Genomic DNA, 112,321 nt, shown 5'->3' on the forward strand with positions numbered 1-112,321 from the left:
TCTCCATCGCGACCCTGATCGGCGAAGCCATCGCCCGAACCTCCTCAGAAGAAAGCGTCTCAAGCCTGTTCGATTGAGGCGCGGCTCTGGCGTTCCTCAGCGGCGTTGCGCATGATCAAGCGATGAGCGGATTCCTCAGCTGGCTGCGCTTCGGCGTGATCGCGGCGGCGAGCCTCCTCGGCGTCCTGTTCCTGACGCACTACGTGGCGATCACCTACGCCGAGCTGGACGAGCCCTGGTTCTGGGGCGTGGTGGTCTGCGGCTTCTCCGTGGTCGTGAGCGTGCTTGCCATGGGCAAGGAGCAGAACGACGAGGACCGGCGGCTTTCAGGCGACTGACGGCCGCACCGACCCGCTTCGATTGTCTTATCCGCCTGGATCGGCTATGGGCTCGCGCGCGGCGTCCCACACCCCTGGAGGGGTTCGCCGCTGGAGGCCGTCCACATCGGGCGGCCGTTTGTCATTCGGAGAATACCATGTCCGCGACCAAGGCTCTTAAGGCCGAGGCGCGCGAGAAGGCCGGTAAGGGGGCCGCCCGCGCGCTTCGCCGTGAAGGCAAGATTCCCGCTGTGATCTACGGCGGCAAAAAAGCTCCTGTCGGCATCGCGCTCGACAGCCGCGAGCTCACGCTGCTGCTGCACGCCGGCGGCTTCAAGACCACCGTGTTCGAGATCGACACCGGCGCAGGCAAGGAGCGGGCGATCCCGCGCGACTACCAGCGCGACCCGGTCAAGGACACGCTGCTGCACATTGACTTCTTCCGCGTCTCGGCCTCCTCGGTCGTCGACGTCGAGGTCCCCGTGCACTTCCTCAACGAGGAAGACTGCCCTGGCATCAAGAAGCGCGGCGGCGTTCTCAACGTCGTGCTGCATTCCGTGCACGTGAAGGCGGGCGTCGACGACATCCCGACGGCGATCGAGGTCGACCTCAAGGGCCTCGACATCGGTGACATTATCCACGCCAATACGGTGAAGCTGCCGAAGGGCGTCACCTTTGCGGCCGAGGATCTCGAAGGCGTGACGATCGCGACCATCGCAGCGCCGACCGTCGTTCAGGAAGAGATCGCCGAGGAGCAGGCCGAAGCCGCCGCCGAGAACCGCGGCGAGACGGTCGAGACCGAAGAGGGCGCCGAGAGCGAAGCCTCCGAGGGCGAGACCGAGGCGGAAGCCGCCGACGCCAAGCAGGACGAGGACAAGAAGTCCGAGAGCCGCAAGTCGCAGGACGACTGATCTCGCTCAACGGGAGCCCGTTCGATGCTGCTCCTGGTCGGCCTCGGCAATCCGGGGCCGAAATACTCTGGCAATCGGCACAATATCGGCTTCATGGCCATCGACAGGATCGCGTCCGCCCACGGCTTCGGCCCGTGGCGGACGCGCTTCCAGTCGGATGTGGCGGAAGGCGCGATAGGCGGCGTGAAGGCGCTGGCGATGAAGCCGCGCACCTACATGAACGAGAGCGGCCGCGCCGTCGTGGAGGCGTCGCGCTTCTATAAGATCGGCCTGCCCGACATCGTCGCGCTGCATGACGAGCTCGACCTCGCGCCGGGCAAGCTGCGGGTGAAGACCGGCGGCGGCAACGCCGGGCATAACGGCTTGCGCTCGATCACCGCCCACATAGGCAACGATTATCGCCGCGTGCGCCTCGGCATTGGACATCCCGGCCGCGACGCCGTGCTCGCTTACGTCCTCAACGACTTCGGCAAGAGCGAAATGGCCTGGGTCGACGCGCTGACCGACGCCGTCGCGATCGCAGCCGACCTGCTGGCGGCGGGCGAGGACAACAGTTTTCAGAACAAGGTCCATCTGAGGATGGAGGCCGCAGGCTTCGGCGAAGTCGGCCGGCTCGGTCAGCAGACGTGAAACACAGGAACTGAGAGCGTCATGGGCTTCAAATGCGGCATCGTCGGCCTGCCGAACGTCGGCAAGTCGACCCTCTTCAACGCGCTGACGCAGACCGCAGCCGCCCAGGCCGCGAACTATCCGTTCTGCACGATCGAGCCGAACGTCGGCGAGGTCGCAGTGCCTGATCCGCGCCTGAGCGATCTCGCGACGATCGCAAAATCCGCGCAGATCATCCCGACCCGCCTGACCTTCGTCGACATCGCCGGCCTCGTCCGCGGCGCCTCGAAGGGCGAAGGCCTCGGCAACCAGTTCCTCGCCCACATCCGTGAGGTCGACGCGATCGCCTACGTCCTGCGCTGCTTCGAGGACGACGACATCACCCATGTCGAGGGCAGGATCGATCCGCTTTCGGACGCCGAGACCGTCGAGACCGAGCTGATGATCGCGGACCTCGAGAGCCTCGAGAAACGCGTCATGGCGCTCGAAAAGCGCGCCCGTTCGAACGACAAGGAAGCCAAGGAGCAGTTGGAGATCGTCAACCGCGTGCTGCCGCTGCTGCGCGACGGCAAGCCCGCGCGCCTGACCAAGGTCTCCGACGACGAGCGCCCGGCTTTCGACGCGCTCAACCTGCTGACATCGAAGCCCGTGCTCTACGTCGCGAATGTCGACGAAGGCTCGGCCGCCGAGGGCAACGCCTATTCCGCAAAGGTCGAGGCCCGCGCCAAAGAAGAAGGCGCAGTCGCCGTCGTCATCTCCGCCAAGATCGAAAGCGAGATCGCGACGCTGCCGAACGAGGAGCGTAAAGAGTATCTCGACGCGCTCGGGCTGCACGAGACCGGCCTCGACCGGCTGATCAACGCCGGCTACCAGCTGCTCGGGCTGGTCACCTATTTCACCGTCGGCCCCAAGGAGGCCCGCGCCTGGACGATCGAGCGCGGCACCCGCGCGCCGCAGGCGGCGGGTGTGATCCACTCGGATTTCGAGAAGGGCTTTATCCGCTCCGAGACGATCGCCTTCGCGGATTATGTCTCGCTGAAGGGCGAGGCCGGGGCGAAGGAAGCCGGTAAGATGCGGCTCGAGGGCAAGGAATACGTGGTCGCCGACGGCGACGTACTGCACTTCAGGTTTGCGAACTGAAGTAAGCCGTCATCCCGGCCGAGCGCCAGCGAGAGCCGGGATCGTCCTTAGGATAAGGCGCTATGGGGAGCGATCCCGGCTCGGCCTTGCGGCCGTCCGGGATGACGCTTTATGCGCCGCGAATGCGGCGCCCCGGCTCAGCCCGCCCGCATCTCGCTGCGCCCCAGACCGATCCGGTCCATCTCCGCCTGGTCGCGGGCGGTTTCGGCGGTGCGCTCGCGGACACCGTCGCGCTCCTCCAGGAGCTCGACCTTCTTGAGTTCCTCGAAGGCCCCCGCCAGCGCGTCCTGCGCGTCGGTCAGCTGGCCGACGAGTTCGTCGGCGGAGCGCTTGAGGTTGTCGCGGCGGTTCATCGCGGCCTTGGCGTAGGTCGGATAGGCGTAATGCGCGACGTCGTGGATGCCCGCCCTATCCTGCTCATGCCGGATTTCGCGGTCGAGATCCGTCGCCATGCGCTCGAACTCGGCGATCATCGTCTCGATCTGAACGACCTGACGACGCTTCTCGTCGACCTGAAAGCGCTTGAGGCGCAAAAGGGTGTCTCGGGACTTCATGTCAGCCATTGAAACACACGCCGGTTAGCGTTCGGTTTCCGAAACGCCGAGAATGCTACGAAGCAGCGCATAGCCTTCATCGAGACGCGTTGCTTCTTCCTTACCTTGCGAAAGAAACTGTTCGAACGCGCCATTAAGAGCGATCGCTTCGTCGACTTCCGGGCTCGAGCCGGGCCTGTAGGCGCCCAGGCGAATGAGTTCCTCCATGTCGGCGTAGGTCGCCATGATCCGCTTGGCGCGTGACAGCACGGGCCGCTGCGAGGCTGGCGCCGCGCCCGGCAGCGTGCGCGAAACGGACTTCAGCACGTTGATCGCGGGATAGCGCCCGCGCTCGGCGATCGCGCGCTCCATCACGATATGGCCGTCGAGGATGCCGCGCACGGCGTCCGCGACCGGCTCGTTGTGGTCGTCGCCATCGACCAGCACGGTGAACAGGCCGGTCACGGTCCCCTGCCCGGTTCCGGGCCCTGCACGCTCCAGGAGCCGTGGCAATTCCGCGAAGACGGTCGGCGTATAGCCCTTCGCCGTCGGCGGCTCCCCTGTCGACAGACCGATCTCGCGCTGAGCCATCGCGAAGCGCGTGACAGAGTCCATCATGCAGAGCACGTCGTCGCCCTCGTCGCGGAAATATTCGGCGAGCGCGAAGGTAAGGTAGGCGGCCTGGCGGCGCTTCAGCGCCGGCTCGTCGGAGGTCGCGACCACGACGACGGAGCGCGCGAGGCCCGCCTCGCCGAGATCGTCCTGCAGAAACTCCTGAACCTCGCGCCCGCGTTCGCCGATCAGTCCGATGACCGCAACGTCCGAGTTCGCGTTGCGCGCGAGCATGGCGAGCAGGACGGACTTTCCCACTCCCGAGCCGGCAAAAATGCCCATGCGCTGGCCGCGGCAGCAGGTGAGAAAGGTGTTCAGCGCACGCACGCCGAGGTCGAGTGGTTCGCCGACGCGCTTGCGGGAATGCGCGGGGGGCGGAGACGCGCGATAGGGGTAGACGACCGGGCCATCCTCGAGCGGGCCCTTGCCGTCGATCGGGTCGCCCATGGCGTCCACCACCCGCCCGAGCCATTTGCGGCTTGGCTTCACGCCGGGCTCGGTGGTCCCGACTGTCGCGCGGCAGCCGCGGCGCACGCCTTCAAGCGGCGCGAACGGCATCAGCAGCGCGCGCTCGCCCTGAAAACCGACGACTTCGCAGGCGGTCGGCCGGCCATTCGCCCCTTCGATCGTGACGCGGCCCCCGATCGCCATGGCGCCCAGCGGCCCTGCGACCTCGACCAGCAGGCCGCGCACGCCAACGACGCGGCCGAACAGTTCGCGCTCCGAAATGGCCTCGACGCTCTGCAGCAGGCCGCGCATCGCGCTCATTTCTCAACAGCCTTATCGAATCATGACCGATTGGGCCGAAGGGTAACGCTTCATTTACCCATCCGCCGAATTATGGGTGTGCCGGATTAAGAAGGCGGAAAGTGATGCTCGCGACAAACGTCGAGTCGCAAGAGTCACTTAAGCCTTCTTCTTAACGTCTCGGACGAAGATCACTCGGGAAATTTCTCGTTTGATCCAAGTGACTTAGGCGTCTTCCGCGCAGAAACAGAACCAGCTTGCGGCGCAGAATCAGTTTCTGTTAACCTTTGCCCGTTAAGCTTTGAATCGGACTTGAAACGATCGGTTCACCGCGTCGCCGGGCGTTACGCCAGGGCTGGCATGCGGGCATCGGTGGAGGACTTGCATGCGCGTTCTTCTTATCGAAGACGACCGGTCGACGGCCCAGAGCATCGAGTTGATGCTCAAGTCCGAGAGCTTCAACGTCTATACGACTGAGCTCGGCGAGGAGGGCATCGACCTCGGCAAGCTGTACGATTACGACATCATCCTTCTCGACCTAAACCTGCCCGACATGTCGGGCTACGAAGTGCTCCGCGCGCTCCGGGTCGCGAAGATCAAGACCCCGATCCTGATCCTCTCCGGCCTCGCCGGCATCGAGGACAAGGTGCGCGGCCTCGGCGTCGGCGCCGACGACTACATGACGAAGCCATTCCACAAGGACGAGCTCGTCGCCCGCATCCACGCCATCGTTCGCCGCTCGAAGGGCCACGCCCAGTCGGTCATCACCACCGGCGACCTGATCGTGAACCTCGACACCAAAACAGTCGAGGTCGGCGGCGCCCGGGTGCATCTCACGGGCAAGGAATACCAGATGCTCGAGCTCTTGAGCCTGCGGAAGGGCTCGACGCTCACCAAGGAGATGTTCCTCAATCATCTCTACGGCGGCATGGACGAGCCGGAGCTGAAGATCATCGACGTCTTCATCTGCAAGCTCCGCAAGAAGCTTGCGAACGCCACGAGCGGCAAGAATTACATCGAGACGGTCTGGGGCCGCGGCTACGTGCTGCGCGAGCCCAGCGAGGACGATCTCCGCGCCGCGGTCTGATAGCCGGCCAAATCCCGGCCTGCCCATCAAAAAAGGCCCGCGCCCGAACCGGCGCGGGCCTTTTTGTTTTGGCCTGACGACTTCCCCTATGCCGCGGCTTCTCGCCGATGCTGCCGGACCAGGACAAGATCGACCCGGGCAGAAGCTCCGCTCCGCCTGATCCCTCGCCACGAACGAAAAAAGCGCGCCTCGCGGCGCGCTTTTTATCTTGAAGGTCGTTCGGTTCAGCCGATCAGAGCAGCCCGACCTGTTCGAACTTCGACGCGATGATCTCCTTGTCGAAGGGCTTCATCACGTATTCGTCCGCGCCCGCGCGCATGGCGCGGGTAATATGGGCGACATCGTTCTCGGTGGTGCAGAACACGACCTTGGGAGCGTCGCCGCCCGGCAGGGTACGGAGCTCGGTGAGGAACTCGAACCCATCCATCACCGGCATGTTCCAGTCGAGCAGGATGCCGTCCGGCATCGCCTGCTTGCAGAGAGCGAGCGCGCTCTGGCCGTTCTCGGCCTCGGAGATGCGCAAGTCGTGACCCTCGAGGATCCGGCGGGCGACCTTCCGGATGACGCTAGAGTCGTCGACGATGAGACAGTGTTTCATGGCACTTATCGGAGCTCCAGCGAAGAGCGCAATCGCCCGGTTGGACGTTGTCTCGGTCATGCGGCGGCTGCCAAGGCGGATTGCGTGTCGAGCGCACGCTCGACGTTCAGGATGAGAAGAAGGCGGCTGTCGAGGCGGTAGACGCCTTCGGCGACGTGGATCCAGCGGGGATCGAGCGAGGTGGGGGGCGCCTCCTGCCCGTCGGCCGGAAGATCAAGCACGTCGCCGACCCGGTCGACCAGCAGCGCGAACGCCTCCTGGCGGTGATCGATGCCGATCGCCATGGGCTTATCGGCCTCGTCGCGGCGCGGCAGGCCGAGGCGCGAGCGCATGTCGACGGCCGTCACGATCCGGCCGCGCAGGTTCAGCACGCCGGCGATCTCATGCGGCGCGAGCGGCACATGGGTCAGCCGGTCGGGGGTGAACACCTCGCGCACGCGCTCGATCGCGATGCCGAAGGTCTCGCCAGCCACCTCGACGGTGACGAAGCTGCGGTGAACGCCTTGCGTCTCGTCGGTCATGCGGCGCTCCTGTAGCCCGGGGCGAAATGCTGAAGGGCTGCGATCAGGCCCGGACGGTCGAACTTGGCGATGTACTCGACGAAGCCGGCGTCGCGAGCCTGCTCCACCACGGTGTCGCCGGAGAGCGAGGAGAGCGCGAGGATGGGCGTCCCGCCGACCGTCGGCTCCTCGGTGAGGGCCTGGGCGAACTCGAAGCCATTCATCCCCGGCATCTCGATGTCGGAGACGATGACGTCGTAGCGGCCGCCCTTGCGGACGATCTCCAGGGCCTCGCCCCCGCCCGACGCCGCGACCACGCGGTAACCCGCGGCCTTGAGCACCGGCGTCAGCATGTTGCGGAAGAACGCGCTGTCGTCGACCAGCAGCACGGTCGGCATCGCGGTCGCCTCCGCCGGGCGGTCCTTGCGCTTCAGCCAGTCGTCGAAGGCGAGCGTGAGGTGGTGGCCGACGTCGAGGATCTCGGTCGCGCGGCCGGCGATGACCGCCGTGCCGAGCACGCCCGGCACGATCGAGGCGACGCCGATGTCGATGCGCTGCTCGACGATGTCGAGGATCTCGTCGACGATCAAGCCGACGGTGCGGCCGTCATCGGCGAACACGAGCAGGGGCTGGTCGCCGCTCTCCTTGAGGTAGACGTCGGGCGCCGCAGCGATCAGCGGCATCAGCGAGCCGCGATACTGGACGAGCGGACGTCCGTCGGCGATCTCGATCGTCGAGGCGTCGATCATCTCAAGGCGGGTGACGAGGGCGAGAGGGGCGGCCTTCGGCGCCTGGCCGCCGGCGCGGAACAGCAGCAGCGGCACGACGGAGCCGACCTCGTCGGCCGAGACCGTCTCGGCGCTCTTGGCGCGCGCGGCGTCGACGGCGGCGGAGGGGCCCACGGCCTGCGCGACGCCGTTCGGATCGAGGATCAGCACCACCGAGCCGTCGCCGAGGATCGTGGTGCCGGCGAAGAGCGAGATCTCCTTGAGGCTGGAGGCCATCGGCTTCACGACGATCTCTTCGGTGTGCAGCACGTCGTCCACCACGAGGCCGAACACGTCGTCGCCGGACTGGAGCACCACGACGAAGGCGTCGTCCTCCTTCTCCTTGTCGGCGCGCGGCAGGTCGAGCAGCTGGCGGAGGTAGACGAGCGGCAGCAAGCGGTCGCGCAGCCGCAGCAGAGGCGCGTCGCCGATGCGCTCGATGCGCTGATCGCCGCCCGGACGAGCTCTCACCAGCTCCAGCACGACGAGCTGCGGGATAGCGAAGATGTCGGCGCCGAGCGAGACCATCAGCGCCGAAACGATCGCGAGCGTCAGCGGGATGCGGATGATGACCGTCGACCCCTTGCCGAAGGTCGAGCGCAGGTCGACGGAGCCGCCGATCAGTTCGATGTTCGAGCGCACGACGTCCATGCCGACGCCGCGGCCGGATACGGAGGTGACGGCGGCGGCGGTGGAGAAGCCCGGCGCGAAGATGAAGCGCATGATCTGCGCTTCCGACATCTTCTCGATCTCGGCCTCGGTGGCGAGGCCGTTCGCGAGCGCCTTCGACTTGATGCGCTCAAGGTCGAGGCCGCGGCCGTCATCGGTGATCTCGACGACGATGCAGCCGCCCTGATGATAGGCGGAAAGCTTGATGGTCCCGAGTTCAGGCTTGCCGAGCGAAGCGCGTTCGGCCGGCGTCTCGAGGCCATGGTCCGCGCAATTGCGGACCATGTGGGTCAGAGGATCCTTGATGAGGTCGAGGACCTGGCGGTCGAGCTCGGTGTCGGCGCCTTCCTGGACGAGCTCGATCTTCTTGCCGAGATCGGCGGCGAGATCGCGCACGATCCGGGGCAGCATGCGCCACGCCGCGCCGATCGGCTGCATGCGGGTCTTCATGACCCCCTCCTGCAGCTCGGCCGTGACGTGGTTCAGACGCTGCAGCGGCAGGTTGAAGTCCTTGTCGCCGATGCGCTTGACGGTGTCGAGCAACTGGTTGCGCGTCAGCACCAGCTCGGAGACCATGGTCATCAGCCGGTCGAGCGTGTCGACGCCGACGCGGATGGTCTGACCGGCGATTGCGGACTCGCTCGAAGCGGCGCGCTCGGCGGGAGCGCCGGCGTCGTTGGCGGCTTCCATCTCGATCTTTGCGGGCGCCTTGGGCGCAGCGACCGCTGCGACCGGGGCTACGGCCGCAACGGCTTCCTTTTTCTTCGACTTCTTCGGCGCCTCGGCGGCGACGGTCATTTCGGGACCGGGCGTATCGCGGAAGGCGCGCTCGAGTTCGTCGAGCGAAACCTCGCCGGGACGCAGCTCGCGGCCGAGCGCAGGGTCGATCGCCGGCGCGGCCTTGGGAGCCTTGGCTTCGATCGCAGCCTTTTCGAGCAGGACGATCAGGTCGGCGTCATCGCCCGGCTGCTCGGCGCCCGTCTTCTCGATGTCCGCCAGAATTTCCTTGATGCGGTCGATCGCCGCCAGGATGAGCGTCACGGCCTCCGGCGTCGCAAGCGCGCCTGAGCGGAATTCGCCCATGAGGGTCTCGGCGGCATGGGCGATCGCCTCGAGGCGCTCCAGCCCGAGGAAGCCGCAAGTGCCTTTAACCGTGTGCACCAGCCGGAAGATGTTGCCGAGGATCTTGTCGTTCGCCGGCTCTTGCTCGAACCGCACGAGCTCGTTGTCGACGTGATCCAGGTTCTCCGCCGTCTCGGTAAGAAAATCGCGAAGCAGGTCGTCCAAAGCCAATCCCCCTAGGCGCGGTCAAGGCGCCCTTGAGGATGATCATCCGCAATCGATAACGTATGGTGAAAAGTCGCCGTTGGCCCGGCTTTTAGGCGCGGAATGCCTTACAAGCGCGCGCAGACCAGACGGGCGAGGCGAAATCCAAGCTTTGATAAGGCGCCCGCCAGCAGCCCGCCGAACCACATTGCAAATCCCAGCAGGTGCCGAAGCAGGAGTTCTCCGATCCGGAGCGTCGTCCGGAAAGCGCGCAGGCTGGCCCTTCCGGTCAGTTCGGCGACGGCCCGGCTGCGCGTCCCGAACCGCGTCGTGAACCGGCGGAGGTCGGAGATCTCGTCGACCGAGCGAACGCTCCGCATGAGACGGACCGTCTCCGCGGCGCCGACCGAGCGGCCGACTGCCGCAAGCTCGCCGGCCGCCGCGCCGAGCGCGAGCTGCCCGGCGCGGGCGGCGCCCGGCCCCGCCGCCTCGCCTGTCCTCGCCATCCTGCGGCCGAGATCGGCTGCGAATTCCGCGGTCATCGTTCCCGTGCGCCTCGCCGCCTTCAGCACCGAAACGCCGACCCTGGCCGGAGCTCCTGCGCCTGCGGTGGCGTAGGTCGCGGCGGTCGCAGCGGCCCCGGCCGCCGCGAGCCCGAGGATGATCGTGCTGTGATCCTCTCCGCGCATCGCCTTGCCGCCCTCGCTCGCGAGATCGCGGATGTCGCCGACCAGCGTGAGGTCGGAGACCAGAGCGCCGGCGAGCGCCGCTTGCCCGTCGATCTCGCCGCTGACGAAGCCGTGGGCGAAGCCGCGCGCCGATCGCCAGGCGACCGCGGCCGGCGCCTCGGCGGCCGCGAGCCGCGACAGCGTTTCGGGCGCCAGAGGTCGCTTCAGCTCGGCGCCGAGATCCGCCATGCCCCGCGCCAGCATGACGTCATCGGCGTCGAGCGCGGTTTTCGCGCGGGAGTCCAGAGCTTCGGGGGTGGCCAAAACGTCGAGGTCGCGCCGGATCGCGGTTTCCAGAGGTACGGTCAATCCCCAATCGGTCGCGGCCGCGAAACCGACGACGGCGGCCGAGGCGAGAAACGCGATCGTGCTCATGCGCGAGGTGACGTCGAGCGCCCGAACCGCACGCGCGCCCATCAGGGCGTTCTCGCGCGCATCAGCGCGGCATGCACCGCAAGCCGTTCGCTCCAGCGGTGGATGTCGCGCAGCATGCGCTCGGCGAGCGCCGGATCCTCCGCGATCAGCGCGTGCACCAGCGCCCGCGGAGCGGCCAGCACATTGCAGTCGGTGTCGGCGAAAACATCGGCGGGCGCGATCGCCTCCAGCGTCGCGACGCCCGAGATCCAGGCGCCCGCGGCCTCGTCGCGCCAGATCATCGGCTCGGCGACGCCTCGCACGAAGCGACGCATCGTCCAGCGTCCGCTGAGCAGGAAATAGAAGTCGTCCGTGACGCGGTCGCGCGCGAGGATCGTCTCGCCGGCCGCAAAGGCGCGCACTGTCGCCTCCGACTGCAGCCGAGCGCGTGTCGACGCGGCGAAATTTGCTGCAAAGGAAAGGTTGGGCGTCGCCGTCATCCCTCGCTCTCGATCATCTCTCGACAATCGGCTCGCAGCCCTTTGGCCGCAAGTCTGCCCTACCCGGAGCTGACGACCATGATAGCAGAGCGGGCCCGCCAGCCGCCTGCTCTGCTATCATGGCGGTGTCTTGCGATGCGAGGATTTGCGCCATGCCGGGTATCGATGAGGAACGCAGCTTCGTGCCGCTTGGCGTCGCCATCGTCACGGTCTCGGACACGCGCGGGCTTGCGGAGGACAAATCAGGAGATACGCTGGCCGCTCGGATCGAAGAGGCCGGCCATCGCGTGACCGGCCGCACCATCGTGCGCGACGAACGCGAGGCGCTGCGCTTCGCCGTCGGCTCCTATGTCGCGGACCCCGCGACCGACGTGGTTCTCACCACCGGCGGCACCGGCTTCACCGGCCGCGACGTCAGCCCGGATGCGTTGGAGCCGCTGTTCGAGAAGCGCATGGATGGCTTCTCGAACCTGTTCCACGCCTATTCCAATGGGACGGTCGGAACATCGACGCTTCAGTCGCGCGCGACGGCGGGCGTCGCGGGCAAGACTTTCGTGTTCGTGCTGCCGGGTTCGTCGGGTGCGTGCAGGGACGCATGGGACGGCGTGCTGAAGGCGCAGCTCGACTACCGACACCGGCCTTGCAACTTCGTGGAAATCCTGCCCCGGCTCGACGAACACCTGAAGCGTGGCAAGCTCAGAGCGGGAGCCTGAGCGCCCCCGCTCTGTGAAGGCATGCCGTCGAGGAGGGCGCCGCTCAGGCGCCTGCGCTCCTCGACTAAGTCTTACGCGCGGTCTGCGCCGGCAGCCGCCGGACGGCCATCGGGACGCGGCTTCTTCTTCGGTCCGGGGATCAGGCCTTCGCGCTGGGCGGCCTTGCGGGCGGCCTTGCGGGCGCGGCGAACGGCCTCGCCCTTCTCGCGGTTGCGTCGCTCGGAGGGCTTCTCGTAGGCGCGGCGCTGACGCATCTCGCGGAAGACACCCTCACGCTGAAGCTTGCGCTTCAAAGCTTTCAGGGCCTGGTCGACATTATTGTCTCGGACTGTGACTAGCAAAACCTCTCCTGAACTCGAAAATATCGGCTTGCGTTGAAAGGATCCGCGCAGTTCGCATGGACGCGCAAAAGCGTCCGTCGACATACGGGCAGCCATCGTTATCTGGCACCTGATCGCGGTTTTACAATGGCTCGGAACGGAAAGACGCGTCAGTTATAGAGTCGCGCGACGAAGCGGGGCGGCACGCGCAGCATCAGGAGGCCTGCGCCGAGCGCCCCGCGCGGGCCCTCCCGCCACGATCTGGACGACGCCGCCGGGGAAATCGCACGCGCCCTGAGGCGGATGATCCGGCCGCTCCCAATCCGGCGGATGAGATCCGCGCCCGTCATCGCCGGCAGCGGGCGGAAGCCGCCGAGCTTGTCGTAGAACGACTTGTGGATGATCAGCCCCTGCTCCGGTCGTGGCAGGCCCGTCAGGAGCCCCCAAAGGCCCGCAAGCAGCTCCGCATTGCGGGCGCTGCTGCCGAAGCCATCGAAGCCGAAACGGAAGACGGCGGCGCGACGGTCGGTCTCGCCCGCGCGCTCGATCACGTCGACCAGCGCGCTCACCTCCCGGTGCCAGCCCTCCTCAAGCACTACGCCTGCTTCGAGGAACATCAACCACGGGCCTTTCGAGCCGCGGGCCGCCGCGTTGAGGCCGTCGCAACGCGGCCCGCTCCGGCAGACCGCGTCGCAGCCCGCGAGGTCGGCGACCTCGAGCGTCGCGTCGGTCGAGCCGCCATCGGCGACGATGACGTTGCGCACCACGCCCTCCGCCGCCGCCGGCACAAGGGCCGCTAGCGTCGAAACGAGCGCGCGCTCGTCATTTCGAGTGGGTATCACCACGCTGAGCATCAGAACCGCTCTTAACACGCGGTTTGCGAGGAGTCCTTGGGGTTGGAGCGCGCGTTAACCGCGCGTTAACCCCGATTCTTACGTTTGTTCTTGATATGTTCCCGTCTCAGACCTAGATTGGTCGACATGTCGCAGCCAGCACGCCAGACGGTCTCCAGTTCCGCCCCCTCCCCGATCGGCGGCGAACGTCGCCGCGGACGGGGCGCGGTCAGCAACGCGACCGGCCGTTTCGAGCCGCTCGTCCGCACCGAGGAGGACGACGGGTGGGACGCGCTCGCCGACCTGCCGCCGTTTAAAACCGAGGTGGCGCATGAGGCGGCGCGGACCGCAATCACCCGCAACCAGTCGCCGGACATCGCCTTCGACCGCTCGATCAACCCTTACCGCGGCTGCGAGCACGGCTGCGTCTACTGCTTCGCGCGACCGACCCACGCCTATCTCGGGCTTTCGCCGGGCCTCGACTTCGAGACGAAGCTGACCGCGAAGCCGAACGTCGCCGAGCTTCTGCGCCGGGAATTGTCGGCGCCGTCCTACAAGCCGCGCACGATCGCGCTCGGCACCAACACCGATCCCTATCAGCCGATCGAGAAGGATTACCGGCTGACCCGAAAAATTCTCGAAGTGCTGGAGGAAACCCGCCACCCGGTCGGGATCGTGACCAAGTCTGCCCTTGTGCTGCGCGATCTCGACATCCTGTCACGCATGGCGGCGCAAGGGCTCGCCAAGGTCGCAATCTCGGTGACGACGCTCGATCCGGTTCTCGCGCGCCAGATGGAGCCGCGCGCGACGACGCCTGCGAAGCGGCTCGAGACGATCGCGAAGCTGAAGGAGGCCGGCGTTCCGGTCGCGGTGCTCACAGCGCCGGTCATCCCTTCGCTGAACGATCACGAGATCGATCGCCTGCTCGAATCGGCGGCCGCCGCCGGAGCGATCGAAGCGGGTTACGTGCTCCTGCGCCTGCCCGACGAGATCAAGCACCTCGTTCAGGAATGGCTGCTGGAGCATCACCCTGGCAAGATGCGCCGCATCCTCTCGCTGATCCGCGAGACTCGCGGCGGCAAGCTTTACGACGCCGGCTGGGGCAAGCGGCAGACGGGCGAAGGCGTGGTGGCCTGGACGATCGGCCGCCGCTTCGAAATGGCGTCACGCCGCCTCGGCCTCGACCGGCGGCACCTCAAGCTCCGCACCGATCTTTTCACGCCGCCCGAACGCAAGGGGCGTGCGGAGGCGAGCGAGCAGCTGAGCCTGTTCTAAATGGAGGAAGACCGGTGACCCCTCCCCTGACCCTTTCGCTCGTCACGCTCGGCGTCGCCGACGTCGCGCGCGCGACCGCCTTCTATGAGGCTCTCGGCTTGACGCGGGCTGCGGCCAGCAGCGACGCCGTATCGTTCTTCAACACCGGCGGCCCGGTGCTGGCGCTTTACGGCCGCGACGCGCTCGCGGAAGACGCGCGGGTCTCCGCCGCAGGCTCCGGTTTCCCAGGCGTCACCCTGGCGTGGAATCTCGGCTCTCCCGCCGAAGTCGACGAGGCCATGATCCGTTGCGCTGCAGCCGGGGGCGCGCTCGTGAAGCCTGCATGCAAAGCCTTCTGGGGCGGGTACTCCGGCTACATCGCCGATCTGGATGGCCATCTCTGGGAGATTGCCCACAATCCCGGCTTTCCGGTCGACGCGGCGGGCCGGCTGCGAGCGCCGGAGAAACCGGAGGGCTGACCAGCGCGGCCGAATCGTCGATGATCGGCCGCATGCGTCCGAAGCTACTGATCCCGAAGATCGTCGCCAGCTTCTCCCGCGAACGCGCGGCGTTGAAGGCGGGCGCGCGGTTCGTGGCGGGCGTCGACGAGGTCGGGCGCGGGCCGCTCGCGGGACCCGTCGTGGCCGCAGCCGTCGTGCTCGATCCAAAGCGCGTTCCCAAGGGCTTGGCGGATTCTAAAGCATTGACGCGTGAGCGGCGCGAGGAGCTGTTCATCGAGATCATGGCGAAGGCCGAGGTCGCTTTCGCCGCCGCCTCTACCGACCGGATCGAGAAGATCAACATCCGCGGCGCGTCGCTCTGGGCGATGACGCGCGCCGTCGCGAGCCTCGGCGTCAAACCTGACCTCGTCTTCGTCGACGGCCGCGATACGCCGCCGGGTCTTGCGTGCCCCGCGAAGACCGTGATCGGCGGGGATGCGCTGGTTCAGTCCATCGCCGCCGCTTCGATCGTCGCAAAGGTCGTGCGAGACCGGATGATGGCGCGGCTCGGCGAGATCTACCCGCATTACGGTTTCGAGCGGCACATGGGTTACGGCACGCCCGAGCACCTCGCCGCCCTCCAGCTGCACGGCCCCTGCTCCCACCACCGCCGCACTTTCGCGCCTATAGCCGCTTTGCTCGCGCAAGCGGCCTGAGGGCTGGCGCAGCCGCTCGTCAGCGTCAGATAGCTCCTCGTCAAACCGGAGCCGAACAATGCCGATGACGCTCGAAGGATCCTGCCGCTGCGGCGGCGTCGCGTTTTCGCTCGAAAGCAGCGGGCCTTATCCCTATCAGCTATGCTATTGCACGATCTGCCGCAAGACCGCTGGCGGCGGAGGCTACGCGATCAACCTGATCGGCGACGCCCGCACGCTAAAGGTCTCGGGCGAAGCGAAACCGTCCGTCTATCGCGCGGAAATCGCGGATGAAAACGGGACCTGCGAGACAAGCTCCGCCGAGCGCAATTTCTGCCCGCGATGCGGAACGGCGCTGTGGCTGTTTGATCCGGAATGGCCAGAGCTCATCCACCCCTTTGCCTCGGCGATCGACACCGACCTGCCTGTCCCGCCCGACCGCACGCACCTCATGCTGCGCTTCAAGGCTTCATGGGTGAACCCGGATTTCAGACCCGACGACCAGCGCTTCGATGTCTACCCCAAGGAGTCAATCGAAGATTGGCACCGGAGGCACGGGCTTTGGATGGAATGAACCGCCGCTCCCCCGGCGCGGCGCAGGGCGTCAACGTTTTGTTCACCGTGTTCCTTGAGGCCGTCTTTACGTTACCGGACTGAGAATCGTCCCCGTCAGTGGCGTTAGAGAAGACGGGTTCGATCATGGCGTCTCAGCGTAACGGAGCGGCTCTTAGCCTCCGTCCGGTCTCCCTCTCCGTTCCGCTCGACACGATCCTGATCGGCGATTGCGTCGCGGAGCTCGAGAAGCTGCCGCCGGCCTCCGTCGACCTCGTCTTCGCCGATCCGCCCTACAACCTCCAGCTCCAGGGCGATCTGCGCCGGCCGGACCAGAGCCTCGTCGACGCGGTCGACGACGCATGGGATCAGTTCGAGAGCTTTCAGGCCTACGACATCTTTACGCGCGCCTGGCTGCTGGCGGTGCGCCGCGTGCTGAAGCCGACAGGCACGCTCTGGGTCATCGGCAGCTACCACAACATCTTCCGCGTGGGCTCGGCCCTGCAGGACCTGAACTTCTGGATCCTGAACGACGTGGTGTGGCGCAAGACCAACCCGATGCCGAACTTCCGCGGCCGTCGCTTCACCAACGCGCATGAGACGATGATCTGGGCCGCGAAGGGCGCGGATTCAAAGGGCTACACCTTCAACTACGAGGCGCTGAAGGCCGGCAACGAGGATCTGCAGCCGCGTTCCGATTGGCTGATTCCGATCTGCAACGGCGCGGAGCGGCTGAAAAGCGAAAGCGGCGTCAAGGTGCATCCGACCCAGAAGCCCGAGGCCCTGCTCGCCCGCGTGCTGCTGTCGGCCTCGAAGCCGGGCGACGTCGTGCTCGACCCGTTCTTCGGCTCTGGCACAACCGGCGCGGTGGCGAAGCGTCTTGGCCGCCATTACATCGGCGTCGAGCGCGACCGGGATTACGCCGCGGCGGCGCGAGCGAGGATCGACGCGGTGGTCCCCGAGACCGAGGAGTCGATCGCCGCCGCCCCCGCCAAGCGCGAGGCGCCGCGGGTCGCGTTCTCCACCGTGGTCGAACGCGGCCTTGTGCGCCCCGGCGCGCGCCTCGTCGACGAGCGCCGTCGCCACGAAGTGGTGGTGCGCGCGGATGGCACGCTTGCGCACGGCTCCGTCGTCGGCTCGATCCACCGTATCGGCGCTATCGTCCAGGGGCGCGACGCCTGCAACGGCTGGACGTTCTGGCATGTCGAGGACGGCGCGGCGCTCAAGCCGATCGATACGTTCCGCGACATTGTCAGGGCCGAGGCGGCGCGAGCCGGTTGAGGACCGACGCGCCCGCAAACGCGATCACGACAGCGCCGATAAACAGAACAAGGAAACCGGCGCGAAGCCCGAACAGGTCTGACAAAAACCCGATCGACGGCGGCGCTAAAAGCTGACCGCCATAGCCGACGGTCGCGATCATCGCGAGCGCCGCCGCGGGAGGCACACCGGGCACGCGGCTGGCTCCGGAAAAGACGATCGGCACGACGTTCGACAAAGCGAGGCCGCTCAGCATCAGTGCGGCGTAGGCGGCCCAAGGCGTCGGCGCGGCGATCAGCAGAAGCAGCGCGGCCGAGGCGGCGACGCCCGACGTCGTTATCGTCAAGATTGGCCCGAACCGGCCGACGACGCGATCGCCGAACAGCCGGCCCGTCGCCATGGCGAGCGAAAAAGCGGCGTAGCCGCCCGCAGCCAGCGCCAGCGGCGCACCGGCGACGTCGCGCAGGAACACGCCGCTCCATTCCATCGCCGCGCCCTCGCAGACGAACGAGCAGAGCGCGAGCAGGCCTAACCCCGCGACGGCAAGGCTCGGCAGTCTGAGCGCATGAGCCTCGCCGGACGCCTCGACGCCGGGCAGCGGTAGAAAGAACGAAGCGACGGCCGCGATCGTGACCAGCGCCGCGGCCGAGAGCGCCATGGCGGCCGGCGCGCCGATCCCAATCCAGACGAGGCCGGCGCCTGCGGCTCCGCCGGCCAACCCGCCGAGCGAGAAGAAGGCGTGGATCGACGACATGATCGGCCGTCCCCACGCCTGCTCGACGAGCCCGGCATGGGCGTTCATCGCGATGTCGAGCAGACCGACCGCCAGGCCGATCAGAAACGCGGAGGCTGCGAGCAAAAGCAGGTTCGGCGCGAGCGGCGGCAAAGCGAGCGCTGCGGAATAAGCCAGCGCCGCGGCCGACGAACTCGCCGCGCTTCCGAAGCGATGCACGACGAGCGCCGTGAACGGCATGACGGCGACGGCGCCGACGCCCATGGCGAGCAAAACGAGCCCGAGCTCGCCGTCTCCTAAGCGAAGTCCCACCTTCAGAAGCGGGATGTGCGCCGACCAGATTCCGAGCCCCACGCCGCAGATGAAGAACAGCGAGGTCGTGGCGACGCGCACGCGGAGGAGATGCGCCCGCGAGGCGGGCGTCGACTGCGCGATGGTCATGCTGCGTTGCGACCGTGCGCCAGAACCTTGCGGAACACGGACGGCAGCGCTTCGCTGTCGAGCGCTGCTATGGCGACCCAGCGGGCGCCCTCGGGCGCCGGCGTGCCGACCGGCACTCGGGCTTTCATCACGATGAGCTCCAAAGCGAAATGGGTAAAGACGTGCGCGGCGAAGCCGGGCGTCCTGCGCCAGCCAGCGGAAAGCGGCGCGCCGGCCGAGAGTTCCGTGGCCGAGGCTGAAACATCGAAATGCTCGCTCCAAGCCCCCGTCGGCGTTTCCGTCATGCCGCCGAGCAGACCCCTCGGCGGGCGATCGCGGAGCAGCACGAAACCGTCGGCCCGCTCGGCCAGAAACGCGACGCCCCGCCTTGTCGGTCGCAAAGTTTTCGGCGCCTTGCGGGGATAGGTCTCCTGGTCGCCCTGGGCGCGCGCCACGCAAGGCTCGCTCCACGGGCAAAGCGCGCAGGCCGGGCGGCGCGGCGTGCAGATGGTCGCCCCGAGGTCCATCATGGCTTGGGCGAAATCGCCCCAGCGCCCCGACGGGCTGAGCGAGGCCGCGAGCCGCTTGATCAGGGGCTTCGCGGCCGGCATCGGCTCGGTCACCGCAAACAGGCGCGAGACCACCCGCTCGACATTGCCGTCGACCACCGTCGCCTTCCGCCCGAAGGCGATCGCGGCGATCGCGGCCGCCGTGTAGGCGCCGATCCCCGGGAGCTTGAGCAATTCGTCTTCGGTGTCGGGAAACAGCTCTCCATGCTTCTCTACGACCTTAATCGCGCAGGCGTGGAGATTGCGGGCGCGGGAATAATAGCCGAGTCCCGCCCAGAGCTTCAGCGCCTCCTCGAGGGGGGCTGCGGCCAGCGCGCACACATCCGGAAAGCGCTGAAGAAACCGCAGGAAGTAAGGGCCTGCCGCCTTCACCGTGGTCTGCTGCAGCATGATCTCCGACAGCCAGACGCGATAAGGGTCAGCGGCGACGCCGGCCTCCGCGCGCCACGGCAGCCGCCGCCGGTGGCGGTCGTACCAGGCGAGCAGGAGGTCGGGATCGGGACGGCTTTCGGCGGCTGGGCGCAAACGGTAGACTCGGGAGGAGCGCCCTCAAGCGGACGCCCGGCGCCCTTATCGAACTCGCGAGACCAATGCTCAAGCCATCGCGCGCCAAACGACTGGCCGATTTGTTGCCGCAGGCGCTGGGGCCGGCCGCCGCGAAGCAGGGCTTTGCGGGCGCCGAGATCATGGCGCGCTGGGCGGTGATCGTCGGGCCGGAGATCGCCACACGCGCCGCGCCGCTCAAGCTCGCCGCGCCGCGGCCGCAGGGGCCGGAGCCGGCCGAGCCGCCGCTCTCCACCCTGACGCTCCGGGTCGAGGGCGCATTCGCGCTCGAGATCCAGCACAGGATTCCGGAGATCGCGGAGCGGGTGAACGCCCATCTCGGCTGGCGCTGCGTGGGCTCCGTGAAGCTACGGCAAGGCTCGGCCCCGGCGGCTCGATGGCAGGCCTCTCGCGCCTCCCCGCCTCCCCCGCCGAACGCCGAAGAAGCGCAGAAGGCGCGAGACGCGGCGGCCAAGGTCGGAGACGGAGATCTGGCCGATGCGATCGAGCGGCTCGGTCGCGCCGCCCTCGCCCGGCGTCGGGCTGAGCGCTCTTAAGACTTCTTGACGCCACATTCCCTCTTGCGAATGAAGCCACAGGCCGCGACCTTGCGGCTATCGCACAGAGGCCGCGCGGAACGCGGCTCACGCAAAGCCCCAAGGATCGCCCCCGTGACGCTGACCCGCCGCCGCCTTCTCGAAACCGCGGCTCTCGCCGCCGCCTCTTTCGCGGCGCTCTCGCTCGCGCCCCGGTTCGGCTTTTCCGGCGCGGTCCTGGCCCAGGAGCCCGATCCTAAGGACCTCGCCGAGCCGGGCCCGCTCGGCGATAAGGCCGAGGGCAATGCCGACGCGCCGATCACGATGATCGAATATGCCTCGATGACCTGCGGTCACTGCGCGCATTTCGCGGCGACGACATTCCCGGAGCTGAAGAAGAAGTACATCGACACCGGCAAGGTGCGGTTCATTCTGCGCGAGTTCCCGCTCGATCCGCTGGCCGCCGCCGGCTTCATGATCGCCCGCTGCGCGCCCGGTGAGGACAAGTATTTCCCAGTCGTCGACCTCCTGTTCCGCGAGCAGAAGCAGTGGGCCTATGCCGACAAGCCCGTCGAAGGGCTGCAGGCACTCGCCAAGCAGATCGGTTTCACACAGGAGAGCTTCGAGGCCTGCTTGACGAATCAGCCCTTGCTCGACGGGATCAATTCGACCCGCGCCAAGGCCGCTGAGAAGTTCGGCGTTAACTCCACTCCGACCTTCTTCATCAACGGCAAGATCTATCGAGGGGCCCTCGAAATTGCCGATCTCGACAAGATCTTCCAGCCGCTGCTCGACAAGGCCTGACAAAGACCGGCCTGAGCCTTCGCGGCCGCTTCCGAGCGGCCGCTGATGCATTTCACCCGGCTCCGCCTCTCGGGGTTCAAGACCTTCGTCGACCAGACCGACGCGCCGATCGAGCCGGGCCTCACCGGAATCGTCGGCCCAAACGGCTGCGGCAAGTCGAACCTCGTCGAGGCGATGCGCTGGGTGATGGGCGAAAGCTCGTTCAAGTCGCTCCGTGCTTCGGGGATGGAGGACGTGATCTTCGCCGGCTCCGGCGGGCGTCCGTCGCGAAACCACGCCGAAGTCTCGCTGACCCTCGACAATTCGGCGCGCACGGCGCCCGAGCCTTTCAACCAGTCCGCCGAGATCGAGGTCTCGCGCAAGATCTCGCGCGGGCTGGGCTCGCTCTATCGCATCAACGGGCGCGAGGTGCGCGCCCGCGACGTTCAGTTGCTGTTCGCCGACGCCTCCTCCGGCGCGCGCTCGCCCGCCCTGGTGGGACAGGGCCGGGTCGGCGAGATCATCAATGCGCGGCCTGACCGGCGCCGCCGCATTCTGGAGGAGGCCGCAGGCGTCGCCGGCCTGCATGCGCGGCGGCGCGAGGCGGAATCGCGGCTGACGGCGGCCGAGCAGAACCTCACCCGCGTCGAAGATCTCGTCGGCCAGCTTGGCGACCGAGCGGAGACCTTGCGCAAGCAGGCGCGCGGCGCCGAGCGCTACCGCGCGCTGACGGAAGAGATACAGACCGCTGAAGGCCTCGCCTTCCTGCTTCGGCACGAAGCGGCGGCGGCCGGCGTGCTCGCCGCCGAGCAGGCGGAGACGCAGGCGCTCGCAGCCGTCGCAGAGGCGACGCGGGCTCAGGGCGAGGCCGCGCGCGCCGCAGCCGTCGCCGCCCATGCGCTCGAACAGGCCCGCGCCGAAGCAGCCGAAGCCGACGCTGCAGCGCGCAGGCTGTCGCTGGAGAGCGGCGCGCTCGAAGGCGAGGAGACGCGCGCGCGATCGAGGCTCGACGAGCTCGGCCGCCGTCTGAAGCAGATCGACGGCGATCTCGCTCATGAGGAGACGCTGGTCGCCGATGCCGCCGGCACGATCGCGGGCCTCGAAGCGGATCGGGAGAGGCTCGGCCCTGTGGCCGACAACGGGAGGCCGGAGGCCGATGCCGCCGCCCGTCTTAACCTGGCCGAGGCCGCCGTCGCCGCCGCCGAAGCCGCGCTTTCCGTGGCGACAGAAGCCGAGGCCGCACGCGCCGCCGAGCGCCGCCAGCTCGTGAAGCGCCTTGAGGACGCCGAGCGGCTCGCAGCGTCCTTTGAACGGGAGGCGCGCGAGCTCGCGTCAGAAGCCGCACGGCTGACCGCCGAAGCCGGCCGCGACGGCGACGTCGCGACTTTGGCGCTTCGCGCAGAAGCCGACCGCGGGCGCTTCGCCGAGGCGGACCGCGCGGCGGAGGTCGCGGAGGCCGCACATCTTGTCGCCCGCAATTCCGAACAGACGGCGCGTGCTCCGGCGGCCCAGGCGAACGCCCGCGCCGACCGGCTGATCACCGAGGCGCGCACGCTCTCGAAGCTACTCGCGTCGGACGGCGCCCGTGCTCACACGCCGGCGCTTGATCTTCTGGTCGTCGATCCCGGCTACGAGACAGCGCTTGGCGCTGCGCTTGGCGACGACCTCGACGCGGCGGTGGATCCTCGCGCTCCAGCGCGCTGGGGCCTCACCGCCGGCGAGGGAGACTCGCCGCTACCGATGGGCGCCACGCCGCTCTCCGCGCATGTCGTGGCCCCACCGGAGCTCGTGCGGCGCCTCGCGCAGATCGGAATCGTCAACCGCGGCGACGGCGAAGTGCTTCGTGGAAAGCTGAAGCCCGGCCAGCGCCTCGTCAGTCGAGAGGGCGACCTCTGGCGCTGGGACGGGCTGACGCTGTCGGCCGACGCGCCGACCCCCGCCGCGCGCAGACTCGTCGAGAAGAACCGCCTCGGCGCCGTCGAGCGCGACGCGGCCGAAGCCCGCGCCGAGGCGGATCGCCTGCGCGAAGCCGTGGACGCCGCGCGCGGCCGCACGACGATCGCTGCGAACGCCGAACGCGCGGCGCGCGACGCTGCCCGGGCGGCCCGATCCGCTGCCGACGCCTCTCGCGAGGCGCATGCCGCGGCAGAGCGTGCGGCCTCCAAGGTCGCCGCGCGGCGCTCGGCCGTCGAGGAGGCGGGAAGCCGCGTCGCCGCCCAGCAGGCGGCCGCGCGCGACGCGGCCGAGACGGCGCGGACCGCGCTCGCAGCCCTGCCCGAAGGCGGTGACGCCGCAGCGCTCGAAAACCTCAGGCAGACAGTCGCTGAGGCGCGCAGACTTTCGGCCGGTCGGCGGGCCGAGTTCGAAACGCTTCGGGCGGAGTTCCGCCGCGCGAGCGCCCGCCGCGCCGAGATCGAAGGCGCGATCGCCTCCTGGAGCCGCAGGAGAGAGGCCAGTGTCGCGCGCGTCGCCGAACTCGGCGCCCGCAGGACGGAGGCTGCGGAGGAACGCGCCGCGCTCGACGGCCGCCCGGAGGAGCTTGCGGAACGTCGCTGGCTATTGAAAGCCGCGCTCGACGACGCCGAACGCGCCGCGCGGGCGGCTCATGATTCGCTTGCGGTTTCGGAGACGGCGCATCGCGAGGGCGACCGCGCGGCCCGCGCGGCGTTGGACAAGCTATCCGAGACTCGGGAAGGCACGGCCCGCGCCGGCGCCAAGCTCGAGGCCTCGCGCGAAAAGCGCGCCGAGGTCGCGGCCCGCATCATGGAGGCGCGCGGCCTGACGCCAGCCGAACTTGCGGCCGGCCTCGCGGACGTCCCGCGTCAGCCGATCGAGGCGGTGGAGGAGCGGCTCGCCCGCGCGCTCTCCTCCCGCGAGCGGCTCGGCCCGGTGAATCTGCGGGCGGAAGCCGACCTCGCCGAGGCCGAAGGCGCGCGCGAGAATTTGATCGCGGAGCGCGAAGACCTCACAGAGGCGATCGCGCGCCTGCGCGCTGCCGTCCGCTCACTGAACCAGGAAGGCCGCCAGCGCCTGCTCGCGGCCTTCGAACGTGTCGACGGCCATTTCCGCAGCTTATTCAGGACGTTGTTTGAAGGCGGCGAGGCCGAGCTTTCGCTGGTCGAGTCCGACGATCCATTGGAGGCGGGGCTCGAGATCGTCGCGCGACCTCCGGGAAAGAAGCCGCAGACCCTGTCGCTGCTGTCGGGCGGTGAGCAGGCTTTGACCGCGCTCGCGCTGGTGTTCGCAGTGTTCCTGACCAACCCGTCGCCGGTCTGCGTGCTCGACGAGGTCGACGCCCCTCTGGACGACGCCAATGTCGAGCGCTTCTGCGCGCTGCTGGCCGAGATGGCGCGGACGACCTCGACGCGTTTCCTCACGATCACCCACAACCCGATCACCATGGCGCGCATGCACCGGCTGCTCGGCGTAACGATGTCGGAGCGCGGCGTCAGCCAGCTCGTCTCGGTCGATCTGCAGACCGCTGAGCGGTTGGCGGAGGCGGTCTGAGCGCGAGGCGGCGGCTCCGATTCCTGACGGGCTGAGCCAAAGGCGGGCGCGGCAAACTTTCCAGCTAACTGGACGGGTCTCTTTTTTCCATTGTGGATCAGAGATTTAGCACTTTGCGGCGGAACCTTGACACGCCACCGCCCAAAAAATAGGGTGCGCCCGGCTTCCGAGGGGTATCGGGCGCTCCCGGAGTCCGTAAGGCTGTCGCGACATGGCGCAAGGCTCTGACGGAAATCCGGGTGTTCCGCCCCAGGACGGCGACGGCGACCTCACGACGCGTCTGGACCGCCTCGGGCGGGAGCTGAAGCGGCGGACGGACGCGGAAGCGACCCAGGCCGAGGGCGAACGCAACGCGCGGTCCGATTACACGGGCATGTCGCAAGCCCTCAGGCTTGGTTCGGAATTCGTGGCCGGCGTGGTGGCGGGCGCGGCCGTTGGCTGGGCCTTCGACTACGTGCTGGAGACGAAGCCGTGGGGGCTCATCGTCTTCCTGCTGCTCGGCTTTGCGGCCGGCGTGCTGAATGTCATGCGCTCGGCGGGGCTCGCAGCCCAGCCGGGCTCCAAACGGTGACGCAGGCCTCCCGCCTGCGCTGAAATGGGTGCGGCGCCTAGGCGTCGGGGAAAGGTTCGAGCGACGATGGCCGCCGGTTCGACGGATCCGATCCACCAGTTCCAGATCGTCAAGCTCGTCGGCGACGGCTCGTTCGCCTTCACCAATTCCGCGCTGTATATGGGTATTACCGTCCTCGCCACGACGGCCTTCCTCGTGCTCGCGACCTCGTCGCGGACGTTGGTCCCGGGCCGCTGGCAGTCGCTCGCCGAACTCTCCTACGAGTTCGTAGGCAACACGATCCGGCAGACCGCTGGCAAAGACGGGCTACGGTTCTTCCCGCTCGTCTTCTCGCTTTTCATGTTCATCCTGGTCTCGAACCTGATCGGGCTGATCCCCTACACCTTCACGGTCGCGAGCCACATCATCGTCACCTTCGCGCTGGCGATGACGGTGATCCTCACGGTCATCATCTACGGCGTCGCCAAGCACGGCGCGGGCTTCCTCAAGCTCTTCGTGCCGCATGGGGTGCCGCTTTACATCCTGCCGCTGGTCTCCGCGATCGAGGTGATCTCCTTCATCTCCCGGCCGATCAGCCTCTCGGTCCGTCTGTTCGCGAACATGCTCGCCGGCCACATCACGCTGAAGGTGTTCGCCGGCTTCGTGACGATGCTGTCCGCCAGCCTCGGCGCGATTGGCCTCGCAATCGGCGTGCTGCCGCTGTTCCTTGCGGTCTGCATCACCGGCCTCGAGTTCCTCGTCGCCTTTCTGCAGGCATACGTGTTCGCGCTGCTGACCTGCATGTACCTCAACGACGCGCTGCACCCCGGCCACTAAGGCCTCAGGCCGCGCAATCGTCCCCGTTCCCAACCAACACACTCACTCGGAGCATCTCGTCATGGAAGCTGAAGCCGCGAAGTTCCTCGGCGCTGGTCTCGCCACCCTCGGCATGGGCGGAGCCGCCATCGGCGTCGCCAACATCTTCTCCAGCTACCTCGCCGGCGCCCTGCGCAACCCGTCGGCCGCCGACGGGCAGTTCGCCCGCCTGATCTTCGGCTTCGCGGTCACGGAAGCGCTCGGCATCTTCTCGCTGCTCGTCGCTCTGCTCCTGCTGTTCGCCGTCTGATCGACGGACGAAGGCGCTGACTGCTTGACGCGGGGCCGATCAAGGCCCCGCGTAAGCCTATGGAGATCGAGATGAGCGAGAGCCAGCCTGTGATCAGGCTTGCGGCGACGGACGAGGCGACGCAAGCCGTCGCCACTGAGATCCATGGCGCGCACGCCGTGGAGCATTCGTCGTTCCCGCCCTTCGACGCCTCGACATATCCGGGCCAGCTGCTCTGGCTCGCGATCTTCTTCGGCCTCTTCTACGTCCTGATGTCGAGGGTCGCGCTGCCGCGGCTCGCCAACATCGTCGAGGGCCGCGCGGAAAAGATCGCGTCCGACCTCGCCGAGGCCAGGCGGCTGAAGACGGAAGCCGACGCGGCGATTCAGGCCTATGAGAAAGCGCTCGCGGACGCCCGCGCCCAGGCTCAGGCGATTGCGACCGAGATGCGCGACAGCGCAACGGCGGAAGCCGCCGCCTCGCGGAAGACTCTCGAAGGAGAGCTGAGCGCCAAGCTCGCTGCGGCGGACGCGCAGATCGCCGCCTCCAAGCAGGCCGCGCTCGGCAATGTTCGCGGCATCGCGATCGACGCAGGCTCTGCGATCGTGGAGCGGCTCACCGGCCGCGCTCCTCAGCCGTCCGAAATCGAGCAGGCGGTCGACGCCTCGCTCGCCGCCTAAGGGACACAGGAATGGGCACCGCCGAACTCTGGGTCCTCGTCGCCTTCGTCATCTTCATCGGCATCGTCGTCTATATGGGCGTGCCGGGTAAGATCACCGGCGCGCTCGACAGCCGCGCCGCGAAGATCAAGGCGGAGCTCGACGAAGCCCGCGGCCTGCGCGAAGAGGCGGCCCGCGTGCTCGCCGAATACACGCGCAAGCGTGAGGAGGCCGAGCAGGAGGCGAAGGCGCTGGTGGAGAACGCAAGGCGCGACGCGGCGGCCTTCGCCGCCGACGCCAAGGTGAAGGCCGACGAGTTCGTCGCCCGCCGCACCAAGGCCGCCGAGCAGAAGATCTCGATGGCGGAGAGCCAGGCTGTGGCCGAAGTCCGCGCTGCGGCCGCCGATGCGGCGGTCGCCGCCGCCGAAAGGGTCTTGGCGGCCCAGACCAGCGGACCGCTCGGCGACGAGCTGTTCGACAAGGGTCTCAGCGAAGTCCGCGCCAAGCTGAATTGACGATACGCTCGTCGTCTCGAACGAAGGCCGCCTTCGGGCGGCCTTTTTTCGTTTGAGCGGGCGAACGGGGCTGCCCGAACCGCTATTCTGACGCGCATGCCCGATTCCCCCCGCCGACCGAACGTCCTGACGATCCCGGCCGGCGTCGCGTTCCTGCCGGCGCTCGCGCGCGGCTTGCTCGACGGCGAAATCGTGCCGGGCTTCGCGCCGCGCGGCGACCCTATCGCGCTCGCCCGCGCCACTGTCTACCTGCCGACGCGCCGCGCGGCGCGCGCTTTGCGCGACGCGTTTCTCGCCGAGCTCGACGGACGCGCCACTCTCCTGCCGCGGATCGCGCCGCTTGGCGACGTCGACGAAGACCTGGCGCTCAGCGAGCCGCTCGACGAGGCGGATGCGGAGCTGCCGCCGGCAGCCCCGCCGCTGACGCGACGTCTGACGCTGGCGCGGCTCGTGTCCCGTCTCGGCGACACGCTAGAACGCGCGATCCTCCAGCTCGGTCCGGAGCATGGACCGCTCATCCCCTCCACGGCCGCGGACGCGATCCACCTCGCTGGCGAGCTAGAAGCGCTGATCGACGCCATCGAGACCGAGGAGGTCGAGGTCAGTCGGCTCGATACGCTCGTGCCCGGCGAGCACGACCAATATTGGGCGATCACGCAGAACTTCCTACGCGTGGCGCTGCGCGCTTGGCCGGACCATGTCGGCGCCAACGGCCTGCTCGATCCGAGCCGGCGCCGCAGGTTTCAGCTCGACGCGGCAGCGCGGCGGGCGGCGGGCGGCGACGGCCCTGTGATCGCCGCCGGTTCGACCGGCTCCGCGCCCGCGACCAGGCGGCTGATCGCGGCGATCGCCGATCACCCTCTGGGCGCAGTCGTCCTGCCGGGCTTTGACGTCGACGGGCTCGACGATGCGGCCTGGGCGACGCTGCTTGAAGACGATGGAGCCGGGCTCTACGGCCACCCGCAGCGCGGCCTCGCTCGGCTCGTCAAGGAACTTGGCCTGTCGCGCGGGGCGGTCCGCACCCTCACGCAGGCGCCTGCCCCGCTCGAGTCGCGTGCGCGCCTGACTGCCGACGCGCTGCGACCGGCCGACACCACCGACGCGTGGAGCGCGCGCCGGAAGGCGGCGGAGACCGAAGCAGCGCTCCACGGCCTTTCGCTGATCGAAGCGCCCCATCCGCGCGCCGAGGCCGCCGCGATCGCGGTTGTGCTCCGTGAAGCGATCGCCGAGCCTGGCCGCACGGCGGCGCTGGTGACGCCGGACCGCGACCTCGCCGCCCGCGTCGCGGCCGAGCTCGAACGCTGGGAGATCGCGATCGACGACAGCGCGGGCCGGGCGCTCGCCGCGACGCCTGCTGGCGCGCTGCTGAAGCTCGCCTCCGAAACCGCGCTCGACCCCTCCCCCGCTTCTATTCTGACGCTGTTGCGCGCGCCGGCCTGCCGGCTGGCCTCCGGTCTTTCTCGCGGGCTCGACGCGCTCGACGTCGCGATCCTGCGCGCGCCGCTCCCCGGCGCCGGGCTGGACGGCGTTCTTCGCGCGCTTGTCGAGCAGGACCGCCCGCGCGGTCCCGCGAAGCGCTTCGGCGCGGCCGACCTCGCCGAAGCGCTCGACCTTGTCGGCCGACTGCGGACCGTACTCGGACCGTTGATGACGCTCGCTTCCGAGGGCGCCGCACCGCTCCCTGCGCTCGTTGCGGCGCTGGCGCATGCTTATTCCGCGATGTCGGAGGGCTCGGAGAGCGAGGATGCGATCGCCCTCTCGCTGTTCCTCGAAGAACTCGAAGACGCCGCGCCCGCGGCAGACCCGATCGCGCCTGCCGCGTTCCCCGGCGTCATGGAAGCATTGATGGCCGGCCGCGTCGTCCGGCCGCCGCGCGATCGGCACCCGCGGCTTGCGATTCTTGGACCGCTGGAGGCGCGCCTCATCCGCTTCGACCGCGTGGTACTGGGCGGGCTGAACGAGACGGTCTGGCCGCCGGTGCCGCAGGCCGACCCTTGGATCAACCGCCCCTTGCGCGCCCAGCTCGGCCTCGCGCCCCCGGAGCGGCGGATCGGCCTGTCCGCGCATGACTTCTGCCAAGCGCTTGGCGCTGAGGAGGTGGTGCTGACGCGCGCGAAGAAGGCGGGCGGAGCGCCGACCATCCCGTCGCGCTGGCTGCAGCGGCTGGCGGCGGTGGCCGCAGGACCGGCCTTCGAAGCCGCGAAGGCGCGCGGCGCGCGCTACGTCACGCTGGCGGAGAGCCTCTACGAGACCGACCGCGAGCCGACGCCGCGACCGCCCGAGCCGCGCCCGCCGCTTGAGGCGCGCCCCTCGCGGATAAGCGTCACGGCGGTCGAGACGTGGCTGCGGGACCCCTACTCGATCTATGCCCGCCATATATTGAAGCTCGACGAGCTCGCGGAGATCGGCCCGGAGCCGGGGCCCGCGGAGCTCGGCAACGCGATCCACAGGGCGCTCGAGGATTTTGCGAAAGCCGGCCTTTCCCCAGACGATCCTTCGGCGCGTGAGAAACTGATCGACTTCGGAAAAGCGGCGTTCGGAGCGCTGCTGCAACGGGACGACGCGAGGACGCTGTGGTGGCCGCGCTTCGTCGCGATCGCGGACTGGACGCTCGCCTTCCACGCCGGGAGAAAAGTCGCAGCCTTTCATGTCGAGCAGGAGGGGCGGGTCGTCTTCACGACCGCCGCCGGCCGCGATTTCACGCTGAACGCGCGTGCGGACCGGATCGAGGCTCTGCCCGACGGCTCGTTCGCCTTCCTCGACTACAAGACCGGCCGCACGCCGGGCGTGAAGGAGATCCTCGCGGGCTTCGCGCCTCAGCTCGCGCTCGAAGGCGGGATCCTGCGCAGCGGCGGCTTCGCGGGCGTCGCCGATAACGGCGCGGTCGTCGGCGAACTGGTGCTGGTCAGGCTCGTCGGCCGCGACCCCGCCGGCGAGGTGATCGACGTGCGCGGCAAGAGCGAGACGCCGGACGAGGTCGCCGAAAAGGCGATCGTCCGCTTCAAGGCGGTCGTCGACCGCTTCGAGGACGAGGCGACGCCGTATCTCTCGCTGTCGCATCCCAAGTTCCTGTCGCGGCCGGAGGGGCCTTACGCCCATCTCGCGCGGGTGAAGGAATGGTCCTCGACCGGCGGCGCCGACGAGGGAGACGCGGAATGACCGCCCGCCCCTCCCCTGTAACCGTCGACCGGCAGGCCCGAGCGTCCGATCCGGCGAGTTCCGCCTGGGTGTCGGCGAACGCCGGCTCGGGCAAGACCTATGTGCTTGTCCAGCGCGTGGTGCGGCTGCTGCTGTCCGGCGCCGACCCGTCACGCATCCTGTGTCTCACCTTCACCAAGGCCGCCGCCGCCAACATGCAGAACCGGGTGGTCGAGCGGCTGCGCGGCTGGGCGACCGCGCCAGCTGAAGCGCTCGTCGCCGAGGTCGCCGCGCTCGATGGCGTCCAACCCTCACCGACCCGCCTCGCGCAGGCCCGAAAGCTGTTCGCGCGCGCGCTGGAGACGCCGGGCGGGCTGAAGATCTATACGATCCACGCCTTTTGCGGCCGGCTGCTCCACCAGTTCCCGTTTGAGGCGAACGTGGCGGCGGGCTTCTCCGAGCTTGACGACCGCGACCAGGCCGAACTCAAGGCGGAAGCGCGCGCAAGGACGCTCGCCCAGGCGGTCCGCGAGCCCGACGGGCCGATCGGCCAGGCGCTCGCCTACCTCGCCGCGCGCTTCCACGAGCAGACGATCTACGGCGCGCTCGACTACGCCATGGCGAAGCGCCACGCGCTCAAGGCCCTGCTGCGGGCCGACGGGATTGAGGACGTGGCGGACATCGCGCGCGAGCTCCGCCGTACTCTGGACCTCAGCGACGACGAGACTGAAGCGGGGCTCGAAGCCGCGATCCTCGACGGCGGAGTCCCGGCTTCCGAATGGCCGGCGTTCGCGGCCGAACTCACGCTGGGCTCCGCCAACGACATCAAGCTAGGCGATTGCTTCGCCGCAGCCGCGCGCGCCCATTCGCTCGCCGACCGGCGCGCGGCCTATCTCTCCGCCTTCTTCACGCAGGCGGGTCCGCCCAAGAAATCGCTCGTCACCGCGGCGACCCGCAAGGCGAAGCCCACGATGGCGGACGCGCTCGACGCCGAGCTTGCGCGCCTCTCGGCGCTCGTCCCAAAGCTGGCGGCGGCGGCGATGGTCGCGCGCACGCAGGCGCTCGCGACGCTTGCCGACGCCGCCAGCAACGCCTACTCCGCCGCGAAATCCGCCCGCGGCATGCTGGACTATGACGACCTCATCGCCCGCACGCGGGACCTCCTGTCCCGCACCGACGCGCAATGGGTGCTGTTCAAGCTCGATGGCGGGCTCGATCACATCCTGGTCGATGAGGCGCAGGACACCTCGCCCGAGCAGTGGGACATCATCGCCCGCCTGACCGACGGTTTTTTACGCGGCGCGAGCGCATCTCCGCGCGAACGAACCGTGTTCGCGGTCGGCGACGAGAAGCAGTCGATCTTTGGTTTTCAGGGCGCGGAGCCCGCCTCCTTCGGCGAGGCGCGGCGGCGTTATGGCGCGCTTCATCGCGAGGCCGAGCTCGGCTTCGAGGACGTGCGCCTCACCGAGAGCTTCCGCTCGACCGAAGCCGTGCTCGCCGGGGTCGACGCCGTCTTCGCGCGGCCGGAGGCGCATCGCGGTCTGGTCTCCGAGGAGGACGCCATCACCCTCCACCAGACGACGCGCGCGACCGCGCCGGGCTCCGTCGAGCTTTGGCCGATCGTGATGGCGGAGCCAGGGACCTACGCGCAAGAAGCTTGGGACGCGCCCTTCGACAGGGTGAACCCGCGCAGCGCCGTGGTGCGGCTCGCCGAAAAGATCGCCGAGGCGATCGTCGCCGCGCACCGGGATGACGGCGTGCCTTATGGCGAGATCCTCGTGCTGGTCCGGCAACGCAAGGCGTTGTTCGAGGCGATCCTCCGGGCGCTGAAGGCCCGCGGCGCGCCGGTTGCCGGTGCCGACCGGCTCGTCGTCGGCGAGCATATCGCGGTCATGGACCTGATGGCGCTCGCCCGCGCGCTGACGACGCCGGACGACGACCTCTCGCTCGCCTGCGCGCTGAAGAGCCCGCTGTTCGGGCTCGACGACGAGGATCTGATGGCGGTCGCGCCCGGCCGGGACGGACGGCGGCTGATCGACGCCCTCGCCGACGGCCCGCCGCGGGCGAGGGCGGCGCGTGCCCTGCTGGAAGTCTTGTCGCGCGAAGCGCGGGCGCGCACGCCGTTCGGCTTCTTCGCGCATATCCTCGCCAAGGCCGGCGGCCGCAAGGCATTCCGCGCAAGGCTGGGTTCGGAAGCCGACGATCCGCTCGACGCCTTCCTTGACCTTGCGCAGGACTTTGGCCGCACGCATCCGCCGACGCTATCTGGCTTCCTGCGCTGGATGGTGGCGGCGCCGGCCGAGATCAAGCGAGACCTCGACGTCGCCTCCGGCGAGGTGCGCGTGATGACCGTGCACGGCGCGAAGGGGCTTGAGGCCAAGCTCGTCGTGCTCGCCGACACCACTGGCGGCGCGACGGCGGGGCGTGGTTTCCCGCTCATCATGCTGCCCCGGCCGCATGCCGGACACGACGCGGCCCCCATCCCGGTCTGGGCGGGGAAGAAGTCGGACGATCCCGAACCGCTCAGAGCGGCCAGGGAGGCCCTTCTCGATCGTGCCGAGGCGGAACACCGCCGGCTGCTTTATGTGGCGCTGACGCGCGCCGAGGACCGTTTGATCGTATGTGGCCACGAGACCACACGGGCGCGACCCGACGGCGCCTGGTACGACCTCGTCAGAGACGGGCTCTCCGCGCATCCAGCGGTCGAGCAAATCAAGACCGACGACGGCGTGACGCTGCGCCTGCGCTCGGGCGAGGCGGACGCGACGGAAGCCGAGCCGGCGGCTGCGGAAGAAGCCGAGGCGGGAACGGCGCCGGCATGGCTCGCAGGCCCAGCACCGTTCGAGGCCGCGCCCGGCCCCCCGCTCTCCCCCTCGGCGCTCGTCGCGGAGGATGCGGAAGGCGCGCCGGCGCTCGGCGGCCCCGCCGCGGAAGCGGCGCGGCTGCGTGGCTCGCTGCTTCATCGCCTGCTGAAAGCGCTGCCGGACGTCGCGCCCGATCGCCGGGCGGACGTCGCCGCGCGCATCCTGCTCGGCGCGGGCGCCGCGATCGACGCGGAGGCGCAGGCGGAGATCGCGGCTTCTGCGCTCGGCATCCTCGAAGATCCGGCTTTCGCTGACGTCTTTGCGCCGGGCGGGTTCGGCGAGGTCCCGGTCGTCGGGCGGCTGCGCGACGGGCGCCCCGTCTCCGGCCGAATCGACCGACTAGCGGTGACGCCGGACGCTGTTCTGGTGATCGACTACAAGACCGACCGCCGACCGCCCCCACCCGACGCTCCTGTCCCTCCCGCCTACGCCGCACAGCTCGCGGCCTATGTCGAGCTTATCGGCGCGATCTGGCCGGGCAGGCTCGTGCGCGGCGCGATCCTGTGGACGTCCGCGCCACGGCTCGACCTGCTACCCGCCCCACTCGCTTGACGCTCCGGGGGGCGGTTCATACTTTCACCGCAACAAAAGGACCGGCCGCAAAAAGCGTTCGCCGCTCCGCACAGGAAAGGTACTTCCATGGCCACCGGCAAGATCTCGGACGCCACCTTCGAGGCCGAAGTGCTGAAGTCGGCCGAGCCCGTCGTCGTCGACTTCTGGGCGGAATGGTGCGGCCCGTGCCGCGCGATCGCGCCTGCGCTCGAGGAAATCTCGAACGAGATGGCGGGCAAGGTGAAGATCGTGAAGCTCAACGTCGACGAGAACCCGGAGACCGCCAGCAAGTTCGGCATCTCCGCGATCCCGATGCTGATGATGTTCAAAGGCGGCGAGCACGTCGCCACCCAGCGCGGGGCAGCCCCCAAGTCGAAGCTCGTGAACTGGATCGAGACCTCGGTCTAAGTCGTTCAAGAGTTCGCTGCTTCTATGAAAGCCCTCAGCGCAAGCTGGGGGCTTTTTGTTTTAGGCAAGAAGCCGCGCGCGCCGGCCGATCGCCGCGAGCAATGAAGTCGTCAGCCGATCTGGAAAGCCGGATGGCAGCGCGCCGATGACGTCCTCGGCGGCCGCCGCGGCGTTCGCCGCGAGATCCTCGAAGATCGCCGTCATGACGGACCGTCCGACGCCGCTGGCGTCCGCCGTCTCGACAAAATGGCGCGGGCCGATCTCGCCGACGGCGTCGTGGGGGTTTCGTCCCACCGCCATGGCAAGCCGAAAGCCTTTCCATTCGATCTGCCGGGCGTCGACCAGATGTTGCGCCGTCCGCACCCCGTAGACCGGCGCCAACCGGAAGCGCCCGCCGGACCTGACCAGCAGGCTGAAATTCTTCGCGTGGCCTTCCGTTGCCCCGATGAGCCAGAAGGCGACCTGGGCGCGCAGGAAGGTCGCGATGTCGACCTCCGGCGAGTCGCTACCCTTCAACAACTCCACGATCTCATGGATTCCCGGTCCGCCGTCCGACTGGCGCTTGAGCTCCGGCGGATAGGACAGCGCTTGGCAGAAATCCTCCTGCGGCAGGCGCAAAAGCCGCCCGTCGCGCGTTAGCCGGCGGTCGAACCGCTCCACGACCAGCGCCCGCACATGGCCGAAATCGGCGATCTCGGCGCGCGCCGCCGGCACGCCGAAGCTTTCGAGCAGCTTCAAGCAAAGATATTCATTCTCGACACTGTCGGAGAGGTCGACCCCTGTCGGCCCTCGCCGGATGCGGGGCTTCAGAACGTGCGTCGTGGCGGTTCCGACATGCGGCGTGAGCCAGGCGCCCTCATGCCTTAGCAGCGCGGTGCGGTCCTGAACGCCCGGCAGAGTGAGCCTGAACGCCTCGTCCGTATTCACGCCGAAAGGGGTGATCTGGAGATTCCGGAGAATCTCCACCATTCCCTCTTTGTCGAGCGCGTCGCCCTCGATCTGGCCGGCGACCCCCGGAGCCGTCCCGCGCGGCAGAATCTGCATCGCGCCGGCGCAGTCGCGGCCGACCTCGTAGAGCAAACTGAAGGCGTCGATCCCGTCCGCCCCGACGCGCTCGGCGAGGCGGAGCCGCGTCCGATCGTCGTCCGGCAGCAGATTGTCGAAGACGTTGTGGACAGCGGCGCCCACGAAGCGCTCTTCACGGAGGGGAAGCGAAAGCGAGACCGGGGGGGCCGCGTCGAGATCCAGCCATCCTTCCGCATATTTGAACGACAGCGCGCCGCTCGCCTCCCGGCGCAGCACGCCGACCTTCCGGGCGTTGATGAAGACGTTCAGCGAGGACTTACGAGGCGCCGGTACGATCACGCCAGATCGTCCATCTCGTCGCTCCGGCCGCGGGTGCGCGGACGGATGACGAGCTCGAGCCCAAGCGCCGACATCGCGTCCAGCAGCGTCCCAAGCTTCGCGCCGCGATCGCCGGCCTCGAGGTTCGAGATCGTCGCCTGACGCATGCTGATCTTTTCGCCCAAGGCGTCCTGCGAGAGGTCGAGAGCCTTGCGGCGGCGCCTGACAACGGCTCCGATCTGACCGGGAGTGCGCGCGATCTGGTCCATAAAGGCTTTCCGAATCTCTCATACGCTGGAGCGGATGACGGAATCATATAGTCTTAGGGCGAAAAATCGCAAATATACGCTTTAGCGTATGGAGAAAAGCTCTTAAAAGTTTATTCGGATCAGATACTTGCGTCAGTGCGGCGGTGTTCCGTTGGCGGCCAGGGCCTCGCCGGCGAGATAAAGCGATCCGGTGATCAGGACTCGCGGCGGTGTCGCTCCGGCAGCCTTAGAGGCCTTCGTGAGCGCCTCGACGATCGACTCGCAGGGTTCGGCGGCGAGCCCCGCCCGCTGCGCGGCTTCGATAACCTCTGGCGTGGTGCGGGCGGCCGAGGACGACGAGATCGGCACGCCGTAGACTCGGCCGGCGAGCCCCGCGAAGGCCTCGAGGAAGCCATCGGAATCCTTGGTGTTGAGCATGCCGACGACCAGTATGATCGGCTTCGGCGAGCGCTCGTCGAGCTCGGCTAGCGTCGAGGCGATGGCGCGGCCGCCGTCGGGATTATGCCCGCCGTCGAGCCAGAGTTCGGCCCCCTCGGGCAGCAGCGCCAGTAGCGCGCCGGTCGCGAGCCTCTGCATGCGTGCGGGCCAGTCGACGGCGGACAGACCAGCCTCTACGGCAGCCGGGGTGACGCCGAGCTTGGGCAGCGCGCGCAGCGTGGCGATGGCGGCGCCGGCGTTCTCAATCTGGTGGCGACCGACGAGTTTCGGCAGCGGCAGATCCAGCAGTCCGTCACCATCCTCGAACACCAGCCGGCCACGCTCCTCGCGCGCCTGCCAGTCCTGACCGGAGATGGCGAGAGGCGCGCCGACGCGCGCGGCCTCGCGCTCGATCGCGACGAGCGCCTCGTCCTCCTGCCGGGAGAGGATGCCGGGAACGAGGCTCTTTAAGATGCCAGCCTTCTCATGCGCGATGGCGCCGAGCGAGTCCCCCAGGAACTTCTGATGGTCGAGGCTGACCGGAGTGATCACGCTGGCGAGCGGCCTGTCGACGACGTTGGTCGCGTCGTAGCGCCCGCCGAGGCCGACCTCGAGCAGCAGCACGTCGGCGGGCTTGCGCGAGAACAGCAGCATGGCGGCCGCCGTCGTGATCTCGAACAGCGTGATCGCGCGTCCGGCGTTCACCCGCTCGACCTCTTCGAAGGTCGCGGCCAGCCGCTCCTCGTCGACGTAAGATCCCGCGAGCCGGATACGCTCGTGGAAGCGCACGAGGTGGGGCGAGGTGTAGACGTGGACGCGCTTGCCCGCTGCCTCCAGCATCGCGCGCAGAAAGGCCGTCGTGGAGCCCTTGCCGTTGGTGCCGGCGATCTGGATCGCTGGCGGCATCGTCTTATGCGGCGAACCGAGCTCCTCCAGCAGCCGCAGGGTGCGGCCGAGCGAAAGGTCGATCTCCTTCGGGTGCAGGTCGAGGAAGCGGGCGAGATAGGCGTCGCTGCCGCTCATCCCGGCATGATCGTAGGGAGCGCCGTTCACGCGTGAGCGACCGCCGCCTGGGCGTCTTCCGCGACGGGCTCGGGCTGAGCCGGCAGGTCGGGCTTCGGCGTCTTCGTCAGCAGACGGCAGAGCCGCGCGAGAACGCCACGCAATTCCTTGCGATGAACGACCATGTCGACCATCCCGTGGTCGCGGAGATATTCCGAGCGCTGGAACCCCGCGGGGAGCTTTTCGCGGATGGTTTGCTCGATTACGCGAGGGCCGGCGAAGCCGATCAGAGCTCCGGGCTCGGCGATCGCGACGTCGCCCAGCATGGCGTAGGAGGCGGTGACGCCGCCGGTCGTCGGGTTGGTCAGCACGACGATGTAAGGCTTCTTCGCCTCGCGCAGCATCTGCACGCCGACGGTCGTGCGGGGCATCTGCATCAGCGAAAGGATGCCCTCCTGCATGCGTGCGCCGCCGGACGCCGCGAACAGGATGAGCGGCGTGCCGCGCTGAACCGCGGTCTCCAGCCCGCGCACGATCGCCTCGCCGGCCGCCATGCCGAGCGAGCCGCCCATGAAGTCGAAATCCTGCACGACGACGGTGACGGGCGTGCCCTCGATCGTCCCCGTCGCGACCTTCACGGCGTCGGCCATGCCGGTCTTGGCGCGAGCGTCCTTCAGGCGGTCGCCATAGCGCTTCTCGTCGCGGAACTTGAGCGGATCGGTCGCGACCTCGGGCAGCGCGATCTCCTCGTAGCCGGGATCGAGCGTCGTCGCGAGCCGCTGCTTGGCGCCCATGCGCAGGTGATAGCCGGAGCCTGGGATCACCCAGTCATTGGCTTCCACGTCCTTGTGGAAGACGAGCTGGCCGGTCTCCGGGCACTTCACCCACAGGTTCTCGGGCGTCGTGTCGCCGCGGCGGGTCAGCAGGCTGTTGATCTTCGGCCGGACGACGTTGACGAGCCAGTTCATAGGCGAGGCTTCTCCTTGGGGGCGCGGTCAGGCTGCGGCCCGGCCACGCCGGACGCCGGCTGCGAGGCGCGAGACGAGATCGGCGACTGCCGGGACGGTCGAGGCCGTCGCCCGGTTCTCGCCGTCGAGGCTCTTCGCAACGGTATCGACGATGGCGGATCCAACGACCACAGCGTCGGCGGCGGCTGCGATCGCTGCGGCGTGCTCGGGCGTCTTCACCCCGAAGCCGACGGCGACCGGCAGCTTGGTATGGCGCTTCAGCCGGGTGACGGCGGCGCCGACAACGTTGAAGTCCGGCGTCGCCGAGCCCGTGATGCCAGCGACCGAGACGTAATAGACGAAGCCGGCGGTGTTCTTGAGCACGGCCGGCAGGCGCTTGTCGTCGGTCGTGGGCGTCGCAAGCCGGATGAAGGCGAGTCCGACGCTAAGCGCGGGAAGGCAGAGCTCCTCGTCCTCCTCCGGCGGCAGGTCGACGACGATCAGCCCGTCGACGCCGAAGTCCCGCGCCTCGTCGAGAAAGCGTTCGACGCCGTGGACGTAGATCGGGTTGTAATACCCCATCAGGATGATTGGCGTCGTCTGGTCCTGCTCGCGGAAGGCGCGGACGAGGTCCAGCGTCTTCACCAGCGTCTCGCCGGCAGCGAGCGCACGCAGTCCTGCGGCCTGGATTGCGGGACCATCGGCCATCGGGTCGGTGAACGGCATGCCAAGCTCGATGATGTCCGCGCCCGCCTTCGGCAGCGCGCGCAAGATTTCGAGCGAGGTCTCGTGGTCGGGATCGCCTGCGGTGACGAAGGTCACCAACGCGGCGCGGCCCTGGGCCGAAGCCTGCGCAAAACGCGCGTCGAGGCGGGCGGTCACAGGCTCGACCCCAGCCGTTCAGCGATCTGTGGCACGTCCTTGTCGCCGCGGCCGGAGAGGTTGACCACCATCAGATGGTCCTTCGGCATATCAGGCGCCAGCTCGATGACCTTCGCGATCGCGTGCGCGCTTTCGAGCGCAGGAATGATGCCCTCGAGCTTTGAGAGGACTTGGAAGGCCTCGACCGCCTCGTCGTCGGTGGCGGACAGATACTTCACGCGGCCAACATCGTTAAGCCAGGCGTGCTCCGGACCAACGCCGGGATAATCGAGGCCGGCAGAAATCGAGTGCCCCTCTTCGATCTGCCCGTCCCTGTCCATCAGGAGATAGGTCCGGTTGCCGTGCAGGATGCCCGGCGCGCCTCCGGCGATCGATGCGGCGTTCAGGCCGGACAGACCGTGGCCCGCGGCTTCGACGCCGTAGATCGCAACCTCCGGGTCATCGAGGAACGGGTGGAAAAGCCCCATCGCGTTCGAGCCGCCGCCAACACAGGCGAACAGACTGTCGGGCAGCCGACCTTCCGCCTCCTGCATCTGCGCCTTGGTCTCGTCGCCGATGACCGACTGGAAGTCGCGCACCATCTCCGGATAGGGATGCGGGCCAGCGACCGTGCCGATGCAATAGAAGGTGTCGTGGACGTTCGCGACCCAGTCGCGCAGCGCCTCGTTCAAGGCGTCCTTCAACGTCTTCGAGCCCGACTCGACGGGAACGACCTCGGCGCCCAGCATCTTCATGCGGAACACGTTCGGCGCCTGACGCGCAACGTCGACCGCGCCCATGTAGACGATGCATTTCAGCCCGAAGCGGGCGCAGAGCGTCGCCGTGGCGACGCCGTGCGAACCGGCGCCGGTCTCGGCGATGATGCGCTCTTTGCCCATCCGGCGGGCGAGCAAGATTTGGCCGAGGACGTTGTTCACCTTGTGCGAACCGGTGTGGTTCAGCTCCTCGCGCTTCAGATAGATCTTGGCGCCGCCGAGATGCTCGGTCAGCCGCTCGGCGAAATAAAGCGGGCTCGGCCGGCCGATGTAATGCGTGCGGTAGCCGTTCATCTCGGCGTGAAAGGCCGGGTCGGTCTTCGCCGCCTGATATTCCTTCTCGAGGTCGAGGATCAACGGCATCAGCGTTTCGGCGACGAAGCGGCCGCCATAGATGCCGAAGCGGCCGCGCTCGTCGGGACCCATGCGGAAGGTATTCGGCTGCGGCTGCGCGGTCACGAGGCTGTCCCTGAAACCCTAAAAAGGCCCGGCCGCCCTGGCGGCCCTGACGAAGGCTGCGATCCGCTCCGGGTCCTTGACGCCTGGCACCGTCTCGACGCCGGACGAGACGTCTACCGTTTTCGCGCGCGCGACGCGGACGGCTTCGCCCACATTCTCCGGCGTCAGGCCCCCGGAAAGCACGAACGGTCGCGCGGGGTCAAGGTTTGCGAGCAGTTCCCAGTCGAAGGCTAGGCCGTTGCCGCCCGGCAGCTCGGCACCCTGCGGCGGCCTGGCGTCGAACAGCACACGGTCTGCGGCGTCCCAATAGAGCTCGGCTGCGGCAAGATCGGCCTCGGCTCCCAGCGGGATCGCCTTCCAGACCTCGCGGCCGAAGATGCGGCGCAGCTCCGCCGCCCGCTCCGGACTCTCGTCGCCGTGGAGCTGGAGCACGTCCGGCAGGGTCGCCGATACCAGCTCGCCCACGAGATCGTCGCTGGCGTCGACGAGAAGTAGCGCGACGCGGGCCCTCCCGCGGGCGAGGGCCGCGAGTTCCGCCGCCTTTTCGGGCGAGACGTGGCGCGGGCTCTTCGGGAACGAGACGAGCCCGACAAGATCCGCTCCAGCCCCGAGCGCCGCCTCAAGCGTCGCGGGCTCGGACAGTCCGCAGATCTTCACCTCGATCGACATCGTCAAAAGCCACCAGAACGAAGGCCGTCACCTTCCTAGATGAGGCCTCGGCTTCGCATACGCAGGAAACGGCGTCTACGGACTTTTTCACGTACGATAAATGTACTTATGGTCGAATATCGCGTGATTGACGTGAGTTACTTGCGACGGCCGAGGCTTTCGCCTAAATCATGCCTCAATTGCTGCCGCGCGGGATGTGCGGCGCCCCGGAGCTTGCCTCATGCGCCTTCCTCTCGTTGCATCCGCAGCCCTCGCGCTCGGCGTCGTTCTCGCCGCTCCGGCCCACGCTGAACCGACGACGCTGCTAAACGTCTCCTATGACGTTGGCCGCGAATTGTTCGCTGCCGTGGACAAGCAGTTCGCGGCCGACCGCAAGGCGGAGACCGGAGCGGAGATCACGGTCAACCAGAGCCATGCCGGCACATCGAAGCAGGCGCGCGCCATTCTCGAAGGGCTTGAGGCCGACGTCGTCACCTTCAACCAGGAGCTCGATGTCCAGATCCTCGCCGACAAGGGCGGCCTGGTCGCCGCGGACTGGAAGAACAGGTTCCCGAACAACGCCTCGCCGTTCTATTCGCTTCCGGCGTTCGTGGTGCGCGCGGGCAACCCCAAGAACATCAAGAACTGGGACGATCTCGTCCGCGACGACGTGAAAGTCGTGTTCCCGAACCCGAAGACCTCAGGAAACGCGCGCTACACCTATCTTGCGGCCTACGCCTATGCGCTGAAGACCAACAATGGCGACGAGGCCAAGGCCGACGCCTTCGTGAAGAAGCTGCTCGCCAACGTGCCGGTGTTCGACACCGGCGGCCGCGGCTCCACGACCACTTTCGTGGAGCGCGGCATCGGCGACGTGCTCGTCACCTTCGAGGCGGAGACCGCCGCGGTGAAGAAGGAGTACGGCGCGGATAAGGTCGACACGGTCACCCCGCCCGTGAGCCTGCTCGCGGAGTTCCCGGTCGCAGTCGTAGACAAGGTCGCCGAGCGCCACGGCACGCAAGCGCTCGCGAAGGACTATCTGAACTACCTCTACTCGCCGAAGGGCCAGGAGATCATCGCGTCGTTCAACAACCGCGTTCAGGACGCGACGATCATGACGGCGAATAAGGACAGGTTCCCGTCCGTCGAGCTGCTGACCGTAGACAACGTCTTCGGCGGTTGGAAGAAGGCGAACGAGACGCACTTCGCCTCTGGCGGCAAGCTCGACCAGGTGTTCGTCGGGCGCTGATCACAAGACGTCATCCCGGACGCGGCCTGATGGGTCGCGATCCGGGATCGCGCGCCGTATAAGCCGCTTCTTTCTGACGCCGATCCCGGCTCGGCGCCACGCGCCGTCCGGAATGACGCGTCTCCGAACACGGCGCCTGATGTCCCGTACCCCCCTCCCCGGCTTCCGCCTCGCGCTTGGGCTGACCCTCGCCTATCTCAGCGTGATTGTGCTGCTGCCGCTGGCGTCGCTCGTCTGGCAGGCCTCAGGCCTAGGGGCGGCGCGCTTCTGGACCGTCATCACCGGCGACCGCGCGCTGGCCGCCTTCCGCGTCACGATCCTGTCCGCGCTCGCCGCCACCGCCATCAACGGCATCGTCGGCCTCGCCTTGGCCTGGGCGCTCGCGCGTTATGAATTTCCCGGCAAGCGCCTGCTCGACGCGCTCGTCGACGTGCCCTTCGCGCTGCCGACCGCAGTCGCGGGCGTGGCGCTGACGGCCTTGTTCTCGGCCAATGGCTGGTATGGCGCGTGGCTCGCGCCTTACGGGATCACTATCGCCTATGCGCCGGCCGGCATCGCCGTCGCGATGGCCTTCACGAGCCTCCCCTTCGTGGTCCGTTCGGTGCAGCCGGTGCTCGAAGACCTCACCGACGATGTCGAAGAGGCGGCGCAGACGCTCGGCGCGGGTTCTGCGCGGATCTTCACGAGCGTAGTCTTTCCCGCGATCTTTCCGGCGTTTCTCGCCGGCCTGAGCCTCGCTTTCGCGCGCTCGCTCGGCGAATTCGGCGCGGTTATCTTCATCGCCGGCAACCAGCCGTTCCGCACCGAGATCGCGGCGTTGCTCGTCTTCATTCGGCTCGAGGAATACGACTATCCCGCGGCGGCGGCGATCGCGACGGCGATGCTGGCGCTCGCCTTCGTCATGCTGCTCGTGACCAACGCCATACAGCTCTGGCATCTGCGCTACACGAGGGCGTCGTGACCTCCCGCCCCCGCGTCGGCGATTCGGCGCCGGTTCGCCTCGCGATCCTCGGATTCGCGTGGGCCGCCGCCGCCTTCCTGATCGGCGGCCCGCTCGCGATCATCTTCGCCGAAGCCTTCAAGCCGGGCGTCGCCGCTTATCTCGCGAACCTCGCGACTCCCGACACCCTGCACGCGATCCAGCTTACCGTCGCGACCGCGCTAATCGCAGTTCCGATCAACACCGCCTTCGGGATCGCGGCGGCATGGGCGGTCGCCAAGTTCGAGTTCCGCGGAAAGGGGCTGCTGATCGCGCTGATCGAGCTGCCCTTCTCGATCTCACCGATTGTCGCCGGCGTCGCCTATCTGTTCGTCTACGGCATGCAGGGCTGGTTTGGGCCCTGGCTGCAGGAGCATGGAATCCGGGTGATGTTCGCCTATCCCGCGATCGTGCTGGCGAGCCTGTTCGTCACCGCGCCGTTCGTCGCCCGCGAAATCCTGCCGCTGATGCAGCAGCAGGGCAGCCACGAGGAGGAGGCGGCGCTGACGCTCGGCGCCTCGGGCTTCCGGACGCTCTGGAGCGTCACCCTGCCGAACGTGCGCTGGGCGCTGCTCTACGGCATCGTGCTGACGAACGCGCGGGTCATGGGCGAATTCGGCGCGGTCTCGGTGGTCTCTGGCAACATCCGCGGCGTGACCAACACGCTGCCGCTGCAGATCGAACTGCTCTACCAGGACTACAACGCGGCCGGCGCCTTCGCGGCCGCGACTGTGCTGGCGGGGATTGCGCTGGTCACAATCGTCGTGAAGCTCGTGATCGAGAAGCTCGAAGGGAAGAGCTGACCTCCCCCCCTCGCTTCACTCAGACCGTCAGCGTCTCGACGGTCTCGGCCGCAGCGCCCGGCCGCGCGATCGTGACGATCGTCTCGCCCTCGACCTCGACCTCGATCGTCACGGTCATGTTCGCCGCGCGCGCCACGAGCCCGGTGTAGAACGGCTGGATCACGTGGGCGTCGATCCTGTCCTCCGGCGCCTGGCCGGCGAGCAGCAGGAGCACGTTCGCCGGCACGCGGGCCTGCGGGCCCGTTGAGCTCAGGCGGAACTCCGTCGCCTCGCCTTCCCCGGACGCCGACACCGCGATGACGCCGCCGCGCGGGATCGTGGTGGTCGCGACGAGAACGAGGTTCAGCAGCAGCTTGACCATGTTCTTCGGCAGCAGCTGCCGGTTCGCCTCCCAGGTCAGCTTGGTCTTCTGGTCCTCGACGAAGCCGCGAGCGACCTGCTCGGCGTCTCCGAGGTCGAGCATGGCGGCCGCCGAGCCCGCCGCGCCGAAGGCGATGCGGCAGAACTGCAGGCGCGCGGAGGCCTGAGCCGCGCTCTTCTTGATCAGGTCGAAGGCAAAGCCGCGCATGCCCTCGTCCTTCTCGTCCTCGAGGATTTCGAGGCCGTTGACGATGGCGCCGACCGGCGAGATCACGTCGTGGCACACCCGGCTCGCCACCAGCGCGGCGAGATCGAGCCCGTCGAGCATGATCGGCGCCTCGGCGGCATTCCCGTCAGAGGTTGACATCGCGGCTCCGGCTAAGGCTTTGAGGGCTTGCGTCAGGACGTCCGGCCTTTTGGCCTGAGTCGCCCACGGCCTGCGAGGGCCAACCGCCTGATACACGCTGGCGCGAGCCCCCTCAAGGCTCGGCCTTTCCGCCTTTGCTGAAACGGAGCCTTCGAGCCGATGCCGGACCTCTCGACCCTGCGCGCTCTGGCGGCGCTTTGTGTGGAAGCCGGCCGGGTCATTCTCGACGTCTACGAAAAAGAAGCGATCGAGGTTCGCTCGAAAGAGGACCGCAGCCCCGTGACGGAAGCGGACGAGGCTGCGGAAGCGGTCCTGATCACCGGGCTTGCCGTGCTCTATCCCGGCATCTCGATCATCGCCGAAGAAGCATCCTCCCGCGACGGCGTCCCCGGCGACTGCCCGCCTCGCTTCCTCCTTGTCGATCCGCTCGACGGCACGCGCGAGTTCATCGCCCGAAACGGCGAGTTCACCGTCAATGTCGGCCTAGTCGAGGACGGGCGGGCTGTGGCCGGCTGCGTCCACGCTCCGGCGCTTGGCGCGACTTGGATCGGGGCCAAGGGACTCGGCGCGTTCGTCGCCCGCGCCGCCTTGCGCGAGACGCCCACGGCCGACGCATGGACGCCGATCGCAACCCGGATCGGAGGCGAGACACTCTGCGCGGTCGCGAGCCGCAGCCATTCGAACACCGAGACCGAGGACTTTCTGTCGACGCTTGCGATCGGCCATCGTCGCTCGGCGGGCTCTTCGCTCAAGTTCTGTCTCGTGGCGGAAGGCGAAGCCGACGTTTATCCCCGCTTCGGCCCGACCATGGAGTGGGACACCGCGGCCGGCCACGCGGTGCTCAGCGCGGCAGGCGGCTCGGTCATGACGCCCGAGGGCGGAGCCTTCCTCTACGGCAAGGTCGACAAGGGCTTCAGGAACGGCGGCTTCGTGGCCTGGGGCCGCGAGGCGGGCTGATGATGCCCAGTCGCGCCTTACGCTCAGCCCTGACGGCGCCTGCGGCCCGTACGGCGGCGCGCGTGGCGACCATCGCCTGCCTCTGCATCCTGATCGTGCTGTCGCTGGCCCCGGCCGGCGTCATGGTGCGGACGCCCGCGCCGAAAGTCTTTGAGCATTTCCTGGCCTATGCCGGAACCGGAGCCTTCATGGTCTTCGGCTTCGCGCAAGCGGGTCGCCAGATCATTCAGGCCACCGCCGCTCTCGTTGCGTTCGCCGGGCTCTTGGAATATGCGCAGCGGTTCTCGCCCGGCCGCGAGAGCGGATGGGATACGTTCTTCGCGAGCGGGATCGGCGCGATCATCGGAGCCGCGATCGTGGCTTTCGCCTGTCGCCGGCTGGCCCGGCCTTGAAACGTCGACGCCGTTAGTCGGTGAGCTTGGCTTCCAGCTTCGGCCACGCCGCCTCGGCGGCTGCGTCGTTCGCGAAGGAGTCTCGCGCTTCGGATGTACGGAAGAGATAAAGCCTGTCGCCGCTCACGCGGAACAGCAGCGGGTGGCCGGCCGCAGCCGCGCCGTTTGCGACCGCTTCAGGGTCATAACCGCCGAACCGCGGCGCATAGACGTCCGGGGCGGACAGAAAGGCCGCGCGGTTGGCTTCGCTCTCAAAGCGCCAGGCGGCGCCGTTCCATTCGGCCTCGATGTCGCGGCGGCCGGGCGTCGCCTTGCTGTCGACGAAGTAGGCGACCGGGTCGTAGCCGTAAAGCGCGATGCCGCTGGAGGGATCCGATACGACCTTCTCGGTCAATCCCGGAACCGCCACCGCCGAGCCGCAGCCGAAGGCGAGCGCCGCCAGCAGCGGCGCGATCAGTCGCGTCGATTCCATATCCGTCCCGCCTGTCGGGCCGCTCGTTTCGGCGGCTATCCGTCCTGTCTCCCTCTGCTTAACCCAGCGCCGTTCACCTTTGAGTAAAGCCTGTCGCTCAAATTGTATCGAATCAGCGCGAATCAGCTGTTCGACGCTGTTTTCGCGCGCCTTTCGAGGAAGGACCGCTGCGATGATCTCGAAGTCGCTCTTCGCCGGCGCCATGCTCGCTCTTGGCTTGGCGGGCTCCGCCCATGCGCAATATGCAGAACAGCGCCCGACTCGGGCCGCCTATTCCGACGAGGCCCCGCCTCGCCGCACGTATTCTTCGTCGGAAATCGTAGACAAGGGTCACGCCTTCTTCGGATCGACCACCCGCGGCCTGGCGGAAATCGTCGAAAAGGCCACCAAGCAGTGGGGCGAGCCTGACGCCTACATTCTCGGCGAAGAAGGCTCCGGCGCGTTCGTCGGCGGCCTGCGCTATGGCGAAGGCAAACTCTTCACCCGCAAGGGCGATCGTGGGGACCGCGTCTACTGGCAGGGTCCGTCGGTCGGCTTCGACTTCGGCGGCGACGGCGCCCGCACGATGATCCTCGTCTACAATCTGCGCTCGCGGATGTCGCTGTTCACACGCTTTCCCGGCGTGAACGGTTCGGCCTATTTCATCGGCGGCTTCGGCATGACGGCGATGAAGCAATACGACACCGTGCTGGTGCCGATCCGCACCGGCGTCGGCGCTCGTCTCGGCGTCAATGTCGGCTACCTAAAGTTCACGCGCAATTCGACCTGGAATCCATTCTGAAGAGCCGCATTCGGCTCTTGAGCAAGATCCGTGGGCTGGCCGATCGACCGCCTGACGCCTTGGCGCGGGCGGGCGACCGTGTCATCCTGACGTTCGTCGCGGCGGGCCTCATTCGCTCGACCCCTCCTCCGCGCTGAAGCCGGGATCGTATGGTCGAGCCCATCCTCTATTCCGCCTTCGGCTTCCTCCTCGCGACGCTGCTCTGGCTGCTGTTCCTGCCCGCCTTCTGGCGCAGGGCCGTGCGCCTCACCCGCGCGCGGATGATCGACAGCCTGCCGGTCTCAGCGGACGTGATCGTCGCGAGCCAGGACCGGCTGCGGGCCGAACACGCGGTCGCGATGCGCGCCGCCGAGCGCCGGGCGGAGCTCGCCGTCGGAGGGCTCGATACGGCGCGGCTCGCGGCCGCCCGCGCCCGTGCGGCGGAGCTTGGCCAACGCGCCGATATTGAGGACCTCCGCGCCAAGGTGGCGGCGCTCGAAGCCGAGGACGCGCGTATGCGCCGCGCGGTCGGAACCGCGATGGAGGGCGAGAAGCGCTCGGCGGAAGTCGTGCTCGCGGCGGAGACCGCCCGCGATCAGTTGGTCGCCGAGTTGAAGGCCAGCAAGGCGCAGGCGGAAACGTCCCGGCTCGCGGCCGAGCAGGCGCGTATCGAGGCCGCGACGCTGAAGAGCCAGATCGCGAAGCTGGAGGCGCGTGGGGTCCCGACGACCGCCGACAATGACGGCCCTCCGAACCCGATGGCCAGCCTGTTCAAGCGGGCTCCCGAGCGCGCAGGCGCCTGAGGCGTCAGGCCTTCTTGTAGAAGGGTTGAGTATCGCGCTCGAAATAGACGTCAAGCGGCGAGCCGGGCACGGTCACGAAGTCGATTACGTCGGATGGCCGCGCGGCCTCCTCCAGCACGTCGCTGATCTTGTCGAAGACGGGCTCGACATCGCCATCGGCTGCAAGCCCGATGACGAGGCGCTTTACGCCGCTCGGGTCCGGCTCTACGGCCTGCGCGACATAGGCCGCGCGCACCTCGGGCATTGTCGCGAACATGGCTGCAAGCGGCGCGGTCAGGTGGACCGGAAGCGGATTCGGTCGTCCGACGAGGGTGGGCGGTCCGCCGTCGCCGTCGTCCTGGCCGCGTTCGAAGCCGCTTTCCGCCACGCGCGCAAAATCGCCCTTCAGGATCGCGGCGATCTCCTCGGCCATGAACTCCCGACCGTGCTCTGAACCAGGGTTCAGAACGAAATGCGCGTCGTCGATCTGCTCCGAGATCTGCTTGAGCGTCTGGCGCACGATCATCAGCTTTTCGTCGCCGAACATCGCCTCCACGCGGGCTTCGGAGGTGAAGATCGGCACGAAGACGTCGTCCTCATGAGTCACTTCGGGGACGATGTAGCCTTCCCTCGGATCGCCGGAATCGATCAGCGCGAGGATGAGATCCGACTTCGCCAGCGTCTTGAGGAACGACGTGCGCTGCTCCGGCTCGGCGGCCGATCGGACGAGAAGCCGTTCAAGATCATTCTCGGGGGCGAACATCGGAGCCTTCCGGTCGTCGACACACGGCGCCGCGCAAAGCGGCGCGCTCGGGCGTTCAGGTCATGCGTCGGCGGTCAGGCCGCCCGCGCGAGGCTGCCGCGGAGCTCCGCATAAGCCCAATCGATCCACGGGAAAAGCGCCTCGATGTTCGCAGTCTCGACGGTCGCCCCGCACCAGATGCGCAGGCCGGGAGGAGCGTCGCGATAGGCCCCGAAATCATAAGCCGCGCCGCGAGCCTCGATCATCTCCACCAGATCCTTGGCGAACGCGGCGAGCGCCGCCGGGCCGCGCGAGACGATCTCGGGGTCGACGATCTTCAGGCACACGCCGGTATTGGCGCGCGTCGTCGGATCTTCGGCGAGGTAGTCGAGCCAGGGCGTGCGGGCGACATAGGCCGCTACCGCTGCGGCGTTGCGGTCCGCGCGCGCGATCAGGCCCTTCAGGCCGCCGACGGAACGGCCCCATTGAAGCGTATCGAGGTAATCCTCAACGCAGAGCATCGAGACCGTATTGATGACATCGCCTTCGAACAGGCCCTCGTCGAGCTTGCCGTCCTTCGTCATGCGGAAGAGCTTCGGCAGTGGCCAGGACGGGGTGTAGCTCTCGAGCCGCTCGACCGCGCGGGGGCCGAGGACGAGGACGCCGTGCGCCGCCTCGCCACCCATGATCTTCTGCCAGGAGAAGGTCACGACATCGAGCTTGTCGTAGTCGAGCTCCATCGCAAAGGCAGCCGAAGTCGCGTCGCAGATCGTGAGGCCGCCGCGATCGGCCGGGATCCAGTCGCCGTTGCGGACATGGACGCCAGAGGTCGTGCCGTTCCAGGTGAAGACGACGTCTTTCTCGAAGTCGACCGCGCCAAGATCCGGCAGTCGGCCGAACTCGGCGGTGCGCGCGATCGTGTTCGGGAGCTTCAGCTGCGCGACGGCGTCGGTCACCCAGATCGCGCCGAAGCTCTCCCACGCCAGGACCTCGACGCCGCGCGGGCCAAGCAGCGACCACATCGCCATCTCGACGGCGCCGGTGTCCGAGCCCGGAACGACCGCGATGCGATGAGACGCAGGAACGCCCAAGACCTCTCGCGTGAGTTCAATGGATTGCTTGATCTTGGCCTTCGCCATCGCCGAGCGATGCGAACGGCCAAGCGCCGCGCCGGCGAGCGCGTCGAACGACCAACCCGGACGCTTGGAGGTGGGGCCGGAAGAGAAGTTGGGGTTCGCCGGGCGAACCGTGGGCATGCTGTTGATCATCGCGTCCACCAAGGAGCCGGTCGCAAGCGGGCGAGCCGGATCGAGAGCGATAGACGCGGCTTCCGCACGCCGTCAAGCATGGCAGGCCGCCCGGAACCCGAACGAAACCAAAGGTGAAGGCCTTAAACGAGGAAGGGGCGGCCCCTCGCGGCGCCGCCCCTTCCCCAACTCATCCGAAGTCGCTGAGGATCAGTCGAGCATGTAGCGGACGCCGACCCGGAACTCATGGGCCTGGATGTCGTCGACCTTGACCTTGCCGCTTCCGCCGGCGAGGGCGAGCGACTTCGTCTTAGCCTTACCCAGATCGACGAAGCGGTAGTTGGCGTCGATGATGACGTTCGGCGCAACTTCGTAGCCAACACCAGCCATAAGGTTCCAGGCGAAGTTCCAGTTGCTGTCGCCGCGCGGCGAAGGCGCCGCGCTCGAGCTGTAGTGATTGATGTCAAGGTATGCCGTGCCGATACCGCCGCCGACATACGGCGTAAAGCCGTAGAACGTGCCGATGTCGAAGTAAGCGTTCGCGAAGATCGTCACCGCGTCGATCTTGGCTTTCTCGTTGGTGGTGCCCGCAACGCAACCGCCGGGGCAATCGAGGCGGCCGCGGAACTTGGACGGGGTCTCATAGTCCGCAGTCACGTCGGTACGGAACCACTCGCTCCACTTGTAGCCGACGCCGCCGCCGACGATGCCGGCGTCTTTCATCTTCTCGCCGCGGAAGTTCGGGTTACCGCCGAACGCGTCATTGTTGTAGCGGGCCTTCGGGTCGCGGTAGACCTTGTAGCCGACGTCGCCGCGGAGGTACCAGCCGCCGGTCGCAACGGGGACCGGCTCCAGAACCGGAGGCTCCGGCAGGTCGGCCGCCTGGCCGACGGCAGGCAGCATCGCGAGAACGAGCGCTCCGGCGAGCGCAAAGATCGAAAGCTTGGCCATACCGCCATGTCCCTGATGTGCGGCGCCTAGTAATGGCGAGGCGATCCGCGTGAATCCGTGACTGGCAATCTGGCAGCAGCTGGTTAATGCCGACTTAACCTTAACTCTTAGGGTTACTACACTTAACGGCGATTGCTCGATGTGGCTTCGGCGCAACAATAGGCTGGGCGTCAGGTGATCCGCGGCAACTGCGCTCAGGCGGCGGCCTTCGAGATAACGTCGACGACGTCGTTAACGATCGTGGTGACGAGGTCGCGATCGTCGCCTTCAGCCATCACGCGGATGACGGGCTCAGTGCCGGACGGGCGGATGACCAGCCGTCCCTGCGCGCCGAGGCGGTCGGTCGCGGCAGAGATCGCCTTGCGTACCGCGTCGTCGTCCAGCGGTCGGCCAGACTTGTAGCGGACGTTCTTGAGGATCTGCGGCAGGGGCTCGAAGCGGTGGCAGATTTCGGAGACTGGCTTGCCGGCCTTCTGCACGACTGCAAGCAGTTGGAGCGCCGCCACGAGCCCGTCGCCGGTCGTGGCGTAGTCTGACAGCACGATATGGCCGGAGGGCTCGCCGCCCAGATTGTAGCCCCCCGCCCGCATGCGCTCGACGACGTAGCGATCGCCGACAGGCGTACGCTCGAGAGTCAGTCCGATCGAGGTCAGGTAACGTTCGAAGCCAAGATTGGACATTACGGTGGAAACCAGGCCGGGCGCCGACAGGAGGCCCTGTTCCGACCAGGAGGCGGCGACCACCGCCATCAACTGGTCGCCGTCGACCACCTGGCCCTTCTCGTCGACAATGATGACGCGGTCGGCATCGCCGTCGAGCGCGATGCCGACGTCGGCGCGGGTCTCGCGGACCTTGGCGATCAGCGCGTTAGGCGCGGTCGAGCCGACGTCCTTGTTGATGTTGACGCCGTTCGGCTCCACGCCGATTGAGACAACTTCGGCGCCGAGCTCCCATAAAGCCTCGGGGGCGACCTTGTAGGCGGCGCCGTTGGCGCAGTCGACGACGACGCGCAGTCCGTCGAGCGAGAGGTTACGTGCGAGGGTGCGCTTGGCGAACTCGATGTAGCGGGCCTGGGCGTCGTCGATGCGCTTGGCGCGGCCGATCGCGTCCGACAGCGCGAAGCGCGGCGAGAGATCCTGCTCCAGCATCGCTTCGATCTCGAGCTCGACCTCGTCGGAGAGTTTGTAACCGTCGGGCGCGAACAGCTTGATGCCGTTGTCGTCATAAGGGTTGTGCGAGGCGGAGATCATCACGCCGAGATCGGCGCGCATCGAGCGGGTAAGCAGCGCGACGGCCGGCGTCGGCATCGGTCCGAGCAGCAGCACGTTGCAGCCCACCGAGGTGAAGCCCGCCTGGAGCGCGCTCTCGATCATGTAGCCGGAGAGCCTTGTGTCCTTGCCGATCACCACGCGATGAGCGTGATCCCCGCGGCGGAAGGCGAGGCCCGCGGCCATGCCGACCTTCATCGCGAAATCGGGCGTGATCGGAAACTTGTTGGCCCGCCCGCGAATGCCGTCGGTGCCGAAATACTTGCGCGTCATGCGGATCTCCCCGCCCGGTCGGGGAGCCCGCGCCGGCTTGGTCGTCAGTCGTCGGCGGGGACCATAGCGTGTCCGGGTTCAGAAATCGTGTGCGCCGTTCGGAGACGCCCGCCTGAGCGCCCGACGTAATGCAAAGAAAAAGGGCCAGACGTTGGGTCCGGCCCTTTCAAAATCATCGGCGCTTGATCACGCCGTCGGCTGAGGCTCGAGGCCCGCATCTGGACGCGGCCGCGGTTTGCCGGCGCTCGGCACCGCGGAGCCGCGTGGCGTCGGAGGCTCGTCGGTCGCATCCCGCACCGGCGGGTTGCCGGCGAGGATGTCCTTGATCTCCTGACCTGTCAGCGTCTCGTATTCGAGCAGCGCCTTGGCGAGCGTGTCCATCTCCTCGCGCTTTTCGGTGATGATACGCTTCGCCGTCTCGTAGCCCTCGTCGATGAAGCGTTTGATCTCGTTGTCGATCTTCAACATCGTCGTGCCGCTGACATTCTGCTGGCGAGCGACGGACATTCCGAGGAACACCTCGTCCTGGTTCTCGCCATAGGCGACGGTGCCGAGCTCCTTTGAGAAGCCCCACCGCGTCACCATCCCGCGCGCGATGTTCGTCGCATGCTGGATGTCGGACTGGGCGCCGGCGGTCACCTTGTCCTCGCCAAAGAAGATCTCCTCCGCGACACGCCCGCCCATCGCCATCGCAAGGCGCGAGGTGAGCTGTTCGTAGGAAATCGAGATCTGGTCGCGCTCCGGCAGGTACTGCACCATGCCCAGCGCCCGGCCGCGCGGGATGATCGTGGCCTTGTGGATCGGGTCGTTCGCCGGCGTGAACAGCGCCACCACCGCGTGGCCGGCCTCGTGATAGGCGGTGACCTTCTTCTCCTCGTCCGTCATCACCATGCGGCGCTCGGCGCCCATCATGATCTTGTCCTTGGCCGAGTCGAACTCGGCCGAGGTGACCATGCGCTTGGAGCGGCGGGCGGCGAGCAGCGCCGCCTCGTTGACGAGGTTCATCAGGTCGGCGCCCGAAAAGCCCGGCGTGCCGCGCGCGACCGTCTTGAGGTCGACGTCCGGCGCCAGCGGCACCTTGCGGACATGAACCTTCAGGATCTTCTCGCGACCGATGATGTCGGGGTTCGCCACCACGACCTGGCGGTCGAAGCGGCCCGGCCGCAGCAGCGCGGGGTCGAGCACGTCCGGACGGTTGGTCGCGGCGATGAGGATGATGCCCTCGTTCGCTTCGAAGCCGTCCATCTCGACGAGCAGCTGGTTGAGGGTCTGCTCGCGCTCGTCATTGCCGCCGCCGAGGCCGGCGCCGCGATGACGACCGACTGCGTCGATCTCGTCGATGAAGATGATGCACGGCGCGTTCTTCTTCGCCTGCTCGAACATGTCGCGCACGCGGCTCGCGCCGACGCCCACGAACATTTCGACGAAGTCGGAGCCCGAGATCGTGAAGAAGGGCACGTTCGCCTCGCCGGCGACGGCGCGCGCGATCAGCGTCTTGCCTGTGCCGGGAGGGCCGACGAGCAGCACGCCGCGCGGGATGCGGCCGCCGAGGCGCTGGAACTTCTGCGGGTCGCGCAGGAACTCGACGATCTCCTCGAGATCGCCCTTGGCCTCGTCGACGCCGGCGACGTCCTCGAACGTCACGCGGCCATGCGCCTCTGTGAGGAGCTTCGCCTTGGACTTGCCGAAGCCCATGGCCTTGCCGGCCCCACCCTGCATCTGGCGGGAAAGGAACACCCACACGCCGATAAGCGCGATGAAGGGAAGCCACTGCAGCAGCAGCGCGACGAACCAGGGCATGTTCTCGCCCGGCGGACGAGCCGTGATCGAGACGCCCTTGCCGTAGAGACGCTGGACGAGCGACGGATCGTTCGGCGCGTAGGTCTGGAACTGGGATCCGTTGGTGTACTGGCCGGTGATCGTCTGGCCCTCGATCGTGACCGCGCGCACGCCGCCATTATCGACCTGGCTCAGAAGCTCGGAGAACGAGACCTCGTTCACCTGACCGCGCTGCCCCGGATTGTTCTGGAACAGCGTGAACAAAGCCAGCAGCAGCAGGACGATGATCACCCAGAGGGCGAAGTTCCTGAAGTTCGGATTCATTGGAGCCTTTGCGCCTCTCGGAGCGGAACGCCGCGCCGAGAGGGCGCGCCCGCTGCTCGAATGTAGGCTCTGCCGGGCGGGATGCCAAGGTGACGAGGAAGGACCGCCGGAAGATCGACTTGACGGCCGCCCGACTACCGCCGGCAATCGCGCCTCGCTTCGCCACAATCGCGATCCATATGCAGTTCAGGGGCGCGCGAGGAGGCGCGGGAACGATGACGACGTTCGACAAGCGCGAGCAGGCTTTCGAAGCCATGTTCGCCCATGACGAGGAGCTCAAGTTTCGCGCCTATGCGCGCCGCAATCGCCTTCTTGGCCTCTGGGCCGCCGAGAGGCTCGGCAAATCGGGCGAGGCCGCTCAGGCCTACGCCAAGTGCGTCGTGCTCGCCGACTTCGAAGAGGAAGGCGACCATGACGTGTTCCGCAAGGTGCGGGGAGACCTCGAGCAGGCCGGCGTTCTGGAAAGCGACACGGAGCTGCGTCGCCTTATGGACGAGTTGCTGATCACGGCGACCACCCAGTTGAAGACCGAAGACGGCGTTTCTTTTTGATTTGAACGACCGCTCGACCGTCGCGTTAAGCAGCCGTCGGCGGGGCGTTGGATGACTGTTTCCCGAGGAGCCGGGTTCCCATGACATTTCGATTGAAGGCCGCGCTCGGCGCGGGACTGCTGATGATGTCGGCCGGCGCGGCCTCGGCCGCCACCGCGACCGCCGTCACGGCTCTCAATGTGCGTTCCGGCCCCGGCGGGTCCTATCCCGTGGTCGACACGATGCCCGCCGGCGAGACCGTGAACGTGGTCGGCTGTGAAGCCGGCTGGTGCGAGATCAGCATGGGCCGGGACGGAACCGGCTTTGCGAGCGAGAGCTATCTCGATCTCGGCGGCCGGCCCGGACGCTCAACCGTCGTGGTCGAAGAGCGCGAACCCGAGGTCATCACCGGCCTCTCGATCGGCGGCTACTGGGGCAATGATCCCTATTACTATGACGACGGCTTCTATTATTACGGCGGCCGCTGGTACGGCGAACGGCCGGGCCGGCCGGGTTGGGAGCGCTCCTGGCGGCGCGACCACCACCGCGGCGGCGGCCGTGACTTCGGCGACCGCGGCGGACGTCCAGGCTGGGGCGATCGGGACCGCGGAGGCCGTCCGGACCGGGCCGATCTCGGCGGCGGAGGAGGACGGCCGGATCGCGGAGACGGCGGCAGGCCAGGCCGCGGTGGTGGCGACCGGGATCCTGGCGACCGCGGCGGACGCGACCGGGCTGAAGGGCCGCGCGGCGACGCCGGCCGCAGCGAAGCGCGGGTCGATCGCCCCGCTCCCTCCCGGATCGAGGTCGACCGAGGCTCTGCTGGCGGGCGGGACGAGAGCCGAGGACGAGACGGCGGCGGCGATCGCGGCGTGGGCCGTGGCGGCGGCGGCGGAGACCGCGGTGACCGCGGTGACCGCGTTGGCCTGGACCGGGCGCGCTGAACCCAGACAGACGCGGCGGGCAAAGAGCCCGCCGCTTTTTTATGAGCGTCCTCAGCTCGCGCCGAACACCCTGTCGAACACGGCGTCGACGGCCTTGAAGTGGTAGCCGAGGTCGAAGACCTCCTCGAGCTCAAGAGCCGTCAAATAGGTGCGTACAGTCTCGTCGGCTTTCAGCAGCGTGAGGAAGTCGCCCTCCCCGCGCCAGACCGGCATCGCGTTGCGCTGGACGAGCTTGTAGGCGTCCTCGCGGCTTGCGCCCTTCTGGGTCAGCGCCAGAAGCACGCGCTGGGAATGCACGAGGCCGCCGAGCCGGTCGAGATTGGCCTGCATGCGGTCCGGATAGATCAGCAACTTCTCGATAACGCCGGCGATGCGCGAGAGCGCGAAATCGAGCGTCACCGTCGCGTCCGGTCCGATCATCCGTTCGACCGAGGAGTGCGAGATGTCGCGCTCGTGCCAGAGCGCCACGTTCTCCATCGCCGGCAACGCGTAGGACCGCACCATGCGCGCGAGACCCGTGACGTTCTCCGTCAGTACCGGATTGCGCTTGTGCGGCATGGCGGACGAGCCCTTCTGCCCCTCGGAGAAGAACTCTTCGGCCTCCAGAACCTCGGTGCGCTGGAGGTGACGGATCTCGGTCGCGAGCCGCTCGACTGACGAGGCCACGACGCCGAGCGTCGCGAAGAACATCGCGTGCCGATCGCGGGGGATGATCTGCGTGGAGACGGGCTCGACCGAGAGCCCCATCTGGCTCGCGACATGCGCTTCCACCGCCATGTCGATGTTGGCGAAGGTGCCGACCGCGCCGGAGATGGCGCAGGTCGCGATCTCCTTGCGGGCGGAGACCAGCCGCGCGCGAGCGCGCTCGAACTCGACATAGTAGCCGGCGAGCTTGAGGCCGAAGGTGGTGGGCTCGGCGTGGATGCCATGGCTGCGGCCGATGGTCGGCGTGCGGCGGTGCTCGAAGGCGCGGGTCTTCAGCGCCGCGAGCAGCCGGTCGACGTCGGCGATCAGGATGTCGGCGGCGCGCGCGAGCTGCACCGCGAGGCAGGTATCAAGCACATCGGACGACGTCATGCCCTGATGGACGAAACGCGCGTCCGGCCCGACGAATTCGCCGAGATGCGTCAGGAAGGCGATGACGTCGTGCTTGGTCTCGCGCTCGATCTCGTCGATGCGGTCGATGTCGAACTCGGCCGCCCCGCCCTTCTCCCAGATCGTCTTCGCGGCCTCCTTCGGAATCACCCCGAGCTCCGCCAGCGCGTCGGCGGCGTGAGCCTCGATCTCGAACCAGATGCGGAACCGCGTCTCCGGCGACCAGATGGCGGTCATCTCGGGGCGGGAATAGCGCGGGATCATGGGCGGTCGCTCAGGGTCGTTGGGAGGCGCGGGCGTCGTATCACGTCAAGGCGGCCGCGCAACATCGTGGGTCGTTGAACCGACGCGCTACTCGGCGCCCTCCTCCGCCTGCAGCGGCTTCAGCGTCGTGCGCTTCCGCCCCTCCGGCCCCGGTCTTCCCTCGACCAGCGCGCTAACCACGCCGTGCAGAGTCTGGATGTCCTGCTTCGTCGGCTCCATGCGGTGGATCATGTTGCGGAGGTTGCGGATCATCGACGCGCGCTTTTCCGGCGAGCGGAAGAAGCCGGCGTCGGCGAGTTCGCCCTCGAGATGGGCGAACAGCGAGACGATCTCGCTGACCGACCCGGCCGGCGACCTGGTCGGCATGTCGAAGGCCGGCGCCCCGCCGGTCGCGGCCTTGAACCACTCGTAGCCCATGAGCAGGACGGCCTGCGCGAGGTTGAGGCTGGCGTAGGCCGGGTTCACAGGGAACGTGACGACCCGGTGCGCCAGCGCCACCTCGTCGTTCTCGAGCCCCGTACGCTCGCGTCCGAACAGGATGCCGGCCTTGCCGCCGCCGGCGATATGGGCCGCGGTGAGCCGGCCTGCGGCCTCCGGTGGGTCGACGGGCTTGGCCTGCCCTCGCTCGCGCGCGGTGGTCGCGAGCAGCAGGGTCAGGTCGGCCGCCGCCTCCTCCACACTGTGGAAGTGCCGCGCGCCGTCGAGGATGTACGTCGCGCCGGCCGAAAAGGCGCGCGCGTCGTCGGCCTCGGTCCGCCCAGGCGCGCGGACGATCCGCAGGTCCGACAGCGCGAAATTCGCCATGGCCCGCGCGACAGACCCGACATTCGCCGCGAGCTTCGGCTCGACGAGGATGATCGCCGGCCCGGCAGGCAACGCCGCCGCCAGATCCGCCTTGGTGTGATCCGTTCCCGCCATGCCCTGTCCGTCCGCCGCCGTCAGCGCAGCCGATAGCAGAACGCGCGCTATCTCGGGAGCCGTTCAGCGATCCGTTTTTTCGAAAAGCGCGAAGACCAGAGCGACCGCCGGCGCTGCGGCGCCGAGGGTCGCCACGCCCTCCCAGCCGAATTGCGAGAACACCATGCTCGTCACGGCCGAGCCGATCGCGCCGCCGAGGAACAGCGTCGCGACATAGAGGCCGTTGATGCGGCCGCGGGCTGCGGGATCGAGCGCGTAGATCGTGCGCTGGCCAAGCACCATGTTGATCTGGACGCCCGCGTCGAGAATGACCGCGCCGACAACGAGTGCCGCGATCCCGAGCCATCCGCCGCCGAGATGGAGGTCCAGGCCCGCCAGCGCAAAGCCCCCGATCACAAGCGCGAAAGCGACGCGCGTGCCGGCTTTGGTGTGGCCGGAATCCGCCAGCCGGCCCGCGAGCGGCGCGACCAGCGCTCCCCCTGCGCCGGCGAGCGCGAACAGGCCGATCATCGAATGCGACCAGCCATAGGCCTCGCTGAGCCGCATGGGCGAGGCGGTCCAGAACATCGAAAAGGCGGCGAACATCGTGGCTTGGTAAAGTGCGCGGCGGCGCAACGTCGCGTGCTTGCGCCAAAGCCCGAGCATCGAGCTGATGAACTGGAAGTACGGCTCGCCGGCGGGCGGGCGGCGCGACGGAATGAGCGCGTTCAGCGCAAGCGCCGTCACCGCCATCAGAACCGCCGAGAGGCCAAACACCGCGCGCCAGCCGAGATGATCGGCGAGCACTCCCGAGATCGGCCGGGACAGCAGGATGCCGAACAGCAGTCCGCTCATGATCGACCCGACCACGCGGCCGCGGCTTTCCTCCGGCGCCATGCCGGTGACCAGCGGCAGCAGCATCTGGGCCGCGACCGAAGAAACCCCGACGAGCGCGGACGCCGCGAAGAAAGCTCCGCCTGTGGGAGCGGCCGCCGCAAGCCCGAGCGCGACGATCGCGACGCCGAGGGTGATGTTGAGCAGGCGCCTGCTCTCGACGAGATCGACCAGCGGCGCGACCGCGATCAGCCCGATTGCGTAGCCGCCTTGCGTCAGCGCGACGAGCCAGCTTGCGGAGGCCGACGCAATGCCGAGGTCGCGGGCGATCAGGTCGACCAGCGGCTGCGCGTAATAGAGGTTCGCGACGATCGCGCCGCAGGCGACCGCCGCCGCCGTCACCGTCGCGCGGTCGGCCCCGCCACGCAGGGCCAACCCGTGCGTCTCCGCCATGTCGCTTCCTCGAGTTTTGAAGTGTGCTGGCGAGATAGCGCACGTGAGCCGGCGATCACAGGGGGCGCTGACGCAGGCGAGCCTTGCGCGGCGGCGATCCAGCCGCTCCGGCGCCGCCCTTGGCCGGGCGACGCCGCGGATGCTAAGACCGGTTTTGCCGGTTTTCCGCGCGCCCGCTTGCCCCTTCAGCCGAAAAAGGCCGCTCGCCCCATGCCGAAGATCAAGGTCGCGAACCCCGTCGTCGAACTCGACGGAGACGAGATGACGCGGATCATCTGGACCTTCATCAAGGACAAGCTGATCCACCCTTATCTCGATCTCGACCTCGAATATTACGACCTAGGCGTCGAGAACCGCGACGCGACCGAGGACAAGGTGACGGTGGATGCAGCCGAGGCGATCAAGCGCGTCGGCGTCGGCGTGAAATGCGCGACCATCACGCCCGACGAAGGCCGCGTGAAGGAGTTCAACCTCAAGAAGATGTGGCGGTCGCCGAACGGCACGATCCGCAACATCCTCGGCGGCGTGATCTTCCGCGAGCCGATCATCTGCAAGAACGTGCCGCGCTTGGTGCCCGGCTGGACGCAGCCGATCGTCGTCGGCCGCCACGCCTATGGCGACCAGTACCGCGCGACCGACTTCCGCTTCCCCGGCAAGGGCAAGCTGACGATCAAGTTCGTCGGGGAGGACGGCCAGACGATCGAGCACGAGGTGTTCGACGCGCCGGCGGCGGGCGTCGCGATGGCGATGTACAATCTCGACGAGTCCATCCGAGAGTTCGCGCGCGCTTCGCTGAACTACGGACTGAACCGCAAGTTTCCGGTCTATCTCTCGACCAAGAACACGATCCTCAAGGCCTATGACGGGCGCTTCAAGGACATCTTCCAGGAGGTCTACGAGGCCGAATTCAAGGACAAATTCGCCGAAGCCAAGATCTGGTACGAGCACCGCCTGATCGACGACATGGTGGCTTCGGCGCTGAAATGGTCCGGCGGCTATGTCTGGGCCTGCAAGAACTACGACGGCGACGTGCAGTCCGACACGGTGGCTCAAGGCTTCGGATCGCTCGGCCTGATGACCTCAGTGCTGACGACGCCGGACGGCAGGATCATGGAGGCGGAAGCCGCGCACGGCACCGTCACCCGGCACTATCGCGAGCATCAGAAGGGCAAGGCGACCTCGACCAACTCGATCGCCTCGATCTTCGCCTGGACCCGGGGCTTAAGCCACCGCGCCAAGCTCGACGACAATGCCGAACTGAAGCGCTTCGCCGAAACGCTGGAGAAGGTGTGCGTGAGCACCGTCGAGAGCGGGTTCATGACTAAGGATCTGGCGCTGCTGGTCGGCGACACCCAGAGCTGGCTGACGACGCAGGGCTTCTTGGACAAGGTCGACCAGAACCTTCAAAAGGCGATGGGCTGAGGCTCTAGCCCCCGATCTCCGGCCGCGGGCCGGCGGCGAGGACCTTGAGAAGCGGGGCGCGCCGCCGCTGTTCGGCGAAGCCCAGCAGCACGGCGGCCGAGGCCGCTGCGGCCGCCTGAGCGAGCGCCTCGTCCGGAATTTCACCGGCGATCCAGAACGAAAGACACCCCCGGAAGCCGACGGCGAGCTGGGCCGCGATCTCAGCTTTGCCGACGATGCGTTCGGGAGCGAGGCCTGAGAGGTCCGCCAGCGCGATCGCCCAGAGATCCCGCGACTGAGACCATACGGCGCTTGGCGCGGGACTGACAACGCCAAGCGAGCCCACCACCGCCTTATAGACGCCCGGCCGCTCCAGCAGCAAACCGACGGCGATCCGGCTCATCGTTAGGACGCCGGCCACCGCGTCTTCCTTCCCCTTGTGCGCCTGGAAGCGGTCCGCCATGCGGCCGATGACGCGCGCCGAGAGCGCCTGGATGATCTGGGTCTTGCCGCCGAAATGATTGAACGGCGTGACGAAGCTGACGCCAGCCTCCGCCGCGAGCGCCCGCATGGAGAAATCGGCGTCCTCGCTCCGCTGCAGGAGCCGCTCGGCAGCGTCCAAGACCCCCTCGCGCGCCGCTTGTCGGTTTCTGTCACGCAGCGACAGCGCGGCCACGCCTGTCTCTCCGCTCATGGCTGCCCAAACCGTTTTTCATATTTCAATATGTTTTTCATATCATGATATGGTTTCTTGAACAAGGACGGGAGCAGGACATGGCTCAAGCCAAGACTTTCCTCATCACCGGCGTCAGCTCCGGCCTCGGCGCCGCCTTTGCGACGGCCGCGCTCGCCGCCGGTCATCGCATCATAGGCACGGTGCGCAGCGCCGACGCGGCCCGCTCTTTCGCCGCGCAAGCGCCTGAACGGGCGCATCCGCTGCTGCTCGACGTCACCGACTTCGACCGGGTCGCCGTCGCCGTGCCCGAAGCGGAGCGCAGCGCCGGTCCGATCGACGTGCTCGTCAACAACGCCGGCTATGGGCACGAAGGCATGCTCGAAGAATCCCCGCTCGACGAACTCCGCCGGCAGTTCGACGCCAACGTCTTCGGCGCGGTCGCGATGATCAAGGCCGTTCTGCCGGGCATGCGCGAACGCCGCGCCGGCCATATCGTCAACGTGACCTCGATGGGCGGCTTCATCACGATGCCGGGCATCAGTTATTATTGCGGCAGCAAGTTCGCGCTCGAAGGGATTTCTGAGGCGCTCTCGAAGGAAGTTGCGTCCTTCGGCGTGCGCGTCACGGCGCTCGCGCCGGGGCAGTTCCGGACCGATTGGGCCGGCCGCTCCATGGTCCGAAGCGCGCGCGGCATAGCGGACTACGATGCGGTGATGGACCCGATCCGGGCCGCGCGGCTGGCGAAAAACGGCAAGCAGTCGGGAGATCCCGCGAAAGCGGCGGCCGCCCTTCTAACGCTGGTCAAGGCCGAGGATCCGCCGGTCCGGCTCTATCTCGGCGACGACGCGCTGAAGCTCGTCGAGGACAAGATCGCGGCCATGAAGGCGGAACTCGCCCGCTGGGAGAACCTCTCCCGCTCCACCAACTTCGCCTGAAGCCGTCAGGCCGCGGCGAGCAGCGCCGCGACCGCGTCGAGCGCCTCGCTGGCCTTCGCGCCGTCGGGGCCGCCGGCCTGAGCCATGTCCGGCCGGCCGCCGCCGCCGGAGCCGCCGAGCGCGGCGGAGGCGGCGCGGACCAAATCGACGGCGTTGAACTTCGCCGCAAGATCCTGCGTGACGCCCACGACCACGCCCGCCTTGCCCTCCGCCGTCACGCCGACGATCGCCGCGACGCCGGAGCCGAGAGACCGCTTGGCCTCGTCGACGAGGCCCTTGAGGTCCTTCATCTCGATGCCTTCCACCGTGCGGGCGAACAGTTTTATGCCCCCGACGTCGCGCACCGCTTCCGCGCCGCCCGAGCCCTCGCCGGCCATCGCGAGCTTCTTGCGAGCGTCGACCAGTTCGCGCTCGAGCTTGCGGCGTTCTTCGACCAGCGCCTCCACGCGGGCGACCACATCCGCCTCCTGCGTCTTGAGCAGCAAAGCAAGCTCGGCGACGCGCGCATTCTGCGTCTCGAAATGCTGGCGGGCCGCCTCCCCTGTCAGCGCCTCGACGCGGCGGACGCCCGCGGCGACCCCGCTCTCGCCGACGATGGTGATCGCGCCGATCTCGCCCGTCGCGCCGACATGCGTGCCGCCGCAAAGCTCGATCGAATACGGCTTATCCTCGTCGGTCTTGCCCATCGACACGACCCGGACCTCATCGCCATATTTCTCGCCGAACAGGGCGCGGGCGCCGGAAGCGCGGGCCTCCTCGATGCCCATGACGCGCGTCGTCACCGCGTCGTTCTGCAGGACGATACCGTTCGCGATCGCTTCGACTTGGGCGAGATCGGAATCGTCGATCGGCTTCGGATGGCTGAAGTCGAAACGCAGCCGGTCGGGCGCGACCAGCGAGCCCTTCTGCGCCACATGATCGCCGAGCGTCAGCCGAAGCGCCTCGTGCAGCAGATGGGTCGCGGAATGATTGCCGCGAATCCTGCGGCGGCGAGCGTGGTCGACCGTGAAGGTCAGAGCGTCGCCGACCCGGATCGCGCCCTCGGCCACCTCGACCACATGGACGAAGAGGTCGCCGAGCTTCTTCTGCGTCTCAGTCACCTCAAGCCGAACGCCTGAAGCGGTGAGCGCGCCGGAATCGCCGACCTGACCGCCGGATTCCGCATAAAATGGCGTCTGGTTCGCGACCAGCTGGCCCGTCTCGCCGGCGTTCAGCCGCTCGACCTCGACGCCGTCCTTCAGCAGCGCAACGACGGCGCCTTCGGCCTGCTCCACGCCGTAGCCTAGGAACTCGGTCGGGCCGACGCGGTCCCGCAGGCCGAACCAGACCGCCTCGGTCGCGGCCTCGCCGGAGCCCGACCAGGCGGCGCGCGCCTCGGCCTTCTGGCGCGCCATTGCGGCGTTGAAGCCTTCGACATCGACCGCGACTCCCCGCGGGCGGAGCGCGTCCTGCGTCAGATCGAGCGGGAAGCCATAGGTGTCGTAGAGCTTGAACGCCGTGTCGCCGGCGAGGCTGTCGCCCTCGCCAAGACCGGCCGCGGCTTCCTCCAGCAAGCCGATGCCGCGCGCGAGCGTCGAGCGGAAGCGGGTCTCCTCAAGCTCCAGCGTCTCGGTGATCAGCGCCTCGGCGCGGACGAGCTCCGGATAGGCCGCGCCCATCTCGCGGGTCAGCGCCGGAACGAGCCGCCACATCAGCGGATCACGGGCGCCCAGCAGCTGCGCGTGGCGCATGGCGCGGCGCATGATGCGGCGCAGGACATAGCCGCGACCTTCGTTCGACGGCAGCACGCCTTCGGCGACCAGGAAGGCGGAGGCGCGCAGATGGTCCGCGATGACGCGGTGGCTCGCCTTCGCTTCGCCTTCGGCCGCGACGCCGGTCGCCTCGACGCTGGCGTTGATCAGGCTGCGGAACAGGTCGGTGTCGTAGTTCGACGGGACGCCCTGCAGGATCGCCGAGATGCGCTCAAGACCCATGCCGGTGTCGATCGACGGCCGCGGCAGGTCGCGCCGGTCGCCGGGCGCGACCTGGTCGTATTGCATGAAGACTAGGTTCCAGAACTCCAGGAACCGGTCGCCGTCCTCGTCCGCGCTGCCGGGAGGGCCGCCCGCGAGCTTGTCGCCCTGATCGAAGAAAATCTCGGAGCAAGGACCGCAGGGGCCAGTTTCGCCTGCCGCCCAGAAATTGTCGGACGAGGCGATGCGGATGATCTTGTCGTCGGAGAAGCCCGCAATCTTCTTCCAGAGCGCATGAGCCTCGTCGTCGTCGATGTACACGGTGACGAGCAGGCGGTCTTTTGGCAGATCGAAATGCTTGGTGACGAGGTTCCAGGCTAGCTCGATCGCGCGTTCCTTAAAGTAATCGCCGAAAGAGAAGTTCCCGAGCATCTCGAAGAAGGTGTGGTGCCGGGCCGTGTAGCCGACGTTGTCGAGATCGTTGTGCTTGCCGCCGGCGCGCAGGCATTTTTGGGCTGTGGTCGCGGTCGAGTAAGACCGACGCTCGACGCCCGTGAACAGGTTCTTGAACTGGACCATGCCGGCGCTGGCGAACATCAGCGTCGGATCGTTGCGCGGAACGAGCGGACCGGACGCCACCGGCGCATGACCCTCCCCGGCGAAATAGTCGAGGAAGGTCTTACGGACTTCGTTGACGCCGCTCATCGTTCCCAAACTGCCTGGCCGGACTTCTGATGTCGGAGGGGCGGCCGAAAACAGCCGACGCCCTGTCGCAGCCCGCGATGCGAGAGCTGCGACAGGGCGCGGCGCACATTACCCGCGGCCCTAAGCCCCTGTCCAGAAAGCCCGGCGCGGCGCCTCGCCGCCCGAAGGCGACAAATCAGTCCGTGTCGTTCTCGGGATCATTCGGATCGATCTCGTCGAAGATCTTGTCGGCGATGACGCCCGAGGCCTCGCGAACCGCGCCCTCGATGCGGCGGGCGACCGCCTCGTTCTCCTTGAGATAGGCCTTGGCGTTCTCGCGGCCCTGGCCGAGGCGCTGGCTGTCGAAGGAGTACCAAGCGCCGGACTTCTCGACGATGCCGGCCTTGACGCCGAGGTCGACGAGCTCGCCCACCTTGGAGACGCCTTCGCCGTACATAATGTCGAACTCGACCTGCTTGAACGGCGGCGCGACCTTGTTCTTCACCACCTTGACGCGGGTCTGGTTGCCGACGACCTCGTCGCGCTCTTTGATCGCGCCGATGCGGCGAATGTCGAGGCGGACCGAGGAGTAGAACTTCAGCGCGTTGCCGCCCGTCGTCGTCTCCGGGCTGCCATACATCACGCCGATCTTCATGCGGATCTGGTTGATGAAGATCACCATGGTCTTCGACTTCGAGATCGAGCCGGTGAGCTTGCGGAGCGCCTGGCTCATCAGGCGCGCCTGAAGGCCGGGCTGGACCTCGCCCATCTCGCCCTCGAGTTCGGCGCGCGGAGTCAGCGCCGCGACCGAATCGACGACCAGCACGTCGACCGCGCCCGACCGCACCAGCGTGTCAGTGATCTCAAGCGCCTGCTCGCCAGTGTCCGGCTGAGAGATCAGCAGGTCTTCGAGGTTCACGCCGAGCTTGCGGGCGTAGATCGGATCGAGCGCGTGCTCGGCGTCGACGAAGGCGCAGACGCCGCCCTTCTTCTGGGCCTCGGCGACCGTGTGCAGCGCGAGCGTCGTCTTGCCCGAGCTTTCCGGCCCGAAGATCTCGATGATGCGGCCACGCGGCAGCCCGCCGACGCCGAGCGCGATGTCGAGGCCAAGAGACCCTGTCGCGATCGTCTCGACTTCGTTGAGCACCTGGCCGGTGCCAAGCCTCATGATCGAGCCTTTGCCAAAGGCGCGCTCGATCTGAGACAGGGCGGCGTCCAGCGCCTTGGTCTTGTCCATGGAGCTTCCTTCGACGAGGCGGAGTGCGGATTGGGACATCGCGGGTCGCTCCTTATGGCACGGTGGGCGTGAGGGCTTCAACGCGCGATCTGTACGCTATTTGTTCTCGCTCTGCAAGAGTGGGTTAAACCCCGGTCATGAAATCGTTTTCTGAAATACGTTCTTGCTATGATCCCCGGGGACCTTGTCCGGGCCTCAGACGACCATCTGGTTGCCGAGCTCGACCACCCGGCCGGCGGGGATTCGGAAATACTCGGTCGCGTCGTGCGACTGGCGGACGAGGCCGATGAAGATGTGGTCCTGCCATAGCGGCATGCCCACGCTGGCCGAGGGGCGGTAGGAGCGGCGCCCGACGAAGAACGAGGTCTTCATCATGTCGAACGGCAGGCCGTGGGCCTTCGCCTGGGCGAGCGCTCGCGGCAGGTTCGGGTCCTCCATGAAGCCGTAGCGCAGTTCGAGCGTGGCGAACTCCTCGGAGATCCGCGTCAGCGTGATGCGCTCGGCCTGCGGCACCGTCGGCTGGTTGAGGGTCTGGATCGACAGGATAACGTTGCGCTCGTGGAGCACCTTGTTGTGCTTGAGATTGTGGAGCAACGCCGGCGGCGTGATCGCGGGCGAGCTGGTGAGGAACATCGCCGTGCCCTTCACCCGCGTCGCCGAGCTTGTCGACATCGACTTCGCGAAATCCTGGATGGGAATCGCCTCGCGCTCGATGCGCCCCTCCACGAAGCGAGTGCCGCGGATCCAAGTCCACATCACGACCACGCAGATCGCGCCGAGCATCAGCGGCACGTAGCCGCCGTCTTTAATCTTGAGCAAATTGGCGCTGAGGAAGGTGGCGTCGGTGACGATCAGCGGCGTCATGATCAGAAGCGCGAGCGGCCAGCCGAACTTCCACGCCTTTGCAATGACGACGATCGCCAGCACGCTCGACATGATCATCGTGCCGACGACCGAAATGCCGTAGGCCGCGGCCAGTCGTCCGGAAGTCTGGAAGGTGATGACGAGCAGCACGACACAGGCGAGCATCAGCCAGTTCACCTTCGGCATGTAGATCTGGCCGTGCTGCGTCTCCGAGGTGTGCTGCACCTCGAGGTGCGGCAGCAGACCAAGTTGCATCGCCTGGCGCGTCAGCGAATAGGCGCCGCTGATGTTGGCCTGGCTGGCGACGACCGTCGCGACGCACGAGAACAGCACGAAGGGCAGCCGTAGCCAGTCCGGCACCATCAGAAAGAAGAGGTTCTCGATCGCCGCCGGATGAGAGACCGCGAGCGCGGCCTGTCCAAGATAGTTCATGACGAGAGCCGGAAGCACGAGGCTGAGCCAGGCGACGCGGATCGCCCGGGGACCGAAATGGCCCATGTCGGCATACAGCGCCTCCGCTCCCGTGACCGCGAGGAAGGTCGCGCCCAGCACGACAAATCCTAAGAACCCGTGCTCCACCAGAAAGTAGATCGCGTGATACGGATTAAGCGCGTTCAGCACGGCGGGCGCGTCGAAGACGTGGCTTATCCCGAGGGCTGCGAGCGACAGGAACCATACGACCATCACGGGGCCGAACAGCGCGGCGACCCGGCCGGTGCCGTAAGACTGGGCGGCATAGAGACCGAAGATGATAACGAGCGTAATCGGGAGGATGAACGGCTCGAAGGCGGGGCTCGCCACCTTCAGGCCCTCTGCTGCGGAAAGCACCGACACCGCCGGCGTAATGACGGCGTCGCCATAAAACAGAGCGGCGCCGAGCACGCCGAGCGCGACAAGAATACGACTGGGGTGGCCGAGCGCCTCTTGCGCCAGCGCCATAAGCGAAAGCGTGCCGCCCTCCCCGTGATTGTCGGCCCGGAGCAGTATCAGGACGTATTTGAAGGTGACGACGATCACCAACGCCCAAATCAGCAGCGAGGTGACGCCAACGACCTCCTCGACGTTCGGCCTGCCGAGATGCAGGAGCGATTCCCGCATTGCGTAGAGCGGACTCGTCCCGATGTCGCCATAGACGACGCCGATGCTGCCGATGGTGAGCTTGAGGAAGCCGTGACGGCTGTCTTTCGCCGCGGCGGCCGGCGCGCCGCCATGCGTGCCGGTCGAGCCCGGCGTCGAAGCCCCTGGCGCGGGTTCGGAAGGCGGAGGCGTGATGGCCGCGCCTTCGTCTTGAGCTGTCGTCATCGAAAACTCTGAACCTGCTCGCCGGAACGGGGAAGGGCTTCGGACGCGTCCGGATTATGTTCGGCCGTCATGGGCTCGGCAACAGCGCGTCGACATAGCCCAGCATCCTGTAGCTCACAAGGCCGACCCATTCCCGTACCGCGACGTCGAGACGGCCGAGCCCGCCGCTGACCGCGGCGAAGACCCTCCCCGCGTCCTGCGGCCCCCTGGTGCGGTAGTCGACCGGCCAGGCCTCTACGGCGAAGTCCGCCGCCCGAAAGCAGCCCATCGAGCGGGGCATGTGATAGGCCGACGTCACCAGCAGCCAGCGCTCGCCCGGTCGGGGCGACACCAGGTCGCGGACGAAGCGGGCGTTCTCGACCGTGTTGCGCGCCTTGCCCTCCAGAACGAGACGCTCGGGCGCGATGCCGAAGCTCTCGAACAGGCGGGCCGCGAGGTCGGCCTCAGTCGCGCCGTCGAGCACCATCTGGTTCGATCCGCCAGTGAAGGCGATCCGCGCCTCGGGCCAGCGCCGCGCGAGGCCCGCGATCTCGGTCAGCCGCTCGGCGGCCGAAGTCATAGACATGTCCCGTCGGGCGCCCGCGACCAGCGTGTCGAACGAGCCGCCGAGCACCACGATGCCGGCCGGCGCGATTCCGTCGGGAGCACGAGGGAACCGCTCCTCGAGCGGGAGGAGCAGGATGTTCGCGAGCGGCGACAATCCGCAGACAGCGATCCCGAGAATGGACAGCGTCATCACTGCGCCGCCGAGGCTCCCCGCTCCGGCAATCCACAGAACCGCGCCGACGACGCCGAAGGCCGCCAGCAGGTTCGAGGGAGCGATGAGGAAGCCGAGAACTTTGGAGACGAGGAAGAACACGGTCGCGCTCCATGACGAACTCAAGGACCGCGGCGCGATCCTCCTATCCAAGCTCGTCTTATGCGCCGCCACATAGAGCGCGGATCAGCCGGGGCGCTATGCACATGCTTACGGCGACCGAAGATCACTTCCGAGCGATGGCTCTCAGTCCCATTCAGGCGCAAAGGACGGCGAGGTGATGCGGCCGTCTTTCGTGCGGAGCGCGGAAACCCTCGACATTTCGGCCTCATCAAGCGCGAAGTCGAAGATATCGAAATTCTCCGCGATGCGCGCCTTCTTCGACGAGCGCGGGATCGCGATCACGCCGTCCTGCTGGATCAGCCAGCGTAGCGCGATCTGGGACGGCGTCTTGCCGTGAGCCTCGGCGATGGCCTTGATCGTGGCGTCCTCCGCTACCTTGCCCTTGGCGATCGGGCTGTAGGCCGTCAGCGCCATGTCGTTGGCGTCGAGCGCCGCCTTCACGGCGGACTGGTCCAGGAAGGGGTGGTACTCGACCTGATTGGTGACGAGCGGAGCGCCGGACAGGTCGATCGCCTCGCGCAGCGTCTTCACCGGAAAATTCGAGACTCCGATGTCGCGAGAGAGCCCGTTGCTGCGCACCGCGTTCAGCGCCTTCAGCGTCTCCTGAAGCGCAACGGCCGGGTTCGGCCAATGCAGCAGCAGCAGGTCGACATAGGAGACCCCGAGCTTCTTCAAGCTGTCCTCGACGGAGCGCTGCAGATCGCCGTCGCGGTAGCGATCGGTCCAGACCTTGGTCGTCAGGAACACCTCGTCCCGGTTGACGCCGGAACGCCGCAGGCCTTCGCCGACCTCGACCTCGTTGCCGTAGATCTGGGCGGTGTCGATGTGGCGGTAGCCGATCTCAAGCGCCGCCTGCACGGCGTCGCGGGCCTCCTCGCCGTCGAGCTGCCAGGTGCCGAAGCCGAGCGCCGGGATCGACGCTCCGTTGGCGGCGACGAGCGGTGATTGTCCTGCACGGGTGAGCATGGCCTGGCGTCCTTATCCTTGTGGCCCACCTGTCGGGGCGTTCACGGATTCGGGACGGCAGATGGGGCGCGCAGCCCCGATGTCAGCCCGTTCGCCGGCGGGCGGTCAGTACCCGGTGGCGGCGAAGCGGCGCCAGGCGGCGGTCGAACCGACGAACACGTTGCGATCGACGTCGCCGGAAACGCCCGCGATCCGCCCGGTCGCGGTGTGCTGCCAGAACGAGAAGTTGCGGCTCGCGTCGAACTTCAGGCTCGGATGACCGGCGACGCTGCGCAGCCAGAAGTGATGGTTCGGGAAGGAGCCGACCAGCACGTCGCGATGGAAGTCGACGCTCGTGTAGATCACCGGACGCTTGCCGTAGTGCTTCTCGACGATGCGCAGGAAGGTCGCCATCTCGCGCTGCACTTCGGCCGCCGGCGGGCGACGCTGGCAAGTCGGAGAGAGGTGGTTCCACTCCATGTCGAGCACCGGTGGAAGGGCGTCCGGATCGTTCGGCACGTTGTGGATGAACCAGGCGGCCTGCTCGGCGCCGGTGCGGCAGAAATAATAGAAGTGATAGGCGCCGCGCGGGACGCCGGCCGCCTTTGCTGCGGCCCAGTTCTCGGCGAAGCGGTCGTCGATGCGGTCGCCGCCTTCGGTCGATTTGAGGTAGGCAAACGAGGTTCCAGCCGCGCGCACCGCGCTCCAGTCGATCGGACCCTGATATTTCGAGACGTCGATGCCCTTGATCGCGTGATCCTCGGGCGTCGTTATGATGCCGGTGAGCGGGGAGCCGATGCCGACGCTGGCCGGGACCGTGGTCGTCAGCGCGGTGCGCTGGACCTCGACGTCGCCATCGATCGACGAACACGCGGCCAGAGCAAGAGCCGCCGCAACAGCCGCTGCGACGCCGAGCCCGCGCAGGGCGCCTCCCCCGATAGCTGCCATGAACCCCGATCGCTCCGATAAGACGGGATCAGCCGTTTCGACCTTGCGGCCGGATACGCCTATTACGGACGCCCGAGGATGACCTGCTCCGCGCGCTGCTGCAACTCGGCTTTCGCCACACGCTGCGATTGCTTGCGCGGATCGCTGGCGGCGTCGGCCGCGACGATGAGGCCGCTGAGCAGGCCAGCGAAAACCAGGCACCCAATAAGGCGCGCGACCATCGGCTCAATCATGGCGGCGATCCTCTTACCGTGACGATTCGAACACAGCGGAACCTACCCCGGCAAAAATGGCCAAATCGTTAACGATCCGGTCACCATGTCTGGAAGGACTTGATTCACCCTCGCGACGCCCCGTCAAAACGGGCCAAGCCGGAACCACCAGCTCGCCAGCCCGAGGAACGAGAAAAAGCCGACCGTGTCGGTCACCGTTGTGAGGAATACGCCGGAGGAGACCGCCGGGTCGAACTTCATCTTGTCGAGCCCGAGCGGGATGAGGATGCCGAACAGGCCGGCGAAGACGAGGTTCGTCACCATCGCGGCGGCGATGATGGCGCCAAGCTGCGCGCTCTGGAACCAGAGGCCCGCGATCATCCCCACCACGACGGCGCAGATAATGCCGTTCAGCAGGCCGACCAGGGTCTCGCGGCGGATGAGGCGACGGGCGTTGTGGCCGCCAATGTCGTGCGTCGCGAGCGCGCGCACCGCGACCGTCATGGTCTGCGTGCCGGCGTTGCCGCCCATCGACGCCACGATCGGCATCAGCACCGCAAGGGCCACCATCTGCTCGATCGTCGCCTCGAACAGGCCGATCACGCTCGCCGAGAAGAACGCCGTCGCGAGGTTGACGAGCAGCCACGGAACGCGGCTCCGCGCCGTGTAGAGCACGGGGTCGGAAATCTCCTCGTCGCCGGTGACGCCGCCGAGCGCGCGAAGGTCCTCGTCGGCCTCCTCCTCAATGACGTCGAGGATGTCGTCGACCATCAGCACGCCGACCAGCCGTCCGGCTTCGTCGACGACCGCGGCGGAGACGAGATTGTAGCGCTCGAAGGCGCGGGCCGCGTCCTCCTGGTCATCGGTCGCGCGGATGGTGCGCGGATCCTCCTCGAGAATCTCCGACAGCAGCTTGCTGCGGCGCGCGCGCAGCAGCCGGTCGAGCGCCACCGAGCCCAGCAGCTTGTACGCGGGATCGACGATGAAGATCTCGTAGAACGTGTCCGGCAGACCCTCGGTGTCGGCGACGTAGTCGATGACGTGGCCGACCGTCCAGAACGGCGGCGCGGCCACGAACTCCGTCTGCATGCGCCGGCCGGCGGAGCTTTCGGGATAGTCGAGGCTACGCGTCAGCGCGACGCGCTCGGCCCCGGACATCTGCTCGAGGATCTTGTCCCGGTCCGCCTCGTCGAGATCCTCGAGGATGTAGACCGCGTCGTCCGAGTCGAGGTCGCGCATGCCTTCCGCGACGGTCTCGGGCGCGAGCTCCTCGAGCAGTTGGACGCGGACGGTCTCGTCGACTTCGGTCAGGGCCGCGAAGTCGAAATCCTTGCCGAGCAGTTCGACCAGCTTCGGCCGGTCGTCGTGCTCCAGCGCCTCGATCAGGTCGCCGAGGTCAGATTCGTGCAGGTCGCCCGCGAGATCGTGGACGCGCGCGGAGTCGTTCTCGCTGATCGCCTTGGCGACGCCGTCGACGTAGAGCGCGGAGAGGCGGCCCTCCTCGGTTCGGATGTCGACCTCATCGGGCGGCGTCGCGTCGCGCGTCTCGGCGTCAGCGGTCATGCGCCCTCGCGGCGAACGGGTATGGGGATCAGGGCCTCCGGGCCCCTTTAGGCGCTCTTGTGCGCCGCGGCAACCACGCGGACGCTGAAACGAAAACGGCCCGCGCGAGGCGGGCCGTTTCGTCGACTGGAGGTCCGGGAACCGTTTAAGAAATCCCCGGCAGCTCGCATTTCAAAAGTGCTGGTGCGGTCGAGAAGACTCGAACTTCCACGGGTTGCCCCACAGCGACCTCAACGCTGCGCGTCTACCAGTTCCGCCACGACCGCGGCGGCGTGCTGATAACAAAAGGATTGCGCCGCCACAAGCGCGATGACGCCTGTTTTACGCGGCGGCTTCGTCCTCGACGCGCTCGGTCCGGCCCTTCTCGGGCTTCAGCAGCATCTCCGTGATCTCGACGCCGATGCGCTCGCCGTTCACGAACACCGAGCCGTGCGCGATGGGGTGGTCGTTGGCGAGCAGCGTCACCGCGTCGCCCTCCATCGAGGACAGTTCGATCACCGCGCCGCGGCCCATGCGCAGCAACTGATGGATCGGGATCTGGGCTGCGCCGAGCACGACGGAAAGCTCGAGATTGACCTTGTCGATCTGCGGCACGAAACGTCTCCGGGCGCGCCCGATCGGCGCGGGCGCTTGTTTTGACGCACGATCCCACGCACGTGGTTAAAGCATGGTTGACTTCGCTCCCCCGCCCTCGCGCGACGCCCTGTTCAGCGCCTTCCTTCCGCGGGGCGACGCCGCCGCCGTCGAATGGCGGACAAGCGACCAGCCCGTCCCCTATCCGCAGGCCGTCGAGGCGATGGACGCGCGCGCTGCGGCGATCGCTTCCGGAGACGCTCCCGAACTCGTCTGGCTGCTGGAGCATCCCGCGCTCTACACCGCAGGCACGAGCGCCGACATCGGCGACCTGACGGAGCCGGACCGGCTGCCGGTTTTCCAGACCGGACGCGGCGGGCAGTACACCTATCATGGGCCCGGGCAGCGCATCGCCTACGTGATGCTCGATTTGAAGCGGCGCACGCCGGACCTTCGCGCCTATGTGGCGGCGCTCGAAGGCTGGCTGATCGCGACGCTCGATCGCTTCGGCGTCGACGGCGAGCGGCGCGAGGACCGCGTCGGCGTCTGGGTGCGCAGGCTCGACCGCGGCCGCGGGGCGGAGGACAAGATCGCGGCGATCGGCGTGCGCGTCCGCAAATGGGTGACGCTGCACGGCGTCAGCCTGAACGTCGAGCCGGATCTCTCGCATTACGCCGGCATCGTGCCCTGCGGCGTGCGCGACCATGGCGTGACGAGCCTTCTCGCCCTCGGCCGCGTGGTCTCAACCGCTGAGGTCGACATGGCGATGCGCGAGACCTTCGAGGAGATCTTCGGGCCGACGACGGCGGAGATTGGCTAACGACCGCGTGCGGCCGTGAGACGTATCGCCTGAACGCCCCTATATGGGCGCGATGCCGACCTTCCCGAACGTCGCGATTCCCAATCGCATTCTCGTGCCTCTGATCGTCGCCTGCGCGTTGTTCATGGAGAACCTTGATTCGACGGTTCTCTCGACCTCGCTTCCGGCGATCGCGACCGAACTCGGCGTCCAGCCGATCGATCTGAAGCTCGCGCTCACCGCCTATCTGCTGAGCCTCGCCGTGTTCATCCCCGTCTCCGGCTGGATGGCCGACCGGTTCGGCGCGCGCGTGGTGTTCCGCGCGGCGATCGCCGTATTCGCCCTGGGATCTGCGCTTGCAGGCTTCTCGAGCGGAATGGGCGAGATCATCGCGGCGCGCATCGTGCAAGGCGCAGGCGGTGCGATGATGGTGCCGGTCGGGCGGCTGGTGATCCTGCGCACGGTGCCGAAATCCGAGCTTGTCGGCTCACTCGCCTGGCTGACCGTGCCGGCGCTGATCGGGCCGGTGCTCGGGCCGCCCGTCGGCGGCTTCATCACGACCTATTTCTCCTGGCGCTGGATCTTCTGGATCAACCTGCCGATCGCGGCGCTCGGGCTGGTGCTCGCCACCCTGTTCATCCCCGACATCCGCGGCGAAGAGCGCACGCCGTTCGATCTCCCCGGCTTCGCGTTGTCCGGCTTCGGACTGGCCGCGCTCGTCTCGGGCTTCACCGCGCTCGGGCTCGAGGCGCTGCCGCTCTGGGCCGGCTTCGCGCTGCTCGGCGCTGGCGCCATCGCCTGCGCCGCCTACCTCGTCCATTTCCGCAAGGTCGAGCATCCGATCCTCGATCTCAGGCTGTTCGCGATCCCGACCTTCCGGACTGCGATCCTCGGCGGCTCGCTGTTCCGCGTCGGCGTCGGCGCGGCTCCATTCCTGCTGCCGCTGATGCTTCAGGTCGGCTTCGGCCTCACAGCCTTTCAGTCGGGCATGACGACCTTCGCCTCCGCGCTCGGCGCGCTCGTCATGAAGCTCGCAGCCAAGCCCATCCTCCAGCGCTTTGGCTTCCGCACGGCGATGATCGTCAACGCTCTGGTCGCGGGGGCGTTCATCACGGCGCCCGCTCTGTTCACCGCCGCGACGCCGGCGGCTGTGGTGTTCGCGGCGCTGCTGATCGGCGGCTTCTTCCGCTCGCTTCAATTCACCTCCGTCAATGCGCTGTCGTATGCCGATATCGACGCCGACCGCATGAGCCGCGCAACGAGCATCGCGAGCGTCGCGCAGCAGCTGTCGCTCTCCGTCGGCGTCAGCTTCGCCGCGCTTGCGCTTGAGACCTCGATGGCGGCGCGCGGCGCGGATGCGCTGGCCGCCTCGGACTTCCCGCTGGCGTTCCTCATGGTCGGGCTGGTCTCGGCATCCTCGGTGCTGCTGTTCTGGAGGCTTTCCGCCGACGCCGGGGACGAGATCTCGGGCCACGTTCTGACGAAGCCTGATCCATTGGCGGAAGCTCGCGAGCGCGGCTAAGGCGCCTCGCGATCACGGTCTTGCGACGTGAGCGCGAGGAACGGATCGCGCCCGATCGTCCTTGTCTGGAGGACCACGACAGGAGCCGTGTCATGAAGCGCATGTTCGCCGCAGCCGCCCTCGCCGCCGCCTTGCCTCTCTCGGCGCACGCCGCGGACACCATCGACATGCTCGGCAAGGACGGCAAGTCGATCGGCCAAGTCACGCTCACCGCCGCGCCCAAGGGCGTGCTGATCGACATCGACATCAAGCCGGGCGGCCTGCCCGCCGGGAAGCATGGCCTCCATTTTCATGAGACGGCGGACTGCTCGGATGTCGGCGAGTACAAGAAGTCCGGCTCTCACGCCGGCCACGGTGAAGGCAAGCATGGGCTACTGAACCCCGGCGGCCCGGAGCCCGGCGACCTGCCGAACCTGATCGTGCTGGCCGACGGCTCGGCGCAGGCGGCGCTCTACTCGAACCTCATCAAGCTGGACGAGTTGAAGGACGCGAACGGCAGCGCGCTGCTGATCCATGCCGACAAGGACGACCACATGAGCCAGCCAATCGGGGGCGCCGGAGCGCGGATCGCCTGTGGGTCGATCAAGTGACCGGCGCGAGCGAAGCCTTCGCCTTGCGGCGGTAGACGATGCCGCGCGGCCCGGCGCCGTCGGTCGGCCCGTCATGGGCGAACCCGAGGCGTTCGACGACCGGGATGGCGTGCGCGTCGCCCTCCGGCACCAAGGCGACGATCTCTTCAAGCCCGAGATTGTTGAAGCCGAGTTCGGTCACCGTCTCTCCAACGCGGACCGCATGCCCCTTGCAGCGCAGACGCGGCGCAAGCGCATAGGCGAATTCGACGGCGTCACCGCCTGAAAGCTCTCGGCGGCGCAACCCGGCCCATCCGGCGAAGCTGCCGTCGCGCATATCCCGCAGGAACCAGAGGCCGAAGCCCTCGTCGCGCCAGTGCTGGCGGGTGCGGGCGACGAACAAATCCGCCGAACCGCGTTCCGCCTTGTCGCTCAGGGTCGTCAGCATGTGCGGATCGTCGAAGCTCGCGGCGAGCGCTTCCCGATAGCCGTCATGCGGCACGTCGGCGAGCAATCCGCCGATGTCCACGAGCGTTGGGTAGCGACGGTTGAGCATCGGGACAAGCCTCGCAGTCGGCCATCGTCCTTTCGGAAGACGAAGCCGAGCACATGATCATTGCAGGTTCAAGACGAACCCAAGAACGCGCCTAAGAAAGCGGAAAGGGGTCCTGTTCGACCGACGCGACGCCACGGGTCCGGAGCGTTTCGGCCAGAGCGAGGGGAAGACCTCCCTGCGACGTGAAGATCGCGCGCAGCGGCGCCGGCTCCTCCGTCGGCGCGGCGCCCGTCAGCGCGACCACGCGCCGAGCGATCGCGGGAGCCGGATCGATCCACGCGACCGGCCATGGCGCGATCGCCGCGAAGCGTTTCGCGAGCAGCGGAAAATGCGTGCAGGCGAGCGCCACCGCGTCGGTCCGGCGGCCGTCCTTCTCGACGAAGCACGGCGTGATCTCCGCCAGGAGTTCGGCGTCGGACGCCGGCGCCCCACGAAGCTCGGCTTCCGCATAGGAGGCGAGCTTGGGCGAGCCGACGACGGTGACCTCGGTCGCGCCTGCGAAGGCCTCGATCATTGCGCGGGTATGCTCGCGCCGCGCGGTGCCCGGCGTCGCGAGCACGCTAACGAGCCCGGAAAGGGAGGCCGCGACCGCAGGCTTGATCGCCGGGACCGTGCCGACGAACGGCAGGGCAAACGCCGCCCGGAGAGCCGGCAGCGCGAGGGTTGAGGCGGTGTTGCAGGCGACGACGACAAGATCGGGGCTTTCGCGCGCGATCAGCCGGTCCATCACCGCAACGACGCGCGAGACCAGCGTCTGGTCGTCCAGCGCGCCGTAGGGAAAGGCGGCGTCGTCCGCGGCGTAGATGAAGGAGGCCTGCGGCATGGTCTCGCGCAAAGCCGCCAGCACGGTGAGGCCGCCAAGACCGGAATCGAAGACAAGAACGCGGGGGGCATGGTCGAGCGGCGCGAGCGGCTTGGCGCTGAGCCCCGCGAACAGATCCACCCCCATGCTCCCCTCTCTGTCCCGAACTCCGTTCAGGAGACGATTGAACCCGGCGATGGTTACCGAATCGTGGCCGGATCGGCGCGCGAAAAAGGCGGATGACAGGTGTTGCAGTTGAACCACCGCGGTCAGCGGTGGCGCTGCTTCCACGAAGGCTGCGCTCCCGCAAACGGCAGCGCCTGAGCCTCGAACACGCCGCGCGCCACCGCGCGGGCGAGCGTCAGCGCCATGACGTGGCCGATGGCGGACAGCGCGGCGAGGCGATCTTCCGGCAGCGCGACGCGTCCGGTCGCGGCTGAGAACACCACGTCGCCGTCGAGCGGCGTGTGGCAGGGAACCAGCGCGCGGGCGACGCCGTCCTGCGCCATCACAGCCAGCATCTTCGCTTCCGCTTTCGTGACGACGGCGTCGGTCACGACGATCGCCAGCGTCGTGTTTGCCCCGGCGACCGGCTTTACTGGCGGGAACAGCGCTTCGGCCGGAACGGTGGGCGCGGGCCCGAGGCCGCCAAACTCGTCGCCGATCTCAAAGGGCGCCGCCCAGAAATGCGGACCGTCGCCTACGGTCGCCGAGCCCAAAGCGTTGACCGCCGCCAGCGCGCCGACCGTGACGCCAAGGCTTTCGATCTTGCTCGACGCCGAGCCAAGCCCGCCCTTGAGGTTCGCGGTGCGGGCGCCAAACCCGGCGCCGACACTGCCGAGCGCGAAGTCGGCGGAGATCGCCTGCACGGCGGCGTAGCCGAGCTCGCGATACGGCGCGAAGCGGCCCCAAGCCTTGTCGCCGCCATTGATGAGATCGAACAGGATCGCCGCCGGCACGATCGGAACGCGAGCCGGGCCGACGACGAAGCCCCTGCCCTGCTCGGCGAGCGCCGCGACGGCCCCGCCCGCCGCGTCGAGCCCGAACGCCGAGCCGCCGGAGAGGCAGATCGCGTCCACGCTCTGCACGGTGCGCTCCGGCGCGAGCAGGTCGGTCTCTCGCGTCCCCGGCCCGCCGCCGCGCACGTCGACGGAGGCGGTCGCCGGCTCGTCGAAGACGATGACGGTGACGCCGGAGGCGAGGCGCGCATCGTCGGCGTGACCGACGAGGACGCCTGGGACGTCGGTGATCGCGTTGCGAGGGCCGGGGCTGAGGATCATGACGCCCACGCTATCGGTTCGGTCGGTGAGCTCAAGCCGGCGCCAACGCTCACGCGTCGAGCGGGGCGCGCCACCGGACGCGGTAGAAGATGTGGCGGCCGATCTTGTCTTCCTTGACCATGTCGCGGATCCAGTTCGGCCGCACATAGGTCGCGTGATAATGCGTGCTGTCGCCGACTTCCGGCAGCCAGGCGCCGTTCTGCGCCACGTCGCGGGCGATGCGGGTCGCGATCCTCCAGGCATAGGCGTTGTTTACCCGGTCCGGAATGCGGTCGCAGGCGAAGGAGAACTGGCAGGCGTTGCGCCGGTGCGCATTCTGGTAGACGACGCCGCAGACGTCGGCCGGGTAGTAGCCTGAGCGCACGCGGTTCATCACGACCTGGGCGACCGCGTATTGCCCCTTCACGGGCTCGCCGCGCGCTTCGAAATAAACCGCCTCCGCAAGGCACTGCTCGGCCTTCGCAAGCTGCGCCTCGGGGATATAGACGCGATGCGTAAGCCGGGTCTCGACGCCGCCTTCGCCGTCGAAGCCGCGCGAGGCGACCGTCTCGCCCTCCGCAGCCGCGCGGCTCGACGGGGTGAAGGCGGCGCGCGAGCCGCGCCGCAGGTCCGCGATCGCGCGGCCGGGCGTCGTGACGGGCAGCGCCGCCACGGCGACCGGCGTTTCGGCCGCAGGCGTGGTGGTGCGCGGCATCAACCCGCCTGAAAGCGTGGCGACGCCTGGCGTCGAACCGTCATGGTTCGGCCCGGCCTCCCGGGGAATCATGGGGACGGCCGTCGAACCGGCGGACGCCTGCTGCTCCTCGTCATCGCCTGACGGCCGCTTCGGTGTGGTGAGCCCGGCCATCGGCTGGGCCGCGGGAGACGCCGCGACCGGGCGCGCACGCGCTTCGCCCAGCCTGGCGCCGGCGCGCGTCTCCGCGATCGCCATGCCGATTGCGGGCAGCGCGTTCAAACCGGTGAGATCGCGCTTGAGCACGAGCGCGATCGACGGGATCGCAGCGACCGGGTCGCCTGTCGGTCGCCGCGGCTCCGCGGGCCGACGCGGCGGCGGCGGCGCGACGGCGTGCCGGTCCCCCTTGAGGGTCCGGTCGACGAAGGGCGCGGGCTGATCGGATTTGGCGTCGCTCTCGGCGGCGGGCTCCGGCAGATCGAGCACGACCAGCGCCTCGGAGCCTGCGAGCGGGTTCGGCGTCAGCATCGGCCCACGGCCGGAGCCATAGAGGTCGGCCGCCTCAAGCGAGGCGAGCTGAAGCGGCTGAGCGACGGTCGCGAGATAATGGCCGCGCGTCGGGGCCGTAGCGTCCCCGGATCGGGTCAACAGGCTCGCCGCGTCCTGCCGGGCGATCGAGGTCGTGGAGAACGGCGCCATCGCGGCGAGAGCGACGAGAAGCAGGGTCGGCCGACGCCGAACGATCGATCTCCCCCGCTTCGCCACGCCACTGAACCCTTACGCCGACTGACGCCTACCGAACTCCTATTAGTTGTCGGTTCTTAACCTTGACGCGGGGTTAACGCGCGATCACTGGCCGACGAGGCGAGCCTTGAGCGCGTTGGCCGCGGCTGTCTCACGAGCGAAAGGACCGCCCTCGAACTTCCCGAGCAGCGTCGCCGCGATCTTCGCGCCCTCCGTGCCGAACCGGCCTTTCAGCGTCGCCTTCAACCGCGCCTCGCTCTGGTCACGGCGACGGCGCGCGAGGCGGCCATCGGTCGCGAGAAAGGCCGAATGGGCGGAGAGATGGCCGAGCAGCGCGTCGAGCCCGTCGCCGGTCTCGGACGAGACCAGCGCGACGGGGACGGACCAATGCGCCTCGACGCCCGCGGTCAGGGTCAGCGCGCTCTCGAGGTCGTCGCGGGCGCGGCGGGCGGGCGCGCCCAGATCGGACTTGGTGACGACGACGACGTCCGGCAGCTCCATCACGCCGGCCTTGATGAACTGCAGCGCGTCGCCTGACGCCGGCTGGACGGCGAGCAGCACCGTATCGCCGACGATCGCGACATCCGCCTCCGACTGGCCGACGCCGACGGTCTCGACGATCACGCGGTCGAACAGCGCGCGCATCAGGATGGTCGCGCCGAAGGCGAGGTCGGAGAGGCCGCCGAGCCTGTCGCGGGCGGCGTAGGAGCGGATGAAGACGCCGGTATCGCCGGGCTCGGTCGCGATCCGCGCGCGGTCGCCGAGCAGCGCGCCGCCCGAGCGCATTGAGGACGGGTCGACCGCGACCACGCCGACGGTCTGGCCCCGCCCGCGGAATGCCTTCACCAGACCGCCGGTCAGCGTCGACTTGCCGACGCCGGGCGGGCCCGTGAGTCCGAGGACCTCGCCGCGCGGCGCGGCTTCGGCTTCGTCGAGCAGGCCCGCGGCCTCGAGTGAGCCGGCGCCCCGTTCGAGCCGCGCCAGAGCACGGGCAAGCGCAGGCTTGCCGCCGCCGCGCAGCGCGTCAAGATCGGGAAAATCGCTCAAAGGCTCGAATCCGGACGGGTGCGGAAAGAGGCTTCCTCGCATGTCCGCCGTTCAAGCGCGACGGCGCTTTCGTCAGTTATTTCGGAGCGGCGGCAGGCGTCTGCGGACGGAAGCGGTCGCAGCGCTCGTGCACCGCGCGCTCGGCGCGCTGGAGCACTGAGTTGAAACGCACGTTACGCTCGGGCTCGAACAGCGCCCGCTGGCCCCGGGCATACTCCACGTCGCCGGTCGAGTAGGCGTAGAAGATCTTGCGCTCGTCCTCGTTCGGGATGCTTTCGCCCGCGGTGGTCACAAGGCACTGGCAGAGCTCGGGATTGGTCTTCGGCGTGCAGGCCGCGAGGTACTGCTGGTCGGCCGACTGGCCGCCCTGCTCGGGCGTCGCGCCTTGCGCGAAGGCGGCGCCGGCGAACAGGCCGCTGGCGAGGGCTGCGAGGACGAAACTACGCATCGCTGAAGGTCTCCCGGTCGCGCCGGACTTGGCCGCCGGCGCTTATCGTTTTCTTAGATCGCGCCGGGGATGTCCGCCATCCCCGCTCCGGCGTCAATCAGACGTTCCGGCGAGACCGAATACGGCGAACAGCCCGTCCGGATCGCTCCAGACATGGGCGACGCTCCAGCCCGCTTCTTCGGCGAGCTCCGCGAAGCTCGACGTCGAATACTTCCGCGAGCTTTCGGTATGGATGGTCTCTCCCTCAGCAAAGGAGAAGCTGCGGCCGGCGACTTCCGCCTTCTGCGCGCGCAGGGAGACCATGTGCATCTCGACCGCCGAGGTCGCCTCGCTCCACCGCGCTTCATGGGCGAAGCCGTCTTCGGCGAAGTCGCCACCCAGTTCGGCGTTGATGCGAGTCAGCAGGTTGAGGTTGAACGCCGCGGTGACGCCCGCCGCGTCGTCATAGGCCGGAAGCAGCCGAGCGAGATCTTTCTTCAGATCGACCCCGATCACCGCCTTGCCGGCTTCGCCGACTTGGGCGCGGACGCGGCGCAGGAAGGCGACCGCCTCGTCCCGATCGAGGTTGCCGATGGTAGAGCCCGGGAAGAACGCGACCCGCGGCGTGAGTTTCGGCAGATCGTCCGGCAGGTCGAACTCGTCCGTGAAGTCGGCGACGACCGGGCGGATCTCGATATAGGGAAACCGACGTTCGATCCGCGCGGCGGACGTCGCGAGGAAATCGCCGGCGATGTCGATCGGTAGGTATAGCGCAGGGTTTTCGAGCGCGCCCAGCAGGATCTCCGTCTTCACGCCCGCGCCGGCGCCGTATTCGACGAGCACGGTTCGCGGACCGCAAAAAGCGGCGATCTCGCCCGCCTGCTCCCGGAGAATCGCGGTCTCCGTGCGGGTCGGGTAATATTCGGGCAGCGCGGTAATCTGCTCGAACAGCTCCGAGCCCCGGTCGTCATAGAGCCAGCGGCAGGGCAGCGTCTTCTGCGGCGTCCGGCTCAGACCCTCGATTATGTCGGCCTCGAAGGCCTCGCGCTGGGCGGTTCTGAAATCAGTCTTTTCAAGCATCAGGCGTCCTCGGCGAGCCGAAGGCCGGAGAACTGCCAACGCGTGTGAGGCGGGAAGAAATTGCGGTAGGTCGCGCGGATATGCTCGTCCGGCGTTGCGCAGGAACCGCCGCGCAGCACGAACTGGCCGCACATGAACTTGCCGTTGTACTCGCCGACAGCGCCCTCCGCGGCCTTGAAGCCTGGGTATGGCGTGAACGGGCTGCGGGTCCATTCCCAGACGTCGCCGAACATCTGGCGAAGGCCCTTCTCGCCCAGCGTCGCCGGCTTAGGCCTCAGGCGACCTCCGTCGGCGAAGGTGCCGGTCTGCGGCAGCCCGGCTGAGGCGAGCTCCCACTCGGATTCGGTCGGTAGGCGCTTGCCGGCCCATGTCGCATAGGCGTCAGCCTCGAAATAGGAGACCTGCGTGACAGGCGCGTTGAGGTCGACCGGCTGCATGCCGCGCAGCGTCATCGTCCACCACGCGCCGTCACGGTTCTCCCAGTAAAGCGGCGCTTCCCAACGCTCCGCCAGGATCTGGCCCCAGCCTTCTGCAAGCCAGAGCAGCGGATCGCGGTAGCCGCCGGCCTCCATGAAGGCGATCCATTCGCGATTGGTGACCAGACGGTCGGCGAGACGGAACGGGTGGACGAGCGCCTTGTGGCGGGGACCTTCGCAATCGAACGCGAAGCCTTCGCCGTCATGGCCGATCTCGACGATTCCGCCTTCGAAGGCGACGTAACCCGCCTCGCCCGGATCTTCCGCGATGGCGAGCGGCTCGGGATCGCGGTAGGCGGGCTTGATCGGGCTCTGCGAAAAGAGATGCAGGATGTCGGTGAGCAGCAGCTCCTGATGCTGCTGCTCGTGATGGCAGCCGAGCTCGATCAACTCGGCGACCGACCGCTCGGGATCAGACGCGATCAGTTGCTCCATCGCCGCATCGACATGCGCGCGGAACGCCATGATCTCGTCGAGAGCCGGCCGGGTGATCATGCCCCGCTTCGGCCGCGGGTGCCGGGCGCCGATCGTCTCGTAATAGGAATTGAAGAGGTAGTTAAAGCGGTCGTCGAACACCCGGTAGCCGGAGACGTTCGGCTTCAGCACCATGGTCTCGAAGAACCAGGTGGTGTGCGCGAGGTGCCACTTGGCCGGGCTCGCGTCCGGCATCGACTGCACGGTGGCGTCCGCGTCGGAGAGCGGACCCGCGAGCTTTGCGCTGTGGGCGCGGACGGCGCGGTAGCGCGCGGTCAGCTCGGACGCCGCTCTGGCGTGGCGGGCCGGGGATGCTGTCATTCTAGACTCCTGCGGCGGGCTTTCGTCAGAAGGGTTCGCACACCCGGCTCGTGACGTTACGTATGGCCCGCGCAACGGATCGCAACGACCCCTTCGCAGAACGCGCATTTTGCCGCCGCGGGCGGCCGCAGCGAGCGATTGCGGCCGCGCAAACAGAGGCCGCCGCAGCCTCCGGCTCGCGCCGTTAGGCCGCGTCGGCGGCCTTCTCGGCCTTCTTGCGCTTCAGCGCCGCCTGCGCTGCGGCGAGGCGGGCGATCGGGACGCGGAAGGGCGAGCAGGAGACGTAGTCGAGCCCGACCTCCTCGCAGAAGTCGATCGAGGCCGGATCGCCGCCATGCTCGCCACAGATGCCGAGCTTGATGTTCGGCCGCACCTTGCGGCCGCGCTCGCAGCCGATCTCGACGAGCTCGCCGACGCCTTCGCGGTCGATCGTGACGAACGGATCGGTGTCGAGCAGCCCCTTCGCGACATAGGGGCCAAGGAAGGGCGCGGCGTCGTCGCGGCTGATGCCGAGCGCCGTCTGCGTCAGGTCGTTGGTGCCGAAGGAGAAGAACTCCGCCGTCTCCGCGATCTCGCCGGCCATCAAGGCGGCGCGCGGCAGCTCGATCATGGTGCCGACCTGGTAGATCAGCTTTTCGCCGGTCTCGCTCTCCACCTCCTTTGCGACGGCGTCGATGCGCGCCTTCACGAAGTCGAAGTCCTTCCGGCCGATGACGAGCGGCACCATGACCTCGCAGGTCACCGGCGCGCCGGTCTCCTTCGCGGCCTCGACAGCCGCCTCGAAGATCGCGCGGGCCTGCATCTCGGCGATCTCCGGGAAGGCGATCGCCAGACGGCAGCCGCGGAAGCCTAGCATCGGGTTGAATTCGTGCAGCGCGTCGGCGCGCGCCTGCAGCTTCTCGGGCTCGATCCCCATCTCCTTGGCGACCTCGGCGACCGCCTCGTCCCCATGCGGCAGGAACTCGTGCAACGGCGGGTCGAGCAGGCGGATCGTGACGGGCAGGCCCTTCATGATCTCGAACAGCTCGCGGAAGTCCGAGCGCTGATAGGGCAGCAGCTTGGCGAGCGCCTTTTTGCGGCCGGCCTCGTCGTCGGCGAGGATCATCTCGCGCACGGCGACGATCCGGCGTTCGTCGAAGAACATGTGCTCGGTGCGCGACAGGCCGATGCCCTCGGCGCCGAAGCCTCGGGCGGCGCGGGCGTCCTCCGGGGTCTCGGCGTTGGCGCGGATCTTCATGCGGCGGATCTGGTCGGCCCAGCCCATCAGCACGCCGAAATCGCCGGAGAGCTCCGGCTCGATCATCGCGACAGCGCCGTCGATGATCTGCCCGGTCGAGCCGTCGATGGTGATGATGTCGCCGGCCTTGAAGACCTTGCCGCCGATCGTGAGCGTTCCGGCCTTTTCGTCGATGCGGAGCGAGCCTGCGCCCGAGACGCAGGGCTTGCCCATTCCTCTCGCGACCACCGCCGCGTGGCTCGTCATGCCGCCGCGCGTCGTCAGGATGCCGGCCGCGACATGCATGCCGTGGATGTCTTCCGGCGAGGTCTCGACGCGCACCAGAATGACCTTTCTCGCGGTCTTCTCGCCCTGCGTCGCCTCCTCGGCGGCCTCGGAAGAGAACACGATCTCACCCTGCGCGGCGCCGGGCGACGCCGGCAGGCCGGAGGCGATGATCTTGCGCTCGGCCTTGGGGTCGATGGTCGGATGCAGCAGCTGGTCGAGCGAGGACGGGTCGATGCGCGCGACCGCCTCCTCCTTCGACAGCACGCCTTCGTTGACGAGGTCGACCGCGACCTTCAGCGCCGCCTTCGCCGTGCGCTTGCCGTTGCGGGCCTGCAGCATCCACAGCTTGCCGCGCTCGACGGTGAACTCGAGGTCCTGCATGTCGCGGTAGTGCATCTCGAGCTTGGTCGCGACGCCGACAAACTCCTTGAACACGTCGGGCATCCTGGCTTCGAGCGACGGCGCCTTGACGCCGCCCGCGGCCCGCGCGGCCTCGGTGATCGGCTGCGGGGTGCGGATGCCGGCGACGACGTCCTCGCCCTGCGCGTTCACCAGGAATTCGCCGTAGAGGCTCTTCTCGCCGGTCGACGGATCGCGGGTGAAGGCGACGCCGGTGGCGGACGTCTCGCCCATATTGCCGAACACCATGGCCTGCACGTTGACCGCGGTGCCCCAGCTCTCGGGGATCGAGTTCAGCCGGCGATAGGTGATCGCGCGCGGGTTCATCCAGGACTGGAAGACGGCGCCGATCGCGCCCCAGAGCTGGTCGGCCGGCTCCTGCGGGAAGGCCGCGCCGGTCTCGGCCAGAACCTTCGCCTTGTAGGCCGCGACGATCTTGATCCAGTCCTCGGCGTCGAGTTCGACGTCCTCGACGATCCCCTTCTTCTCCTTGGCCGTCTCCAGAATATCCTCGAACGCATCGTGGCCGATCCCGAGCACGACGTTGGAGTACATCTGGATGAAGCGGCGGTAGCTGTCATAGGCGAAACGCCGGTCGTCGGCGTCCGTCGCGAGCCCTTCGACCGTTCGGTCGTTGAGGCCGAGATTAAGGATCGTGTCCATCATGCCCGGCATCGACGCCCGCGAGCCGGAGCGGACGGAGACCAGCAGCGGGTTCGCCTCGTCGCCAAATTTGCGGCTGGTGATCTGCTCGATATGGGCGAGGCCCGTGTCGACCTGAGCCTTCAGCTCCTGCGGATAGGCGCGGCCATTGGCGTAGAAATGGGTGCAGACCTCGGTGGTGATGGTGAAGCCGGGCGGGACGGGCAGACCGATATTCGCCATCTCCGCGAGATTGGCGCCCTTGCCGCCGAGCAGGTCGCGCATCTCGGCGCGGCCCTCGGCGCGGCCATCGCCGAACGTCAGAACCCACTTGGTCATCGCGTCGTCTCCCGGACCCGGTTAGCGCCTTTCGCAAATGCGAAAGCGGCGAAGAGCGGTGATCAGGTGGCGCACTCGGGCCTTCCTGACAAGCGCAATTCGGGCATGCGTGAGGGGCAGTCTCGTCTCGTCCGAGCGCGGCATCCTTAGCCGCTCGCCCATCCGCCAACTGAAAGGCGTGCTGCAACGCAAAATGCTTTTGCGAGCGACTTGCAAATTCTCATGTTGCGAACGATTATCAGAAGCATTGAGCGAAGGCGGGCAATGGACGGCGGGATCAAGGACATGAGCGACATCGCGCAGGGCGCATCGACAAGCCCCCTCGTGGGGTGGCGCGGCCTGCCCGGCGGAGCCTCGCTCGCCGAGGTCAACGGCTCGGTCTCGGTCGGCGGACGGACGGGCCTGCGACGCTTGCTCGCCTTTGTCGGACCGGGCTACCTCGTCGCCGTCGGCTATATGGACCCCGGCAACTGGGCGACTTCGCTCGCCGGCGGGTCGAAGTTCGGCTACGCGCTGATGGCCGTCGTCGCCCTGTCGAGCATGATGGCGATGCTGCTGCAGGCGCTCTGCGCCAGGCTCGGCGTCGCCACGGGCCGTGACCTCGCGCAGGCCTGCCGCGACGCTTTTCCGAAGGCCGTCGCCTACCCGCTCTGGCTGCTCGCCGAAGCCGCGATCTGCGCGACCGACCTCGCCGAGGTGATCGGCACCGCGATTGGGCTCAACTTGCTGTTTCACATCCCGCTTGAGCTCGGCGTCGTCATCACCGCGCTCGATGTGTTCCTCGTCCTGCTTCTGCAGCGCGTCGGCTTCCGCTTCGTCGAGGCCTTTGTCATCGGCCTGCTGCTCGTCATCGCAGCCTGTTTCGCGGTTCAGCTCGCGATGGCTGACCCCGATTTCGGCGCGATCATCCGCGGCCTCGCGCCCACGACCGATCTCGTGACCAATCCCGACATGCTCTACATCGCGCTCGGCATCGTCGGCGCGACGGTCATGCCGCACAACCTCTATCTCCACTCCTCCATCGTGCAGACGCGCGGCTACAAGCGCGACCCCGCCGGCAAGCGCGAGGCGATCCGCTACGCCACCACCGACTCCACGATCGCGCTGGTGTTCGCCTTCGTCGTCAACGCCTCGATCCTGATCCTGGCCGCCGCGGCGTTTCACGCGAACGGCCGCACCGAAGTCGCCGAACTCGGCCAGGCGCACACCCTGCTCGGGCCGCTGCTCGGCGGGTCGATCGCCGCCTCTGCTTTCGGTCTCGCGCTGCTCTGCTGCGGCCTGAACTCGACCGTCACCGCGACGCTCTCCGGCCAGGTCGTCATGGAGGGCTTCCTCCGCATCCGCCTCGCGCCGTGGGCGCGGCGCCTGATCACTCGCGCGATCGCGATCGCGCCGGCGATCGTCGTCACGCTGCTTTACGGCGAAAGCGGCACGGCGAAGCTGCTGGTGATGAGCCAGGTGGTGCTGAGCCTACAGCTTCCCTTCGCCGTGATCCCGTTGGTCTGGTTCACCGCCAGCCGGTCGAAGATGGGTGAGTTCGTCGCTCCCCGCTGGATGTCCATCGCGGCCGGGCTGGTCGCCTCGGTGATCGTCGCGCTGAACGTGAAGCTGGTCTTCGACTTCGCGACGGGGAGTTGAGATCGGCGGTCCGTCCTCAGGCCGGGTCTCGACCTCGTCGAGGCGCACGAACCGGGCGCCCGACGCCCTTAAAGCGCGGATGCCTGCGGCCAGCCCGGCGCCCGCGCTCCGCGTCGGCTGGTTGATGTGGGCGATGACGACGTCGCCGGACTTCGCCGCGGCGACCCTCTTCTCGACGGTCGGCGCAGGCAGCGACGCGCCCATGTCGGCGTTCAGGGAATAGCCTGCGATCTTCTGCCCCTGCGCGCCCGCCTCCTCCATCGCGTCGCGCGTGTAGCGCGCGGTCGCGCTGCGGAACCAGCGCGGCTTTGCGCCCGTCGCTTTCGTCACGGCCTCCGCGCCGCCGGCGATCTCGGCCCGCACGGCCTCCATCGTCCCGGCCGTTTTGACGCCGAAGATCCGTGCGGTGTCGGTGTCGGTCGGCACGTGCATCGCGCCATGGTTCTCGATCTCGAACTGTTCGGGACGCGCCTTCATCAGCCCCAGCGCCTCCGTATTACCCCTGAGCCATCGGCCGGTGACGAAGACCGTCGCCTTGGCCCCGGTCTCGAGCAGCGCGTCCAGCACGCGTCGGTCGATCGCGCCGGAGCACGCGTCGAAGGTCAGCGCCACGGTGCGGGCGCCGGTCGGCGACTTGTCGACGTGAAGGCGCGGCTCGAACTCGGTCGCGCGCGAGGGCGAAACAGCGAACGCCGCCCAGACGAATATCAGCGCGGTGCGCCGCATAAGAAAACTCCGGACCGCGGATCGTGGCGGATTAAAAGCCTAAAAGGCCATTCCGGCCAAAGCATGGCCGTCGATTGGCTTGGAGGGTCGGCGCGGGTTAGCGTGCGTCCCGCTGATGACCGGAGGACGACATAGCGTGATGCGCGGCGTTCTGAGCCTGATATCGACGGCGCTCGCCGCGGCCGCTCTGCTTTGCGCCGGCCAGGTCTTCGCCGCGGACAAGCTGGAGGATTTCTGGTCGGTCGGCCGCCCGAAACCCTCGCCCGGCTTTACGCTCGCGCCGCCTTCGGCCTTTCCCGTCGCGACCTCCGCCGACGCGCTACCGACGCCGAAGCTCAGGGTTCCCCAAGGTTTCAAGGTCGAGACCTGGGCGTCCGACGTGCTCGACGCAAGGATGATGCGGCTGGGCGACAAAGGGACGGTGTTCGTCTCGTCGCTGTTCGTCGCGAACCGCGTCTACGCGATCGTCGATCACGGCGACCGGCGCGAGGTGAAGACGATCGCCTCGGGGCTGTCGATGCCGAACGGACTCGAGTTCCGCAACGGCGCCCTCTATGTCGCGACGCCCAAGCAGATCCTGCGCTACGACGACATCGAGAACCGGCTCGACAATCCTCCTCAGCCCGTCGTCGTCTACGACAAGTTCCCGGGCGAAGGCCCGCATGGCTGGAAGTTCCTGAAGTTCGGGCCGGACGGGCGGCTCTACGCGCCGGTCGGGGCGCCCTGCAACATCTGCGTGCCCGACAAAAACCACGCCCGCATCCTGTCGATGACCGCGGACGGACAGGATGTCCGCACAGTCGCCGAGGGTGTGCGCAACACGGTCGGCTTCGACTTTGACCCGCGAACCGGGGACCTGTGGTTCACCGACAACCAGCGCGACTGGATTTCGGACGACATGCCGCTCGACGAGCTGAACCATGTCACGAAGCCCGGCCAGCATTTCGGGTTCCCGTACTGCCATTCCGGGCTGATGGTCGATCCGGAGGTCGGCCAGAACCGCTCCTGCCGGGAGTTCGTATCGCCGGCTGCGCTGCTCGGTCCGCATGCCGCGCCGCTCGGGATGCGCTTCTACACCGGGACGATGTTTCCTCAGCAATTTCACGACGCGATCTTCATCGCGCGGCACGGGCCGTGGAACCGGGCGCAGAAGGGCGCCGACGTCGCCGTCGCCTATCTCAACGACCGTCGGGAGGTGCTCACCGTCGAGCCGTTTCTCACCGGCTTCGTAGAGAACAACGACTATCTCGGCCGCCCCGTCGATGTGCTCGTCATGAAGGACGGCTCGCTGCTCGTCTCCGACGACCACAACGGCGCGATCTACCGCGTGAGCGCTACCGCCGAGGGCTCGGCAACTCTTACGCGCTGAGCGCGTTCCTTCCCATCGAAGCGGCGTCCCGCCGCCCGGAGGACAGCGTCATGGGCCTGTTTAGCCGTGGTTCCCTGTTTCACCGCCGCTCGAGCCTGCTCGGCCGCTCGAGCTATGACGACACGCCGACGACGCTCGGACGAGGCGGCGGCTTGTGGCTCACCGCTCCGTCGATCGGGCTGTTCGTCGTCTCGCTCGTGCTCGCGGCCGCCGCGCTTCTCGAACGCTACGCCAGCGTGGATCTGCCGGTCGTGACCACCGCGAACGCCTTCGCGGTGCTCGCCATCGGCTATGTGGTCCTGCTCGTCGGCGTTCTCGTGCCGCGGGCCTAGGATTCGGGCTCAAATTCCAGCGCGACGCCGTTGATGCAGTAGCGCAGGCCAGTCGGCGGCGGGCCGTCCGGAAAGACGTGGCCGAGGTGGCTGCCGCAGCGCGCGCAGTGCACCTCGGTGCGGACCATGCCGTAGGTCCGGTCCTCGGTGATCCCGACGGAGCCTTCCACGGGCGCGCCATAACTCGGCCAGCCCGTGCCGCTCTCGAACTTGGTGTCGGCGCTGAACAGCTTCTGACCGCAGCCGACGCAGGCGAACGTGCCGGACCGTTTCTCCTGCAGCAGCGCGCAGGAGCCGGGGCGCTCGGTACCGTGATCGCGCATCACCCGGTACTGCTCGGGCGTCAGCATCGCACGCCACTCTTCGTCGGTGCGGGTCACCTCGTAGGTCTCGTCGAGCATCGGGCTCTCCTCCATCGATCTCGGCTCCTAGATAGGCGCCGGCGGACCGTTCGTCAGGTCGCGACCGCGACTTCCGGGCGGGGGTTCGTCTTCGCCGGCGACTTGGGAAGGCCGACGTCCAGGCAGAGCGAGACCACTTCGGTCAGGCTGCGCCCGACCGCATCGGCGCCGGCTTTGCGCGCTCCCGCCGTCTCCGCTTCGTCGGTCGACCAGCAGCCGAGCACGATCACCGATTGCGGAGCGCGGCGCTTGGCGCGGCGGACGGCGAGCCGCAGGTGCGCCTCCGTCGGGTCGAGCAGCACGACCAGCACGATCGTCGGCGCGCCGGACGGATCGAGCTCGACCACGCTCGACGTCGAGAGGAAGTCTTCGTCCTCGAGCGTGGCGTCGACGCCGTGCTTCACGAGGATCTGCCGGCTGATCGCGGCCGCCGCATGGTCGAGCTGAGAGCGCCCGCCGACGCAGCGGACCTTGACGATCGGCGGCGGCGCGACGGGCAGCGGCGCGGTGGAGGACTCCGCGTTCGTCCCCTCGACCGCGTGGATCGTCTCCGAGTCCGTCGTCTTGTCGAGCGGCGGCGGCGAGGGGTCCTCGTCCTCCCAGTCGTCGAGGTCGTCGACAAGTTCGTGGGCGGCGGCGCGCACTGTCGCGAGCCTGCGGTCGTCGAGCGCGCCGCGGGCGGCGTCGCGGCTCGCGAGCAGCAGGCCGGGTAGCGCCACCTCCTCGTAATAGGTCGAGAGCGAGCGCTCCTTCAGGAACTCCTCCGCCTTCTCGGCGGCCTCCGCGGGATCGCCGACCAGCATGCGCTGATAGAACAGCTCCGGCGGGGTGAGCGACGGCCTGTCGCCGAACATGGTGTCGAGGAAGCTCAGCGCCTGCACGTGGCGGCCGAGCACGACGAGGCAGACGGTGAGCGGGGTCGACAGCACGAGGCCGATCGGGCCCCAAAGCGCGGTCCAGAAGGTCGCGGCGAGCACCACCGCGACCGGCGACAGACCGGTGCTGCGGCCATAGGCCAGCGGCTCGATGACATGGCCGACGATCGGCTCGATCACGGCGAACAAAGCCGCGGTCCAGATGAACATGGTCCAGCCGGGATCGACGGACGCCGCGAGGATCAGCGGGAAGATCGCGGCGATGACCGCGCCGATATACGGCACGAAGCGCAGCACGGCGCCGAGGATCCCCCAGAGCGGCGCGCTCGGCACGCCGATCAGCCACAGGCCGATCGCGATCGACACGCCGAAGCAGGCGTTGACTGCGACCTGCGTCAGCAGCAGCCGGCTCAGCCGCTTCGCCGCGTCGTCGAGGGCTGCGGTTGTGCGCTGGATGTCGTGGGCGCCGGCGAGGCTCATCACTCGGTTCCGCAGATCCTCCCGCTGCAGCAGGATGAAGATCACGAACACCATGACGATGCCGGCGGTCGCCAGCGGATGGATCAGCGGCTCGAAGATCGCCTGCAGGTTCTGCATCGGCGTCGGCGGCGGATTGTGGATCTCGACCGGCAAGGGCTGATCGGACTTTCGGTTGTCGACCAGCGGCTTGCCGTCGGGCCCGATCGTCTCGCCCTGAGGGGTGGGCGCGTTCAGCTCCTGGCCGAGGCTCTGCAGCAGGTCGCCGGCGCGCTCCAGCGTGCGGCTGCCGCCGGTCGCCGCGCGCAGCGACTGCGCCTTGTCGCGCATCGTCGACTGGTATTGGGGAAGATCAGCCGCGAGCTGGCCGACCTGGCCGGCGATCATCGCCGACAGCCCGAACAGCAGCACGAAGGCGAGCAGCACGACGGAGATCACCGCCGGCGTCCGCGGCACGCGGAGCTTTCGGGCGCGGCCGACGAGCGGGGCCAACACGAAGCTGAGCAACAAAGCGAGCGCGATCGGGATCAGCACGTCGCGCCCGACATAGAGGATCGCGACCACCACCGTGCCTACGATCGCGGCGGACGCGGCGCGCACGAGCGGGCTGTCCAGCCCTCCGACCTCGGGAGAGGACGCTTCCGGCATGTCCAAATCGACCCCCAGGTCCTTCAAGGCCTTACGGCCGCACGCGCTTCGTATGCCAGAACGCCGCTATGCCACGCCCGTTCCGTTTCGGGACGCGGAGCCGCAACGGCTTGGTGAAGGAAGCGTGACGCGTCGAAAGCGGTAGCGGCCGCGCCCGCATGGATCCCAGCTTTACATCTCGTGGCGGAATGGCGCCTGCCGTCCGGCGGCCCGATGCTGCGGACAAACGCCCAGGCGCCCGGAGCGAGCCATGCCCAACGATCCAACCGCGATCTACCTCACCGAAGGCGACGACACCTACAAGCCGGGCAGCCTCGGCGTCCTTTTCCCCGACCTGTACGCGCTCGGCGGCGACGACGTCATCCAGAGCTCCGCACTGCTCGGCCACGTCGATGGCGGCGCTGGCGATGACATCATCTACGGAGCGTTCGAGCGCGGCGGCATCGACGGCGGAAGCGGCGACGACACGATCTACGGCGCGGCGGGCCGCTCGACAGTCAGCCGCAGCCATCTCGATGGCGGCTCAGGCGACGACCACATCATCCAGCGCGGCGGCGCGGCGGACATCTCGGGCGGCTCCGGCGACGATCTAATCGAGCTCGGAACCGCCTATTGCAACCTCAAGGCCGGCAGCGGCGACGACAGGGTCGTCTATCAGGAGAGCTACGCGATATCGTATAAGGGCCTCGATCTCGGCTCGGCCGACGACGTCGTGGACGGCTCCGGCAGCTTCTCCGGATCACCGAGCCAGAACACGAACTATGTCATCACGACCTTCGGCCGCGGCGGCGACGATCTGGTCATCGCCGGCGCCGGACGCGACGTCTTCGACGGCGGCCGGGGGATCGACGAGATCTCCTACGCCCATGAGCGCTCGGCGGTGACGATCAACCTGCGGACCGGCGCGACCGGCGGCGCCGCGGCGCACGACACGCTGAGCCGCGTCGAAAACGTCACCGGAACCTCGTTCGACGACCGTATCGCCGGCGACAGCCACGACAACGTTCTGACCGGCGGCGCGGGGGCGGACCGCCTGTATGGCGGGCGGGGCGACGACCGCCTGATCGGAGGCGAAGGGGTCGACCGCCTCAGAGGCGGCGCGGGCGCCGACATCTTCGCGGTAGGCCACCAGGACGTGATAGCCGACTTCCATGCTCGCCAGGGCGACCGGCTCGATTTCTCCGTGCTGTTCGACAATCTGTATGTCCGCACGATCCAGCCCGAGACGCCCGCTGACCTGCTCACCGCGCTGCATCAGGAGCGCAGCGGCGCCAACCTGTTCGTCACCGCGGACCTGTCGGGCGACGGCGTCGACGATTTCGCGCTGACGCTGCTCAACGTCCACGCCCTGCACGCGCGCGACATCGTGGTGTGACCGGGGGCGCCGTCGGCGCGCCCATTCACCTGCCCGCCTTCGGCATGACGGTGGAGCGAGGGAGCGGACGCGCCTCATCCTCCGGCGGCCCGGAAAACGTCACATCCCGCTCTCGTCAAACAGCGACGCGTTGAGACAGGGAAGCGCGGGAGCGCCGGGCCACCGTCAGGGGTAGTAAGTATTGCCGGTCGCCCGGCGCTCCACGCACGGCATTTTTGCGAACCCTGCGGACGACATCCGAAACCGCTCAAACTGTCCGGCCGCGATCCCTGGAGATCGAAGCCTTCGGACGGGGGCGTCTCCGCCGGCCTTTGGAGCCGGCGTCAAAAACCTCCGCGCCTTGAGCGGTCCCGCGCCATGCTAGGCGGCCCCCGTCGTAATGCGGGGCGGTCTCGTCACAGGCTCGGGGGATTAAGCAACGCCTCCCTAAGCCTACGCCGCAGCAGTCGCCCCGGGACGGAGACATCCGGTCATCCCCGCCGCAGGCGCCGCCTTCTCCCCGCATGGCCGGCCGGTCCGGACACGCCTTCCGACGGGGAGAAGCCAGCGGAGTGGATCACGGACGGGGTGAGATGTCAAGGATTATTTTCCTAGTGGATTGTTTTAGCACTAGGCTTATCGCTTAGTGGGTTTCGCCATTTCGAATCACCGGTGATCTATGACCGAGCTTCATCCCGGCCTCGTCGCTCTCGCCTTAGAAAAATGCGAAGGCTCTCAGTTTGAGAAATTCGCTCAGACGGTTTTTGGTGCCGTATTAGGCCCTTCGTTTAAGCCGCTAGGCGGCACGCACGACGGAGGCGCGGACGGGTTTTTCGATGTTGACATTTTAGAGGACACCTCGAAACCGACAACATTCTTCCAGGCGACGAGAGAACTAGACTACGACAGCAAAATCGCTCGGACGATAACTCGGCTTCGCCAGGTAGGACGAAGTGTTAATAGACTATACTATGCAACTCCCCGCACGATTAAGCTTTCTGACAGGGCTCAGATTGCACTGAGTGACAAATACGAAGTTGATATCCGAATTTTTGACGGAAATTTCTTCCAGCAGAACGCCAATTTTAGCCCTGACGTTGTTGCTGCTTTTAACGCATACCTACGGCCTTACGCCGCCTTCGTTGAGACTGCACAAGCCCCCAGCTTTCCTAGTGCAGGACTTACGAACAATGCCCAAGCGATATCTGCGTTTCTGGGACAAGAAATGGAGCGTCGTCTTGGAACCGCTCGAACACTTGAAAGCGTATGCGACTCGTTAATTCTATGGGCTCTCGAAAGTACAGATCCCGACCAAGGGATACTCATGACAGAAAATGAAATTATTGAGAAAGTCGAAAACGTCATTCCTACTGCGAAGCAATTTTTTCGCGGAGAAGTCCACACTCGCCTCAGCCGAATGAGCACCAAAATAGCTGGTGAGCGGCTGGTCAATATTTATAAGCGCGAGAATAAATATTGTCTGCCATACGAGACACGACAAGTGCTAGATGATCAGCGATTCGACGACGAAGCCCTAAAGCTGGCTGTCACAGCCTCCTTCGTCGACAGGATTCGCGAGTCTGATCCGTCACTGGGCGGCAACACAGTTGATACAATCGCCATCGTAATACACAGCACGCTTGAAGCTGTGTTTGAGAAGCAGGGGATTGGAGCATCAAGGCACTTTCTCTCGGAGGACGTCCCTACCGACGACGCCTTAGAAAATACAGCTATCATAGAAATAGCCGAAACTAAGCTATCCGACGCGGGCTTTAAGGGGACACCCCGCAGTGACGTTCTTACTATTGTCAAAAACGTACTTAGAGGCGTATTCTATAATTCAAATGAAAGTGAGAGGACTTATTGCTCTCGCCTTGCGCGCACCTATATTTTGCTTTTTTCGATACGAAACACGCCACAGATCATTGAATACTTTAACACAATGGCGAAAAACTTCATACTTTACATTGGATCTGATTTGATTGTACGCGCCCTTTCGGAGTTTTACCTCCCGCAAGAAGACCAAATGACAGTCAATACATTCAAGATATTAAGGCAGTCAGGGTCTCGGCTGATACTTACGGAAGCGATGCTTGAGGAGGTACACTCCCATATCTACGCGGCCAATCTGGAGTACGAAAACTATTACTACGACATTGAGCCAATAGTCGACGCCCCGCTTGCCTCTCAGTCTGATCGCATACTTATACGAGCTTATTATTATGCGAAATTTGATCTTCGCCTTGCGAGCAGACCGGCAAGCTGGAAAGGCTACTTAAATAATTTCTTGACGGCATCTAAGATGAGCGGGTCCGTATCGCCGGTCAGCCTGAAGTCCTTGAAAGATACGGTATGTGCCCGCTTCGGGATGGAATTCGAGGATAAGTCAACAACAAGCCAAGGGCTGAAAGATGCTGAAGTAAAAAAACTGGCTCGGACGATCCGCGAGATGCGCCCCCCGGGACGTCACGAGAAGCTGTCTGAGAATGATGCCTCGATGATTTTAAGGATAGATCAGTCTCGGAGGACAAAAGAAAATAAAATAGTAAATCCGATTGGTTTTAGAACGTGGTATTTGACGCAAGATGGCGTGTCCGGCGCGGCGACCTCCAAATGTTTTCCAGAACGTCGACATGCTCGATATGTGATGAGGCCGGAATTTCTGGTGAACTACATCGCTTACAACCCTACTGACGCGCAGGTTCGACAAAGCCTAAGAACAATATTCCCTTCAAAATTAGGGATTAGACTTGGATCGCGGATGGATGGAAAGGCCATTGAAGGCGTCCTGAATTCAATCAAACAAGCGTATAGCGTAGACCCGGCACGCGCGTCGGCAATTGTGGCTGAGCACGCTGATGCGTTGAAGTCGGATAGAATGAGAGCTTTCGCGATAAAATTTGAGCCGAAGGTTTAGCCAAGGGCACTGTTTGTCCTCTCCGGAATGTGAGCAGCGCTGAAACTAGAGAGTTGGAGGTTAGGCATGTCGCCTCCGCCAGTCCCTCAGTTCACCCGTTGCTCTTCCACCACCGTCGTGTCCGTGATCGCGCTTTCCTCGTAGAGCCACCGCGCGAGCACGCCCGCGATGATCGCGCTGAGGATCGGGGCGAGTCAGAAAAGCCAGAGCTGGCCAAAATGGCCGGCGTCCGCGAACAGCGCCGGGCCGGTCGAGCGGGCGGGGTTCACCGAGGTGTCGGCGCCGGGGATGGCAGTCAGGTGGATCAGCGTCAGCGCGAGGCCGATCGGGATGCCGGCGAAGCCGATCGCGGCGCTCGCATAATCCGGCGGCCAAACTATATCTTGGGCCATGCCGAAACAGACCCGCCAATCCGGCTTCGCCGAAGCCCCGCAAGCCGCGTTCACCGTCGACGTCGCGGACGTCACGCCCGACGAGGCGCTGCTGCGCGCGCTCGGCCGCGGGGGCGAGGCGGCGGAGGAGGCGCGGCGCGAGATCGCCGACCGCGCGACGGCCGAGGCCGCGAGCGTGGGGCCGGAGGCGGAGATCGTGGCGCCGGCCTCTCCCCCCTCCCGCAAGGCGCGAGCGGCTGCGGCTCCTGCCAAGCGCAAGAAGCGCGACCCGATCGCCGGGACGCCCGATCCGCAAAAGGCGCCGCGCGGCTTCGGCGCCGTGCCGGAGACCGATGTCGGCCTGCTGCCAGCGGATTTCGACGCGGGGGCTTCCGTCTCGGCGACCGTCGCCGCGCTCGAGGACCTGATCCAGCACGGGCGGAAGGAGCTGCAGGGCAAGCCGTGGGTGCCCCACCGCCCGGAGCGGCCGCAGAAGCTGGAGAGCGGCCAGAAATTCACGCTGGCGAGCCCGTTCGAGCCCAAGGGCGACCAGCCGACCGCGATCGCCGAGCTGGTCGACGGCATCCGCCGGCAGGAGCGCGACCAGGTGCTGCTCGGCGTCACCGGCTCCGGCAAAACCTTCACGATGGCGAAGATCATCGAGGAGACCGGCCGCCCGGCGCTGATCCTCGCGCCGAACAAGACGCTGGCGGCGCAGCTCTATGGCGAGTTCAAGTCGTTCTTCCCCGAGAACGCGGTGGAATACTTCGTCTCCTATTACGACTACTACCAGCCCGAGGCCTACGTGCCGCGGTCGGACACCTATATCGAGAAGGAAAGCTCGATCAACGAGCAGATCGACCGCATGCGCCACTCGGCCACGCGCTCGCTGCTGGAGCGCGACGACGTCATCATCGTCGCCTCCGTGTCGTGCATCTACGGCATCGGCTCGGTCGAGACCTACACCTCGATGACCTTCGTGCTGAAGGTCGGCGAGACGGTGAGCCAGCGCCAGCTGATGGCCGACCTCGTGGCGCTGCAATACAAGCGCGCCGACATCAACTTCATCCGCGGAACCTTCCGGGTGCGCGGCGACACCATCGAAGTGTTCCCCGCGCATTACGAGGATCGCGCCTGGCGCGTCGGCCTGTTCGGCGACGAGATCGAGAGCATCCAGGAGTTTGACCCGCTCACCGGCGCGAAGATCCAGGATCTTTCGGCGGTGAAGGTCTACGCCAACTCGCATTACGTGACCCCGCGCCCGACGCTGAACCAGGCGATCAAGGGCATCAAGGATGAGCTGAAAGCGCGCCTGACGGAGCTCACCAAGATGGGCCGGCTGCTGGAGGCCCAGCGGCTGGAGCAGCGCACCACCTTCGACATCGAGATGATGGAGGCGACCGGCAGCTGCGCCGGCATCGAGAACTATTCGCGCTGGCTGACCGGCCGCAAACCGGGCGAGCCGCCGCCCACTTTGTTCGAATATCTGCCGGACAACGCGCTGGTGTTCACCGACGAGAGCCACGTCACCATTCCGCAGATCGGCGGCATGTATCGCGGCGACTTCCGGCGGAAGGCGACGCTCGCGGAATACGGATTCCGGCTGCCGTCCTGCATGGACAACCGGCCCATGCGCTTCGAGGAATGGGACGCGATGCGGCCGCAGACCGTGCACGTCTCCGCGACGCCCGGTCCGTGGGAGATGGAGGCGACCGGCGGCGTGTTCGCCGAGCAGGTCATCCGCCCGACCGGCCTCGTCGACCCCTTGATCGACATCCGCCCCGCCCGCTCCCAGGTCGACGACCTCCTGGGCGAAGTGAAGGAGGTCGCGGCCAAGGGGTTCCGCTCGCTCATCACCGTGCTGACCAAGCGCATGGCGGAGGATCTGACGGAGTATCTCCACGAGCACGGCGTGCGCGTGCGCTACATGCATTCCGACATCGACACGCTGGAGCGCATCGAGATCATCCGCGACCTGCGCCTCGGCGCCTTCGACGCGCTGGTCGGCATCAACCTCTTGCGCGAGGGCCTGGACATCCCGGAATGCGCGCTGGTCGCCATTTTGGACGCCGACAAGGAAGGCTTCCTGCGCTCCGAAACCTCGCTGGTGCAGACCATCGGCCGCGCCGCCCGCAACGTCGACGGCCGGGTGATCCTCTACGCCGACAATGAGACCGGCTCGATGAAGCGCGCCATGGCCGAGACCGAGCGCCGCCGCGAGAAGCAGCTCGCCTACAATGCCGAGCACGGCATCACGCCTGAGACCATCAAGCGCGACATCTCCGACGTCATGAACTCGATGTACGAGCGCGACCGCGTCACCGTCGACAAGGGCTTTTCCGAGGACGTCCCGCAGATCGGGCACAACCTCAAGGCCACGATCGCCGACCTCGAGGCCCGCATGCGCAAGGCCGCGGGCGACCTGGAGTTCGAGACCGCGGGCCGCCTGCGCGACGAGATCCGCCGTCTTCAGGCGACCGAGCTTGCAATCTCCGACGACCCGCTCGCCCGCCAGCAGGACATCGACCGCCAGACCGGCGGCTACGCCGGCGAGCGCAAATACGGCCGCAGCGCCAACACCCCGCCCCGCCGCGCGGGACCGGCGAAGCCGTCGCTCGACGACATGGGACCGGGAACGGACCGCGCGACGCCGCTACAGCCCGTGATGTCGCTGCCGGCGAAGCCCGACAACATGACGACGAACTACCGAGCGGGCGGACGGAGGAGCGGACCCAAGCGGCGGTAGAGCGACGGCGGCGCGATCCGCCGGCGCCCGCTCAATCCGGGTGCAGCGCCATGGGCTCGGCGTGCTTCACCATCTGGCCGTGCTCGGCCTTGATGAAGTCCTGGACGAGGTCGACCGCGCTCGCGGCGGTCATGCGCGTGGGGTCGAATTTCGGCGCGGGGCCGTAGCTCAGATAGAGCTTGTCGAGTTCGGGCGAGCGGCCGGCGTAGCCGACCGTCCATGTCAGGAAGGCCCGCCGGGGAATCGCGCCGGCGGCGAGGATCACCATCAAGGAGTGGCGCTCGTCCTGGGAGATCTTCCACATCTGCTCTGAAATGGCGACCTTGTCGCCCTCCATGACCTGAAGGAAGAAGCGCTCGTTGAACAGCAGAGCGCCGGTCAGCCCCGAGATGGCTTCAAGACGCGCGCAGTTGTCGAGGACGTCGCGGACGAAATCGCGCATCGAGGACGACGTGAGCTTCGTCTCGTTGCTCGAATAGAAGACGATCCGATGCAGAGGCATTGTGATGTCCAACGACGTCGCGTCTTCTCAGTTGGCGCGGCGACCCCTTAACAAAAGGCGTTGCGCGCGCTTGCGACCATCGTCGGCGCCATACGCGACGACCCCCTTTCGCTGTCTTTAATTGGAACAATGACGAAGCGGGCCTGTTCTTCTCGAAGAGCGGCGCACGCCGCCGTTTCGCACATCATGGAGACGCGAATGCCCTCGACCAGCCAGCCGCCGAAGCCTGCGACGATCGCCGATCTGAAGATCCAGCGCGGCGAAGGCGGCGAGACGCATCAGATCGCGGAAGGCGACACGCCCGTCCTCACCACTGCGCAGGGCACGCCGGTCGCGGACGATCAGAACTCCCTGAAGGCCGGCCTGCGCGGCCCGACGCTGATCGAGGACTCCCACTTCCGCGAGAAGATCTTCCACTTCGACCACGAGCGCATTCCGGAGCGCGTGGTTCACGCCCGCGGTTATGGCGCGCATGGCTTCTTCGAGCCCTACGAGTCGCTCTCCGACATCACGGCGGCTGATCTCTTCCAGCGCGCCGGCGAGAAGACCGAGGTCTTCGTCCGGTTCTCGACCGTCGCCGGCAACAAGGGCTCGGCCGATCTCGCGCGCGACGTGCGCGGCTTCGCCGTCAAGTTCTACACCAAAGAGGGCAACTGGGACCTCGTCGGCAACAACATCCCGGTGTTCTTCATCCAGGACGCCATCAAGTTCCCCGACCTGATCCACGCCGCCAAGCAGGAACCCGACCGCGGCTTTCCGCAGGCGCAGACGGCGCACGACAATTTCTGGGACTTCATCTCGTTGAGCCCGGAATCCATCAACATGGCGCTGTGGATCATGTCCGACCGGACAATCCCGCGGTCCTTCCGTTTCATGGAAGGGTTCGGCGTCCACACCTTCCGCTTCGTCAACGCGGAGGGCAAAGCGACCTTCGTGAAGTTCCACTGGAAGCCGAAGCTCGGCCTGCAGTCGGTCGTGTGGAACGAGGCCGTGAAGACCAACGGCGCGGATCCCGACTTCCACCGCCGCGATCTGTGGGACGCCATCGGCTCCGGAGACTTCCCGGAATGGGAGCTCGGCCTCCAGCTCTTCGACGAGGATTTCGCCGATCAGTTCCCGTTCGACGTGCTCGACGCGACCAAGATCATCCCCGAAGAGATGGTCCCCGTCCGCAAGGTCGGGCGGCTGGTGCTCGACCGCGTCGTCGACAACTTCTTCGCCGAGACGGAGCAGGTCGCGTTCATGACGCAGAACGTCGTGCCCGGGATCGACTTCACCAATGACCCGCTGCTGCAGGGCCGCAACTTCTCCTATCTGGACACGCAGCTGAAGCGTCTCGGCGGCCCGAACTTCACGCATATCCCCGTGAATGCGCCGCGTTGCCCCTTCGCTCATTTCCAGCAGGACGGCCACATGGCTATGCACAATCCCAAGGGGCGGGTGAACTACGAGCCGAACTCCTTTGGACTCGGGCCGCGCGAAGATCCGAAGCGCGGCTTCAAGACCTACCCGGAAGAGGTCTCCGGCACGAAGCGGCGCGCCCGTGCGGAGCTGTTCGCCGATCACTACAGTCAGGCTCGGCAGTTCTATCTGAGCCAGACCGAGCCGGAGCAGACGCATATCAAGGACGCTTTCGTTTTCGAGCTTTCCAAGGTCGAGACGCCCGAGATACGCGCGCGCATGGTCGCGCATCTGCTGACGGTCGATCAGGCGCTCGGCGAGAAGGTGGCGGACGGACTGGGCCTGCCTTCTGTTCCCAAGCCGGCGACGCCGGCGCGGCCGATAATCGCCGACCTTCCGCCTTCGCCGGCGCTCAGCATCATCAAGAACGGTCCGAAGTCATTCGAAGGCCGCAAGCTCGGCGTCCTCGTCACGGATGGCACGAGCGCCAAGCTGCTGAAGGCGCTGGCCAAGGCCGTGGAGGCGGAGGGCGCGATGGTGGAGCTGGTCGCCCCTAAGGTCGGCGGCGTAAAGCTCGACGACGGAACGATCATCCCCGCCAAGCAGAAGATCAATGGCGGCCCGTCGGTGCTCTATGACGCCGTCGCGCTGCTTCCTTCCGAAGACGGCTGCGCATTGCTCATGAAAGAAGCGACGGCGCGAGACTTCGTCGCCGACGCTTTCGCCCACGCGAAGTTCATCGCCTTCGCGCCATCCGCAAAGCCGCTCCTCGACAAGGCCGGCGCGCAACTGGACGGCGGGATGTTCGAAATCGGCGCTTCTGGCGACGTGAAGAGCTTCCTGTCAGCGCTCGGCGAGCTGCGGTTCTGGGAGCGCGAGAAGGCCGTTCACGCGGTCTAAGGCCGTCGGCCCCAGCGGCGGCTCATGAAGCCGCCGCTGGTCGCGTCGCAGGCGCGCCCGTCATTCCATCAAAAAACCCGCGGGATTGCATCCCGCGGGTTTTTGCTTTTGCAAGCGGCTCGGCGACGGTTGGCCGAGCGGAAAAGTCAGCGCGTCTTCAGCAGCTTCCGCCGGCGCCGGGGGTCTTGCCGTCCGCGCATTTAGCGCCGGTCGCTGCGCCAGTTTCCGTCGGGCCGCCGCTGCTCGCGCGCGCGGCCGTGCCGGTGCCGTAGCTGGATTCCGCGTCCTTCGAGGGCGTTATGGAATCGGCGCTGTCGCTGCGGGCCGGCGTGCCCGTGCCGTAGCTGCCGGTAGCCGGACTGGCCTTCATGCTCTCTTGAGCGTTCGCGAACCCGAGGCTCCCGGCAAGCGAGAGAGCGGCGATGGTTGCGACGGCGATCTTGCGCATGCTCACGTCTCCTTTGATCTTTTGTCGCGATGTCAACGACTTGAGCGACGGAAGCGTTCCCCCGACTGACCGAAGGCTCTCAGGCTCTTGCGGTTTGGCCTTGCCTCGGCGCTGATATCCGCCGGGGACCGGGGGGACATCCATGCTAAGATCGTTCGTCATCGCTGCGCTGGCGCTGGCGCCGCTTGCGGCCCTCGCCGAGCCGCCGCTGACGCTCACCTGCGACGGCCCGATCGGCCGCGACGCGATCGAGGCCTCGCTGATCGAGACTTTCGGCAAGGCGAACGTGCGGACCGAGACGATCGACGGCGCCGAAGGCGAGCAGTTGCAGGCGACCGTGCTGTTCCCGGACGACCCGGCGCGGCGGATTCAGATCCTGTGGAGCGACGAGGCCGCCAGGAAGCGGCCAAGCGAAGTGAGGCTGACGGACGAGGCCAAGGGCAGCTTCGCCGGCCTCTCCGTCGGGCTCGACCTGACCGCGGTGGAGAAGCTCAACGGCCGCCCCTTCGTGATGAACGGCTTCGGCTGGGATCTCGGCGGCAACGTCGTCGACTGGAAGGGCGGCGCGCTCTCCAAGGTTCCGGGCGATTGCGGCCCGTCCGTCCAGTTCAATTACGCCGAGGGCGCGCCCGAAAAGGCGCTTGACAAGGTCTCGGGCGACAAGCGCGTGTCGTCAGCCGATAAGGCGCTGCGCGTGGTGAAGCCGACGGTGAGCTCTGTGTCGATCGGCTGGGGCGCGGACTAGCGCGCCTCCTTCACAAGGGTCACGCCGTCGATCTCGGTGAGCTGGCGGGCGATTTCATCGACGCTCGTCTGCGACAGCCGCACGAAAGAGATGCTGACCTCGTCGCAGCCCGCGCGCTCCGCCGGACGCGACACGAACTGGCGCACGCGCGACGCGCGCGGTCCCGCGATGTCGCGCAGCTTGTCGATCGTCAGCGCGCCGCTCGGCGCAAGAAACTCGAGCTGCCGGGCGTGCAGCCGGTCCTGGTAGCTGCGCGCGATCGGCTTCACGCCGGCGAGGATCGCCAGGATGATCAGCGTCGCCGCGGCGCCCGGAACGTAGAGCCCGCCGCCGATCGCGAGGCCGACCGCCGCAACGCTCCAGAGGCTCGCCGCGGTCGTCAGGCCGCGCACGACCTCGCCGCGCATGAGAATGGTGCCCGCGCCGAGGAAGCTCACGCCGGACACGACCTGAGCCGCGACGCGCGAGGGATCGAGCACCACGCCTTCGACGCCGACCGTGTCGCCGAAGCCGTGGATCGAGACGATCATGGCGAGGCAGGCGCCGAGACAGACCAGCATGTGGGTGCGCAGGCCCGCCGCCCACAGCAGCCGCTCGCGCTCGACGCCGACGACCCCGCCGGCCGCCGCGGCGGCGACGAGCCGCACGACGAGTTCGAGATTGGTCATCCTCTCCCCCTCCGAACCTCAGCCAGTCAGGTTCCTCCTCGACGCGCTACGGATCAAGAGACGCGTCATCGCGCTGGATCGACGGCAGCAATGCGTGCATGAGGGGCTGCGAAGGCTTCCGGACCTGGGACATGATCCGCGTCACCGACACGATCGCGATCGATGAGGACGAGATCGAGCTCGCTTTCGTGCGGGCGTCCGGGCCGGGCGGGCAGAACGTCAACAAGGTCTCGACGGCGGTGCAGTTGCGCTTCGACGCAAGGCGTTCGCAGTCGTTGCCAAACGACGTCGCGATCCGGCTGATGCGGCTCGCCGGCGCTAGGCTCACCAAGGACGGCGTGATCGTGCTGACCGCGCAGAGCCGCCGGACGCAGGGGGACAATCGCGAGGAGGCGATCGAGCGGCTGGTGGCCATGATCGCAGAGGCTGCCGAACGGCCGAGGCCGCGCCGCCCTACGCGTCCGACGCTCGCGTCCAAGGGGCGGAGGCTCGATGGCAAGCATCGGCGCGGAGCGACCAAGGCGCTGAGGGGCCCCGTCGGCGGCGACTGACGGAGCCTTGTGCGACCGAACCGCCACGCAAATGCGCCATTCGATCGCTCAATAAACTCAAACCGTTGCATTTTGAGGCCGCAGGCACTATGTGCAGCCCCTATCCAACATCCAAATTTCGAGGCCACTGACTGCATGAAGGAAGATACCTTCCAAACCCGCCGCGATTCCGCTCGTGACGCCAAGCAGAAGCTGCTTGAGAGGTTCAAGACCGCGGCGAATGATCCGGCTGCTGAACAGAAGCGCGCTGAGCGCCAGGCGATTGCCGAGGCCCGTGAGGCGCGGCTCGCCGCAAAGGCCGCCGAGGCCGCCCGCGTAGCCGCCGAGAAGGAAGCGGAAATCGCCCGCATCAAGGCTGAGGAAGAGGCTGCCCGCGCTCAGGCCGAGGCCGAGCGTCTCGCCGCCCGACCGAAGGTCATCAACGCCGCGAAGTATGCCTTGGCCGCCCGCGTGATCGCGGACATGAAGCCACGTGGCGGCGATCGCGACCAGACGCGCAAGAGCGCCTGACGCTTCTTCGCAGCGCTAGAATTAGAAAGCCCCGCCAGCCGACAGCTTGCGGGGCTTTTCTTTGGCCACGTGGCCTCATTGGGCCGACATGACTGCGCGCCCGTCATATCGGCCGCGACCGCCGGCCTGCGGACCAAACAAAAGCCCGCCGGACGGCCGGCGGGCTTCGATCATCATACGGCCAGATGCGGCTTTCAGGCGGCCTGACGGTTCACGCCGCCTTCGGCGAGCGCCGTAAGCTTGCGATCGGCCGCCTTTTCCTCGCTGAGCGTCTTTTCAAGCACCGACGCGCAGTCCGCGCGGCCGAGCTGCTTCGCCCAGGCGATCAGCGTGCCGTAGCGCGTCATTTCGTAATGCTCGACCGCCTGCGATGCGGCGATGATCGCGGCGTCCAGCACCTGCTTGTCCGAGACCTCGCCGGAGACCTCGTTGGCCTCTTCGATGATGCCGTTGATCGCCGGACACTTCGTGGTCTTGATCTCGGCGCCGTGCATCTCGAACACTTGCTCGAGGCGGCGTACGTGCTCCTCGGTTTCGGTCAAGTGGCTCTGCAGCCCCTGCTTCAGCTCCGGCGCAGTCGCCTTGTCGATCATCTTCGGCAGCGCGGAGAGGATCTGCTTCTCGGCGTAATAAATGTCCTGCAGCTGATGCACGAACAGATCGTCGAGCGTTTTGATATCCTTGGAGAACAGGCCCATGACTGGAATCCTCTCTTTGTGATTGACGTCCTTAACACCCCGACATCTGTCAATGTGAGGCTCCTGCACTGACAACAACTGCCGGCGGCGATCGGTTCCGATCGTGTCGGTCTTCAAGGGCTGGATGGCCTTCGCCTAACCCCCGTCGCAATGGTCCGAGATGAAGGGGGCGCAGGGACGCGTCGGCGCGCCGCCCCTGGCCCTCAAGCGCAAGCGCGACCGGAGACCATGGCTATGCGGCTTATCATCGGCATCGCGGCGACAGGCGCCCTCGCCTCGTGCCTGCTCGCGCCGGCTTTCGCTTCCGCGCAGGAGCCGGCCGCGAGGCCATCTGTCACTGTCTCCGGAGAGGGCACGGCGTCGGCCGCGCCTGACCGCGCTTTGCTCACGTCAGGCGTGGTGACGCGGGCGCCGTCGGCCGCCGCCGCCCTCAAGGCCAACGCCGCGGCGATGACCAAGACGCTCGCCGCGATCAAACAGGCCGGGATCGAGGATCGCGACGTCGGAACGTCCGGCCTCTCGGTTCAGCCGCAATACGATTATGGCGACGGCCAAGGCGGCCAGCGGACGCCGAAGCTCGTCGGCTACGAGGTGAGAAACACGGTCTCGATCCGCGCGCGCAACGTGGCGGGCGTCGGCGATCTCGTCGACGCGGTGGTGAACGCCGGCTCGAACCAGATCGACGGTCTGGTCTTCGACGTCGCGGACGCCGACGCGAAGCTCGACGAGGCGCGCCGCGCCGCCATGGCGGACGCCCGCCGCAAGGCCGAGCTTTATGCCGCGGGAGCGGGCGCGAAGCTGGGCGCGCCGCTGATGATCGAGGAACAGGGAGGCGCGCCGGAGCCGGTTCGTCCCATGACGATGCGCGCCAAGGCGCTGGACGTCCCCGCCCCCGCCACTCCGATCGCGCAGGGCGAGCAGGAGCTGACGGTGCGCGTCACCGTGAAATGGGAGTTGGCGCCCTGAGGCGTCAGCCCGGGCGGCCGTATGGCCGCGAACGGCCTACTTCTCGAAGGCGCTGACGATCGTAAGCTCGACCGTGTCGGAGACGACCGGGACAAACGCGCCGAGGCCAAAATCGCTGCGCCTGATCGTGGTGGTGGCGGAGAACCCGATGGTCTCCGCCTTCGTCATCGGGTTCACTCCTGCGCCGTGGAACGACGCGGTCAGGATCACCGGCTTCGTCACCCCGTGGAGCGTGAGGTCGCCCTCAATCGTCGCCTTCTCGCCGGCCGGGACCACGGTGCGCGATTTGAAGGTCGCTTCAGGGAATTTCGCGGCATCCAGCAGCTCGGCGGTGGCGAGATGGGCCGCGAACTTCTCGGACGTGACCCTCAGGCCCTTCATCGGGAAGATCACCTCCAGCTCCGCCTTCGCGGGCTCCTTCGGATCGATCGTGAGTGATCCCGAGGGTTGGCCGAACAGGCCGAACAAAGTGGAGAAGCCCATGTGGTCGACGGACCAGGCGACCTGGGTATGGTTCGGGTCGACCTTGTACGTGCCAGCCTTCACGCGGCTGACATCAGCCTTGCCGGGAATTTCCTGAGCGAGCGCGGGCCCCGCTGCGAGGCTGAGCGCGAGAGCGATGGCCGAGGCGAGCTTCTTCATCGGGGGCGTCCTTCGGAAAGCGAGGACTCTATCTGACCGCGCGCAGCGTAGAAAGGAAGCCGCGCCGCTTCACGAGCCCGCGTGCGCCTACGCCCGCTCAGCGCGCCTCGCGGCGGCTATGGCGCGCCATTCAAATCTTGCGCGCGTAATTGGTCCTGACGTGCCTGTTGACGTAGGTCGCGAGGCCCTCGCCCGCCTGTGCGAGCCGGCGCATCGTCGCCGTCCTGGAACCAGAGATCGATGAAGCCGGCGCCGAGCGTGTAAGCGAGCACGCCGGACCGGCCGTTGCGGTCGGCGTAGGGGATGCGGCGTGGCGCCGACTTGCGCCCGGCCATCGGAGCTCTCCGCAGCCGGGCGACCGCTCAGTTGTCGAGGAAACTCCGTAGCTTCCGAGACCGGCTCGGGTGCTTCAGCTTGCGAAGCGCCTTGGCTTCGATCTGGCGAATGCGCTCGCGCGTCACCGAGAACTGCTGGCCGACCTCTTCGAGGGTGTGGTCGGTGTTCATGCCGATGCCGAAGCGCATGCGCAGCACGCGCTCCTCGCGGGGCGTGAGCGAGGCCAGCACGCGCGTCGTCGTCTCGCGCAGATTCGACTGGATCGCGGCGTCGATTGGCAGGATCGCGTTCTTGTCCTCGATGAAGTCGCCGAGATGGCTGTCCTCCTCGTCGCCGATCGGCGTCTCGAGCGAGATCGGCTCCTTGGCGATCTTGAGGACCTTGCGGACCTTTTCGAGCGGCATGGCGAGCTTTTCGGCGAGCTCTTCCGGGGTCGGCTCGCGGCCGATCTCGTGCAGCATCTGGCGCGAGGTGCGGACGATCTTGTTGATCGTCTCGATCATGTGGACCGGGATGCGGATCGTTCTTGCTTGATCCGCAATGCTGCGGGTGATCGCCTGCCGGATCCACCACGTCGCGTAGGTCGAGAACTTATAGCCGCGGCGGTACTCGAACTTGTCCACCGCCTTCATCAGGCCGATGTTGCCCTCCTGGATCAGGTCCAGGAACTGCAGGCCGCGGTTGGTGTATTTCTTGGCGATCGAGATCACGAGGCGCAGATTCGCCTCGACCATCTCCTTCTTCGCCTGCCGGGCCTCGCGCTCGCCCTTCTGCACCATCTGGACGATGCGGCGGAACTCCTGGATCTCGAGGCCGGTCTCAGTCGCGAGATTGTGGATGTCGCCGCGGATGTCCTTCACGAGGTCCTTTTCGGCCGCGACGAAGCCCTTCCAGCCCTTGGCGCCCAGTCCCGCGACGCGGCGAATCCAGTTCGGATCGAGCTCGTAGCCCTGGTACTGCTTGAGGAAGTCGATGCGATCGACGCCGAACGACTCCGCGAGCCGCATCAGCCGGCCTTCGAGCGCGACCAGCCGCTTGTTGATGTCGTAAAGCTGCTCCACCAGCGCGTCGATGCGGTGCTGGTTGAGCGACAGCGACTTCACGTTGACGACGATGTCGTCCTTCAGCTTCTTGTACTTGCGGTCCTGGGCCGGGGAGAGCGTCTTGTTCTGCAGACGGTTCTCGACGTTCTGGTCCTGCAGGCGGCGCAGCTTCTTATAGTCGTCGGCGATTGCGTCAAAGGTCTCGACGACCTTCGGCTTCAGCTCGGTCTCCATGGCGGAAAGCGAGACATTGTTCTCCATGTCGTCGTCTTCGAGGTCGCCCTCGGGCGGCGTTTCGGCTTCAGCCTCCTCGGCCTCGGCTTCCGGCTGCGGCTGGGTCGCGTCGGGCTTGGCGTCGGGTCCGGCGTAGGTCGCCTCGAGATCGATGATCTCGCGGAGCAGGATCTTCCCCTCGTTCAGCTCGTCGCGCCAGATGATGATGGCCTGGAAGGTCAGCGGGCTTTCGCAGAGGCCCGCGATCATCGCCTCGCGGCCGGCCTCGATGCGCTTGGCGATCGCGATCTCGCCTTCGCGCGACAGCAGCTCGACCGAGCCCATCTCGCGCAGATACATGCGGACGGGATCGTCGGTGCGGTCGGTGGGCTCGGCCTTCTGGGTGACTGTGACGGCGCCCGGGCGCGGGGCCTCGACCAGGTCGCCGCCGGCCGGCTCGTCGTCGTCTTCGTCTTTGCCCTCGGCGCGCTCGTCGGCCTCCTCGGAATCGATGACGTTGATGCCCATCTCGTTGAGCATCGCGTGCACGTCTTCGATCTGGTCCGAGGTGTTCTGGTCCGAGGGCAGAACCTCGTTCAGCTCATCATTGGTCACATAGCCGCGCTTCTTCGCGGCCTTGATCATGCGCCGAATGGCCTGATCGTTGAGGTCGAGCAGCGGGCCGGCTTCGGTCTCCGGAGCCGCGGTCTCGCCCTCGTCTTTCGCCTGTACTTTGGTCGCCATCGCCGTCCATTCTCCACGGCGGCCTCAAGGGCCGGCCGCGTTCACGCTCTCGCTTCTCGCCGTCTCATTTCACTGAAAGGACGGCGAATCAACGCCTACACTTAACGCTAGGCGCCTTAACGCCTAGATTAACCCTGTCGACGGGACCGCCTTTTCGGCGAGATCACCGCGTCACATCGGCCGAACGACACGTCCGGAGGCCCCGCCGAAGCCCTCGATCGAGGCCTCGGCGCCTTCCGCCGTCGCTAGCTGCCGTTGTATCTCGACGATCCGACGAAAATTGTCGTCGGTGAAATCCCGCCCGAATTCCATCTCCGCCTCGCGGAGTTCCCTATGTAGCGCCCGCACCTTGATATGCAAGGCGCTGACGTGCCGCCACGCGAGCGCGGCGTCGGCAAGATCGGCCTCCGGCGCCGCCCACCATTCGCTCGGCGGCAGGGCCGCGCGCGCGCGCTCCGCCAGGGGTCCGCAGACGCCGTGATCAAGCTCCGCGCGCATCGCATCCCGGTCATGCGCGCCATGGGCGTAGGCGTCCAGCATGGCGC

Annotated in this window: 104 protein-coding genes, 1 tRNA gene and 2 pseudogenes (1 of these 107 cut by a window edge); 47 read left to right on the top strand and 60 right to left on the bottom strand. The window is 67.4% G+C overall.

The window, feature by feature from the left end; genetic code table 11:
* The first annotated feature begins 122 nt into the window (after window positions 1–122).
* The 4 genes from EYR15_RS09440 (at window position 123) to ychF (ending at window position 2,977) form a co-directional block, all read left to right on the top strand.
* The gene (locus EYR15_RS09440) at window positions 123–338 is read left to right on the top strand and encodes a hypothetical protein (protein ID WP_131003302.1); all 216 of its coding nucleotides are present in this window, start codon (window positions 123–125) and stop codon (window positions 336–338) included.
* A gap of 137 nt (window positions 339–475) precedes the next feature.
* Window positions 476–1,228 (top strand): 50S ribosomal protein L25/general stress protein Ctc, encoded by a 753-nt coding sequence (locus tag EYR15_RS09445; RefSeq protein ID WP_131003303.1) that lies wholly within the window; start codon window positions 476–478, stop codon window positions 1,226–1,228.
* 24 nt (window positions 1,229–1,252) lie between these two features.
* Window positions 1,253–1,858 carry an aminoacyl-tRNA hydrolase gene (pth, locus tag EYR15_RS09450; protein ID WP_131003304.1) on the top strand — a complete coding sequence of 202 codons (606 nt, stop codon included), beginning with the start codon at window positions 1,253–1,255 and terminating at the stop codon, window positions 1,856–1,858.
* A 21-nt stretch (window positions 1,859–1,879) separates the two neighbouring features.
* On the top strand, window positions 1,880–2,977 hold the full coding sequence (gene ychF / locus EYR15_RS09455) for a redox-regulated ATPase YchF (protein ID WP_131003305.1): 1,098 nt from the start codon (window positions 1,880–1,882) through the stop codon (window positions 2,975–2,977).
* A 137-nt stretch (window positions 2,978–3,114) separates the two neighbouring features.
* Here the strand turns inward: ychF and fliJ are convergent, their stop codons facing one another.
* Together fliJ and fliI are read right to left on the bottom strand one after the other, a co-directional pair.
* The gene (fliJ, locus tag EYR15_RS09460; protein WP_131003306.1) at window positions 3,115–3,531 is read right to left on the bottom strand and encodes a flagellar export protein FliJ; all 417 of its coding nucleotides are present in this window, start codon (window positions 3,529–3,531) and stop codon (window positions 3,115–3,117) included.
* 24 nt (window positions 3,532–3,555) lie between these two features.
* Window positions 3,556–4,881 (bottom strand): flagellar protein export ATPase FliI, encoded by a 1,326-nt coding sequence (fliI, locus tag EYR15_RS09465; protein ID WP_131003580.1) that lies wholly within the window; start codon window positions 4,879–4,881, stop codon window positions 3,556–3,558.
* 373 nt (window positions 4,882–5,254) lie between these two features.
* Here fliI and ctrA point away from each other — a divergent pair, with 373 nt between their 5' ends.
* Complete coding sequence (ctrA, locus tag EYR15_RS09470; RefSeq protein WP_131003307.1) at window positions 5,255–5,956, top strand: response regulator transcription factor CtrA; 702 nt, start codon at window positions 5,255–5,257, stop codon at window positions 5,954–5,956.
* Between the two features lie 232 nt (window positions 5,957–6,188).
* Here ctrA and EYR15_RS09475 read toward each other — a convergent pair whose 3' ends face one another.
* The 5 genes from EYR15_RS09475 to EYR15_RS09495 form a co-directional block, all read right to left on the bottom strand.
* Window positions 6,189–6,554: a response regulator gene (locus EYR15_RS09475; RefSeq protein ID WP_131003308.1), complete on the bottom strand. Its 366-nt coding sequence runs from the start codon at window positions 6,552–6,554 to the stop codon at window positions 6,189–6,191.
* Between the two features lie 56 nt (window positions 6,555–6,610).
* Complete coding sequence (locus EYR15_RS09480; RefSeq protein WP_131003309.1) at window positions 6,611–7,075, bottom strand: chemotaxis protein CheW; 465 nt, start codon at window positions 7,073–7,075, stop codon at window positions 6,611–6,613.
* Window positions 7,072–9,777, bottom strand: a complete 2,706-nt coding sequence (locus tag EYR15_RS09485) for a hybrid sensor histidine kinase/response regulator (protein ID WP_131003310.1) — start codon at window positions 9,775–9,777, stop codon at window positions 7,072–7,074. Before EYR15_RS09485 ends, EYR15_RS09480 begins: the two co-directional genes overlap by 4 nt.
* A gap of 107 nt (window positions 9,778–9,884) precedes the next feature.
* Entirely contained in the window at window positions 9,885–10,901 is a 1,017-nt protein-coding gene (locus EYR15_RS09490) for a hypothetical protein (protein WP_131003311.1), read from the bottom strand.
* Window positions 10,901–11,338, bottom strand: coding sequence for a Crp/Fnr family transcriptional regulator (locus EYR15_RS09495; RefSeq protein ID WP_131003312.1), 438 nt, complete (start codon window positions 11,336–11,338; stop codon window positions 10,901–10,903). Before EYR15_RS09495 ends, EYR15_RS09490 begins: the two co-directional genes overlap by 1 nt.
* A 152-nt stretch (window positions 11,339–11,490) precedes the next feature.
* On the opposite strand from EYR15_RS09495, the gene moaB reads away from it, so the two are divergent.
* The gene (gene moaB / locus EYR15_RS09500; RefSeq protein ID WP_131003313.1) at window positions 11,491–12,051 is read left to right on the top strand and encodes a molybdenum cofactor biosynthesis protein B; all 561 of its coding nucleotides are present in this window, start codon (window positions 11,491–11,493) and stop codon (window positions 12,049–12,051) included.
* A gap of 71 nt (window positions 12,052–12,122) precedes the next feature.
* On the opposite strand, the gene rpsU is transcribed toward moaB, so the two are convergent.
* Both rpsU and EYR15_RS09510 read right to left on the bottom strand, forming a co-directional pair.
* Window positions 12,123–12,392: a 30S ribosomal protein S21 gene (gene rpsU, locus EYR15_RS09505; RefSeq protein WP_131003314.1), complete on the bottom strand. Its 270-nt coding sequence runs from the start codon at window positions 12,390–12,392 to the stop codon at window positions 12,123–12,125.
* A 149-nt stretch (window positions 12,393–12,541) separates the two neighbouring features.
* Complete coding sequence (locus tag EYR15_RS09510; protein WP_131003315.1) at window positions 12,542–13,225, bottom strand: glycosyltransferase; 684 nt, start codon at window positions 13,223–13,225, stop codon at window positions 12,542–12,544.
* Between the two features lie 126 nt (window positions 13,226–13,351).
* Between EYR15_RS09510 and EYR15_RS09515 the strand changes: the two genes are divergently transcribed.
* From EYR15_RS09515 to EYR15_RS09535, 5 genes are all read left to right on the top strand, one after another.
* Window positions 13,352–14,479, top strand: a complete 1,128-nt coding sequence (locus tag EYR15_RS09515; RefSeq protein WP_131003316.1) for a PA0069 family radical SAM protein — start codon at window positions 13,352–13,354, stop codon at window positions 14,477–14,479.
* 14 nt (window positions 14,480–14,493) lie between these two features.
* Window positions 14,494–14,937, top strand: a complete 444-nt coding sequence (locus EYR15_RS09520) for a VOC family protein (protein WP_131003317.1) — start codon at window positions 14,494–14,496, stop codon at window positions 14,935–14,937.
* Window positions 14,938–14,957: 20 nt separating this feature from the next.
* Window positions 14,958–15,614 (top strand): ribonuclease HII, encoded by a 657-nt coding sequence (gene rnhB, locus EYR15_RS09525; RefSeq protein WP_245498235.1) that lies wholly within the window; start codon window positions 14,958–14,960, stop codon window positions 15,612–15,614.
* A gap of 58 nt (window positions 15,615–15,672) precedes the next feature.
* Window positions 15,673–16,167 (top strand): GFA family protein, encoded by a 495-nt coding sequence (locus tag EYR15_RS09530; RefSeq protein WP_131003318.1) that lies wholly within the window; start codon window positions 15,673–15,675, stop codon window positions 16,165–16,167.
* A 125-nt stretch (window positions 16,168–16,292) separates the two neighbouring features.
* Entirely contained in the window at window positions 16,293–17,426 is a 1,134-nt protein-coding gene (locus EYR15_RS09535) for a site-specific DNA-methyltransferase (protein WP_131003319.1), read from the top strand.
* Here EYR15_RS09535 and EYR15_RS09540 read toward each other — a convergent pair.
* Entirely contained in the window at window positions 17,398–18,579 is a 1,182-nt protein-coding gene (locus tag EYR15_RS09540; RefSeq protein WP_131003320.1) for an MFS transporter, read from the bottom strand. The genes EYR15_RS09535 and EYR15_RS09540 overlap by 29 nt on opposite strands.
* Window positions 18,576–19,652, bottom strand: a complete 1,077-nt coding sequence (gene mutY, locus EYR15_RS09545) for an A/G-specific adenine glycosylase (RefSeq protein WP_131003321.1) — start codon at window positions 19,650–19,652, stop codon at window positions 18,576–18,578. The genes EYR15_RS09540 and mutY overlap by 4 nt, the downstream gene beginning before the upstream one ends.
* Before the next feature lie 65 nt (window positions 19,653–19,717).
* Here mutY and EYR15_RS09550 point away from each other — a divergent pair, with 65 nt between their 5' ends.
* From EYR15_RS09550 to trxA, 11 genes are all read left to right on the top strand, one after another.
* On the top strand, window positions 19,718–20,227 hold the full coding sequence (locus EYR15_RS09550; RefSeq protein WP_131003322.1) for a DUF721 domain-containing protein: 510 nt from the start codon (window positions 19,718–19,720) through the stop codon (window positions 20,225–20,227).
* A 114-nt stretch (window positions 20,228–20,341) separates the two neighbouring features.
* Window positions 20,342–21,010, top strand: a complete 669-nt coding sequence (locus EYR15_RS09555; RefSeq protein ID WP_131003323.1) for a DsbA family protein — start codon at window positions 20,342–20,344, stop codon at window positions 21,008–21,010.
* Between the two features lie 45 nt (window positions 21,011–21,055).
* The gene (locus EYR15_RS09560) at window positions 21,056–24,496 is read left to right on the top strand and encodes a chromosome segregation SMC family protein (RefSeq protein WP_131003324.1); all 3,441 of its coding nucleotides are present in this window, start codon (window positions 21,056–21,058) and stop codon (window positions 24,494–24,496) included.
* 211 nt (window positions 24,497–24,707) lie between these two features.
* Complete coding sequence (locus EYR15_RS09565) at window positions 24,708–25,067, top strand: AtpZ/AtpI family protein (RefSeq protein ID WP_131003325.1); 360 nt, start codon at window positions 24,708–24,710, stop codon at window positions 25,065–25,067.
* 66 nt (window positions 25,068–25,133) lie between these two features.
* A complete protein-coding gene (locus EYR15_RS09570; protein ID WP_131003326.1) occupies window positions 25,134–25,883 on the top strand; it encodes a F0F1 ATP synthase subunit A in 750 nt (249 codons plus the stop codon).
* A gap of 61 nt (window positions 25,884–25,944) precedes the next feature.
* Complete coding sequence (locus EYR15_RS09575; RefSeq protein ID WP_131003327.1) at window positions 25,945–26,172, top strand: F0F1 ATP synthase subunit C; 228 nt, start codon at window positions 25,945–25,947, stop codon at window positions 26,170–26,172.
* 71 nt (window positions 26,173–26,243) lie between these two features.
* A complete protein-coding gene (locus EYR15_RS09580) occupies window positions 26,244–26,831 on the top strand; it encodes a F0F1 ATP synthase subunit B (RefSeq protein WP_245498236.1) in 588 nt (195 codons plus the stop codon).
* Window positions 26,832–26,842: 11 nt separating this feature from the next.
* Window positions 26,843–27,325, top strand: coding sequence for a F0F1 ATP synthase subunit B family protein (locus EYR15_RS09585; protein WP_131003329.1), 483 nt, complete (start codon window positions 26,843–26,845; stop codon window positions 27,323–27,325).
* Between the two features lie 96 nt (window positions 27,326–27,421).
* Window positions 27,422–30,484 (top strand): double-strand break repair protein AddB, encoded by a 3,063-nt coding sequence (addB, locus tag EYR15_RS09590; RefSeq protein ID WP_131003330.1) that lies wholly within the window; start codon window positions 27,422–27,424, stop codon window positions 30,482–30,484.
* Window positions 30,481–33,879, top strand: a complete 3,399-nt coding sequence (gene addA, locus EYR15_RS09595; protein ID WP_131003331.1) for a double-strand break repair helicase AddA — start codon at window positions 30,481–30,483, stop codon at window positions 33,877–33,879. The genes addB and addA overlap by 4 nt, the downstream gene beginning before the upstream one ends.
* A gap of 87 nt (window positions 33,880–33,966) precedes the next feature.
* Window positions 33,967–34,287, top strand: a complete 321-nt coding sequence (trxA, locus tag EYR15_RS09600) for a thioredoxin (RefSeq protein ID WP_131003332.1) — start codon at window positions 33,967–33,969, stop codon at window positions 34,285–34,287.
* A gap of 60 nt (window positions 34,288–34,347) precedes the next feature.
* Here trxA and EYR15_RS09605 read toward each other — a convergent pair whose 3' ends face one another.
* The 7 genes from EYR15_RS09605 to EYR15_RS09635 form a co-directional block, all read right to left on the bottom strand.
* Entirely contained in the window at window positions 34,348–35,652 is a 1,305-nt protein-coding gene (locus EYR15_RS09605; protein WP_245498237.1) for a HipA domain-containing protein, read from the bottom strand.
* Window positions 35,649–35,900: a helix-turn-helix domain-containing protein gene (locus EYR15_RS09610; protein ID WP_131003333.1), complete on the bottom strand. Its 252-nt coding sequence runs from the start codon at window positions 35,898–35,900 to the stop codon at window positions 35,649–35,651. Before EYR15_RS09610 ends, EYR15_RS09605 begins: the two co-directional genes overlap by 4 nt.
* A gap of 132 nt (window positions 35,901–36,032) precedes the next feature.
* Window positions 36,033–37,340, bottom strand: a complete 1,308-nt coding sequence (locus EYR15_RS09615) for a bifunctional folylpolyglutamate synthase/dihydrofolate synthase (protein ID WP_131003334.1) — start codon at window positions 37,338–37,340, stop codon at window positions 36,033–36,035.
* A gap of 26 nt (window positions 37,341–37,366) precedes the next feature.
* Complete coding sequence (accD, locus tag EYR15_RS09620) at window positions 37,367–38,287, bottom strand: acetyl-CoA carboxylase, carboxyltransferase subunit beta (RefSeq protein ID WP_131003335.1); 921 nt, start codon at window positions 38,285–38,287, stop codon at window positions 37,367–37,369.
* Window positions 38,288–38,314: 27 nt separating this feature from the next.
* Window positions 38,315–39,148 carry a tryptophan synthase subunit alpha gene (gene trpA / locus EYR15_RS09625; protein WP_131003336.1) on the bottom strand — a complete coding sequence of 278 codons (834 nt, stop codon included), beginning with the start codon at window positions 39,146–39,148 and terminating at the stop codon, window positions 38,315–38,317.
* Complete coding sequence (gene trpB / locus EYR15_RS09630) at window positions 39,145–40,329, bottom strand: tryptophan synthase subunit beta (protein ID WP_131003583.1); 1,185 nt, start codon at window positions 40,327–40,329, stop codon at window positions 39,145–39,147. Before trpB ends, trpA begins: the two co-directional genes overlap by 4 nt.
* A gap of 51 nt (window positions 40,330–40,380) precedes the next feature.
* Window positions 40,381–41,031, bottom strand: a complete 651-nt coding sequence (locus tag EYR15_RS09635; RefSeq protein ID WP_131003337.1) for a phosphoribosylanthranilate isomerase — start codon at window positions 41,029–41,031, stop codon at window positions 40,381–40,383.
* A 220-nt stretch (window positions 41,032–41,251) separates the two neighbouring features.
* Here EYR15_RS09635 and cysP point away from each other — a divergent pair, with 220 nt between their 5' ends.
* The 3 genes from cysP (at window position 41,252) to cysW (ending at window position 44,041) form a co-directional block, all read left to right on the top strand.
* A complete protein-coding gene (gene cysP, locus EYR15_RS09640; RefSeq protein ID WP_131003338.1) occupies window positions 41,252–42,259 on the top strand; it encodes a thiosulfate ABC transporter substrate-binding protein CysP in 1,008 nt (335 codons plus the stop codon).
* A gap of 139 nt (window positions 42,260–42,398) precedes the next feature.
* The gene (cysT, locus tag EYR15_RS09645; protein ID WP_131003339.1) at window positions 42,399–43,220 is read left to right on the top strand and encodes a sulfate ABC transporter permease subunit CysT; all 822 of its coding nucleotides are present in this window, start codon (window positions 42,399–42,401) and stop codon (window positions 43,218–43,220) included.
* Window positions 43,217–44,041 (top strand): sulfate ABC transporter permease subunit CysW, encoded by an 825-nt coding sequence (gene cysW, locus EYR15_RS09650; RefSeq protein ID WP_131003340.1) that lies wholly within the window; start codon window positions 43,217–43,219, stop codon window positions 44,039–44,041. Before cysT ends, cysW begins: the two co-directional genes overlap by 4 nt.
* Before the next feature lie 19 nt (window positions 44,042–44,060).
* Here the strand turns inward: cysW and chpT are convergent, their stop codons facing one another.
* Window positions 44,061–44,768, bottom strand: a complete 708-nt coding sequence (gene chpT / locus EYR15_RS09655; protein WP_131003341.1) for a histidine phosphotransferase ChpT — start codon at window positions 44,766–44,768, stop codon at window positions 44,061–44,063.
* A gap of 159 nt (window positions 44,769–44,927) precedes the next feature.
* Between chpT and cysQ the strand changes: the two genes are divergently transcribed.
* Both cysQ and EYR15_RS09665 read left to right on the top strand, forming a co-directional pair.
* On the top strand, window positions 44,928–45,725 hold the full coding sequence (gene cysQ, locus EYR15_RS09660; RefSeq protein ID WP_131003342.1) for a 3'(2'),5'-bisphosphate nucleotidase CysQ: 798 nt from the start codon (window positions 44,928–44,930) through the stop codon (window positions 45,723–45,725).
* A complete protein-coding gene (locus EYR15_RS09665; RefSeq protein ID WP_131003343.1) occupies window positions 45,725–46,117 on the top strand; it encodes a VanZ family protein in 393 nt (130 codons plus the stop codon). Before cysQ ends, EYR15_RS09665 begins: the two co-directional genes overlap by 1 nt.
* Before the next feature lie 13 nt (window positions 46,118–46,130).
* On the opposite strand, the gene EYR15_RS09670 is transcribed toward EYR15_RS09665, so the two are convergent.
* Window positions 46,131–46,589 carry a YHS domain-containing (seleno)protein gene (locus tag EYR15_RS09670; protein WP_245498238.1) on the bottom strand — a complete coding sequence of 153 codons (459 nt, stop codon included), beginning with the start codon at window positions 46,587–46,589 and terminating at the stop codon, window positions 46,131–46,133.
* Between the two features lie 172 nt (window positions 46,590–46,761).
* On the opposite strand from EYR15_RS09670, the gene EYR15_RS09675 reads away from it, so the two are divergent.
* Both EYR15_RS09675 and EYR15_RS09680 read left to right on the top strand, forming a co-directional pair.
* Window positions 46,762–47,370, top strand: a complete 609-nt coding sequence (locus EYR15_RS09675; RefSeq protein ID WP_131003344.1) for a DUF1134 domain-containing protein — start codon at window positions 46,762–46,764, stop codon at window positions 47,368–47,370.
* Between the two features lie 149 nt (window positions 47,371–47,519).
* On the top strand, window positions 47,520–48,152 hold the full coding sequence (locus EYR15_RS09680; RefSeq protein ID WP_131003345.1) for a hypothetical protein: 633 nt from the start codon (window positions 47,520–47,522) through the stop codon (window positions 48,150–48,152).
* Window positions 48,153–48,156: 4 nt separating this feature from the next.
* On the opposite strand, the gene EYR15_RS09685 is transcribed toward EYR15_RS09680, so the two are convergent.
* The 5 genes from EYR15_RS09685 to ftsH form a co-directional block, all read right to left on the bottom strand.
* A complete protein-coding gene (locus EYR15_RS09685) occupies window positions 48,157–48,894 on the bottom strand; it encodes an enhanced serine sensitivity protein SseB C-terminal domain-containing protein (RefSeq protein WP_131003346.1) in 738 nt (245 codons plus the stop codon).
* A 74-nt stretch (window positions 48,895–48,968) separates the two neighbouring features.
* The gene (locus tag EYR15_RS09690; RefSeq protein ID WP_382239287.1) at window positions 48,969–50,129 is read right to left on the bottom strand and encodes a phosphoserine transaminase; all 1,161 of its coding nucleotides are present in this window, start codon (window positions 50,127–50,129) and stop codon (window positions 48,969–48,971) included.
* 201 nt (window positions 50,130–50,330) lie between these two features.
* A complete protein-coding gene (locus EYR15_RS09695; protein WP_131003348.1) occupies window positions 50,331–51,071 on the bottom strand; it encodes an outer membrane protein in 741 nt (246 codons plus the stop codon).
* 194 nt (window positions 51,072–51,265) lie between these two features.
* Entirely contained in the window at window positions 51,266–52,612 is a 1,347-nt protein-coding gene (gene glmM, locus EYR15_RS09700; protein ID WP_131003349.1) for a phosphoglucosamine mutase, read from the bottom strand.
* Window positions 52,613–52,798: 186 nt separating this feature from the next.
* The gene (gene ftsH, locus EYR15_RS09705; RefSeq protein WP_131003350.1) at window positions 52,799–54,715 is read right to left on the bottom strand and encodes an ATP-dependent zinc metalloprotease FtsH; all 1,917 of its coding nucleotides are present in this window, start codon (window positions 54,713–54,715) and stop codon (window positions 52,799–52,801) included.
* Window positions 54,716–54,930: 215 nt separating this feature from the next.
* On the opposite strand from ftsH, the gene EYR15_RS09710 reads away from it, so the two are divergent.
* Together EYR15_RS09710 and EYR15_RS09715 are read left to right on the top strand one after the other, a co-directional pair.
* Window positions 54,931–55,266 carry a DUF1476 domain-containing protein gene (locus EYR15_RS09710; RefSeq protein WP_131003351.1) on the top strand — a complete coding sequence of 112 codons (336 nt, stop codon included), beginning with the start codon at window positions 54,931–54,933 and terminating at the stop codon, window positions 55,264–55,266.
* An 80-nt stretch (window positions 55,267–55,346) separates the two neighbouring features.
* On the top strand, window positions 55,347–56,186 hold the full coding sequence (locus EYR15_RS09715) for an SH3 domain-containing protein (protein WP_131003352.1): 840 nt from the start codon (window positions 55,347–55,349) through the stop codon (window positions 56,184–56,186).
* Window positions 56,187–56,237: 51 nt separating this feature from the next.
* Here the strand turns inward: EYR15_RS09715 and purB are convergent, their stop codons facing one another.
* The 3 genes from purB to EYR15_RS09730 form a co-directional block, all read right to left on the bottom strand.
* Window positions 56,238–57,545, bottom strand: a complete 1,308-nt coding sequence (gene purB / locus EYR15_RS09720) for an adenylosuccinate lyase (protein ID WP_131003353.1) — start codon at window positions 57,543–57,545, stop codon at window positions 56,238–56,240.
* 87 nt (window positions 57,546–57,632) lie between these two features.
* Window positions 57,633–58,463: an RNA methyltransferase gene (locus EYR15_RS09725; protein ID WP_131003354.1), complete on the bottom strand. Its 831-nt coding sequence runs from the start codon at window positions 58,461–58,463 to the stop codon at window positions 57,633–57,635.
* Window positions 58,464–58,526: 63 nt separating this feature from the next.
* Window positions 58,527–59,729, bottom strand: coding sequence for an MFS transporter (locus tag EYR15_RS09730; RefSeq protein WP_131003355.1), 1,203 nt, complete (start codon window positions 59,727–59,729; stop codon window positions 58,527–58,529).
* Between the two features lie 210 nt (window positions 59,730–59,939).
* On the opposite strand from EYR15_RS09730, the gene EYR15_RS09735 reads away from it, so the two are divergent.
* Window positions 59,940–61,151 (top strand): NADP-dependent isocitrate dehydrogenase, encoded by a 1,212-nt coding sequence (locus tag EYR15_RS09735; RefSeq protein WP_131003356.1) that lies wholly within the window; start codon window positions 59,940–59,942, stop codon window positions 61,149–61,151.
* Window positions 61,152–61,155: 4 nt separating this feature from the next.
* On the opposite strand, the gene EYR15_RS09740 is transcribed toward EYR15_RS09735, so the two are convergent.
* On the bottom strand, window positions 61,156–61,752 hold the full coding sequence (locus tag EYR15_RS09740) for a TetR/AcrR family transcriptional regulator (RefSeq protein ID WP_205741608.1): 597 nt from the start codon (window positions 61,750–61,752) through the stop codon (window positions 61,156–61,158).
* 152 nt (window positions 61,753–61,904) lie between these two features.
* On the opposite strand from EYR15_RS09740, the gene EYR15_RS09745 reads away from it, so the two are divergent.
* Window positions 61,905–62,741 (top strand): oxidoreductase, encoded by an 837-nt coding sequence (locus EYR15_RS09745; RefSeq protein WP_131003358.1) that lies wholly within the window; start codon window positions 61,905–61,907, stop codon window positions 62,739–62,741.
* Between the two features lie 5 nt (window positions 62,742–62,746).
* Here the strand turns inward: EYR15_RS09745 and alaS are convergent, their stop codons facing one another.
* The 10 genes from alaS to EYR15_RS09790 form a co-directional block, all read right to left on the bottom strand.
* Window positions 62,747–65,398: an alanine--tRNA ligase gene (gene alaS / locus EYR15_RS09750; RefSeq protein WP_131003359.1), complete on the bottom strand. Its 2,652-nt coding sequence runs from the start codon at window positions 65,396–65,398 to the stop codon at window positions 62,747–62,749.
* Between the two features lie 175 nt (window positions 65,399–65,573).
* Window positions 65,574–66,653, bottom strand: a complete 1,080-nt coding sequence (recA, locus tag EYR15_RS09755; protein ID WP_131003360.1) for a recombinase RecA — start codon at window positions 66,651–66,653, stop codon at window positions 65,574–65,576.
* 156 nt (window positions 66,654–66,809) lie between these two features.
* A complete protein-coding gene (locus EYR15_RS09760; RefSeq protein ID WP_131003361.1) occupies window positions 66,810–68,780 on the bottom strand; it encodes a potassium transporter Kup in 1,971 nt (656 codons plus the stop codon).
* A gap of 67 nt (window positions 68,781–68,847) precedes the next feature.
* Complete coding sequence (locus EYR15_RS09765; protein WP_131003585.1) at window positions 68,848–69,639, bottom strand: YdcF family protein; 792 nt, start codon at window positions 69,637–69,639, stop codon at window positions 68,848–68,850.
* Between the two features lie 144 nt (window positions 69,640–69,783).
* The gene (locus EYR15_RS09770; protein ID WP_131003362.1) at window positions 69,784–70,626 is read right to left on the bottom strand and encodes an aldo/keto reductase; all 843 of its coding nucleotides are present in this window, start codon (window positions 70,624–70,626) and stop codon (window positions 69,784–69,786) included.
* A 105-nt stretch (window positions 70,627–70,731) separates the two neighbouring features.
* Window positions 70,732–71,553, bottom strand: coding sequence for a glycoside hydrolase family 25 protein (locus EYR15_RS09775; protein ID WP_131003363.1), 822 nt, complete (start codon window positions 71,551–71,553; stop codon window positions 70,732–70,734).
* Window positions 71,554–71,615: 62 nt separating this feature from the next.
* On the bottom strand, window positions 71,616–71,786 hold the full coding sequence (locus tag EYR15_RS16980) for a hypothetical protein (protein ID WP_165455467.1): 171 nt from the start codon (window positions 71,784–71,786) through the stop codon (window positions 71,616–71,618).
* Between the two features lie 123 nt (window positions 71,787–71,909).
* Window positions 71,910–73,328, bottom strand: a complete 1,419-nt coding sequence (gene mgtE / locus EYR15_RS09780; RefSeq protein ID WP_131003364.1) for a magnesium transporter — start codon at window positions 73,326–73,328, stop codon at window positions 71,910–71,912.
* 181 nt (window positions 73,329–73,509) lie between these two features.
* A tRNA-Leu gene (locus EYR15_RS09785) sits at window positions 73,510–73,594 on the bottom strand.
* Between the two features lie 55 nt (window positions 73,595–73,649).
* Entirely contained in the window at window positions 73,650–73,922 is a 273-nt protein-coding gene (locus tag EYR15_RS09790; RefSeq protein WP_131003365.1) for a FliM/FliN family flagellar motor switch protein, read from the bottom strand.
* A gap of 73 nt (window positions 73,923–73,995) precedes the next feature.
* Between EYR15_RS09790 and lipB the strand changes: the two genes are divergently transcribed.
* The 3 genes from lipB (at window position 73,996) to EYR15_RS09805 (ending at window position 76,812) form a co-directional block, all read left to right on the top strand.
* Window positions 73,996–74,721 (top strand): lipoyl(octanoyl) transferase LipB, encoded by a 726-nt coding sequence (lipB, locus tag EYR15_RS09795; protein WP_131003366.1) that lies wholly within the window; start codon window positions 73,996–73,998, stop codon window positions 74,719–74,721.
* A 43-nt stretch (window positions 74,722–74,764) separates the two neighbouring features.
* A complete protein-coding gene (locus EYR15_RS09800; RefSeq protein ID WP_245498239.1) occupies window positions 74,765–76,222 on the top strand; it encodes an MFS transporter in 1,458 nt (485 codons plus the stop codon).
* Between the two features lie 92 nt (window positions 76,223–76,314).
* On the top strand, window positions 76,315–76,812 hold the full coding sequence (locus tag EYR15_RS09805; protein WP_131003367.1) for a superoxide dismutase family protein: 498 nt from the start codon (window positions 76,315–76,317) through the stop codon (window positions 76,810–76,812).
* Here EYR15_RS09805 and EYR15_RS09810 read toward each other — a convergent pair.
* From EYR15_RS09810 to ppdK, 9 genes are all read right to left on the bottom strand, one after another.
* Complete coding sequence (locus EYR15_RS09810; RefSeq protein WP_131003368.1) at window positions 76,805–77,347, bottom strand: GNAT family N-acetyltransferase; 543 nt, start codon at window positions 77,345–77,347, stop codon at window positions 76,805–76,807. The genes EYR15_RS09805 and EYR15_RS09810 overlap by 8 nt on opposite strands.
* 91 nt (window positions 77,348–77,438) lie before the next feature.
* On the bottom strand, window positions 77,439–78,296 hold the full coding sequence (gene murI, locus EYR15_RS09815; protein ID WP_131003369.1) for a glutamate racemase: 858 nt from the start codon (window positions 78,294–78,296) through the stop codon (window positions 77,439–77,441).
* A gap of 122 nt (window positions 78,297–78,418) precedes the next feature.
* A complete protein-coding gene (locus tag EYR15_RS09820; RefSeq protein WP_131003370.1) occupies window positions 78,419–79,429 on the bottom strand; it encodes a P1 family peptidase in 1,011 nt (336 codons plus the stop codon).
* Between the two features lie 49 nt (window positions 79,430–79,478).
* A complete protein-coding gene (locus EYR15_RS09825) occupies window positions 79,479–80,867 on the bottom strand; it encodes a cell wall hydrolase (protein WP_131003371.1) in 1,389 nt (462 codons plus the stop codon).
* Between the two features lie 84 nt (window positions 80,868–80,951).
* Window positions 80,952–81,893, bottom strand: coding sequence for an ArgK/MeaB family GTPase (locus EYR15_RS09830; protein WP_245498240.1), 942 nt, complete (start codon window positions 81,891–81,893; stop codon window positions 80,952–80,954).
* Window positions 81,894–81,969: 76 nt separating this feature from the next.
* The gene (locus EYR15_RS09835) at window positions 81,970–82,341 is read right to left on the bottom strand and encodes a hypothetical protein (protein WP_131003373.1); all 372 of its coding nucleotides are present in this window, start codon (window positions 82,339–82,341) and stop codon (window positions 81,970–81,972) included.
* A 93-nt stretch (window positions 82,342–82,434) separates the two neighbouring features.
* Window positions 82,435–83,400, bottom strand: a complete 966-nt coding sequence (egtD, locus tag EYR15_RS09840) for an L-histidine N(alpha)-methyltransferase (protein WP_131003374.1) — start codon at window positions 83,398–83,400, stop codon at window positions 82,435–82,437.
* The gene (gene egtB / locus EYR15_RS09845) at window positions 83,400–84,671 is read right to left on the bottom strand and encodes an ergothioneine biosynthesis protein EgtB (RefSeq protein ID WP_131003375.1); all 1,272 of its coding nucleotides are present in this window, start codon (window positions 84,669–84,671) and stop codon (window positions 83,400–83,402) included. The genes egtD and egtB overlap by 1 nt, the downstream gene beginning before the upstream one ends.
* Before the next feature lie 184 nt (window positions 84,672–84,855).
* Entirely contained in the window at window positions 84,856–87,555 is a 2,700-nt protein-coding gene (gene ppdK, locus EYR15_RS09850; RefSeq protein WP_131003376.1) for a pyruvate, phosphate dikinase, read from the bottom strand.
* A gap of 285 nt (window positions 87,556–87,840) precedes the next feature.
* Between ppdK and EYR15_RS09855 the strand changes: the two genes are divergently transcribed.
* Window positions 87,841–89,193, top strand: a complete 1,353-nt coding sequence (locus EYR15_RS09855; RefSeq protein WP_131003587.1) for an Nramp family divalent metal transporter — start codon at window positions 87,841–87,843, stop codon at window positions 89,191–89,193.
* A gap of 249 nt (window positions 89,194–89,442) precedes the next feature.
* Here EYR15_RS09855 and EYR15_RS17165 read toward each other — a convergent pair.
* Window positions 89,443–89,919, bottom strand: a pseudogene (locus EYR15_RS17165) (polysaccharide deacetylase family protein); the annotation flags it as partial.
* A gap of 139 nt (window positions 89,920–90,058) precedes the next feature.
* Between EYR15_RS17165 and EYR15_RS09865 the strand changes: the two are divergent.
* Window positions 90,059–91,288 carry a PQQ-dependent sugar dehydrogenase gene (locus tag EYR15_RS09865; protein WP_131003377.1) on the top strand — a complete coding sequence of 410 codons (1,230 nt, stop codon included), beginning with the start codon at window positions 90,059–90,061 and terminating at the stop codon, window positions 91,286–91,288.
* A 50-nt stretch (window positions 91,289–91,338) separates the two neighbouring features.
* Window positions 91,339–91,620 (top strand): hypothetical protein, encoded by a 282-nt coding sequence (locus tag EYR15_RS09870; RefSeq protein ID WP_131003378.1) that lies wholly within the window; start codon window positions 91,339–91,341, stop codon window positions 91,618–91,620.
* On the opposite strand, the gene msrB is transcribed toward EYR15_RS09870, so the two are convergent.
* Together msrB and EYR15_RS09880 are read right to left on the bottom strand one after the other, a co-directional pair.
* A complete protein-coding gene (gene msrB, locus EYR15_RS09875; RefSeq protein WP_382239266.1) occupies window positions 91,617–92,036 on the bottom strand; it encodes a peptide-methionine (R)-S-oxide reductase MsrB in 420 nt (139 codons plus the stop codon). The two genes, EYR15_RS09870 and msrB, sit on opposite strands and share 4 nt — an antisense overlap.
* 38 nt (window positions 92,037–92,074) lie before the next feature.
* The gene (locus EYR15_RS09880) at window positions 92,075–94,021 is read right to left on the bottom strand and encodes an AI-2E family transporter (protein WP_131003379.1); all 1,947 of its coding nucleotides are present in this window, start codon (window positions 94,019–94,021) and stop codon (window positions 92,075–92,077) included.
* 250 nt (window positions 94,022–94,271) lie between these two features.
* Between EYR15_RS09880 and EYR15_RS09885 the strand changes: the two genes are divergently transcribed.
* Both EYR15_RS09885 and EYR15_RS09890 read left to right on the top strand, forming a co-directional pair.
* A complete protein-coding gene (locus EYR15_RS09885) occupies window positions 94,272–95,396 on the top strand; it encodes a calcium-binding protein (RefSeq protein ID WP_131003380.1) in 1,125 nt (374 codons plus the stop codon).
* A 658-nt stretch (window positions 95,397–96,054) separates the two neighbouring features.
* A complete protein-coding gene (locus EYR15_RS09890) occupies window positions 96,055–98,292 on the top strand; it encodes a hypothetical protein (protein WP_131003381.1) in 2,238 nt (745 codons plus the stop codon).
* An 86-nt stretch (window positions 98,293–98,378) separates the two neighbouring features.
* Here EYR15_RS09890 and EYR15_RS17075 read toward each other — a convergent pair.
* Window positions 98,379–98,645: pseudogene (locus EYR15_RS17075) on the bottom strand (aquaporin); the annotation flags it as partial.
* A gap of 310 nt (window positions 98,646–98,955) precedes the next feature.
* Between EYR15_RS17075 and uvrB the strand changes: the two are divergent.
* The gene (uvrB, locus tag EYR15_RS09900) at window positions 98,956–101,409 is read left to right on the top strand and encodes an excinuclease ABC subunit UvrB (protein WP_428977143.1); all 2,454 of its coding nucleotides are present in this window, start codon (window positions 98,956–98,958) and stop codon (window positions 101,407–101,409) included.
* Between the two features lie 31 nt (window positions 101,410–101,440).
* Here uvrB and EYR15_RS09905 read toward each other — a convergent pair whose 3' ends face one another.
* Window positions 101,441–101,911, bottom strand: a complete 471-nt coding sequence (locus EYR15_RS09905; protein WP_131003384.1) for a BLUF domain-containing protein — start codon at window positions 101,909–101,911, stop codon at window positions 101,441–101,443.
* Window positions 101,912–102,109: 198 nt separating this feature from the next.
* Here EYR15_RS09905 and katE point away from each other — a divergent pair, with 198 nt between their 5' ends.
* Window positions 102,110–104,212 (top strand): catalase, encoded by a 2,103-nt coding sequence (gene katE / locus EYR15_RS09910; protein WP_245498241.1) that lies wholly within the window; start codon window positions 102,110–102,112, stop codon window positions 104,210–104,212.
* 157 nt (window positions 104,213–104,369) lie between these two features.
* Here the strand turns inward: katE and EYR15_RS09915 are convergent, their stop codons facing one another.
* Entirely contained in the window at window positions 104,370–104,660 is a 291-nt protein-coding gene (locus EYR15_RS09915; protein WP_131003386.1) for a hypothetical protein, read from the bottom strand.
* A gap of 142 nt (window positions 104,661–104,802) precedes the next feature.
* Here EYR15_RS09915 and EYR15_RS09920 point away from each other — a divergent pair, with 142 nt between their 5' ends.
* Window positions 104,803–105,405, top strand: coding sequence for a hypothetical protein (locus EYR15_RS09920; protein ID WP_131003387.1), 603 nt, complete (start codon window positions 104,803–104,805; stop codon window positions 105,403–105,405).
* On the opposite strand, the gene EYR15_RS09925 is transcribed toward EYR15_RS09920, so the two are convergent.
* The gene (locus EYR15_RS09925; protein ID WP_131003388.1) at window positions 105,402–106,073 is read right to left on the bottom strand and encodes an MgtC/SapB family protein; all 672 of its coding nucleotides are present in this window, start codon (window positions 106,071–106,073) and stop codon (window positions 105,402–105,404) included. The genes EYR15_RS09920 and EYR15_RS09925 overlap by 4 nt on opposite strands.
* A 131-nt stretch (window positions 106,074–106,204) precedes the next feature.
* On the opposite strand from EYR15_RS09925, the gene arfB reads away from it, so the two are divergent.
* Window positions 106,205–106,624, top strand: a complete 420-nt coding sequence (gene arfB / locus EYR15_RS09930; protein ID WP_131003389.1) for an alternative ribosome rescue aminoacyl-tRNA hydrolase ArfB — start codon at window positions 106,205–106,207, stop codon at window positions 106,622–106,624.
* A gap of 135 nt (window positions 106,625–106,759) precedes the next feature.
* Window positions 106,760–107,134 carry a DUF6481 family protein gene (locus EYR15_RS09935; RefSeq protein WP_205741609.1) on the top strand — a complete coding sequence of 125 codons (375 nt, stop codon included), beginning with the start codon at window positions 106,760–106,762 and terminating at the stop codon, window positions 107,132–107,134.
* A 194-nt stretch (window positions 107,135–107,328) separates the two neighbouring features.
* Here EYR15_RS09935 and EYR15_RS09940 read toward each other — a convergent pair whose 3' ends face one another.
* Window positions 107,329–107,832, bottom strand: coding sequence for a YciE/YciF ferroxidase family protein (locus EYR15_RS09940; RefSeq protein ID WP_131003390.1), 504 nt, complete (start codon window positions 107,830–107,832; stop codon window positions 107,329–107,331).
* Window positions 107,833–108,060: 228 nt separating this feature from the next.
* Between EYR15_RS09940 and EYR15_RS09945 the strand changes: the two genes are divergently transcribed.
* Complete coding sequence (locus EYR15_RS09945; RefSeq protein ID WP_245498242.1) at window positions 108,061–108,798, top strand: SIMPL domain-containing protein; 738 nt, start codon at window positions 108,061–108,063, stop codon at window positions 108,796–108,798.
* 36 nt (window positions 108,799–108,834) lie between these two features.
* Here the strand turns inward: EYR15_RS09945 and EYR15_RS09950 are convergent, their stop codons facing one another.
* The 4 genes from EYR15_RS09950 to dnaG all read right to left on the bottom strand — a co-directional run.
* Complete coding sequence (locus EYR15_RS09950; protein WP_131003392.1) at window positions 108,835–109,440, bottom strand: YceI family protein; 606 nt, start codon at window positions 109,438–109,440, stop codon at window positions 108,835–108,837.
* 116 nt (window positions 109,441–109,556) lie between these two features.
* Window positions 109,557–109,775 carry a hypothetical protein gene (locus EYR15_RS09955; RefSeq protein WP_205741610.1) on the bottom strand — a complete coding sequence of 73 codons (219 nt, stop codon included), beginning with the start codon at window positions 109,773–109,775 and terminating at the stop codon, window positions 109,557–109,559.
* Window positions 109,776–109,802: 27 nt separating this feature from the next.
* A complete protein-coding gene (gene rpoD / locus EYR15_RS09960; RefSeq protein WP_131003393.1) occupies window positions 109,803–111,776 on the bottom strand; it encodes an RNA polymerase sigma factor RpoD in 1,974 nt (657 codons plus the stop codon).
* Window positions 111,777–111,947: 171 nt separating this feature from the next.
* Window positions 111,948–112,321 carry the end of a DNA primase gene (gene dnaG / locus EYR15_RS09965; protein WP_131003394.1) on the bottom strand. It continues 1,543 nt past the right edge of the window, so the window shows 374 of its 1,917 coding nt (coding positions 1,544–1,917); the start codon falls outside the window, past its right edge; its stop codon occupies window positions 111,948–111,950.

It is taken from the genome of Hansschlegelia quercus, assembly GCF_004310425.1.
Lineage (GTDB): Bacteria > Pseudomonadota > Alphaproteobacteria > Rhizobiales > Methylopilaceae > Methylopila > Methylopila quercus.

What these genes read in the sequence shown, in the direction of transcription:
- EYR15_RS09440 (WP_131003302.1), top strand. Translation starts at nt 123, where the DNA reads ATGAGCGGATTCCTCAGCTGGCTGCGCTTCGGCGTGATCGCGGCGGCG.
- EYR15_RS09445 (WP_131003303.1), top strand. Translation starts at nt 476, where the DNA reads ATGTCCGCGACCAAGGCTCTTAAGGCCGAGGCGCGCGAGAAGGCCGGT.
- pth (WP_131003304.1), top strand. Translation starts at nt 1,253, where the DNA reads ATGCTGCTCCTGGTCGGCCTCGGCAATCCGGGGCCGAAATACTCTGGC.
- ychF (WP_131003305.1), top strand. Translation starts at nt 1,880, where the DNA reads ATGGGCTTCAAATGCGGCATCGTCGGCCTGCCGAACGTCGGCAAGTCG.
- fliJ (WP_131003306.1), bottom strand. Translation starts at nt 3,531, where the DNA reads ATGAAGTCCCGAGACACCCTTTTGCGCCTCAAGCGCTTTCAGGTCGAC.
- fliI (WP_131003580.1), bottom strand. Translation starts at nt 4,881, where the DNA reads ATGCGCGGCCTGCTGCAGAGCGTCGAGGCCATTTCGGAGCGCGAACTG.
- ctrA (WP_131003307.1), top strand. Translation starts at nt 5,255, where the DNA reads ATGCGCGTTCTTCTTATCGAAGACGACCGGTCGACGGCCCAGAGCATC.
- EYR15_RS09475 (WP_131003308.1), bottom strand. Translation starts at nt 6,554, where the DNA reads ATGAAACACTGTCTCATCGTCGACGACTCTAGCGTCATCCGGAAGGTC.
- EYR15_RS09480 (WP_131003309.1), bottom strand. Translation starts at nt 7,075, where the DNA reads ATGACCGACGAGACGCAAGGCGTTCACCGCAGCTTCGTCACCGTCGAG.
- EYR15_RS09490 (WP_131003311.1), bottom strand. Translation starts at nt 10,901, where the DNA reads ATGGGCGCGCGTGCGGTTCGGGCGCTCGACGTCACCTCGCGCATGAGC.
- EYR15_RS09495 (WP_131003312.1), bottom strand. Translation starts at nt 11,338, where the DNA reads ATGACGGCGACGCCCAACCTTTCCTTTGCAGCAAATTTCGCCGCGTCG.
- moaB (WP_131003313.1), top strand. Translation starts at nt 11,491, where the DNA reads ATGCCGGGTATCGATGAGGAACGCAGCTTCGTGCCGCTTGGCGTCGCC.
- EYR15_RS09510 (WP_131003315.1), bottom strand. Translation starts at nt 13,225, where the DNA reads ATGCTCAGCGTGGTGATACCCACTCGAAATGACGAGCGCGCGCTCGTT.
- EYR15_RS09515 (WP_131003316.1), top strand. Translation starts at nt 13,352, where the DNA reads ATGTCGCAGCCAGCACGCCAGACGGTCTCCAGTTCCGCCCCCTCCCCG.
- rnhB (WP_245498235.1), top strand. Translation starts at nt 14,958, where the DNA reads ATGATCGGCCGCATGCGTCCGAAGCTACTGATCCCGAAGATCGTCGCC.
- EYR15_RS09530 (WP_131003318.1), top strand. Translation starts at nt 15,673, where the DNA reads ATGCCGATGACGCTCGAAGGATCCTGCCGCTGCGGCGGCGTCGCGTTT.
- EYR15_RS09535 (WP_131003319.1), top strand. Translation starts at nt 16,293, where the DNA reads ATGGCGTCTCAGCGTAACGGAGCGGCTCTTAGCCTCCGTCCGGTCTCC.
- EYR15_RS09540 (WP_131003320.1), bottom strand. Translation starts at nt 18,579, where the DNA reads ATGACCATCGCGCAGTCGACGCCCGCCTCGCGGGCGCATCTCCTCCGC.
- EYR15_RS09550 (WP_131003322.1), top strand. Translation starts at nt 19,718, where the DNA reads ATGCTCAAGCCATCGCGCGCCAAACGACTGGCCGATTTGTTGCCGCAG.
- EYR15_RS09560 (WP_131003324.1), top strand. Translation starts at nt 21,056, where the DNA reads ATGCATTTCACCCGGCTCCGCCTCTCGGGGTTCAAGACCTTCGTCGAC.
- EYR15_RS09565 (WP_131003325.1), top strand. Translation starts at nt 24,708, where the DNA reads ATGGCGCAAGGCTCTGACGGAAATCCGGGTGTTCCGCCCCAGGACGGC.
- EYR15_RS09570 (WP_131003326.1), top strand. Translation starts at nt 25,134, where the DNA reads ATGGCCGCCGGTTCGACGGATCCGATCCACCAGTTCCAGATCGTCAAG.
- EYR15_RS09575 (WP_131003327.1), top strand. Translation starts at nt 25,945, where the DNA reads ATGGAAGCTGAAGCCGCGAAGTTCCTCGGCGCTGGTCTCGCCACCCTC.
- EYR15_RS09580 (WP_245498236.1), top strand. Translation starts at nt 26,244, where the DNA reads ATGAGCGAGAGCCAGCCTGTGATCAGGCTTGCGGCGACGGACGAGGCG.
- EYR15_RS09585 (WP_131003329.1), top strand. Translation starts at nt 26,843, where the DNA reads ATGGGCACCGCCGAACTCTGGGTCCTCGTCGCCTTCGTCATCTTCATC.
- addB (WP_131003330.1), top strand. Translation starts at nt 27,422, where the DNA reads ATGCCCGATTCCCCCCGCCGACCGAACGTCCTGACGATCCCGGCCGGC.
- addA (WP_131003331.1), top strand. Translation starts at nt 30,481, where the DNA reads ATGACCGCCCGCCCCTCCCCTGTAACCGTCGACCGGCAGGCCCGAGCG.
- trxA (WP_131003332.1), top strand. Translation starts at nt 33,967, where the DNA reads ATGGCCACCGGCAAGATCTCGGACGCCACCTTCGAGGCCGAAGTGCTG.
- EYR15_RS09610 (WP_131003333.1), bottom strand. Translation starts at nt 35,900, where the DNA reads ATGGACCAGATCGCGCGCACTCCCGGTCAGATCGGAGCCGTTGTCAGG.
- EYR15_RS09615 (WP_131003334.1), bottom strand. Translation starts at nt 37,340, where the DNA reads ATGAGCGGCAGCGACGCCTATCTCGCCCGCTTCCTCGACCTGCACCCG.
- accD (WP_131003335.1), bottom strand. Translation starts at nt 38,287, where the DNA reads ATGAACTGGCTCGTCAACGTCGTCCGGCCGAAGATCAACAGCCTGCTG.
- trpB (WP_131003583.1), bottom strand. Translation starts at nt 40,329, where the DNA reads ATGGGTCCCGACGAGCGCGGCCGCTTCGGCATCTATGGCGGCCGCTTC.
- EYR15_RS09635 (WP_131003337.1), bottom strand. Translation starts at nt 41,031, where the DNA reads ATGTCGATCGAGGTGAAGATCTGCGGACTGTCCGAGCCCGCGACGCTT.
- cysP (WP_131003338.1), top strand. Translation starts at nt 41,252, where the DNA reads ATGCGCCTTCCTCTCGTTGCATCCGCAGCCCTCGCGCTCGGCGTCGTT.
- cysT (WP_131003339.1), top strand. Translation starts at nt 42,399, where the DNA reads ATGTCCCGTACCCCCCTCCCCGGCTTCCGCCTCGCGCTTGGGCTGACC.
- chpT (WP_131003341.1), bottom strand. Translation starts at nt 44,768, where the DNA reads ATGTCAACCTCTGACGGGAATGCCGCCGAGGCGCCGATCATGCTCGAC.
- cysQ (WP_131003342.1), top strand. Translation starts at nt 44,928, where the DNA reads ATGCCGGACCTCTCGACCCTGCGCGCTCTGGCGGCGCTTTGTGTGGAA.
- EYR15_RS09665 (WP_131003343.1), top strand. Translation starts at nt 45,725, where the DNA reads ATGATGCCCAGTCGCGCCTTACGCTCAGCCCTGACGGCGCCTGCGGCC.
- EYR15_RS09670 (WP_245498238.1), bottom strand. Translation starts at nt 46,589, where the DNA reads ATGGAATCGACGCGACTGATCGCGCCGCTGCTGGCGGCGCTCGCCTTC.
- EYR15_RS09675 (WP_131003344.1), top strand. Translation starts at nt 46,762, where the DNA reads ATGATCTCGAAGTCGCTCTTCGCCGGCGCCATGCTCGCTCTTGGCTTG.
- EYR15_RS09680 (WP_131003345.1), top strand. Translation starts at nt 47,520, where the DNA reads ATGGTCGAGCCCATCCTCTATTCCGCCTTCGGCTTCCTCCTCGCGACG.
- EYR15_RS09685 (WP_131003346.1), bottom strand. Translation starts at nt 48,894, where the DNA reads ATGTTCGCCCCCGAGAATGATCTTGAACGGCTTCTCGTCCGATCGGCC.
- EYR15_RS09690 (WP_382239287.1), bottom strand. Translation starts at nt 50,129, where the DNA reads ATGCCCACGGTTCGCCCGGCGAACCCCAACTTCTCTTCCGGCCCCACC.
- EYR15_RS09695 (WP_131003348.1), bottom strand. Translation starts at nt 51,071, where the DNA reads ATGGCCAAGCTTTCGATCTTTGCGCTCGCCGGAGCGCTCGTTCTCGCG.
- glmM (WP_131003349.1), bottom strand. Translation starts at nt 52,612, where the DNA reads ATGACGCGCAAGTATTTCGGCACCGACGGCATTCGCGGGCGGGCCAAC.
- ftsH (WP_131003350.1), bottom strand. Translation starts at nt 54,715, where the DNA reads ATGAATCCGAACTTCAGGAACTTCGCCCTCTGGGTGATCATCGTCCTG.
- EYR15_RS09710 (WP_131003351.1), top strand. Translation starts at nt 54,931, where the DNA reads ATGACGACGTTCGACAAGCGCGAGCAGGCTTTCGAAGCCATGTTCGCC.
- EYR15_RS09715 (WP_131003352.1), top strand. Translation starts at nt 55,347, where the DNA reads ATGACATTTCGATTGAAGGCCGCGCTCGGCGCGGGACTGCTGATGATG.
- purB (WP_131003353.1), bottom strand. Translation starts at nt 57,545, where the DNA reads ATGATCCCGCGCTATTCCCGCCCCGAGATGACCGCCATCTGGTCGCCG.
- EYR15_RS09725 (WP_131003354.1), bottom strand. Translation starts at nt 58,463, where the DNA reads ATGGCGGGAACGGATCACACCAAGGCGGATCTGGCGGCGGCGTTGCCT.
- EYR15_RS09730 (WP_131003355.1), bottom strand. Translation starts at nt 59,729, where the DNA reads ATGGCGGAGACGCACGGGTTGGCCCTGCGTGGCGGGGCCGACCGCGCG.
- EYR15_RS09735 (WP_131003356.1), top strand. Translation starts at nt 59,940, where the DNA reads ATGCCGAAGATCAAGGTCGCGAACCCCGTCGTCGAACTCGACGGAGAC.
- EYR15_RS09745 (WP_131003358.1), top strand. Translation starts at nt 61,905, where the DNA reads ATGGCTCAAGCCAAGACTTTCCTCATCACCGGCGTCAGCTCCGGCCTC.
- alaS (WP_131003359.1), bottom strand. Translation starts at nt 65,398, where the DNA reads ATGAGCGGCGTCAACGAAGTCCGTAAGACCTTCCTCGACTATTTCGCC.
- recA (WP_131003360.1), bottom strand. Translation starts at nt 66,653, where the DNA reads ATGTCCCAATCCGCACTCCGCCTCGTCGAAGGAAGCTCCATGGACAAG.
- EYR15_RS09760 (WP_131003361.1), bottom strand. Translation starts at nt 68,780, where the DNA reads ATGACGACAGCTCAAGACGAAGGCGCGGCCATCACGCCTCCGCCTTCC.
- EYR15_RS09770 (WP_131003362.1), bottom strand. Translation starts at nt 70,626, where the DNA reads ATGCTCACCCGTGCAGGACAATCACCGCTCGTCGCCGCCAACGGAGCG.
- EYR15_RS09775 (WP_131003363.1), bottom strand. Translation starts at nt 71,553, where the DNA reads ATGGCAGCTATCGGGGGAGGCGCCCTGCGCGGGCTCGGCGTCGCAGCG.
- EYR15_RS16980 (WP_165455467.1), bottom strand. Translation starts at nt 71,786, where the DNA reads ATGATTGAGCCGATGGTCGCGCGCCTTATTGGGTGCCTGGTTTTCGCT.
- mgtE (WP_131003364.1), bottom strand. Translation starts at nt 73,328, where the DNA reads ATGACCGCTGACGCCGAGACGCGCGACGCGACGCCGCCCGATGAGGTC.
- lipB (WP_131003366.1), top strand. Translation starts at nt 73,996, where the DNA reads ATGGTTGACTTCGCTCCCCCGCCCTCGCGCGACGCCCTGTTCAGCGCC.
- EYR15_RS09800 (WP_245498239.1), top strand. Translation starts at nt 74,765, where the DNA reads ATGGGCGCGATGCCGACCTTCCCGAACGTCGCGATTCCCAATCGCATT.
- EYR15_RS09805 (WP_131003367.1), top strand. Translation starts at nt 76,315, where the DNA reads ATGAAGCGCATGTTCGCCGCAGCCGCCCTCGCCGCCGCCTTGCCTCTC.
- EYR15_RS09810 (WP_131003368.1), bottom strand. Translation starts at nt 77,347, where the DNA reads ATGCTCAACCGTCGCTACCCAACGCTCGTGGACATCGGCGGATTGCTC.
- murI (WP_131003369.1), bottom strand. Translation starts at nt 78,296, where the DNA reads ATGGGGGTGGATCTGTTCGCGGGGCTCAGCGCCAAGCCGCTCGCGCCG.
- EYR15_RS09820 (WP_131003370.1), bottom strand. Translation starts at nt 79,429, where the DNA reads ATGATCCTCAGCCCCGGCCCTCGCAACGCGATCACCGACGTCCCAGGC.
- EYR15_RS09835 (WP_131003373.1), bottom strand. Translation starts at nt 82,341, where the DNA reads ATGCGTAGTTTCGTCCTCGCAGCCCTCGCCAGCGGCCTGTTCGCCGGC.
- egtD (WP_131003374.1), bottom strand. Translation starts at nt 83,400, where the DNA reads ATGCTTGAAAAGACTGATTTCAGAACCGCCCAGCGCGAGGCCTTCGAG.
- egtB (WP_131003375.1), bottom strand. Translation starts at nt 84,671, where the DNA reads ATGACAGCATCCCCGGCCCGCCACGCCAGAGCGGCGTCCGAGCTGACC.
- ppdK (WP_131003376.1), bottom strand. Translation starts at nt 87,555, where the DNA reads ATGACCAAGTGGGTTCTGACGTTCGGCGATGGCCGCGCCGAGGGCCGC.
- EYR15_RS09855 (WP_131003587.1), top strand. Translation starts at nt 87,841, where the DNA reads ATGAGCGACATCGCGCAGGGCGCATCGACAAGCCCCCTCGTGGGGTGG.
- EYR15_RS09865 (WP_131003377.1), top strand. Translation starts at nt 90,059, where the DNA reads ATGCGCGGCGTTCTGAGCCTGATATCGACGGCGCTCGCCGCGGCCGCT.
- EYR15_RS09870 (WP_131003378.1), top strand. Translation starts at nt 91,339, where the DNA reads ATGGGCCTGTTTAGCCGTGGTTCCCTGTTTCACCGCCGCTCGAGCCTG.
- msrB (WP_382239266.1), bottom strand. Translation starts at nt 92,036, where the DNA reads ATGGAGGAGAGCCCGATGCTCGACGAGACCTACGAGGTGACCCGCACC.
- EYR15_RS09880 (WP_131003379.1), bottom strand. Translation starts at nt 94,021, where the DNA reads ATGCCGGAAGCGTCCTCTCCCGAGGTCGGAGGGCTGGACAGCCCGCTC.
- EYR15_RS09885 (WP_131003380.1), top strand. Translation starts at nt 94,272, where the DNA reads ATGCCCAACGATCCAACCGCGATCTACCTCACCGAAGGCGACGACACC.
- EYR15_RS09890 (WP_131003381.1), top strand. Translation starts at nt 96,055, where the DNA reads ATGACCGAGCTTCATCCCGGCCTCGTCGCTCTCGCCTTAGAAAAATGC.
- EYR15_RS09905 (WP_131003384.1), bottom strand. Translation starts at nt 101,911, where the DNA reads ATGCCTCTGCATCGGATCGTCTTCTATTCGAGCAACGAGACGAAGCTC.
- katE (WP_245498241.1), top strand. Translation starts at nt 102,110, where the DNA reads ATGCCCTCGACCAGCCAGCCGCCGAAGCCTGCGACGATCGCCGATCTG.
- EYR15_RS09915 (WP_131003386.1), bottom strand. Translation starts at nt 104,660, where the DNA reads ATGCGCAAGATCGCCGTCGCAACCATCGCCGCTCTCTCGCTTGCCGGG.
- EYR15_RS09920 (WP_131003387.1), top strand. Translation starts at nt 104,803, where the DNA reads ATGCTAAGATCGTTCGTCATCGCTGCGCTGGCGCTGGCGCCGCTTGCG.
- EYR15_RS09925 (WP_131003388.1), bottom strand. Translation starts at nt 106,073, where the DNA reads ATGACCAATCTCGAACTCGTCGTGCGGCTCGTCGCCGCCGCGGCGGCC.
- arfB (WP_131003389.1), top strand. Translation starts at nt 106,205, where the DNA reads ATGATCCGCGTCACCGACACGATCGCGATCGATGAGGACGAGATCGAG.
- EYR15_RS09935 (WP_205741609.1), top strand. Translation starts at nt 106,760, where the DNA reads ATGAAGGAAGATACCTTCCAAACCCGCCGCGATTCCGCTCGTGACGCC.
- EYR15_RS09940 (WP_131003390.1), bottom strand. Translation starts at nt 107,832, where the DNA reads ATGGGCCTGTTCTCCAAGGATATCAAAACGCTCGACGATCTGTTCGTG.
- EYR15_RS09945 (WP_245498242.1), top strand. Translation starts at nt 108,061, where the DNA reads ATGGCTATGCGGCTTATCATCGGCATCGCGGCGACAGGCGCCCTCGCC.
- EYR15_RS09950 (WP_131003392.1), bottom strand. Translation starts at nt 109,440, where the DNA reads ATGAAGAAGCTCGCCTCGGCCATCGCTCTCGCGCTCAGCCTCGCAGCG.
- EYR15_RS09955 (WP_205741610.1), bottom strand. Translation starts at nt 109,775, where the DNA reads ATGGCCGGGCGCAAGTCGGCGCCACGCCGCATCCCCTACGCCGACCGC.
- rpoD (WP_131003393.1), bottom strand. Translation starts at nt 111,776, where the DNA reads ATGGCGACCAAAGTACAGGCGAAAGACGAGGGCGAGACCGCGGCTCCG.